The sequence below is a fragment of the Szabonella alba genome, from assembly GCF_016765775.1.
In the GTDB taxonomy this organism is placed as follows: domain Bacteria; phylum Pseudomonadota; class Alphaproteobacteria; order Rhodobacterales; family Rhodobacteraceae; genus Szabonella; species Szabonella alba.
The window spans coordinates 1-111324 of record NZ_JAESVN010000008.1; the positions used below are offsets into that span (position 1 = coordinate 1).

Below are 111324 nucleotides of genomic sequence, written 5' to 3' on the forward strand. Positions count from 1 at the left end.
CCCACACACTGCCCATGGCGGACAGCCGCCCGCCGTGGTCTACTTCAATCACATTGAAACCGATCAGCAGGTGCAGGCAGTAGCTTAACTCAGCCGGGAATCTGTCCAAGGATCGGGGAGTAGCTCAATCCACAGGAGAAGCAGCGCTCGCGCCCACCTCGCCGCGTGCTGCTTGAGTGACTGCTTTTCGGTTTCGCTGGAGCTACCGTGCCTCGCTGCCGTCAGGCTTCTTCCCGCCCTTTATGAAGTCAATGTCTCAGTACCTCGGACTAGGATGGACAGGCTATGCCATCTTTATGCTAAGGCTTAGCACTTGTGCAGCGAGCTACGGGAAGCACCACTAAACGGGGATGCTTTGACAAGGTTGAAGCCCACCGGGTTCACCATGGATAATGCAGCAGATATGGTTGCGGCTTGCGCTTGCATAGCGCTGACAATAGCCCTTGAGCTATGATGGACGCTTATCGTCCACGGGCTATATTGACAAAATATCGCCGAAGGACTATTAGCGCCTCATGATAATCGCGCCTGCATATCCCATCAGAAGCCTTCGGCAAGCCGGGTCCGTCCTGCGCGCCAGGCGTGCTTCGCGCAGGATCAGCCAGAAGCAATTGGGGCAGATGACAGGAACGGCACAATCTACCATCTCGGACATCGAGAATGGCGTGGTGTCGGTCAGCCTCGATGTCTATCTGCGCCTCCTGGAAGCTTTGGATGCAGAGCTGTCAGCGACCGATCGACTGGTCGACCGGGACATGACCTGAGATGGCGCGTAGTGCCCGCGCTGCTCGCGGTACACGCCAGAACAAGACCGCAGTCTGGTACGAGAGATCCAGAGTAGGCACGCTGGCGCGTGCGACCGATGGAGCGATCAGCTTCACCTATGATCCTGCATGGCTCGTGTCCGAGACAGCCTTTCCTGTGGCCAGCGCCTTGCCGCTGTTGAAGGCCAGGTGGCAAGGCCATCCCGTGGTCGCGGCCTTCGACAACCTTCTGCCCGACGCGGAGGGTGAACTGCGCGAAAAGATCGCCGCGCGCGTTGGTGCGCAGGGCAAGGATGTATTCTCGCTTCTGTCGGTGTTGGGGCGCGATTGCGTCGGTGCGCTTCAATTTCTGCCGATGGATGAAGCCCCTGCCGAGCAGGACATGCAGTATCGGATCATCTCGGAAGAAGAGATGGTCGCCGATCTAAAAAATCTCGCGGCTGCCCCCCTCGCACAAAGTGACGATGAGGATTTCAGGATTTCCATCGCAGGCGCGCAGGAAAAGACTGCCTATCTGCATGTGAATGGTCAGTGGGCAAAGCCGCGCGGCATCACGCCCACCAGCCATATCTTTAAGACACCCATGGGCATCCTGCCCGGCCCGGACCAGATCGACTTAAGCGACAGTGTCGAAAACGAACTGTTCTGCATGACCCTTGCACGGGAAATCGGGTTGCCCGCCGCGCATGTCGAGAAGATCGTCCTTCCCGGGCAAGTAGTACTGTCAGTCGAACGGTTCGATCGGGTTTGGCAGGGTGAGACGCTAAAACGTTTGCCACAGGAGGATATTTGCCAGTCGTTGGGTTACCCCTCAGCTATGAAGTACCAAAAGGTGGGCGGCCCCGGCATCGCGCAGATCATGGAGCTTTTGCGGGAATCTGATACACCGATTGAGGATCGGGAGACCTTCTTCCAAGCGCAGATTTTCTACTTCCTGATCGGCGCGTCGGATGGCCACGCTAAGAATTTTAGTCTGCGTCTGGGACGGCAGGGCCGCTTCAGCCTGGCACCCCTGTATGACATCCTGAGCGTCGCTCCAGTCGTTCGCGCCGGGCGCTTGCAGCGCAAGCGTTACCGGCTCGCCATGTCGGTCGATGGCCATTACGGCGTCGACGAGATCGTGCCCCGTCACTTCGAGTCCGAAGGGCGCGCTGCAGGTCTTCCCAAAGGCCGCGCATTGGAGTTGCTGCAGGACATGACCGATCGGCTGGGTCCGGCGCTGGAGTGCGCGATGGTGGCAGTCGGCGCTCAGGTGCCCCAAAGCGTCAGTGACCCGATAGCAGATGACGCGATGCAGCGGGCGGCACAGGTCAAGGAACTGCTTTAGGGATCCGGCCCCTTGGTTGCCAAACCTGCTAGCGCCTTGTCGACCTCTCGCGTCATCGCAGCTTGTTTTGCCTCCCAGAGGGTGCGGAAGTCTTCGACGAAATCGACAAAGAACCCCGCGAAGGTGCGGATAGTGGTCATGTCTTCGACGGTGAAAGGGATGGGGCGGCCGCGCAGCTTGGCCTCGTTCAGTTTGCGGGCCACTTGGTTGATTGCGGTGCCGTGTGTCTTAATCTCTGCGCCCCAGTCTTGAATCTGGTCGATCACGCTCTGATCGGCCGGACGCAGCAGGACATCCGCAGCACCCATCAGACTACGCAGCGCGGCTGGGTAGTCCGTGATGCCCCGCTTCACCATCCCGTCCTTGAAGCCCGCCAGTTCGCGTCTACTGACGCGTAGGCTGATCGTTCGGGTGAGCGCCGGGTGCGCGCCTTGGGCCTTGTTCAACGTGTTGTAGACCGTCCGGCGCGAGACCCCGAATTGGCGGGCAAGTGCCTTGACGGACGTGCCTTCGGCGCGGGCTTCGATGATCTGGCGGCGTTCGTCGATGGTCAGTTTGCGATGTTGGCGCATGTGAAGTTTACGTTCCTATTTCTTGCCAACTTCATCCAAGCCTCCCGCCTCCCAGCGTCAGCGGAGGCGGATCAGAGGCTTGGATTCAATTTCAGTGATTTTGCGAGGTGAGGCGGGATGCAGCGGGCACTGCGCGGAAGACGCGATGCGCCAAGCGAAAAGCACTGAACGCGGCGCAAAGGACGCAATGCGGTGGGCGCGGTGCAGAAGACACGGGGCGCGATGCACGGTCCAGAAAGCGCAATGCACAGGACGCGGTGCGCGATGCGCCCTGCAAAGAACGCGCCTCTCATGCCGCCAGCCCCGCCGCGCGCAGCTGGCCATCGGTCACCAACCCCGCCGTCACCAGCGCCGTTACCTGCGGGGCGGTGATGTGTTTGCACATCGGGCTGCGGTCGCGGACCCAAGCGGCCAGCCGGACGTGGTGGTCGGCTGTGAGGGCGGTCTGCGCCTGCCGTTTCTCGGCCAACGCATCGAGGAAGCGCTGCCACCGCCGGTCGGCAAACCAGTTATCCGCGAAACAGACCTTCGACCTCGTGAAACCCTCGCTCTCGGTCGCATAGGCCTGCACAGCGCGCAGCAGGTCGTCGGGATCAACGCCCTCCTTCACGGCCTCCTCGATCCGGACCAGACACGCCGCCTTGCCGCGCTGGCGGTCCTTCGGGTAGGCGCCCAAGATCTTCTCGAACCTTTCATCCTCCACCGCCGCCGCCTCCGCGCGCTTGCGCGTAGGTGGTTTATGGATGGTTTCAGGGTGGTTTGGGGTCCACCCTGGACCCCGTACGCCGTCCACGGTGGCCCCCGTACCGGGTTCAGTCTGGACGGGGTCCACTGTGGACCCCGTCCCCTCATCGGGTTCGGTCATCGATTCCAGCGCCATCACGCGCGCCAGCACGATCCGGTAGATGACTGTGAAACCATTCTTGCAGGGGCGGCGCCCGGTCTCGATCAGGATACCCTCTTTCAGGAAATCGCTGATCGTCCGCTTGACTGTGCTTTCGCCCAGCTCGGTGTGGCGTTGGATCGTGCCCTTGGAGCACCAGATGCCCGAGCCGTCATCGCTCGCCTTGTCGGCGAGGAACATGATGATCTGTTTGCGCGCGGCACTGCCGAAGCGGCGTTCGGCGCATTCGTTCGCGACGCGCCAACTCATTGACGGGCCCCGCGAGGGCCTAAACCGGCCTCAACTTGTACAGGTTTTGTACAGAAATCCTGTCTGCCGCCCCAGATTTCCCCGGGAATCAACTGGGCGTTTCCGCAGCCGCTTTCACAAGCCCCTGACAAAACGCCATATTTTATTGGGTTTTCTGGTGACCCCGGCAGGATTTGAACCTGCAACCTGCCCCTTAGGAGGGGGCTGCTCTATCCAGTTGAGCCACGGGGCCATCCGCCTCTTTCATGCTGGCAAATCGGCGCTTGTGCAAGCCGGGTGCGCCCGCGATGGGCAAAAAAGCGAGAGGGGGGATGCGATTGGCCCACCATCCCCCCTTTTGCCGCGTCCTGATCCCGGACGCCGGGGCGTCCGTTGCCGGGATGCGATCCGCCTGATCACAGGGAATGATCCCTTTGAACCGGCCAGAATTTGTTAGCGGTAACATAGATGTGGAACGAGGCTTGGACAAGCCCGGCTTTTGGCGCTAACAGACAGAACGTCGTTCCAGTTCCGCGAGGCCCGCCCCGTGACCCGATCCCCTGATGCCCTGCGTGGTTCCGATCTGCGTCGTCCGCTGACGCTGCGCGATGTGTCCGAAGCATCAGGCGTCAGCGAAATGACGGTCAGCCGTGTGCTGCGCAACCGGGGCGATGTGTCCGAGGCGACGCGCGAAAAGGTGCTGAATGCCGCGCGAAACCTGGGCTATGTGCCCAACAAGATCGCGGGTGCCCTGGCCAGCCAGCGGGTCAATCTGGTCGCGGTCATCATCCCCTCGCTGTCGAACATGGTCTATCCCGAGGTGATGACCGGCATTTCGGCGATGCTGGAAGATACCGGCCTGCAACCCGTTGTCGGCGTCACCCATTACCAGCCCGACCGCGAAGAGGCGGTGCTGTATGAAATGCTGTCCTGGCGGCCCTCGGGCGTGATCCTTGCCGGGCTGGAACACAGCGATGCCGCGCGGGCCATGTTGTCCAATGCCGGGATCCCGATTGTCGAAATCATGGATGTGGACGGCCAGCCCGTGGATTCGGTCGTGGGCATTTCGCATCGTCGCGCGGGTCTGAAAATGGCCGAGGCGATCCTTGCGGCGGGCTATCGGCGCATCGGGTTTCTGGGCACGATGATGCCCTATGACCACCGCGCCCGCAAACGGATGGAGGGGCTGCAAGAGGGCCTTGCCAGGGCCGGAATTGTGCTGGCCGATCAGGAATTCTATTCCGGCGGCTCGGCCCTGCTGAAAGGCCGCGAGATGACGGAAACCATTCTGGCGCGCTCACCTGATCTGGATTTTCTGTATTATTCCAATGATATGATCGGGGCTGGCGGTCTGCTTTACTGTCTCGACAAGGGCATTGACGTGCCCGGGCAACTGGGGCTTGCCGGGTTCAACGGTGTGGAACTGCTGGACGGGCTGCCCCGGCAACTGGCAACCATGGATGCCTGCCGGGCCGAAATCGGTCGCATCGCGGCCGAGATCATTGCGGGCAAGCGTCCCGGAATGGCAGGGGGCCGCGTCATCGGGGGTGAACAGGTGGAACTGACGCCCAAGCTGCAGCCGGGCGATACAATCCGCCGGGCGGGCTGAGCGGTCCGCAGCGCCGCTCCATCCGGTCGGCCCCGCGACACCTCGATTTTCCGGCAAGATTGATTTTCCGGCAAGATTGATTTTCCGGCAAGAGCGGCGCAGCGAAGGCTCCGCCCTTCCCGATCAGATATTCTCGGCCTTCGGCATGCCCAGAACATGGAAACCGCCATCGACGCGAAGCACTTCGCCGGTCGTGTGCATCCCGTAATCGGAACACAGGAAAACCGCAGCCCCCCCCACCGATTCCAGCGTGGCATTGCTGCCAAGCGGCGCATTCGCCTCGGTATGGCGATAGGTCGCCCGCGCCCCCCCGATGGCAGCCCCCGCCAGCGTCTTCATCGGACCGGGCGAGATGGCGTTGACGCGGATCGCCTGCTGGCCCAGATCGGCGGCCAGATAGCGCGTCGCACTTTCCAGCGCGGCCTTGGCCACCCCCATCACATTGTAATTCGGCGTCACGCGGTTCGACCCCTGAAAGGTCAGCGTCACAAGGCTGCCGCCTGCAGGCATCAGCTCTGACGCGCGGCGGCTGACATCAATGAAGGAAAAGCAGGAAATATCCAGCGAATTGGCGAAATTCCGGCGGCTCGTGTTGCTGAACCGCCCCGTGAGTTCGGCCTTGTCGGAAAAGGCGATGGCATGGATCAGAAAATCCATCCGGCCCCAGCGATCCTTCAGCGACGCGAAACAGGCATCAAGGCTGGCATCGTCCGACACGTCCACATCGACCAGAAAATCCGACCCGACCGAGGCCGCCAGCGGTTCCACCCGTTTGCCGAACGCCTCACCCTGATAGGAAAAGGCAAGCTCTGCCCCCTCCTGCGCCAGGGCCTTGGCAATGCCCCAGGCAATCGAGCGTTCATTCGCGACGCCCATGACAAGCCCGCGTTTGCCCTTCATCAGATCGGCCATCGTCTTACCCCTTAAAGGTGCTCATCACGAGCGTGGCATTGGTGCCGCCAAAGCCGAAACTGTTGGACAGGATGCTGTCATGCTCCACCTCGCGATAGTCTGTCGCGATCTCATGGGGCCGCAATTCGGGGTCCAGTTCGGTCACATTGGCCGAGGCCGCGATGAAGCCGCCCTGCATCATCAGCAGGCTGTAAATCGCCTCATGAACCCCGGTCGCGCCAAGGCTGTGCCCGGTCAGCGATTTGGTCGAGGAAATCGGCGGCACGGCATCCTCACCGAACACCCGACGCACGGCCTTCACTTCGGTCACGTCACCGGCAGGCGTCGAGGTGCCATGCGCGTTGATATAGGTGATCTTGCGCCCTTCCGGCAGGGTGCCAAGCGCCAGCCGCATCGACCGCTCACCGCCCTCACCCGACGGGGCCACCATGTCATGCCCGTCGGATGTGGCACCATAGCCCGTCACCTCGGCATAGATCTTCGCGCCGCGCGCAAGCGCGTGTTCCAGTTCTTCCAGCACGACGACCCCGCCACCGCCGCCGATCACGAAACCGTCGCGCGTGGCGTCGAAGGCGCGGGAGGCGGTTTCCGGTGCGTCATTGTATTTCGACGACATCGCCCCCATCGCATCGAACAGACAGGACAGCGTCCAGTCCAGTTCCTCGCCGCCGCCGGCGAAGACGATATCCTGCTTGCCCATCTGGATCAGTTCGGTGCCATTGCCGATGCAATGCGCCGAGGTCGAACAGGCCGAGGTGATGGAATAGTTCACGCCCTTGATCTTGAAGGGCGTCGCCAGACAGGCCGAATTGGTCGAGGACATGCAGCGCGTCACCATGAAGGGGCCCATGCGCTTGGGCGCGCCCTTTTCGATCACGATGTTATGCGCCTGAAAGAAGTTCGAGGTCGAGGGCCCGCCCGATCCGACGATGATGCCCGTGCGTTCATTCGACACATCACCCGGTTCCAGTCCGCTATCGGCAATCGCCTGTTGCATGGACAGGAAGTTATAGGCCGCCCCCGGCCCCATGAAGCGCAGGTCGCGCTTGTCGATATGATCCTCCAGCACGATCTGCGGCATGCCGTGGATCTGGCTGCGGAACCCGTGTTCGGCATATTCGGGCGCAAAGACGATGCCCGATTTGCCCTGACGCAGCGAGGCCTCGACCTCGGCGGCGGAATTGCCGATGGGGGAGATGACCCCGATCCCGGTGATGACGACGCGGCGCATGGTGCCTCCATTGGTCTTGGCTTACCGCCTGTTTAGGCCAGCGGGGGGGAAGGGGCAAGCGGCTGGCTGCGCGCGCCCTTTGCCGCCTTTTTCACCGCCACGCAGAACCGCGGGCCGGTGCATCCCGGCAACGGCCCGCACGGCACAGGGTAAAATCTGCTTGATCACCACCCGGCTTCGGGCTTTGTCTGTCCTTGGGGGCGGGGCGTGCCCTGATCCATTTGATCGGCTCAATTGGTGTAAAGGGTTATTGAATGCATATCATCGGTCTGGTTCTGACAGTTCTCGGCGGTATCGCCTTCTGGTATTACCGGATGCAGGCCGCGCGCGAGGCCTCGGAAACCCTTGTCGATGCGGCCAATGACGTGCGGCTGGCGGCGAAACGCTTTGCCTATCGCCGCCGCGTCAAGACCCATCCGCTGGACTGTGTCGAGGATGCCCGTGTCGCGGCCCTGGGCATTGCAGCCTCGATCGTGCAGATCGAACGGGGCTGGGACAAGGACATCTCGGATACGATGATCCGTCAGGCGCAAAGCCTGTTCGATATCGACGTGAAAGAGGCGGCCGAAATGGTGGTGCTGGCCAAATGGCTGTCGGACCAAGCGACGATGCGCGCCGATGCCGCGCGGCGCCTGACACGCCGCGTCAGGGCGCTGGTCGGCCCGGCGGCCCTGCCCGATCTGCAACGTCTGCTGACAATCCTGATCGGGCCCGAAGGCAGCGCCAGCGAGAATGTCGAAGAAGCCCGCGCCGCCATGATCCGCGATCTTCAGGCCTGAGGGCCGGAGGCGCGGTAAACCGCCGAACGGGCCGGACGCGGATTGCAAGGGAACTGCAGGAACCATTGCCACCGGAGGTGAGAATGACCGAAATCAACCTGGGCCAGGATTGCGGAAACTCACCGAAAAACCGCTTTGTCCAGACCCTCGCCATTGCAATGGAAACCGGGCAGATGACGCCCGATGACCTGCGCGACGATGTGACCTGGCACCGGCCCTCGGCGCAACCGGTCAGCGGACGAGATGAAGTTCTTGAAGAACTCTCAAGGCGTGATGCGCCCGCATCCCTATGCGTCGAACACGCAATTTCCCATGGCAGGACCGGGGCGGCTTGTGGCGTAACGGTTCTGAAGAACGGCGACAGGCGCCATTTCAGCCATTTTTTTGAATTCACCAATACCAAGGCCAGCCGCGTCGCCGCCATCAAAAGCTATGGCTGACCCTTGACCCCCGTCCGGTGCAAGGGTGGGGGCCTGCCTTGCGATGGACAGCCCCCTGTCCGCGCCCTTATGCCTCGCTCAGCGCGACCTTCATGTCCTTGACCTGATAGATCACCTCGCCATCGGCCTCGACGATGCCATCGGCAACCCCCATGGTCAGACGGCGGGTTTGCAGGGCCTTGGTGAAATCCACCTTGTAGGTCAGCATCTTGCGGTCGGGGCGCACCATGCCCGTCAGCTTCACCTCGCCCACGCCCAGCGCATAGCCGCGCCCCTGCCAGCCGCGCCAGCCAAGGTTGAATCCGGTCAGTTGCCACAGGCCGTCAAGGCCCAGACAGCCGGGCATGATCGGGTTGCCGGGGAAATGGCAGGCGAAGAACCACAGGTCGGGATGGATGTCGAATTCCGCCACCACATGCCCCTTGCCATGCAAGCCCCCATCACCGGAAATCTCGGTGATGCGATCCATCATCAGCATGGGCGGTTCGGGAAGCTGGGCATTGCCGGGTCCGAACAACTCCCCCCGCGCGCATTTCAAAAGGCCCTCGCGGTCGAAGCTTGTCGGATATGCCGCCATTCCAGTCTGTCCCTTCCGGTCTGAATTTCCTTTTCCATAGCACCGGGTCTTTGTGACTGGCAAGGGCGACCCCGCCGCCTGCCCCCGGCAGGAACCGGCAATCGGGTTGAAAAGAACGGCCGGAAGGCCTTATATGGAACATGACGAAAGGGGATCGGATGTCGGGATCGGCTATTACTCGCGGCACGGAATGGCTGTCCAAGGGCGGGCTGCGCCCGACGCGTCAGCGCCTTGCGCTGGCTGGCCTTCTGGTGGGCGACGGCCAGAACCGCCATGTCACCGCCGAAAGCCTGCATGCCGCCTCGACCCGTTCGGGCGAAGGGGTCAGCCTTGCGACCGTCTACAACACGCTGCGCGCCTTTTGCGAGGCGGGGCTGATGCAGGAAGTCGTGGTCGATGGCTCCAAGAGCTATTTCGACACGCGCATGGATGACCATCCGCATTTCTACTGGGAAGACAGCGCCGAACTGACCGACGCCCCGGCGGATCAACTGGAAATCAGCCGTCTGCCGGAACTGCCCCAAGGCACTGAACTGGCCCGCGTCGATGTGGTGATCCGCCTGCGCCGCACAGTCTGATCCGGGACCAGACCCGACCAGCCGCCGCCCCCCTGCTCACGGGCGCACCCGTCAGCCTGCGAACACCCGCGCATCAATCTCCGGTTTCGGAAAATGCGCCATGGCGCGGGCCAGTTCGGGCGCCGTCTTCGCCTTCTCCTCCAGCGTGATGCCGTCCCGCGCGGCCTCAGCCGCCTGCCGCATCGCGGTCACGCCCGCCCCCGCCCTGTCTGGATGGCCGATCAGCCCGCCCCCGGCACAGAAGATGAAATCGTCATTGCCCAGCACCTGCCGCGACGGACCCAGTTGCCAGACCGTCTGCCCCGAGGAAAAGACCGGCATCGCCGTCATCGCAGGGGCCTCGCCGTCACAGGCCGGGGCCTGCACCGCGCGGGCCGACCGGGCGACCGACAGATCGGCCTCGGTGAACTTGCTGGCCAGCCCGTTGACATGCAGATGATCCGCCCCGGCCAGCCGCCACAGCTTCTGCATCACCGGAAAGTCGATGCCGACCTGGGGGGAGCGCGAAAACAGCCCCCAGCCCGCGCGATGGCCATGGATCGGCATCGCGGTATGGTCGCGCACAACCCGCAGCCCCGGCAGGCCCACGGCATTGAGACAGACCATCGCGCAAGCGGCGCCATGCCGCTCCAGCAGGTCCAGATTGCGGCGCATCTCGTCAATCTCACCCGAGATGTTGAAGGCGTAAAGGACGCGCTTGCCGCTGCGCTCGGCATGATCGTTCAGCACCGCCATGACCTGCGCCACCCGGTCGGCCAGCGGGCAATCGGGGCCATCGGCCTGCAATTCGTCATCCTTGATGAAGTCGATCCCCGCCGCCGCCATGCTGCGCACCAGTTCAGCGGTCTCGGCCGGGGACAGGCCGACGCTGGGTTTGATGATCGTGCCGATCAGCGGGCCGTTATGCCCCCCCATCGCCGCCCGCGTTCCCGCCGCACCGAATTTGGGGCCGGGATGGGCGCGGGCGAAATCGGCGGGCAGCGTCAGATCGACCAGCCGCGCCGCCGAAAGCTCGGCCAGTTCGAACAGGTTTCCGGCAATCGTCGCCATCAGCACCGGCAGTGAAGTGCCGAAGGTGCCCAGCGGCCAACTGATCGTGACGCGGCCGCGTTCATAGCTGGCACCGGCTTCACGGACGGGCAATGCAGGATGGTCGGAACGGCCCGTCACCTCCACCGCCTCGATCCGCGCGGCAGAGCGGTCGCGCAGCGCATCCGTCTCACCCGCCAGCCGCAGGAAAGTGCCGGTCGACTGTTCCCCAGCCAGAACGGCGGCGGCATGGGTGACGCCCTTTGCCGATTCGATATCATAGGTTGCGGTGACGCGGGCCTGTGATGCCCCAGTCTTCGCTGTGGCACCGGTATTGCGGTCGTTCATCGGCTGCCTCCTCCGTCGCGTACCCATCCGAAATAATCGCGGCTGCCCATCTGGCCGCCCTTCAGCGCCAGTTCCAGCCCATCGGCAGGCCCTGTGCCATGCGCACGGAAAATTGCCGCACCCGGGATTGTGGGGGCAAGGGCGGACAGCGCAAAGATGCCCAACTGCCGCACCGCATGACCGGAAGTATCCCCGCCCGAAACCACGGCCCGTGCCGGCGGACCGGACCGCGCCAGCAACCGGGCCAGCAGGCGGCCAAGAGTTTCACCAATCCGCTGATTGGCGGCCTGTGGATCGGTGCCCGTGGCCGCGCAGGCACGGCGGAACCGTGCCACCGCCGGATCGTCCGGCCCGGCGGCGGTATGGATCAGCGGATCACGCCCCGCCGCAAGGGCCAGCCGCGCCAGCGCCTCCAGCCGCGCAGCCTCGGCCTCCAATGCGGCCTCACCGCGACAGGCCGTGCTGGCGTCGAATTCCAGTGCTGCAAAGCCGTTCTCGGCCGCCCAGCGGATCTGTGCCGCCGTCACCGGCGAGACCGAACCCGAGACCACAATCGTTGCCTTTGCGCGGCCGATGCCGGGGGCGGATTGCTGCGGGGCGATCAGGCCCTCATCCTGCCAATGGCGGATCAGGGCATATTCGACGCCCTGTGATCCGGCGACAAAGGGGCAATCCCCGCGCGCCTGCCAGATCAACCGCCCGGCCTGTGCCTCGCTGACCGCATCCACCGCATCCAGCGTCACGATGCCAATCCGGCCCGGCACCGCGGCAGGGCTGCGCAGATCGGCGCTGGCAAGGTCCTCCAAACTGATGCAGCCGGCGTCGATCCGGTCCGATTGCAGCGCGATATGCCGGGCGACGTCTGATTCGGTCATCGGCGTCACCGGATGGCGCGCCATGACCGGATGCCGGTCCAGCCGGAACACGCCACCCTCCATCCCCGCGAAAAGATGACCAAAGCATTGATAGCGCCGCATCTGCGGGGCGGCGACCAGCACCGGCACGCGGAATGCAGCGCACAGATCCGCACCGATCTCGATGGCGCAGCCAATGGACCCGGTTTCAGGCGCGGAATCCAAGGTTGAACAGGTTTTGTAATGCAGGATCTGCGGATCAAGGCCGCGAAGCGCCGCAAAGGCACCGGGCAGTTCGTCCCGCATCCAGCCCGGTCCCTGCGATCGAGCGGTTGAGGCAATGCCCACCCCGCGCAGGCCCGGAAAACGGGCCAGTTGTTCCGCCGAAGGCGGGGCAAGGAACAGGACAGAGGGCAGCCCGGCAAAGGTCAGCACCTCCATCACCGCCGCAGCGCCGGTGAAATCATCGCCATACCAGCCGATCAGCAGACCCTCGGGCAGCCGCGCCTCGGTCTCCGACATCCGTCCCCCCATTCGCCCGCCCCCCCCCCTTCCGCGCTTCGATAATCCCGCCGGGAAGCCTCTTGACAGACAGGTGCAATTATTACCTCATCATACCAGTTGTCAAACCCGGCGATCGCAAGCATCGCCGGAAGGGAGGAGAACCGGATGATCAAGCTCGCCCTCTTCGGGGCCGGGGGCAAGATGGGTATGCGCCTTGGCGCCAATCTTGCCAAATCGGACGAATTCGAAACGCTGCGCGTGGAAATCTCAGCCGAGGGGCAAGCCCGGGTGAAAGCCGCCTTCGGCACGGAATGTGTCACGGCCGATGCGGCGCTGGCCGAGGCGCAGGTCGTCGTTCTGGCCGTACCCGATACCCATATCGGCAAGGTCGCGACCGCGATCATCGACAAGCTGCGCCCCGGCACGATGCTGGTCTGTCTGGATGCAGCCGCCCCCTATGCGGGCCATCTGCCTGAACGCGCAGACATCACCTATTTCGTGACCCATCCCTGCCATCCGCCGATCTTCAATGATGAAACGGACATGGCGGCGAAGCGCGACCATTTTGGCGGCATTGCCGCGAAACAGGGTGTTGTGAACGCGCTCATGCAGGGACCCGAAACGGATTACGCGCTTGGTGAAAAGGTCGCCAAGGCGATCTATGCGCCGGTCGCAAGATCCCACCGCGTGACGCTGGAAGGCATGGCGCTGCTGGAGCCGGGCCTGTCGGAAACCGTGGTCGCCTCGCTTCTGGTGGTGATGCGCGAGGCGATGGATGAGGTCGTCGCCCGTGGCGTGCCGGAGGAGGCCGCGCGGGATTTCCTGCTGGGCCATATGAACATCCTTGCCGCCGTGATCTTCAAGGAGGTGGACGGGGTGTTTTCGGATGCCGCGAACAAGGCCATCGAATTCGGCAAGCCGGTCCTGATGCGCGACGACTGGAAACGGGTGTTTGAACCTGCCGAGATTCGCGCCAGCATCGAGCGCATCACCTGATGCAGGCAGCCGGGCCGCTGCCCCCCGGGACCGTGCCGGAACCTGTTCCGGGGCTTTCTTCGGGGTCTGTACCGCGACCGGGTCACCTAGTCGCTTTCCCCTCCCACCATGCCGCAGCGCGGCGGGGAAGGGGAATTGACGGCGCGGGGCGGCGGGTGGTTATCTCGTCATTCCAGTTAGCCATTTCAGGATTACAAGTCATGCAACACAACAGCGGCGCAGGCCATTCCCGCATCGACCCGCCCCCCCGCGACGGGGCGGCGGAGCAGGGCGTGGACCGGGCTGCTGATCGCGCTGCAGACCGGGGGCATGACGACATCATTGTGCGGCAGAAACTGTCGGATCAGGTCTTTGAACGGCTCTGGCAGATGATCGAGACCGGAGAACTGTTGCCCGGCGATGCCCTGCCGTCGGAACGCGCGCTGATGGACCGGTTCCGCGTCGGCCGCCCCGCCGTGCGCGAGGCGCTGCAGACCATGGCGAACAAGGGGCTGATTTCGATTTCCCATGGCGAACGCAGCCGGGTGAACCATCTGACCGCCGATATGGCCTTTGGCCAGATCGAGGATATCGCGAACCTTCTGGTCCGCCGCGCCCCCTCGACGTTGGACAACCTGAAACAGCTGCGCAAATTGCTGGAGGCGGGAACGATCCGGCTGGCCGCCGAGCGTTGCACAGCCGCCGATGCGGCGGCGCTGCGGATGATTTCCGCCGAACAGCGCCGCAAGATCGCCGATGAACGCGCCTTCATCGAGACCGATATCGATTTCCATGTCCGCATCGCCGCGATCTCGGGCAATCCTCTCATCGAACAGGTGACGCGCTCGATGCTGACCTGGCTGTTCGGCTATTACAAACCCATGCTGCACTGGTCCGGTCGGGAACAGACCACGATGCGCGAACATGACCATATGGTGGATCTCTTGGAAAAGCGGGATGCCGAAGGGGCCGTGGCGATGATGCAGGCCCATCTCAACCGCTCGGATCCGCTTTACGATGCGACGCAGGAAAGGGGCTGACAGCCACGCCGAACCTGCGCGTCAGGGCGGTCGCCGAAGGCGCCACCCGACACCAACCCCAGAACGACCAACAAAAACGGAGGAGACCTGATGAAACATTATATCCTTGGCACCGTCGCGGCCCTGGCCCTGGCCGGAGCCGCCGAGGCGCAGCAGCGCATCGTGATCGGCACCACCACCTCGGCCACATCGCATTACGGTGTCGGCGCCGAAGCCTTCATCGCCAAGCTGGCCGAACTTTCGGACGGCGCTTTTGTGGGCGAACAGGCCCCCGCCGGCCAGCTGGGCGGTGAGCGCGACCTGATTGAGGGGCTTCAGATCGGCTCGGTCGATATGGCGATCTCGTCCAGCGGCCCGCTGGGCAACTTCGTGCCCGAAGTCTTCGCGCTGGACCTGCCTTTCCTGTTCCGCGACTATGACCATGCCCGCAAGGTGCTGGATGGCGAGATCGGGCAGGAACTGCTGGCAAAGGTGGATGAGAACAACCTTGTCGGGCTGGCCTGGGCCGAAAACGGTTTCCGCCATGTTACCAATTCGCAGCGCCCGATCCTGACCCCCGAAGATCTGGGCGGCATCAAGCTGCGCACGATGGAAAACCGCGTGCATATGGCCGCCTTCACCGGCATGGGCGCCTCGCCGACGCCGATGGCTTTCCCTGAACTGTTCGGCGCGCTGCAACAGGGCGTGGTGGACGGACAGGAAAACCCGATCACGGTCATCACGGCCTCTAAATTCTGGGAAGTCCAGAAATATGTCTCGCTGACGGGCCATGTCTATTCGCCCGCCATCATCCTTGCCTCGCCCGCACTGATCGACGGGCTGACCGAGGAACAGAAGGGCTGGTTCTACGAGGCCGCGAAGGTCGGCGTCGAGGCCAACCGGGCCGAGGTGAACCGGTTGGAGGCCGAGGGCGTGGCGCTGTTGCGCGAGAACGGGATGGAGGTCATCACCGATATCGACAAGGCGCCCTTTGCCGCCCTGGCAGAGGAATCCGCCTATGCGGTCTATACGGATGAGTATGGCACCGAGATGATCGACCGGATCAAGGCCGTCGAGTGATTTCCTGACGATCCGTCGGGCCGGCGCAGGATTGCGCCGGCCCTTTCCATCTGAAAGGAGCAGTCGGATGACCCTCTTCCTGCGTTTCGAGCGGCTGACCACGGGCCTTGCAACAATTCTGTCGATCACCTTCCTGCTGATCGCCGCAGCCCTTGCGATCTATCAGGTTTCGGCCCGTTTCATCTTTGGCAACCCCTCGACATGGTCCGAGGTCATTTCCCGCTCTGCCATGATCTGGGCGGTCTTTCTAGGCGTGGCCCCTGCGGTGCGTGAGGGCGCGATGATCGTGGTCGAGATCGTGCAGCGATCCCTGCCCGCGCGGCTGGGGATGGCTCTGCATCTTTTCGCCTCGTTCCTCAGCTTCGTCTTCTTTGCAATCCTGTTCTGGCAGGGCTGGGCGATGACCGAACGGGTCGCACGGCAGAAACTGGCCGCGCTGGATGTGTCCATCGGCTGGGCCTACGCGGCACTGCCTGTAGGATCGGCCTTCATCCTGATCGCCGTGGTGGCAAGCGCGATCCGCGCGACGCAAGGCGAATGGGCCGAACGGGCGGAGGTGGTCCAGTGAACACCGCCCTTGCGCTTTCGCTTCTGATCTTCTTCATCATCGGCGTGCCGATTGCCGTGGCCATTGGCCTTGCCTCGATCATCGGGATCGAGGTTCAGGGCCGCCTGCCCATGCTGATTGTCGCGCAACGCATGTTCACGGGTCTGGACAGCTATCCGCTGATGGCGATTCCGCTGTTCATCCTTGCGGGCAACCTGATGTCGGCGGGGGGAATTTCCCACCGGCTGGTCGAGCTTGCCAAATCCATCGTCGGTGGCATTCAGGGCGGGCTTGCGGCCTCCTGCGTGCTGACCTGCATGCTCTTCGCCTCGGTCTCGGGGTCATCAGTTGCCACAACCTTTGCCATCGGGGCAATCCTGATCCCCGCCATGGTGCGGCAGGGCTATCCGGCGCCGCTTGCCGCCTCGGTGCAGGCCAGTTCGGCCGAGCTTGGCGTGCTGATCCCGCCTTCAATCCCGCTGATCCTGTATGGCGTCTCGACCGAAACCTCGATCGGGCAACTGTTCCTTGCCGGTATCGGGCCGGGCTTTCTGGTCGCCGGCGCGCTGATGGCGCTGGTGCTCATCCTTTGCCGTATCAAGGGTATCGGCAAGATGGACGGAATCGACCGGCCGCGCCTTTTGCCCTCATTCATCGCGGCACTGCCTGCGATGCTGGTGCCGGTCGTCATTCTGGGCGGCATCTATTCGGGCATTTTCACCCCGACCGAGGCGAGCGCGATGGCAGTGGTCTGCGCGGTGGTGGTGGGGATGCTGTTCTACAAGGAACTGAAGTTCCGCGACCTGCCGGGCATCCTGAAACAGACAATGCTGGCAACCTCGGCAATAATGCTGATCATCTCGGCAGCGGCCCTGTTTTCCTTCCTGATCGCACGGTCTGGTCTGCCGAATGAAGTGGCAGCATGGTTCAAGGACATGTTCGAATCCCGCATCGCCTTTCTGCTGGCGGTGAATATCCTGCTGCTGATGGTGGGCATGTTCATCGAGACATCGGCGGCAATTCTGGTGCTGGCGCCGATCCTGACGCCGATTGCCATCGCTTACGGTGTCGATCCGGTGCATTTCGGCCTGATCATCGTGGTCAATCTTGCGCTTGGCATGATTACCCCGCCCCTCGGCGTGAACCTTTTCGCCGCCTGCACCGTGGCCCGCCTGCCGGTGGAGCGGATCATCCCGCAACTCTTGTGGTTCGTGCTGACGGTCTTTGCCGCGCTGATGGTCGTGACCTATGTTCCGGCAATCTCGCTCTGGCCGATGCAGATGATCATGGGGATCGGGCCGTAACCGGTCATGGGATAGTTCGAAAATGTCAAAAGGGGCGGGAAAAACCCGCCCCTTTTTCTTGTCCTCACCGGTTCGTGGTCAGGATTTCGATGGTTTGCCACCCAGAAGGGATGAGGTTTCCGACAGGAACCGCGCCGAATGGCCCGCCTCCATAAGCCCCGCCAGTGTTGTCAGAACCCCCGTTGCAACCCCGGCCGAAGCACCCTGATCCGCAGCAAGCTGCCCGTAATAGGACAGATCCTTATGCGCATTCGCGACCGAGAAGCGCAGCCGCGACGTGTCGCCTTCCAGCAGATAGGGCGACACCCGGTCCAGTCCCGCGCCATAGCCGCCGCCCTTTTTCAGCACATCGACCAGAACCTCGGGCGCAATCCCGCTGGCGCTGGCACAGGCCGCCGCCTCGGAAATCAGCAGGACCGAGCCCAGCGACACAAAGTTGTGCAGCAGTTTCAGCGTATGGCCCGCCCCGACGCCGCCCGCGTGAAAACGGTTCTCGGAAAAGGTTTCCAGCAGCGGTTCCATCTCGGCATACAGCGCGGGATCGGCCCCGATCAGCAGGTTCAGACGCCCCTCGGCCGCCTCAAGCGGGGTGCGCGTCATCGCGGCATCCATGAAGCGGCTGCCTGCGGCGGCAACCTTCGCGCCGATCGCCTCGGTCGAGGCGGGAATGGCGGTGGAACAGTCGATCACGACCGACCCGGGGCGCAGCGCCTCCAGCACGCCGCCTGCCCCCAGCATCACCGCCTCGACCTGAGGCGAGCCGTTGAGACAGAGGATCATCACATCCGAGGCGCGTGCCAGTTCCGCCCGGTCATCAAAGCGCCGCGCTCCCATCGCCTCAAGATCCGCGACGGGCTGATTGCCCTCATGATGCAGGAAATTCACCTGCCAGCCCTTGCGGGCGATATTGCTGGCGATGCCATGCCCCATCAGGCCGACGCCGATGATCCCGATTGTCTTATCCGTCATTTTGTCTTGTCCTCCTCCGACAGGGCCCGGCAGATCGCCTCGGCCATCGCATTGCATCCCGTCTGCCCGCCCAGATCGCGCGGCACATGATCCCCTTTGGCCAGCACCCGGCCCACGGCGGCCTCAACCCGGTCGCCCGCCTGCCGCAGATCCGCGTCCTCATGCCGGTCGGCCAGCCAGTGCAGCATCATTGCGCCCGACAGGATCGTGGCCAGCGGGCTGGCGGCATCCTGCCCGGCAATATCGGGCGCCGATCCATGCGCGCCCTGAAACAGGGCATGGCTGTCCCCGATCTCGGCCGAGGGGGAAATGCCCATCCCGCCGACCGTGGCCGCGCCCAGATCGGAAATGATATCGCCGAACATGTTTTCGGCTACGATCACGTCATAGAAATCCGGCCGTTTCACCATATGAACGGTGATCGCATCAGCATAGGCATAGTCGATCTCGACCCCCGGATAATCGCCATGCACCTCATCGCAGACGGCGCGGAAAAACGCATAGCTGCGCAGGATGTTGGCCTTGTCACAGACCGTCACCCGGGCGCGGCCATCGCGGGGTGCGCCCTTGCGCCGCTGCGCCAGATCAAAGGCAAAGCGCGCCACGCGCTCGGTGCCCTTGCGCGTCACGACCAGCGTATCGGTCGCCATCTCACCGCGCAGCAGCACACCCGCCCCCCGGCTGGCATAAAGCCCTTCGGTGTTTTCCCGCACCACGACATAGTCGATCCCGCCGCCGTCAAAATCGCGCAAGGGCGAGCGCACCCCGGGCCAAAGCCGGATCGGGCGCATATTGGCGTAAAGGTCCAGCCGGAACCGCAGGCGCAGATGCAGGTCATTGCCGACCTCGGTGCCGTCGGGATAATTGACCCCGGGCAGTCCCGCCGCACCATGCAGGATCGCATCCATGTCGCGGCAGGCGGCGAAGGTGTCATCGGGCAGCACCTCACCCGTGCGGCTGTAATGGCCAGCGCCGCCCGGCATGTCCTCAAATGTGATGCGGGACGCCCCCAGCGCCTCGGTCAGCACTTTCAGCGTTGCGGCGGTCACTTCCGGCCCGATGCCATCGCCTGCGATGGTGGCCACACGGTAAGATTTCATTCCGCCTCCCCTGCCGGGGCATGGGCCGCCGGTTTTTGCTTCCTATTTCGGATACGATACGATATCCGGCGTAGTGAGCCAACCCATCCGCGTCAAGCGGCAATCGAGCCAGTCATGTCAGATACCCCCGTTCTTCAGCCCCTTGCCCCCCGCCATTCGCTGGGCGAGGAGGTACATGGCCTGTTGCTGGCGCGGCTCATGTCCTCAGTCATTCCGCCGGGTGAACGCATCGCCATCGACACGCTGGCCCGCGATCTGGGGGTTTCACAGACCCCGATCCGCGCGGCCCTGACCCGGCTTGAGGCCGAAGGTCTGGTCTTGCGGCGGCATAATGCGGGTTTCAGCGCAGCCCCCCTGCCCTCGGCCGAACGGACGCGGCAGCTTTATGAATTCCGCCTTCTGCTGGAACCCGAGGCCGCCGCCATGGCCACCCGCACCCGCCAGCCCGGACTGCTGGAGGATCTGCGCGCCACCCTGACCGAGATGGAGGCGTCGCTGTCCGACATTGCCGCCGGTCAGGGCCGGTTCGCCCTTGCCGATCTGCGATTCCATGACCGCGTGGCCAGCGGTTCGGGCAATGAGGTGATTGCCGAGGCGCTTGGCCGGTTGCGCCAGCCGATGCAGATGTTCCGACTGCGCTTTGCCCCCGATGTGCAGGACCGCGCGATCCGCGAACACGGGCTGATCGTTGACCGGATGGCGGCGGGCGATGACCGGGGCGCCGCCGAGGCGATGCGCGCCCATATCGCCGAAGGCCAGCGCCGTTTCGAACCGTTCTACCGCGAATTGCGCTGACTTCTGCATCCCCGCGTTTCCCCTTCACGGCGCGCTTTGGCCCTGCCCGCGGCGCCCGACAGTCCCCGAAAGGATTTCACGATGACCGACCCGCAACTCTGGTTTGATCCCACGCAGATCTTTATCGGCGGCGCATGGCGTCCCGTCACCGGCGGCGGGCGGATCGCGGTGATCGACCCCTCGACCGGCGCGCAGATTGCTGAAATCGGGCGGGGCACGACCGCTGATATAGACGCGGCGGTGGCTGCGGCCGAAACGGCACGGGCCGGGGACTGGGGCCGCATGACAGCGCTGGATCGCGGGCGGCTGCTGATGCGGTTGCGCGAACTTGTGCTGGACCGTGCCGAGGATCTGGCACGACTGGAATGTCTGGACGTGGGCAAGCCCATCGGTCAGGCCCGCAATGATGTCACAGCACTGGCCCGCTATCTGGAATTCTATGCCGGGGCGGCGGACAAGCTGCATGGCGAAACCCTGCCCTATCAGGCGGGCCATACCGTGCTGACCCTGCGCGAACCCCATGGCGTGACCGGCCATATCGTGCCCTGGAACTATCCGATGCAGATTGTCGGGCGGTCGGTCGGCGCGGCGCTGGCCACCGGCAATGCCTGCGTGCTGAAACCGGCCGAGGATGCGTCCCTGACCGCGCTGGCGCTGGCCGATCTGGCATCACAGGCGGGGTTCCCTGCCGGGGGTTTCAATGTCGTCACCGGCTATGGCGCCGAGGTGGGGGCGGCGCTGGCCGGTCATCCGGGCGTGCATCATGTGTCCTTTACCGGATCGGTCGGCGTCGGGCAGGCGATTCAGGTCGCCGCCGCGCGCCATGTCGTGCCGGTCACGCTGGAACTGGGCGGCAAGTCGCCGCATATCGTCTTTGACGACGTGGATCTTGAGGCCGCTTTGCCCACGCTGGTCGGGGCCTGCATGCAGGCGGCGGGGCAGACCTGTTCGGCAGCATCACGCGTGCTGATCCAGCGCAGCATCTATGACCGGGTGATCGAGGCCATGGCCCGTGTCTATCGCGACCTGCGCGTCGGCCCGGCCATGACCGATCCGCAGGTCGGCCCACTGGTCTCGGCCCGGCAGAAGGCCGGGGTGGAACGCTTCCTTGCCATGGGCTCCGATCTGACCATCGCGGCGCAGGGCAGCCTTGCCGAGGACGCCCCTGCATCGGGCAATTATGTCCTGCCGACCCTGTTCCGCGATGTGCCCCCCGATCACCCGCTGGCACAGCAGGAGATTTTCGGACCCGTTCAGGTCGCCATTCCCTTTGAGGATGAGGCCGAGGCCATCGCAATTGCCAATGGCACCGAATACGGGTTGGTCGCCGGGGTCTGGACCCGCGATGGCGCAAGGCAGTTCCGCATGGCCCATGCGCTGAATGCCGGGCAGGTCTTCATCAACAATTACGGCGCGGGCGGCGGGATCGAACTGCCCTTTGGCGGCACCGGAAAATCGGGCCATGGCCGCGAAAAGGGGTTTGAGGCGCTATACGGCTTCACCCGGCTGAAAACCATCACACTGAAACACGGCTAAGGCGCCGGAAACCCCTCCGCGACAAACAACGCGGGAATCAGCCGCGCTGCGTTTTTCTGTTCGGAAATATCCTCGGGAGGGGTCCGGGGAGGGCAGACAGCCCTCCCCGGCGCGGTCAACCCAGCCGCACGGCCTGTTGTGGTCGCGCGCTTTCGGAACTCGCAACGGGGCGGGCGTTCAGCCCGCCGCCTTCGCGCCCCCGCGACGCCCCTCGATCAGCCATGCGCCGATGGCAAGGCTTGCGGCCATCAGCAGCCAGAGCCATGCGGGCAGTAACGCACCCACGCGGATATCCTGCGTGACATAGGCCCCGCGCGGGGTGATCCCGATCCAGCCCCGGCCTGATGCAACCCGCCCTTCGGCAACACGCCGGATATCGGGTGCCCCGTCCTCGATCCGCAGGATGCCGCCACGCGTTTCCGCGACCGTCTCGGCCAGTTTGTCGCCCGAGGCGATGGTTTCTTCAAATTCCCGGGGGGCTGAGGGGCCAAGCGCGATGACACGTGTCAGATCGCCCTGTTCCAGCCGGTAAAGCCCCATTTCCGGCGCGTCCCATTGCGCGCTGTAGCGCCCGGGGGACGCCTCGGGCAGGTCCAGCACGGTTTCGGTCCCGTCCGGATGGGTGATCGTCACCGGGCCGGGATCCTCGCCGATGGTGCGGCGCGTCACGGTCATGCGCTGGCCCGAGGCGCTGGCCGACAGGGCCTCTTCCTCAAGCTCGGGTTCCTTCATCATCCAATGGGCCAGACGGCGCAGCAGTTCCAGTTGCGGCCCGCCCCCCTCATAGCCCCGGCCCCAAAGCCACATATGGTCCGAGGCCATGACGGCCACGCGCCCCTCTCCCACCCGGTCCAGCACCAGCAGCGGCTGACCATCGACGCCCGACATCACCGCCTGCCCGCCGGTCTGGCGGATGCCGATATGGCGGAACCAGCGGCCCCAGCCCTCGGCCGGGGCCAGATCCTCCAGCCCCTCGGTCACCGGATGGCGTTGGCCCAGTTCGGTCAGTTCCGGGCGGAAGCCCTGTTCATAGACGCGGCTGGTCGCATCGACCGGCATGATATCGCCAAGGGCCGAGCGCCACAGACTGTCGGCCCCGCCAAACTCCGGCCCGGCTGCGACCAGAACCGTGCCCCCCCGGCGCACGTAATCGCTGACATTGTGCAGATAACTTTGCGGCAGGATGCCGCGCAGCCGGTAGCGGTCAAAGACGATCAGATCGAATTCCTCGATCTTCTCGACGAACAGTTCGCGCGTCGGAAAGGCGATCAGCGACAGTTCCGAAACCGGGATGCCGTCCTGTTTTTCCGGCGGGCGCAGAATGGTGAAATGCACCAGATCCACCGAAGGATCGGATTTCAGAAGGTTCCGCCAGACCCGTTCACCGGCATGGGGTTCGCCCGAGACCAGCAGCACCCGCAGCCGGTCACGCACGCCGTTGATCTGCACCACGGCGGCATTGTTGCGGTCGGTCAGTTCGCCCTCCCCCACCGCGACCTGAAACTGCAGCACATTGATGCCACCATGCGGCAGGGTCACGGGCAGTTCCAGATCCTCTCCCACCGGCACGGTAAAGACCTGCGGATCCTCCCCGTCGATGGCAATGGACAACTGCGCCGATCCGGCCAGCCCTTCGGGCACGCGGCCCTGATCATCAACGCGCAGGCGCAGGGTGACGGGTTCGCCTAGAATGGCAAAGGCGGGCGCATTGGTGACGACAAGGCGTCGGTCCCAGTCGGCGGCGCGTCCGGTCAGCAGCACATGCAGGGGGGCGGGCATGTCGGGGGCAAGCCCCATGTCATGCGCCTGCCCGTCGGTGATCAGGATCGCCCCGGCCACCCGCGCGCGGGGTTCCTCGGCCAGCGCCTCGGCCAGCGCGGTCATCAGTTGCGTGCCCAGATCACCCTCCCCGTCGCCCAGCCGGACGATGCGCAGTTCGGTATCGGGCAGCGCCGCCACCTCGGCCCGCACCCGCGCCAGCGCGGCCTCGCTTTGCGCGGGACGGTCGCTGATGCGCTGGCTGGCGCTGTCATCGACCACGGCAATCACGATATCGGAGAGCGGATCGCGGTCCTCGCGCTGCAGGGACGGATTGGCCAGCGCCACCAGCAGCACCGCCAGCGCCGCGCCGCGCAGCCACCAGCCCGACAGGCCCCGCCACAGCGCCAGCACGGCCGCCATCAGCGCGACGCCCGCCAGTGCATAAAGCACGGCCAGCGGGATCAGGGGATCAAGGATCAGCGTTCCGGTCATCGGACTTCCTTCAGTTGCCCAGCCGTTCCAGCAGGGCAGGCACATGGACCTGATCGGATTTGTAGTTGCCCGTCAGCACATGCATGACAAGGTTGATGCCAAAGCGGTTGGCGATCTCGCGCTGGCGTTCTCCGGCATAGCCGCGCCCGACGGGGAACATCGGCACGCCCACGTCATCCGTGGCCCAGGCCGAGGCCCAGTCATTGCCGCCGATCACCACCGGCGTCACCCCGTCATTAAGATTGCGGAAGGGCATGCCGTCGGCGCGTTCGGCATCGGGGGGGGCTGCCTCGACCCAGATTGCACGGCTCACATGGCGGCCCGGAAAATCCTGCAACAGATAGAAGGTCCGGGTCAGGACATGATCCTCGGGCAGCACTTCAAGCGGCGGAATGTCCAGCGGGGCCGCCAGCACCTGCAGCCGCCGCGCCTCGGGTGTCGAGGCCCCGGCAGAAATATCCCCGTCGCGCGTATCGAACAGGATCATCCCGCCGGTGCGCAGATAGGTATTGAGCCGCGCATAGGCCGCGCCCGATGGCGCGGGCTGATCGGCGGTGACAGGCCAGTAGAGAAACGGAAAGAAGGCCAGTTCATCCGTCTCCAGATCAACCGCGATCGGGGCCTCGGGTTCGATCGTCGTGCGTTCGAACAGCCGGTCACCCAAGCCGCGAAGCCCCGCCTCGGAAATGCGGTCCACCTGCGCATCGCCGGTCAGCACATAGGCCAGCCGCACGGCAGTCGTGGCCTCGATGGCGCGCAGATCGTCGGGCAGGCCCGTTTCCGTCTGTTCCGGCGGGCTTTCGGGCGGTGCAGCCGGTTCCTGCGCCTGCGGCAGGCCCGGCAGCAGCATCAGCGCCAGCAGAACCACAGCCGCGCGGCCCAGCCCGCCCGACAGGCGCCCGGCAATGGCCAGTGCCGCCAGCACATCCAGCATCAGAAGGCCCGCCGCCAGCGACAAAAGCCCCCCTTTAAGCGATTGTTCAGCCACCACTTCCAGCCCCTCGCGCATGATGCGGTCCGGCCAGACGGCGGGGGTCAGCGGCGTCTCGGCCCGGATCACATTCAGCGCGATGCGCCGGTCGTCCCCGGCATAAAGCCCCGGCGGCAAGGCAGGCCCCGGGCCGGCCAAGGATAAGGCGGCAGCAAGGTCCGCTCCCTCAACCCCCGGATGGTCCCCGGCATCACCAAGCGCGCCGAACCCATCCAGCACCGCCTGCGGCACCCAGACCTGCCCGGCCAGATCGGCGGCATCAGGGGCGGCGGGGCGGGTCGAGACGGCCAGCCGTTCCAGCATCTGCATGAAAAGGCCCGACAGCGGCAAGGATGACCATTCCGCATTCGCCGTGACATGGAACAGCACCACCTGCCCCTGCCCCACCGATTTGCGCGTCACCAACGGGGTGCCATCGGCCAGCGTGGCAATGGTGCGGGCCGAAAGTTCAGGGTCGGGCTGGGCCAGAACCTGTGCGCTGACCGATACATCCTCGGGCACCGGCAGACCAAAGAAGGGCGACCCTTCGGCAAAGGGGGCCAGCGTTTTCGGCTCTCCCCAGCTCATCGCGCCGCCGACCGTGCGCCCGCCCTCACGCAGACGCACCGGCATCAACGCATCCTCGGTCGCGCGGCTGACATCGGATGCGGCCAGACGCGGCCCGGCAAAGCGCAACAGCAGTCCGCCCTTGTCGACCCAGTTCCAGACGGCCTCCCCCTCATCGGGGGACAGGCGGGCGACATCGGCCAGCACGATCACCTCGGGGCTGGCCAGCACCACATCCGACAGCCCGCCATCAACCAGTTCTGCAACCGGTTCCAGCGCCTGACGCAGATAATGGAGGGGCGACAGAAGCTGCAGCCCTTCCGCCGATCCGCCAGACCCGGAAATCAGCGCGATGCGGCGGCGTTTCAGGCTGTCATCGGTCAGGCTGACCGCGCCTGCCGACCGGATCCCCGGCAGTTCAAAGCGTGATATACGGTTGCGCAATTCCGGGGGCAGGGACAGCGACACCTCACCCTCGGGCTCACCGGCGGCAAATGTGACCGGCAGGCGGGCCAGTTCCCGTTCAATTCCGGCCGGGTCCAGCCCGCGTGCGGAAATCTCAACCTCCTGCGCCTCGGTCGCGGGATGCCGCGCGGCAGAGAGTTTGACCACGCCATCCTCAAACCTTGCGGGACGCAAGGCCAGAACCGGGCGCGGGCTTTCGAAAACCGTCACCGGCCCGCGCGATTCCAATGCGGCCAGAAGATCGGCGCGGCCCGGATGATCGAGCCCGTCCGACAGCCAGAAACTGGAAAAATCACCATCGGGCAGCGCCCCGGCCCAATCGCCTGCGCGCGGTGCCCAGGGCTGGGGGGTGATGCCGCCAAGGCGCTGGCCCAGGGCATTCGCCGCCTGAAAGCTGGTGGCGACCGGCGCATCGGTCAGGCGGATCAACGCGACAGGCCGCCCCTCGCGACCCGCCTCGGCGATCAGGGCCTGCGCGCGGTCAATCCGGCGCGGCCAGTCGCGGGCATCGGCCCAGCCGCCATCCATCACCAGCAGCAGGGGGCCAGTGCCCGCATCACGCTGTTGCGGGTTCAGGACCGGCCCGGCAAAGGCGATGATCGCCGCCGCAATCGCCGCCATGCGCAGCAACAGCAGCCACCATGGCGTCTTGTCCGTCTCATGATCGGCATCTTTCAGCCCCAGCAGCAGCGCCACACCCGGAAAACGCCGCCGAACGGGTGCGGGCGGCACCGCGCGCAGCAATAGCCACAGCACCGGCAGCGCGATCAGCCCCAGCAGCAAAAGCGGCGTTGTAAAGCCCAAGGGGCCGATCATCCACATCACCGCCCCCTTTCCAGCGCCGCAAACAGCCAGAGCAATGCCGATTGCGCCCCCTGCCCGCTGTGATGGCACAGGTAATGCCAGCCCGAGGCGCGCGCCAGATCGGCCAGCCGCGCCTTGCGTTCGGCCAGCCGGTCCAGATAGCGCGCCCGCAGATCCGAGGCGCGCAGCGTTTCATGCCGCAGCCCGCCGCCCATGGATTCAAAGATCGTGCGCCCGTCAAAGGGAAATTCCTCTTCCGCCGGGTCCAGCACCTGCACCAGCGCGCCGCGCACCCCGCGATCCGAGGCCAGCCCCAGCGCGGTTTCGACATCCTCGATCGGGCCAAGGAAATCCGACAGGAAAACCGCGCGGCCATGGCTGACCAGCCCGGACACCTGCGGTGCGCCATAATCCTCGGCTTCATCCTGCATCAGCCCGTTCATCAGATGCAAAAGCTGCGCCCGGCCTGACCGGGGGCGGGCCTGATCACCCGACAGCCCCACCCTTTCACCACCGCGCAGCAGCAGCACCGACAGCGCCAGCGCCAGCAGCCGCGCGCGGTCAGCCTTGGGCGGGCGGTTCCTTGCACCGGAAAAATTCATCGACTTCGCGCCATCGACCCACAGCATCACCGTCTGCGCCGCCTGCCATTCGCGTTCGCGCACATAATGCTGATCGGACCGGGCGGATCGCCGCCAGTCGATCATCGTGGCGGCATCGCCGGGGGCGGCGGCGCGATATTGCCAGAACTCATCACCCATCCCGGCCCTGCGCCGCCCGTGATCGCCCAGAATGACGGTCGCGGCCAGTTGTTCCGCCTCGGCCAGCAAGGGGGGCAGCGACTGGCCCAGCGATTCGGCCCTTGCGCGCAGATCGGCAAGGGCGGGGCCAAGAGGGGAAGGGTCGCGGGCGGTTTCGGTCACGCCGCCGCCTCAAGGCCCAGCGTGCGGGTCACTGTGGCGTCGATCAACCCGCCAAGGCTGTCGCCCCGTGCTCGCGCGGCAAAGGACAGCGCCATCCGATGGGTCAGCACCGGACGCGCCAGTGCGGCTACATCGGCGACCGAGGGCACCAGCCGCCCGTCAAGAAGCGCCCGCGCCCGCACGGTCAGCATCAGCGCCTGCGCCGCACGCGGGCCCGGACCCCAGGAAAGATGCCCCGCCAGCGCGGCGCCCTCGGGTTCCCCCGGGCGGCAGGCGCGCACAAGGTCAAGGATCGCCTCGACCACCGCATCCCCCACCGGCATCCGCCGCAGCACCGATTGCGCCGCAAGCAGATCGGCAGCGGTAAAGACCTGATGCACCTGCGCCTCCTCGGCGCCCGTGGTGGCCAGCAGGATGTCGCGTTCTGTCGCGCGGGTCGGATAGTCGACATCGACTTGCACAAGAAACCGGTCCAACTGCGCCTCGGGCAGCGGATAGGTGCCTTCCTGTTCAATCGGGTTCTGGGTCGCCAGCACATGGAACGGCGTGCCCAGCGGGCGGTGCTGCCCGGCGATGGTGACCTCGCGTTCCTGCATCGCCTGCAGCAATGCCGATTGGGTGCGCGGGCTGGCGCGGTTGATCTCATCGGCCATCAGAAGCTGACAGAAGATCGGCCCCTCGATGAAGCGGAAGGCCCGGCGGCCATCGGCGGCGGCGTCCAGCACTTCCGAGCCAAGGATATCGGCAGGCATCAGGTCGGGAGTGAACTGGATGCGGTTGCCCTTCAGCCCCATCACGGTCGACAGCGTATCGACCAGCCGCGTCTTGCCCAGTCCCGGCAGGCCCACCAGCAGCGCATGACCGCCGCAAAGCATGGCCGCCAGCACCAGATCCACGACCTTTTCCTGCCCGATGAAACGGCGGTCGATGGAGGCTTTCGCCTCGGCAAGCCTGCCGCCAAGGGCTTCGATCTCGGCGACCAGTTCGGCGGATTCGGGCGATGCGGTCATGACATTCCTCGGTCTCGGACTATATTGGCACAGTAAAGCGAGTTATGCCGCGCGGCACAAATGGCAAAAGGGATGAGCGGACAATTGATCGTGAAACAAGGCATGGATGGCGTGATCGCCTCGGCAAAAGCCGCCGGAAAAGGCGCGGGCCCCGCCCCTGTGCATCTGTGGAACCCGCCCTTCTGTGGCGATCTGGACATGCGCATCGCGCGGGACGGGACATGGTTCTATCTGGGCACGCCCATCGGTCGGCCCGCGCTGGTGAAACTGTTTTCGAACATCCTGAAACGTGAGGGGGACCGCTATTTCCTTGTCACCCCGGTTGAAAAGGTCGGCATCACCGTAGATGACGCGCCTTTCGTCGCGGTGGATTTCGAGGTGGCGGCACCGGGGCCGGATCAGGTCATCACCTTCGTCACGCAGGTCGGGGACCGAGTGGCTGCGGGGCCGGACAACCCGATCCGCGTAACGCGTGATCCCGAAAGCGGCGAGCCTTCGCCCTATGTCATGGTGCGCGGCGGGCTGGAGGCGCTGATCGACCGCAAAAGCTTTTACCGGCTTGTCGATCTGGGGGAACATAAGGACCATGAGGGCGCGCGCTGGTTCGGCATCCGTTCGGGCGGGGATTTCTTTCCGGTCATTCCCAGCAACGAATTATAGGCGCGGTTCGGGCGCGCGCCGTTTCGGCGGACGACCGCCCGAAACTTCCCACCCATGGAACAGATCCCGGACCGCAGGCGTTGACGCCCGAAGGGCAACCGCCTGTCTGAAATGCAATTCTTTTAAAAGGGGGCCAGCCATGAAACCCATGTCTGTTTCGATCATTCTTTCCGCGCAACTGCTGGCAGGGGCCGCAGTCGCACAAGAGGGCGGCATCGTCTTCGGTCAGGACTGGAGCACTTCGCTGGCAACCGCCATATTCGCCGAGAACCGCGAGAGCGTCCGCCCCGCCAATGAGATCGCGATGCAATGGGCCACCCTGTCGCCCGAGGATCAGGACATCATCCGGCGCGACTGCATGGTTCATATGCAGACCCCGGTCGAGGGAACCGAGGGCGCGGCAAGCGATCCTGCCGGTTCTTCCATTCCCCCGGTGATCGACCCTGAAACGCTGCCGCTTGAGGGCGGGCCGGGTGCTTCGGATGGGGGGACGATCGGAGATGCGCCGCTGACTGAGGGCGCGCCCGAAACCCCGCCCGCGACCGTCATGCCCGCCAATCCGGCAAATCCCGACCCGCTGAGCGTTACGCCCGGGCAGATGGATGAGATCTGCGCCGCGACCAACGATCTGTGATCCGGCCCGCCCCGGCAAGGGGTGGCGCCTGACCCTATCGGCGAAAATTTGGTCGCTGTCCGGCCAAGGACAGCGATCTTACCTGACCTGCCGCGCGGGTCATGATCTTGGGCGCAGTACAGGCCCGCGTTGGTCTGGCCCGAATCCGCCTGGCCCGAGTTTGTCAGGCCCGTGTCTGGCAGGCCCGTGTCTGGCAGGTCAGTCTTTCGGCGCGTGTTCGGGCAGGTCGTCATGCGCGGTGCTGGCAAGCTCTTCCAGCTCGGCCTCGGTCATGCTGTCGAACATGTCTTTCGACGCTCCGACAAGGTCGGATTCCGGCTGTTCACCGCGCTTCGCCGCAAGGGCTGCACCGGCGGCCTTTTGCTGTGCTCTGGAACTCGCTGGCATTGTCATCTCCTTTTCAGGTTTCGTCTTGAATGCGGGCGGATCGTGACTGCCCCGCGGGATGGTCTGGCACGCGAAGGGCCGGGCAGCGATTGGTTCCGGGCCGCGGCCTCCGGGCAGAACGCGGTACGCTTGGGTTTGTTCCAGCCTTCGATCAGGACCTGCGGTGCGGGGGCCTCCGGGGTGGGCTTTGCGGCCGGGGAGGGCTTTTCGGCGGGCGGGCTTTCGCCGAAGGGACAATCGGGCCGGAACAAGCCGCGCCTTGCCGCGTTGTTTCCCTGAAGATACCCCGGACATGTCAATCGGGCGCAACGGCACGGAAAACATGGCGATTTTCCCGATTTCCCGCCATGGCCAACGCATTGGCAGACGCGTTCCTGTCCCGTTTGTCCGGGGATATCTTTCCATTCAAAAGGAGACCGTGATGGACCACAGTACCCATACCCCGCTCGACCGTTCCGAATACACCAATGCCATCCTGACCGATGCGCCTGTCTATGGCTCACAGGATGAAAAGATCGGTCATATCTCACATGTGCATGGCATCGGCACCGCAACCGATGTGGTGATTGATGTCGGGGGCTTCCTTGGCATCGGGGCGAAACCCGTGCTGCTGAGCCTTGAAGAGGTCCGGCTCATGCGGGACGGGTCCGGCAATGTTCATGGGGTCACCTCCTGGACGAAGGACCAGCTGAAGGACCTGCCCGAGCATCACCACAGCCCGCCGCTGGCATAAGGTCGGGTCTGCCGGGTTTAATTTCCCCGCGCATCTGACCTGTGCTGCCCCGGATCCGCAAGGGTCCGGGGCGCAATGCTTGGCGCGATGACCGGCCGGGCGGACCTGCGGAATGCGGCAGCCCGCACGCGCGGGATCGGGGCAGTCCGGGTCAGGCCAACCCGGTAAAGGTCCAGTGCAGAACGCCCGCCCCGATCCCCACCAGCGCCAGCGCGCCCAACAGGAAAACCCCGTCCCGGGCCAGCAGACCCGCCGCGATGATCGCGATGAAGGTGCCCGCGATGGTGCCCGAGGTGGGAACCAGTTCCATCACCGGCATGAACATCCCCACCGCCAGAACGATCAGCAGCCACAGATAGATCAGCGGCCGCCTGACCAGAACCGTCAGCCGCGGCTTCAGATGGCGGCCGATCCATGTCAGGGGCTTGCGAAGCCAACCGGTGGCGGTCCGGATCCGCTGGCTTTCAATCGACAGATTGCCGATGAAGCCGGGCATCCAAAGCGATTTGCGCCCGGCGATCATCTGCGCCGCCAGCAGCGCCTCAAGGATGCCGACCGTCGCCGTCACGCCCGGCACGGCGCTGGCCGGAGAAACCGCGATCAGCGCCACGATCAGCATCAATGCCGACATACCGTTGGCGCCGAAGGATTCGGACATGTGGCGCACGGTGACACGTGGGCCGTCCAGCCCTTCTTCCAGCCGGTCCAGCAGATCGGTCAGCGGCTTGGCCTCAATGTCCATCTGCACATCCCGGACCAGCACATCTCGGCAACCGGACGGAACGCCCGGCACATTCTGCGGCGCTCGGAAAAGGACGGGAACAACCCGCCCCGGTCAGCGTTGGTACAGCACAGTCAAAATTCCGCCCGGAATCCTGCAAGGAAAGGAACAATTCATGATCCTGCAAACCCCCGTGCTTCTGCAAACCCCCGGCCGGCCGCCCAACGATCTGCCGCCAGACAACATTCCCGCGCCGGAAGAGCAGCCCGATCCGAACACGTTTCCCGATCCGATGCCCGACCCGATTCCGGTTCCGCCGCATGACCCCGAATCCCCCCCGCCCGGAGAGATCACGCCCCCGATCCACGGTTAGTTGATCGCCGTTCAGCGCAGGCCCGCACCCCGGGGGGGCGCTGCAAACAATCGGGGCCGACCGCGCCACCATCCTTCCGGTTGTGATGACAACGGCATGAGAACACAGGGAACAAGAAATCATCAAAGGCTCCGCTGCGGATCCGCAGGGATCCGTGACGGCGTAGATAGCGCGTTCCCACAGGGGCACACAAGACCGGGAGCCACAAGCCGGCAGGACGCAGGCCCGGGCGCGGCCTGTGGCCCCGCCTGACAAACCGGTCTGCAAGGGGCGTCTGTTATTCATCGCGCGTCGACAGCGCCTCGATTCGTCGCGATACGCCGCGCAGCAACCACAGCACCACCACCGCCAGCACGGTTGCCATGATGGCCAGCGGCATCCGGCCCGTGCCACAGGCCAGACCAATCGCCCCGGCCATCCACATGCCCGCCCCGGTCGTCAGCCCCGCAACCTTGCCGCCCGAGGTGATGATCGACCCCGCTGCAAGAAAGGCGACCCCCGCCGTCACAGCCTCGATCAGACGCAGCGGATCGGTGCTTTGCTGCACCCCGCCCGGCAGATCATCCGTGGCGACGATCTCCAGTGAGATCAGCGTGAACAGGCAGGCGGCAATGGCGATCAGGATATGGGTGCGCAGACCCGCCGTGCGGGCGTGCAATTCCCGTTCAATGCCGATCACCGCGCCCAGACCTGCGGCAAAGATCAGCCGGACCAGCGCGGTCAGCGGATGCATCGCCTGAAATGTCCCCTGAAAATCTGCCGGGACGGCGTCGATGAACTGTTCCCACATATGCGGCTCCGGCTGAGGACGGGTTCGGGCGCAAAGGCCCCGGGTCGCAACGCGGCCAGCGCAGTTTTGTTCCACCCTGCCGCCCGCGCGGGGTCATTCTGCATCGCGCGGCCGGCTTGCCCTTGCTGCGGGCGCGTCTTGGGATAGAATGGCGCGACGCGAATTGCAGGAAGGCCAGCCATGACCACGCCCGTCCCCGAAACCCAGACAGTCACCACCTGGAAAGTCGCCTGCGATGGGGGCGCGGGGGGGCATCCGCGTGTCTGGCTGACCATCCCGCGTGAAACCGGCTGGGTCGAATGCGGCTATTGCGACAAGCGCTATGTGATCGACCTCGACCACGCGCATGACGATCACTGAACCACCCCACGGCTAGCCGGGCGTTCTGACGGACAATCGCATGCTGGCGGCAGGGCCAGGCGACGCCTCTGGCGGCTCTGCGCCGGTGATCCCCTCATCCTCTCCGCAGGCCCCCGCCGTGCCGGGCGCGTTCCTGGCCGGGCGCGCCTTGATGCCACGGCGGAATGGCTTTCGCAGAGGGCCGGTGCAGGGCTGGCAGGGGGCGGATGATCATGCCAATATCCCTGCCACGGACAATAGGAGCGCGGATCATGGCCACAGCGGATGCAAGTTTCGGACAGGGCCATCACCTGCATCTGATTGACGGTTCGGCCTATATCTTCCGCGCCTATCACGCGCTGCCGCCCCTGACCCGCAAATCCGACGGCCTGCCGGTGGGGGCAGTGGCCGGGTTCTGCAACATCCTGTTCCGCTATCTCGAAAACAACAAGAACGGCGATGCGCCGACCCATGTCGCGGTGATCTTCGACCATTCCTCGAAAACCTTCCGCAATGACATCTATCCCGAATACAAGGCCAACCGCCCCGAACTGCCCGAGGATCTGCGCCCGCAATTCCCCCTGACACGCGAGGCGACGCGCGCCTTCAACGTCTCCTGCATCGAGACCGAGGGCTATGAGGCCGATGACATCATTGCCACCCTGTCCTGCAAGGCGCGCGATGCGGGCGGCAAGGTCACGATCATCTCCTCGGACAAGGATCTGATGCAACTGGTCGGCAATGGCGTCTTCATGCTGGACCCGATGAAAAACCGTGAGATCGGCCCCGAGGAAGTGCTGGAGAAATTCGGCGTCCCGCCCGAACGGGTGGTCGATGTGCAGGCACTGGCAGGCGATTCGGTCGATAATGTGCCGGGCGCGCCGGGGATCGGCATCAAGACGGCGGCGCTGCTGATCCAGGAATATGGCGATCTGGACACGCTGCTGGAGCGCGCGGGTGAGATCAAGCAGCCCAAGCGGCGCGAAACCCTGATCGGCCATGCCGAACAGATCCGCATTTCCAGACGGCTGGTGCAGCTGGATTGCGACACCCCGCTGGATTTCACGCTGGAAAGCCTTGAGGTGCGCAAGCCCGATCCCGAGGCGCTGATGGACTTCCTCAATCAGATGGAATTCCGCACCCTGACGCGGCGGGTTGCCGAAAGCCTGAAGGTAGAAGCCCCGCCTGCGCCCGAGACCCCCGCAGCGGCGGCAGGCCCAGAGACGGCCGAGCCGGGCATCACCGCCCTGCCCTTCGACCATTCCGCCTATGAATGGATCCGCGATGCGGCGGCGCTGCAGGTCTGGATCGACGAGATTGCCGAACAGGGTTACGTCGCCATCGACACCGAAACCACCAGCCTTGACGAGATGCGCGCCGAACTGGTGGGCATCTCGCTGGCCACCCGGGCGGGTCGGGCCTGCTATATCCCGCTGGCGCACCGGCAGGGCGGCGGCGATCTGTTCGGCAGTTCGGATCTGGTCGAGGGGCAATTGCCGATAGATGTGGCTTTGGCGCTGCTGAAACCGGTGCTGGAGGATGCGGCGATTCTGAAGATCGGCCAGAACATGAAATATGACTGGAAGATCTTCGCCCGTCACGGCATCGACGTGGCCCCCATCGACGACACGATGCTGATGAGTTCCGCGCTTTATGCTGGTCAGCATCTGCATGGCATGGACACATTGTCGGACCGTTACCTTGGCCATCAGCCTATTCCGATCAAATCGCTGCTGGGGTCGGGCAAGGCGCAGATCACCTTTGACCGCGTGCCGGTCGAGGAAGCGGTGAAATATGCCGCTGAGGATGCCGATATCACGCTGCGGCTGTGGCAGATGCTGAAACCGCGCCTGCATCGGGGCCATGTCACGACGGTCTATGAGACGCTGGAACGCCCGCTGGTGCCGGTGCTGGCGCGGATGGAAATGGCGGGGGTGCAGGTCGACCGCGATACGCTGTCGCGAATGTCCAACGCTTTTGCGCAGAAAATGGCGGGGCTGGAGGCCGAGATACAGGAACTGGCAGGCCGGTCGTTCAATGTCGGCTCTCCCAAGCAGTTGGGGGAAATCCTGTTTGACGAACTGGGCCTGCCGGGCGGGTCCAAGGGCAAGACCGGGGCCTATTCCACCGGGGCCGATGTGCTGGAGGATCTGGCGACCGAACATGAACTGCCGCGCCGTGTGCTGGACTGGCGGCAATTGGCCAAGCTGAAATCGACCTATACCGATGCGCTGCAGGACCACATCAACCCTGAAACAGGCCGTGTCCATACCTCCTATTCGCTGGTGGGTGCGGTGACGGGGCGGCTGTCCTCGACCGATCCGAACCTGCAGAATATTCCGGTGCGGTCCGAAGAAGGCCGCCGCATCCGCGAGGCTTTCGTCGCGCCCAAGGGCCGGGTGATGGTCACCCTGGATTACAGCCAGATCGAATTGCGCATCCTTGCCCATATCGCCGATATCCCGGCGCTGAAACAGGCCTTCAAGGACGGCATCGACATTCACGCCATGACCGCGTCCGAGATGTTCGGCGTGCCGGTCGAAGGCATGGAGCCCTCCATCCGCCGTCAGGCCAAGGCGATCAATTTCGGCGTGATCTACGGGATTTCAGGTTTCGGCCTTGCGCGGAACCTGCGCATCCCGCGCGCCGAGGCGCAGGGCTTCATCGACCGGTACTTTGAGCGTTTTCCCGGCATCAAGGAATATATGTCCGAAACTGTCAAATTCGCGCAGGAAAAGGGCTATGTCCAAACCCTGTTCGGTCGGAAAATCCATACGCCCGAAATCAACGCCAAAGGGCCGGGAGCGGGCTTCGCCAAACGCGCGGCGATCAACGCGCCGATTCAGGGCACGGCGGCAGACATCATCCGCCGCGCCATGGTGCGGATGCCCCAAGCCATCAACGGGCTGGATGCCAAGATGCTGCTGCAGGTGCATGACGAATTGCTGTTCGAGGTGGCCGAGGATGCCGTCGCCCCTCTGATCGACGCCGCCCGCGCTGTGATGGAGGGCGCCGCCGCCCCCGCCGTGCATCTGACCGTGCCGGTGACTGTGGATGCCGGACAGGGCACAAACTGGGCCGAAGCGCATTGATCGCCGACTGGCCCGGGCTGAAGGCGCTGGCCCTTGGCATGGGCCTGCCCGAGGTCACCGACACGACCGCATGGGGCAATCCCTGCCTGAAGGCGCATGGCAAGATGTGGTGCTGGTGGTCGCCCTATGTCGATGCCGCTGTATTCAAGGCCGATTTCGATGAGCGTGAGATGCTGCTGGCCGCTGATCCAGAGACCTTTCTGATGCATCCGCATTATGCCGCGCATCGGCTGATGCTGGTGCGGGCGGGGCGGATCGCGCCGGACTGGGCCCGCGCAAGGCTGCTGCGGCAATGGCGCGATGCGGCCCCGAAACGCTGGTTGAAAAACTGGGACGGGCAGCAGGTCCAGACCGGCGGGGTGTGACCGATCTGGCCTGACCGGGCTGACATAACGGTCCGGGGGGGGGTGACGGGCGCAGCCTTTATCCCCTGTTCCTGTCCCCTGCCCTTTCCGATGCGGTGGGCTGTCACGCGCCGCCGTTCTACCCCGCCTCGGGATCGCCGGTCACAACGACATCGGTGCCCCAATCGGCGCAGGAAGCGGTCAGCCGTTCGGGCAAAGGCAGATCGGTGAAAACCTTGTCCAACTCGCGGACCGAGGCGATACGCGCCGGCGCCGCACGCCCCAGTTTGGAATGATCTGCCACCAGAAAGCTTTGCCGCGCCTGCCGCAGGATCGCGCGACTGACCCGCACCTCGGCCAGATCGAAATCCAGAAGATCGCCATCCTCATCCAACGCCGATGTGCCGATGATTGCGTAATCCACCTTGAACTGGGCGATGAAATCGGTGGTCAGATCCCCCACCAACCCGCCATCGACCCGCCGCAGCGCGCCGCCCGCCACCATGATGTCACAGCCCGGATTGGCCAGCAGGATATTGGCCACGTTGATATTGTTGGTGACCACGGTGATATTGCTATGGGACAGCAATTCGCGGGCCACCGCCTCGGTCGTGGTGCCAAGGTTCAGGATCAGTGAACAATTGTCCGGAATTGCCGCAGCACAGGCCTTGCCGATGGCGGTCTTGGCGCCCGCATTCATCCGGCGGCGCTGGTCATAGCCGATATTGACGACGCCGGTGCGCGGCACCGCCCCGCCATGCACCCGGTCCAGAAACCCCGCCTCGGCCAGATCGCCCAGATCGCGCCGGATCGTCTGCAGCGTCACATCGAATCGCTGCGCCAGTTCCTCAACCAGAACCCGCCCCTCGGCGCGCGCGATTTCCAGAATCTCGGTCTGCCGGATGTTCAGCGCCATGGGCAATCCTCCTTTGGCCTTGCAGGATGCCGCAAGGAACCAGGCCATTCAAGCCGCCGTGCAGCGCGCGCGTCACTTTCCTTTATCTTCGGATATCATAAACTTGCCGCGATGCAGCAAAAACTTTAATGCGATATATGTTCGCTTTGCTGCAAACCGAAAACAAAACGAACATTTTTGCTTGACCCGCAGCACAATTCGAATGACCTTGGCTGCATCGAGAAACCCGATGGGAGGAGGGGCAGCGTGACCGGCGACCGGCAGTCAGGGATTTCTGACCTCTTCATCATCGGCGGCGGCATCAACGGATGCGGCATCGCCCGGGATGCGGCGGGGCGCGGGCTGACGGTCGTTCTGGCCGAACAGGGTGATCTGGCACAGGCGACCTCATCAGCCTCGACCAAGCTGTTCCATGGCGGGTTGCGCTATCTGGAATTCTTCGAATTCCGTCTGGTGCGTGAGGCGCTGGAGGAACGTGAAACGCTGCTGGTCGCCATGCCACATATCAGCTGGCCCATGCGTTTCGTGCTGCCATGGCATCCCGATATGCGCTTTGAAAGCGATACGCCGACCTCGCGCCTGCTGGGCATTTTCATGCCCTGGATGAAGGGGCGCCGCCCGGCATGGCTGATCCGGCTGGGGCTGTTCCTGTATGACCGGCTGGGCGGGCGCCGCATCCTGCCCGCAACCCGCACGCTGGACCTTGCGACCGATCCGGCAGGACGGCCGCTGAACCCGAAGTTTCGCCGCGCCTATGAATATTCCGATTGCTGGGTCGAGGATTCGCGACTTGTCGCGCTGAATGCCCGCGATGCGGCGCAGCGCGGCGCCCGCATCATGGTGGGCGCGCGCGTGGTCAGCGCGACCCGCGCGGGCGATCACTGGGACATCGTGACCGAGGGCACGGACGGCAGGCAGACCCATCGCGCCCGGGCGCTGGTCAATGCGGGCGGGCCATGGGTCGAGGATGTGATCCGCAATGTCGCCCGCATCAATTCAACCGAGGGCGTGCGGCTGGTGCGCGGCAGTCATATCGTGACGCGCAGGCTGTATGATCACGACCGCTGCTATTTCTTTCAGGGCGAGGACGGGCGGATCATCTTCGCCATCCCCTATGAACAGGATTTCACCCTGATCGGCACCACCGACAAGGATCATGACGGCCCGCCCGGCAGCGCCGAATGCACGCCCGGGGAACGCGATTACCTGCTGGCCTTCGCCTCGCGTTATTTTGCCAAGCCGGTAACGGCGGAGGATGTCGTCTGGACCTATTCCGGCGTCCGCCCGCTTTACAATGACGGGGCGAAATCGGCGACTGCGGCGACGCGGGACTATGTTCTCAGTCTTGATGCAGGTGGGACAGAAGGGGCGGGCGGCGCGCCGCTGCTGAATGTCTTTGGCGGCAAGATCACCACCTACCGGCGTCTGGCGGAAAGCGCATTGGCGAGGCTTGCGCCGCATTTCCCGGGGCTGAAACCGGCATGGACCGCGCGTCAGCCGCTTCCGGGTGGGGATTTCCCGCATGACGGGGTGGCGGCGCTGACGGAACGGTTGCGGGGCAGCCACCCTTGGCTGACGCCCTATCACGCCGCGCGCCTGATCCGCGCCTATGGCACCGATGCCTTTGCCCTTTTGGGCAAGGCGGAGGGCCCCGGGGATCTGGGCCACGATTTCGGCGCGACCCTGACCGAGGCCGAGGTCCGCTGGCTGATCGAACACGAATTCGCGCGCAGTGCTGGGGATATCCTGTGGCGGCGCAGCAAACTGGGTCTGCGCATGACGGCAGAGGAGGCCGCAGCGCTGGACCGGTTCATGTCGGAGGAATGCGTGGTCAGTCCGGCAGCGGAATAGACCGGATGGCAGACAGGAAGGGGGGGCAATGGCCTTGGAATTGCGGGGCGTCACACGGGTCGTGGACGGGCGGACACATATCCATCCGACCGATCTGACGCTGGAGAAAGGCACGATGAACGTGCTTCTGGGGCCGACGCTTTCGGGCAAGACCTCACTCATGCGCGTCATGGCGGGGCTGGATCGCCCGACCGAGGGCCGGTTGCTCTGGGATGGTCAGGATGTGACGGGCATCCGCGTGCAGGATCGCGGCGTTGCCATGGTCTATCAGCAATTCATCAATTACCCGGGCCTGAGCGTCTATGAAAACATCGCCTCCCCCCTGCGGCTGATGGGCCGCCCCAAGGCCGAGATCGACGCCCGCGTGCGTGAAACCGCCGAGATGATGCGCCTGTCACCGATGCTGGAACGACGCCCGTTGGAACTGTCGGGCGGCCAACAGCAACGTTGCGCGCTGGCCCGGGCGCTGGTCAAGGGGGCGGGGCTGGTCCTGCTGGACGAACCGCTGGCCAATCTGGACTACAAGCTGCGTGAGGAAATGCGGGTCGAGATCCCCCGGATCTTCGAGGCTTCGGGCGCGATCTTCGTCTATGCCACGACGGAACCCGAAGAGGCGCTGCTGCTGGGCGGCCATACCGCAACCCTGTGCGAAGGCCGCGTCACGCAGTTCGGCCCCACCCCGCAGGTTTACCGCCAGCCCGCTGACCGGGACACCGCACGGGTGTTTTCCGATCCCCCGATGAATTTCATCACCGCCGAAAAACGCGGTGACACAATCCGGCTGGGTCAGGCCAACGCGGTTGCGGCAGGGGGGCTGTTTGCGGGTCTGCCCGACGGGACCTATCACGCCGGTTTCCGCGCCAATCACCTGAGCCTGCATCGCCAAGGCCCACTGGCCGTGGAATTCCGCTGCGGGCTGGATGTGACCGAGATCACCGGATCGGAAACCTTCCTGCATTCCCGCCACGGATCGCAGAAATGGGTGGCGCTGGTCCATGGCGTGCATGACCTGCCTCCGGGATCGGATCTGACACTCTGGCTTGATCCGGCGCATGTCTATCTTTTCGGCGCCGATGGACGGCTGGCCGCCGCAGCCCCCTATGCCACCGAATACATGCGGGGGGCCGCCTGATGGCACAGATCACGCTGAAAAATCTTGCGCACAGCTATGTCCCCAATCCGAAATCCGAGGCCGATTTCGCCCTCAAGCAAATGGATCACGTCTGGCAGGATGGCGGGGCCTATGCGCTGCTGGGATCCTCGGGCTGCGGCAAGACCACGCTGTTGAACATCATCTCGGGCCTCGTGCGCCCCAGTCAGGGCCGGGTGCTGTTCGGCGACCGCGACGTGACCGATGCCGAAACAGCCGCGCGCAACATCGCGCAGGTGTTCCAGTTTCCGGTCGTCTACGACACGATGACGGTGCGCGACAATCTGGCCTTTCCCTTGCGCAATCGCGGCATGGATGCGGGCTATATCGCGGCCCGCGTGCAGGACATCGCGCGGATGATCGGCATGGAAGAGGCCCTGCACCGCAAGGCCAAGGGCCTGACGGCGGACGCGAAACAGAAGATCAGCCTTGGCCGCGGCATGGTGCGCGAGGATGTGAACGCGATCCTGTTCGACGAACCCCTGACCGTGATCGACCCGCATATGAAATGGGAATTGCGCACGCAACTCAAGCAGTTGCACCATCAGTTCGGCCATACGATGATCTATGTCACCCATGACCAGACCGAGGCGCTGACCTTCGCCGACAAGGTGGTGGTCATGTATGACGGCCGCGTCGTGCAGATGGGCACGCCCGAGGAGTTGTTCGAAACCCCGGCCCATACATTTGTCGGCTATTTCATCGGCTCGCCGGGGATGAATTTCTTTGACGCCGATGTGACCGGAACCCGCGCCCGTCTGGGCGACGCGGTGGTCGATCTGGGCGCGGCCTATGGGCCACAAACGGGCCGCGTCCAGATCGGCATCCGCCCCGAACATGCCGAACTGACGGCGGGCGAAGGGCTGCCGCTGCAGATCCAGCGGGTCGAGGATGTGGGCCGCCACCGCCTGTTGCGGGGCACCATCGCCGCGGGCGAAATCAATATCGTCCTGCCCGAAGGCACCGGGATCGGCGCCGACCTGACCCATGTCCGGCTGCGCCCCGAAAAGATCAATCTCTATTCCGATGACTGGCGCGTGACGCCCGAAGGGAGGGCCGTCTGATGGACAAGACCCAGAACAACAAGGCGTGGTTTCTGGTCCTGCCGGTGCTGGTGCTGGTGGCCTTTTCCGCCGTCCTGCCGCTGATGACGGTGGTGAATTACGCCTTCAACGACACATTCGGCAATAACCGCTTTTTCTGGGCGGGGCTGGAATGGTTCGAGCAGATGGTGACGTCAAGCCGCATGCATGACGCGCTTGGCCGCCAGATCCTGTTTTCCGCGATCATTCTGGCCATCGAGGTGCCCCTTGGCATCTTCATCGCGCTGAACATGCCCAAGCGCGGCTTCTGGGCATCCTTCTGCCTTGTGGTCATGGCGCTGCCGCTGCTGATCCCGTTCAATGTCGTCGGCACGATCTGGCAGATTTTCGGCCGGGTCGATATCGGCCTGCTGGGCCGGGTCCTGAACGATCTGGGCATCGCCTATAACTACACCAACAACCCGTTCGATGCCTGGGCCACGGTGATCGTGATGGATGTCTGGCACTGGACATCGCTGGTGGCACTGCTGTGCTATGCGGGGCTGAATTCCATCCCACAGGCCTATTATCAGGCCGCCCGCATTGATCAGGCCAGCCGCTGGGCCGTGTTCCGCTATATCGAACTCCCGAAGATGAAGGGCGTGCTGCTGATCGCGGTTCTGCTGCGCTTCATGGACAGTTTCATGATCTATACCGAACCCTTTGTCGTCACCGGCGGCGGGCCCGGCAATTCGACCACCTTCCTGTCGATCGACCTTGTGAAAATGGCCATCGGCCAGTTCGACCTCGGGCCCGCCGCCGCGTTCAGCCTGATGTATTTCCTCGTGATCCTGCTGGTGTCCTGGGTGTTCTACACCGTGATGACCAATCTTGACCGGGAGGAGCAGAAATGATGCGCATCAAACCCTCGGCCATCGTGATGGCGCTTTATCTGATCTTCCTCATGCTGCCGATCTACTGGCTTGTGAATATGAGCCTGAAGACCAATACCGAGATTACCTCGGCCTTCACGCTCTGGCCGCATGACCTGACCTTCCGCAATTACCGCGTCATCCTGACCGATCCGTCATGGTATATGGGCTATGTCAATTCGGTCATCTATGTGTCGATGAATGTGGTGATCTCGCTGACCGTGGCCTTGCCTGCGGCCTATGCCTTCTCACGCTATCACTTCATGGGCGACAAGCATCTGTTCTTCTGGCTCTTGACCAACCGGATGGCGCCGCCTGCCGTTTTCGCGCTGCCCTTCTTTCAGCTTTATTCCTCGGTCGGCCTGTTTGACACGCATATCGCGGTGGCGCTGGCGCATTGCCTGTTCAACGTGCCGCTGGCGGTCTGGATCCTTGAAGGCTTCATGCGCGGGGTGCCCAAGGAAATCGACGAGACCGCCTATATCGACGGCTATTCCTTCCCGCGCTTCTTCGTGAAGATCTTCATGCCGCTGATCGCGCCGGGGATCGGGGTCGCGGCCTTTTTCTGCTTCATGTTCTCATGGGTGGAACTGCTGCTGAGCCGCACGCTGACATCCGTGAACGCCAAACCCATCGCCGCGACGATGACGCGCACGGTTTCGGCCAGCGGGATGGACTGGGGCGTGCTGGCCGCAGCAGGGGTGCTGACCATCGTGCCGGGGGCCTTGGTCATCTGGTTCGTGCGCAACTACATTGCCAAGGGCTTTGCCCTGGGGAGGGTGTGATGAACATGGCACATTCCCCCGCCCGCCGGGCCAACTGGACCGCGATCACCCTTGGCGCCGTGGCGGTAATGGGGGGCGCGATTGGCACCCTGTTCCTCATCGCCCCGAAGAAGGAGGGCGCGATCGACTGGTTCGCGCCCATGTCGGCGACGGGCTGGATGGCCTGGACGCTGCCGGTCGCGATCTTCTTCTGGTGTATCGCAAGCCTGCTGGTCACCTTCACGCTGCTGGCAATCCGTTTTCCCGAAACCCCGCGCGTGGGCATCCTGCGGATCGAGACGACGCGCGGCGACCGTCTGTTCATTTCCTTGCTGGGTTCGGCCTTCATCTGCCTGATCTGGCTGTTTTTCGCGGGAAGCCCGCTTTGGTGGGCGCTCGCGCTTTGCCTTGCCTATGCCGCAGCGGTGTTCCGCTGGGTCTAGTCAGGGCCGGAAGGACCGGGGCGCAGAACCTTGTGCAGGCGCGCCCCGGGTCACGATCAATCCACTGTCTCAATCTGGGAGGATACATCATGAGACTTCGCCAAACCACAACCGCCATGGCGCTTGCGCTGATGGCCATGGGCGGCGCGCCCGCCTGGGCCGATATGGAGGCCGCCCGTGCTTTTCTCGATGCCGAGATCGGCGATCTGTCCTCACTCACGCGTGAGGAACAGGAGGCCGAGATGCAATGGTTCATGGATGCGGCCCAGCCTTTCGCAGGCATGGATATCAAGGTCGTGTCGGAAACCATCACCACGCATGAATACGAATCCAAGGTGCTGGCGCCTGCCTTTACCGCTATCACCGGCATCACTATCACCCATGACCTGATCGGTGAGGGCGATGTGGTCGAAAAGCTGCAGACGCAGATGCAGACCGGCGAGAATATCTATGACGCCTATATCAATGACAGCGACCTGATCGGCACCCATTGGCGCTATCAGCAGGCCCGCAGCCTGACCGACTGGATGGCAAATGAGGGCGCGGCCGTCACCAACCCGAACCTTGATCTTGAGGATTTCATCGGGCTGAAATTCACCACCGCGCCGGATGGCCAGCTTTACCAGCTGCCCGACCAGCAATTCGCGAACCTTTACTGGTTCCGCTATGACTGGTTCAATGACGAACAGACCAAGGCCGCCTTTCAGGAGGCCTATGGCTATGAACTGGGCGTGCCGCTGAACTGGTCGGCCTATGAGGATATTGCCGAATTCTTCACCGGCCGCGACATGTCGCATGTTGGTGGCCCCTCCTCGGTCTGGGGGAATATGGATTATGGCAAGAAGGACCCCTCCCTTGGCTGGCGCTACACCGATGCCTGGATGTCCATGGCCGGTATGGGCGATGTGGGCGACCCGAACGGCCTGCCGGTCGATGAATGGGGCGTGCGCGTCGATGAAAACTCACGCCCCGTGGGTTCCTGCGTGGCGCGCGGCGGGGCGACTAATGACGCCGCAGCAGTTTATGCGGTGACCAAGGCCATCGAATGGCTGCAGAAATACACCCCGCCGGAAGCCCAGGGCATGACCTTTGGTGAGGCCGGGCCGGTGCCTGCGCAGGGCAATATCGCCCAGCAGATGTTCTGGTACACTACCTTCACCGCCGACATGCTGAAACCCGGCACCGCCGTCATGAACGAGGACGGCACGCCGAAATGGCGCATGGCCCCCAGCCCGCGCGGCGCCTACTGGACCGAAGGCACCAAGCTTGGCTATCAGGATGTGGGGTCCTGGACGCTGATGAAATCCACCCCGGTGGACCGTGCGCAGGCCGCATGGCTTTACGCGCAATTCGTCACCTCCAAGACGGTGGATGTGAAGAAAAGTCATGTCGGCCTGACGCTGATCCGCGAAAGCTCGATCCAGCATGAAAGCTTCACCGAACGCTCGCCCGCCTTGGGCGGTCTGGTAGAGTTCTACCGCTCGCCCGCCCGGGTGCAGTGGACGCCGACCGGCACCAATATCCCGGATTATCCGCGTCTGGCGCAGCTGTGGTGGCAGCACATCGGCGACGCGATGGCAGGCGCCAAAACCCCGCAAGAGGCGCTGGATGCGCTGTGCGCCGAGCAGGAAAGCGTGATGGAACGGCTGGAGCGGTCCGGCGTGCAGGGTGATATCGGCCCGAAGATGAACGAGCCGCAAGACCCGCAGGTCTGGCTGGATGCGCCCGGAGCCCCGGTTGCAGCATTGGAAAACGAAAAGCCGCAGGGTGAGACCATCGCCTATGACGAGCTGATCAAATCCTGGCAATAAGCCGGAAATCAGGGGGCAGGGTCTTGCCTTGCCCCCTTTTTTCTGTCCCGAAATATCCCCGCCGGAGGCTCCCCCGGCTGGTTGCGGAAGCCTCCGGCGGGGATATTTTCAGACAGAAAAACACGATGATGCCGAAGGGAGGCGCGCCATGACCCATATCCTTGCCATAGATCAGGGCACGACCTCATCCCGCGCGATCCTGTTCGATGCCGGACTGCGCGTGGTCTCGGTCGCGCAAGAGGAATTTCCGCAGCATTATCCAGCCCCCGGCTGGGTCGAGCATGACCCGTCCGACCTGTGGTCGACGGTGGCGGGAACCGCGCGCGCCGCGATTGAAAAGGCCGGGATCGCGGCGCGCGACATCGCGGCCATCGGCATCACCAATCAGCGTGAGACGACGGTGATCTGGGACCGCAAAAGCGGAGAGCCGATCCATAATGCCATCGTCTGGCAGGACCGGCGCACAGCGGATATCTGCGAGCCGCTGAAACAGGCCGGGCATGAACCGATGGTGACCCGGCGCACCGGCCTGCTGCTGGACCCCTATTTCTCGGGCACCAAGGTGAAATGGCTGCTAGACAATGTGCCGGGCGCGCGGGCGCGGGCCGAGGCGGGAGAGCTTGCCTTCGGCACGGTCGACAGCTTCCTGATCTGGAAGCTGACCGGAGGCCGCGCCCATGTGACCGACGCGACCAATGCCGCACGCACGATGCTGTTCAACATCGCGACACAGGAATGGGACCCCGAGATCTGTGCGCTTATGGGCGTGCCCATGGCCATCCTGCCCGAGGTGAAGGATTGCGCCGCCGATTTTGGCCTGACGCGGGCAGATCTTTTTGGCCATGAGATCCCGATTTCCGGCGTTGCGGGCGATCAGCAGGCCGCGACCGTCGGGCAGGCCTGTTTCGCGCCCGGCATGATGAAATCAACCTATGGCACCGGCTGTTTCGCGCTGCTGAACACCGGGTCGGACATGGTTCCGTCGACCAACCGGCTGCTGACGACCGTGGCATACCGGCTGGACGGGCGCACGACCTATGCACTGGAAGGGTCGATCTTCATCGCGGGTGCGGTGGTGCAATGGCTGCGCGACGGGCTGAAGATCATCCGGGATGCCAAGGAAACCCAGCCCCTTGCCGAAGCCGCCGACCCCGCGCAGGAGGTGGTTCTGGTCCCAGCCTTCACCGGGCTGGGCGCGCCTTACTGGCGGCCCGACTGCCGGGGGGCGGTTTACGGCCTGACGCGCAATTCCGGGCCTGCCGAACTGGCCCGTGCAGCGCTGGAAAGTGTGGGCTTCCAGACCCGCGACCTTTTGGAGGCGATGCGCGCCGATTGGGGGGCTGCGGCGGATGGGGTGCTGCGCGTCGATGGCGGCATGACCGCCAGCGACTGGGCGATGCAGTTTCTGGCCGATATCCTTGGCGCGCCGGTGGACCGGCCCGTGGTAACCGAAACCACAGCCCTTGGCGCGGCCTATCTGGCGGGGCTTCAGGCCGGCATCTGCCCGCCCCCCGAAGAATTCGCCAAAAGCTGGGCGCTGGAGCGCCGTTTCGATCCCGGGATGGAGGACAGCACGCGTGAGGCGAAATATGCCCGTTGGGGCCGCGCCGTCGCCGCCACGATGTCGGTATGATCTTCACCATCCATTCCCCTCCGCGGATCCTGTTCGGGCGCGGCAAGGCGGCGCTTGCGGCGGATGAGGCACTGGCCTTCGGGCCGCGCGGGGTCGTCGTTCATGGCGCGCAGGCCGGACGGGCGGAATGGCTGATCGCGGCACTGCGGGCGCGCGGCGCGGAGGTTCTGACCCTTGCCGCCCCGCGCGAACCGCTGCTGGAGGATCTGACAGCGGCCACCACCGCCGCGCGCGACCACCGGCCCGACTGGGTGCTGTCACTGGGCGGCGGGGCGGCGATTGATCTGGGCAAGGCGCTGGCCGCGATGATCCCCGCCCCCGGGGATGCGCTGGACCATCTGGAGGGCGTCGGGCGCGGCCTGCCCCTGACCGCCGCCCCCCTGCCCTTTCTGGCCTTGCCAACCACTGCCGGAACCGGGGCCGAGGTGACGAAGAATGCGGTGATCGGCCTGCGCGATCATGGCCTCAAAATCTCGCTCCGCGATGACCGGATGATCGCGCGGGTGGCGATTGTCGACCCCGCATTGACCGATGGCTGCCCGCGCGATGTGACGCTGGCCTCAGGGCTCGATGCGGTCACGCAGGTGATCGAACCCTGGCTGAGCGTGAAGGCCACGCCCTATTCCGATGCCATCGCAGCGGCCGCGATCCGGCCCGGGCTTGAGGCGCTGAAGCGGCTGATGCAGGCGGAAGACCCCGACGCGCGGGACCGGCTGGCCTGGGTTTCGCTGTCGGGCGGGCTGGCGCTGGCCAATTCAGGGCTGGGCGCGGTGCATGGGCTGGCGGGGGTGATCGGCGGCAGGATCGCCGCCCCGCATGGCGCGATCTGCGGCGCGCTGCTAGGGCCGGTTCTGGCGATGAACCGGGAACTGACAGGCGGCACCGCGCGCGAAAGGGTGGATCAGGTCTGCGCGACAATCGCCGACATGTTGGGCGGCACGGCGCAGGACGCCCCCGCGCGCCTGCAAGGATGGGCCTGCGATCAGGGCCTGCCGGACCTGCGGGCGCTTGGCGTAGATCCCGCCCATCACGACGCGATTGCCGGGGCGGCACTTGGCTCATCTTCCATGAAGGGCAATCCGGTGCTTCCTTCCCTTGTTTCAGTGCGCCATGCTCTTGCACAGGCATGATCAACTTCCGCTCATCAGTCCCGGCATGGCCCTGGATCAGGCAGCCCGAATTTAACTTGATCCATAGTGCCCATCAGACAATACTTCGTCCTGGGGGCCAATTTCGGGCTGCCAGTGCAACTGATAAAGGGATTTTCTCGATGTATGTTGATAAGAAACACAAGATTGGAAAGAATGAAAAGTTGGATTCCGTAATCAAGAAATATGGCCACAAGGACTGGAAGATCATCTGGAAAGACAAGGCCAATGCGTCTTTGGTCAGCAAGCGCAAAGAGCCGGAGAACCTGCAACCGGGCGATGTCGTGATCATCCCGCCCAATGCCAAGCAGGCACAGGAAATTGCCGAATACATCTTCAAGCTTAATGAAAGCCTCGTAGCCGAACGTGCCTTCGTGGACTCATGCAACGGCTTCGAACAACGGTTCACCCGCATGGCCGCACAAAATCGCAAGTATGCGGACGAACTCGCCGACGAATACGGTGACATGATCCATAAGATAAAGCTTACGAATTCTTCCACCAAAAGAACAAGCGATGGGGTCGATGTTGCTGCGGATATCGCATTGCTGTTCGTCGCCATCGGCAAGCTGGGGCAGGCCAGCAGCAAGGCTGCGAAATCAAGCGGGGCGGAACTGAAAAAAATCAATGACGACGCGGCGAAAGATGCGATGGCTTTTGCCGCATCGCCTGTCGAAAAGGTGATCGTTTCAGCCTGTGGAAAATTCCTGTCAGACGCGAAAGCCGGGCGCTCCTACACGGCACTCTTCGTTGGAGATCTGGTGACAGCATCTGCAAACCTCACCAAACCCTCCTTCTGGGGCAAGACAATCGTCAAGCTTCATGACGGGGCAAGCTGGTCGGAAGCCGTGACGGCCGACCTGTCAAAAGACCTCGACAAAGCTATAGAAAAACTGGAGCGGGATCGGGATGCGGCAGTACGCGGCTTTCTCACCACTGCCAAGAGCCTCGAACAGCGGGCAGTCGAAATGAAAAAAGCTGCCAAGAATGCGGGCAGCCATATCAAGAAACTGGAACGCGAACTCTCGGACCTAGAGAGCTGACTGGGCCTTTGCGCTGGCAATCGGTGCAGACATGTTGGCGGAAAACCTGAAAATTTGATCGACCTTCAGGAAAGCGCCAGAAAGGGCGGGAGAAAGATGCAGAAATCCGCTGACCGTGCGACCCGCGCCCCTGAACTGGGGCGCGGCTCTGGACCTATTCTCCCCGCGCCAGCATCCGGCCCAAAGGCCGCCCCCCCAGAATATGCAGATGGTAATGCGGCACTTCCTGCACGCCCGCCTCACCGGCATTGGAAATGGTGCGATAACCGCCACCCGCATCGGGTGTGACCTTCATCATCGCGCAGACCTGCGCGGCCACGCGGTGGAAATCCACGATCTCGGCCTCTGACGCCTCGGCGCAGAAATGGTCAAAGCAGACATAGGGGCCTTTCGGGATCACCAGCACATGCACCGGGGCCTGCGGCTGGATGTCATGAAAGGCCAGCGTATGATCGGTTTCCAGAACGGTCTTGTTGGGGATCTCGCCGCGCAGGATGCGGGCGAAGATATTGGTTGTGTCGTAGCGATGGGCCATGGATCAGTCCGAAAATAGATGCGGGGTGCGGGCGATGGCCTGCGCGGCCTCTGACGGAATACCAAGAAATGCCGCCAGTGCCACGCTGTTTTCGTCCACTCCCGCCGATTGGCGAATCCGGTGCAGCCCCGGCAGATCGGCGTCGCGGATCCGGTCGCTTTCGAATTTCACGTCATAGCGGATCGTCGGCAGCAACCGGTCGATGACCTCACGCGGGCTGGATTCACCGGCCAGACCGACGCGGCGGGCATGGCCGATCAGGTAATCATCGGTGAAATCGCAGTCCACTTCCAGCAGCCGCAACACCGCCTTGTCCGAGGCGAAATCCTGCATCAGGTCCACATTCGCGGGGTCGATACAGACCACAAGCGTATCGCTTTGCCAGTAGTCGAACAGCATCCGCATCAGCGCGCGGCGGTGGCGCGTGCGCTTTTCCAGCGTCGACTGGATACCGCCCAGATCCGGCAGGGGGGTCGAGGCCTCATTGAACAGGTAATCCACCGCAGGCAGGTTGGTTTCCTGCCGGATCCGTTCGACCAGCCGCTTGGCGACATGCCATTTCTTGCAGATCACCATCAGCAGCGTCCGCTCGCGCCCCAAACTGCTTTCGGTTTCCCAGAAACGCGGCGCAAATCGGCGGCCGATCCGGCCCCGCCCGGTCAGGAACTGGAAAAGCCCCCGCCCCTCATTCGAGATGGAGAACCGCACCCCCTGCGAGGCATAAAGATTGCCCAGACGCTCCTTCAGATCCCGCGCATCGGGTGAGATCTTGCGCGCGAACAGAAAATCCTGCGACACTAGAAGATCGTAATGATCATTGTGGAAGGTGACCGGCATCCCGTAATCGGTGAAGATCAGAAAGGTCAGCGTGCGGGTGCGGATCTCCTCTTCCGGCACCAGATGGCGCACAAGGGTCTGGAAGAAGGTTTCATCCGGGATCCATGTCGTGCGGAAAAACCGCATCACATCGCGGCGACGCTTGCAGAAATCCAGCACCGCCTCGACCGTGCGGCGGCGCAGGCACCACCACTGGCTGCCGATCTGGATCTGGAGATCGGCCGGAACCCGGCGCGCCAGACCCAGCCGCTCCTGCAGCTTCATCGAGCCATAGAACAGCGCCTTGTTGTTGCGTTCATTGAACCAGTGCCGGTAGACCAGCCGTTCCTCCTTGATCCCGGTCTTGATCCAGTCGGATTTGAAGAAGTCGAAACTTTCGATGAAATCGGCCTCTTCACGGTCCAGCAGTGCATGGGCGTATTCGGCCGATTTGATCGGCATGCAATCACCCGACAGCATGTAAAAATGCGTGGCCCGTGGAAAGGCATCGACCGCGGCGCTGACCGCCTGCAGGGTCGCGGCGACAAGGCTCCATTCCCCCCAGCCGCATTTCAGCCGCCGCTTGGCGAAAACGACCGCCGGATTGGGCTGCAACGCCTCGCGAATCCGGTCGAAATCGGTGCTTCGCGCCCGCGCATCGAAGTGAATCGCCACATAATCACCGGCCGCCGTCAGGCGTTCGGCCTGTGCGATGATCCCTTCCGGGTCCTTGTGGCACAGCAGGATATAGGCGATTTTAGCCATCGGGGTAACTTTCGACCAGTGACAAACAGGTGGTTTCCCCTCCATAACGCGATCGGCGATTGAAGAAACAGGATTTCTTTGCTTTCTTGTCGCCAAACAAGAACCCGCCGGATGCATGGGGCGTTTCGGGGGGCACGGAGGTTCGAGCCCATGGGTTTTCCCGGCACCTGGATGACCGAGAGCGAAAGCGTCATCTATCGCGTCGTTCCGAAATGCGCCTGTTCGACGATCGGACAGATCATGTTCTATTCCGATCATGGACGCTTCTTCGATGGCGACATTCATGACAGCACATCAGGCCTGCACAAATGGGCGCAGGAGACCAGCCAGCCGCTGATCGAGCGTTCGGTGAAGGGGCAAAAGACCTTTGCCTTCACCTGTGTGCGCAACCCGTATACGCGGATTCTCTCATCCTTCTTCGACAAGATCTGCGGCATCCAGCGCAACGGCAAGCGCTATCGCGGCAATCTGGTGCCGCTGCTGGTGCAGAAGTACGGGATCGAGGTCGGCGGCGAGGATGGCAAGCAGGCGTTCGACCAGATCCAGAGCTTCCGTCGATTCCTGCTGTTCGCCCGGGACAGCATCCGCTGGCGCAAACCGATGGAACCCGACATCCACTGGTCGGCCATGTCGGGCCATGTCTCGACCTTCATTGCCAATGGCGGGCGCTATGACCGGGTTGTCTTCACCGAAAAGTTCAACGAAGGCATGAAGGGCGTGCTGGACGGGATCAAGACGCCGCACAAGGTTGATCTGAAGAAGATCCCCCGATTCAATGAAAGCGAAGGCCATGGCCCGAAACGCGAACATCCGGTCGAGGATTATTTCGACGATCTGTCGATGCATCTGATGTGGGAAATCTACAAACGCGATTTCCAGCTTTTCCGCTATGATTTCGACAATCCCGCCAACAAGATGCCGCTGGGTGAGGTCGATCTTGACGAGGTCCATGCCAAGCTGGGCGACTGAACCGCCTGCCCCTGATCGCGTAAGGACCCTGATCGCGTAAGGGGGCGTCCCGCCCCCTAGCGCTGACGCGCTCACCCCCGGAGGTATTTTTGCCAGGATGAAGCAGCGAAGGTCCGGTCAGGACTTTCACCTTGGTCCAAATACATTGCGGGGTCCGGGGGCGCAAAGCCCCCGGCGCGGGGTCACAAAAGCCCCGCCTTGCGGAACAGCGCGCCCAGATCGGTTTCCGGCCGGGCGCCGTAATGGCCGATGACCTCGGCCGCGGCAATGCAGCCCATGCGACCCGCGACCTCGATCCCCTGTCCGGTCGCCAGCCCGAAGATGAACCCCGCCGCGAACTGATCGCCCGCCCCGGTTGCATCGACCGGGGTGATGGGCGTCACCGCCACATCGGCCCGGTCCTGCCCGCGCCGCACGATCACATCCTGACCGGACCGGGTGCAGACCACCAGACCGGCATCCGCCGCAGCAAGGTCCAGGGCCTCGGGAAGTTCGGTCTGGTAAAGCGCGCACCATTCATGCTCATTGCCGATGACATAGTCGAGATCGCGCACCAGACGGCGGAACCCGTCACGGTGGCGGTCCACGCAGAAAGGGTCCGACAGGGCAATCCCCGCCTGTCCACCCTTTTCCCGGCACAGTTTCGCGGCCCGCTCAAAGGCCTGTTTTCCCATGGGCTTGTCATAAAGATAGCCTTCAAGGTACAAAAACTCCGCCTCACCAGCGACCGTATCGGCAACATCCCCCGGCCCCAGATCGGACGAGATCCCCAGATAGGTGTTCATCGAACGCTCCCCATCCGGCGAGACGAAGATCATCGAACGCGAGGTCGGCAGGTCCCCCCCCGGCACCGGCGCATTGACAAAGGCCGTGCCGCCTTCTTCCATCGAACGGGCATAGAACCGCCCCAGCGCGTCATCATGCACGCGCCCGATAAAGGCGGTGGACAGGCCCAGATTTCCGATCCCGGCCAGCGTATTGGCCACCGATCCGCCCGGCGCCTGCGTGCGGTCCTTCATCGCCGCATAAAGCAGTTCTCCCCGCTCACGCTCGACCAGTTGCATGATGCCCTTCCCGATCCCCATGAGTTCAAGAAAGCTGTCATCAGCCGGAGAGATCACATCGACAATCGCATTGCCGATGCCGACGACCTTGTAGGTTTTCATTGGGTCTTTTCCTCGTATTGGCACCATTCAAAAATCGGGCAGACCGCGCATCTGGGTTTGCGCGCCGTGCAGATATACCGGCCATGCAGAATAAGCCAGTGATGCGCATGAAGCTGGAACTCGGCGGGCACATTGTCCTCGATGGCACGCTCCACCACATCGACATCGCGCCCCGGGGCGATACCGGTGCGGTTGCCGATGCGGAAGATATGGGTATCGACGGCCTGTGCGGGCTGGCGGAACCACATGTTCAACACGACATTGGCCGTCTTGCGCCCGACCCCGGGCAGCGATTGCAGCGCCGCCCGGCTGGACGGCACCTCACCGCCATACTGCTCAACCAGAATGCGGCTCAGCTTCATGACATTCCTGGCCTTGTTGCGGTAAAGGCCGATGGTGCGGATCGCCTCGGTCAGGGCCTCTTCGCCCAGATCCAGCATTTTCTGCGGATGGTCCACGCGCGCGAAAAGCGGACCCGTCGCCTTGTTCACCCCGGCATCTGTCGCCTGTGCCGACAGCGCGACCGCCACCAGCAGAGTATAGGCATTGACGTGATGCAACTCCCCCTGCGGCTCGGGCTCGATCTCCCGAAATCGGGTAAAGACCGCATGCATGTCATGATAATTCAGTTGGCGTGCCATGCCCTGCTCATGGCGCAGCCCACGGCCCGGAGCAAGCGGCTGCCGCAAATTGCGCAGATTTCGGGTCGCGGTGATGCAACGGGGTGCCTATTCTGATCCCAAGGAACCGCCCGAGGAATGAGTGCCCATGAAACCTGACACAGTAGCCGACGCAGCCCCACAATCCGCCTATCATTACGGCGTGATCGGCCGTGCACTGAAGATCATCGACAGCACCGGGCCGGGCCTGACGCTGGACGAACTGGCCGCCCGCATGGGGATGAGTCCCGCGCATTTCCAACGTCTCTTTTCGCAATGGGTCGGGATTTCGCCAAAGCGGTATCAGCAATATCTGACGTTGGACCATGCGAAGCGTTTGCTGACCGAACGGTTCACGGTGTTGGAAACCTCATTGTCCACCGGGCTTTCAGGCGGCGGGCGGCTGCATGATCTGTTCCTGCGATGGGAGGCGATGAGCCCCGGAGACTATGCCCGCGGCGGTGCGGGGCTGCGCATCGGCTGGGGCTGGTTCGACAGCCCCTTCGGCCCCGCGCTGGTCATGGGCACCGACCGGGGCATCTGCGGTCTGGGTTTCGCTGCCGAAACCGGCGAGGCCGCGACCATGGCCGATCTTTGTGCCCGCTGGCCCCGCGCGCAGTTCACCGAAGATCGCGACCTTTTGCGCCCATGGGTTGCGGCAGCCTTCGGCAAAGATCCCGGCGGCGAGGTGCCGCTATACCTGATCGGGGCACCGTTCCAGATCAAGGTCTGGGAGGCGCTGCTGCGCATCCCCTCGGGCCATGTCACGACCTATTCCGAGATTGCAGGCGCCGTAGGCCATGCGCAGGCGATGCGTGCGGTCGGCACGGCGGTCGGACGCAACCCGGTCAGCTGGCTGATCCCCTGCCACCGCGCCTTGCGCAAATCGGGGGGCCTGGGCGGCTATCACTGGGGGCTGCCGGTGAAACGCGCGATGCTGGCCTATGAGGCCGCGCGCAGCGATGGGGACGCTATCACGGCGGCGTGAGGCCGGTTGCGATCTGCGCTGATTTCCGCCGAGTGGCGCGCGCGAGGGAACTGTTTTCCCGTCTCGGACGTTATAGGATACAGGTGCGCGCATTGCAGCGCCAATATCGAACGAGGCCGCGAGACATGATCCTGAAAAAACCCTTTATCTTCGCCATTCTTGGCGCCGTTGCCCTGACGGGCTGCGTCAACAATCAGCCCTTCGGACCGACGACCGAAGACAACCGCCGCACCCAGGCCGGTATGGCGACGGGGGCGCTGGTCGGCGCTGCCATCGGCACGACACGCAACCGGGGCAGCACGCTGGGTAATGCCGCAGCCGGGGCCGCCGTGGGCGCGCTTCTGGGCGGGGCGATCGGGGCCTCGCTGGATGCGCAGGCGGCCGAGTTGCGCCGCAGCATCGGCAATGACCGGGTGTCGATCACCAATACCGGGTCGGAACTGATTGTGAACCTGCCGCAGGACATCCTGTTCGCGGTGGACAGCGCCAATCTGCGCCCCGACCTGACCGCCGATCTGGCGGCCGTGTCGCGCAACCTGCTGAACTATCCCAATTCAACCGTGCAGGTTGTCGGCCACACCGACAATACCGGCACCGCCGCCTATAACCGCGATCTGTCGCTGCGCCGTGCGAATTCGGTTGCCGGTGTGTTGCGCAACAACGGTGTGCCCGGCGGGCGCATTCAGACCTTTGGTCAGGGCTTTGACCGGCCCGTTGCCTCGAATGCGACCGAGGGGGGGCGCGCGCAGAACCGCCGCGTGGAAATCATCATCCGCCCGAACTGATCCCAGGCCCGAACTGATCTTAGCGCGGACATGAGATTTGCGAAAGGGGCGCCACGGCGCCCCTTTATGCTTTTGGGGCCCAGCCTTTCGAATGGAAAGAAAGACCATCGGCATTATCCGCATTGAGCAATCGCGCAGGCGGTCATAGATTCTGACCAATCGTGCGAGGAACATTATGCCCTTCGAAAAGGTCCAGCCCGAAAAGCTGTCCACCACCGTCACGCGACAGTTTGAAAAGCTGATCCTGCGCGGCATCCTGCGCCCGGGTGAACGCCTGCCCTCAGAACGCGAACTGGCCGAGCGCATGGGCGTTTCCCGCCCCAGCCTGCGGGAGGCTGTCGCCGATCTGCAGGAACGCGGGCTGCTGGAAAGCCGCCCCGGCGCGGGCATCTTTGTGGCGGGCGTTCTGGGCTCGGCTTTTTCCGAGGGTCTGGTGCGGCTTTTTGCCAGCGATGACGAGGCGGTGTTCGACTATCTGTCCTTCCGCCGCGATATGGAGGGGCTGGCCGCCGAGCGCGCGGCGCAGCTTGGGTCCGATACCGATCTGCAGGTCGTGGGCGCGGTGTTTGCGCGGATGGAAATTGCCCATGGCAAGCGCGACCCTGCGGATGAGGCTGAACTGGATGCCGCATTCCATATGTCGATCATCGAGGCCAGCCATAATGTCATCATGCTGCATATGATGCGCTCGATGTATGACCTGCTGAAACAGGGGGTTTTCTACAATCGGCAGGTGATGTTCCGCAACCGTACCACGCGCGACGCCCTGCTGGACCAGCATCGCGCGATCCGTGACGGGCTGCTGGCCCGTGATCCGGTCGCGGCGCGCGATGCGGTGAATGCCCATCTGGATTTCGTCGCCAGCGCGCTGAAGGCCGAGATCCGGGCCGAACGGCATGAAACCATCGCACGGCAAAGGCTTTATCACGAAACCGGGCGGGGCTGATCCGACCGGGGCAGGCATCCCGGCCATCACGCGGCAAGCCACGCGGGCCGGAACGGAAAAACCCGGCCGCAAGGGCCGGGTCATTCACGATTTCAGATTGGCACAGGCCTTAGTGCAGACGCGCATCCACGGTCTTGATCGCCTCATCAATCGAGGCGGCAGCCGTTTCGGCGGTCATCTGCTTTGCCAGCACATCGCCCGCCGCCGCAATCGCGACCGCAACCGCCTGTTCGCGAACCGCACGCACGGCACCCGCCTCGGCCGAGGCGATACGGTCTTCGGCAGTTGCCAGACGGCGCGCGATGGCGCGTTGCAGTTCCGCCTTGCCTTCTTCGGCCGCAGCCTTGGCCTCATCCCGGGCCGACGTCACGATCCGGTCAGCCTGATCCTGCACGTCCTTGCGCTTGCGCTCATAGCTGGCCAGCAGGGCCTTGGCCTCTTCGCGCAGCGCACGGGCCTCATCCAGATCGGATTTGATCTGCGCGGCCCGCGTGTCCAGCATCGACCCCAGCTTGCCCGGAACGCCCAGTTTCACCAGCACGCCCACAAAGATCAGAAACGAGATCAGGACGATGAAATCGGTATTCCCGAGCGAGAAGAACGGGCCCGTTGCGGCCTGCGCCGGAACCGCGCCCGCCGCCGCCAGAATTCCGGCGAGAATCGGTTTTTTCATCGCCTTCACCCTTTCAGCCGTGCATTGACCGCAGCCGTCACCGAACGGGCATCGGCCTTGCTTCCAAGGGCGGCCACCAGTTCCCTGGCGGTGTCCTTGGCCACTTCCGTCACGCTTTCCAGCGCACCGGCCCTGATCTCGGCAATGCGTGCCTCGGAAACCGCCGCTTTCGCGTCGATCTCGGCATCCGCCTTGGCGGTGGCCTTGGCAAGTTCGGCGTCGATCTCGGCCTTGGCCTGCGCCACGATCTTCGCCGCCTCGGCGCGTGCCGTGGCCAGCGCCTCATTATAGGCGGCTTCGGCCTCGACGGCCTTCAGCTTCAATTCTTCCGCTGCGGCCAGATCATTGCTGATCGTGCCCCGGCGTTCCGCCAGAACCGCCCCGATCCGGGGCAGCGCCACGCGGGTGAGGATCATGTAGATCGCGACCAGAGTGACCGCGAGCCAGAAGATCTGGTTCGGCCAGGTCGAGAAATCTAGCTGCGGCATGCCGACGGCCTCGCCTGCAGCACCCTGCGCATCAGTCGCCATGTCTTTTCTCCAGCATCTTCAGGCCCGGACCGGAGACGCATCCCCGGCCCTGCAAACACGAAAGACTTGGATCAGACCGCGAACATCAGCAGCAGGGCGATCAGGAACGAGAAGATGCCCAGAGCTTCGGCAAACGCGATGCCGACGAACAGGGTCGCCATCTGCCCGGGGGCTGCCGAGGGGTTGCGCAGCGCACCGGCAAGGAAGTTCCCTGCGACATGGCCCACGCCGATGCCCGCACCGCCCAGACCGATCGTGGCCAGACCAGCGCCGATGAACTTGCCCATTTCTGCGATATCGCCTTCCATAGCTTTTGCTCCTTATGGAATGTGGATTGGTAGGATGAAGGTCCGGACCTCAGTGATGCGCGCCGCCGACGGCGTCCCGCAGATACACACAGGTCAGAATGGTGAAGACATAGGCCTGAACGACCGCAACCAGCAGCTCCAGACCGTAAAGCGCGGAAACCGCCCCGATCACAACCGGCGAGACAATGGCCATCGAGGCAAAGCCCGCGATCACCTTCACGACGGCATGACCTGCCATCATGTTGCCTGCAAGACGGATGGAATGGGAGACGGGGCGCACGAAATAGGAAATCACCTCGATGATCGCCAGCACCGGACGGATCGCCAGCGGGGCCGAGGACACCCAGAACATGCCCAGAAAGCCGACACCGTTCTTGATGAAGCCAAGGATGGTGACGCCCAGAAAGACCAGAAGCGCCAGAACCACAGTCACCGCGACATGGCTGGTCGTGGTAAAGGCCATCGGCAGAAGGCCCAGCAGGTTCGACAGCAGGATGAACAGGAACAGCGTCATGACATAGGGGAAGTATTTCACCCCCTCATGGCCGGTCACGTCCTCGACCATGTTGTAGATGAAACCGTAAATCATTTCGGCGACCGACTGGCTGCGCGACGGAACAATCGCCCGACGGCGCGTCCCGTAGATCAGCAGCGCCGCAATCGCCACGACCGCCAGCGCCATCCACAGCGTGACATTGGTCACCGTGTACCATGCGATATGGTCACCGCCGAACAGCGGCTTCACGATGAACTGGTCCATCGGGTGAATCTGGAAACCGCCGGTCGCCTCGTCAGCCATTGCCGCCCTCGTCCTTTTCCGCCGTTCGCGCCGCATCTGCGGCCGTTGTTTCGCGCACCGCCTGTGCGGCCGTTGTTTCGTCGTGCCGTGCCGCCATGGCTTTCGCGGTTCCCATCATGGTCCGCACCCCGGCAGCAAAGCCCAGCAGCGCAAAGACAGCAAGGAAGATGGGGCGCGTGCCGAACACATGGTCCAGCCCGAAACCGATGGACAGGCCGATCAACATGCCCGTCACCAGTTCGATCACCATCCGCCAGGCCATCTCGCCCTGCGAAAATGCCTTGCCTTTCGTGGAAGGCGTCTTTTCCGGTTTCGCCCTGACCCGTGCAAGCCGCGCCTCAAGGGCGCGAAGTCGCTCCGGGTCGGGTTCATCCACCATGACAAGACGCCCCTCGATCAGTCGGGCGGAACCTACGCAGGGGGCGCGCCTGAGTCAAGCACGGTTCTGCCCTGCAGCATCCAACTCAACCTTTTGATATTCATTGATTTTGCAAGGATGCCTCAGATCACGCAACCCTCCTGCGGCCCCATTCGGGCCGGTTTCGGGGCGCGGCTGTCATTCAACCATCCGGTTGACGATCCCGCACCCTTGCCGCACCCTGCGCGCATGACCGACCCGCTGGACATGACTTTTGCCGCCCTTTCGGATCCGACCCGCCGGGCGATCCTGTCGATGCTGCTGGAAGATGACATGGCGGTAACGGATGTGGCCGCGCCTTTCGGCATCTCGCTGGCCGCGATCTCGAAACATCTGACGGTGCTGGCCGAGGCGGGGCTTATCAGTCAGGAAAAGCGTGGCCGCGTGAAATGGTGCAAGCTGGAGCCGGATGCCATGCGCGCGGCCTCGGTCTGGATGCAGGGGTTCGGCCAGTTCGAACCGGTCAATCTGGACGCGTTTGAACGCTTCCTGATGCAGGAATTGCAGGACCTGCCCGACGCCGCCACCGCGGACTGACAGCGCCACCGATCATGCACGAACCGGAAACCGATTGTTTCCATTCCTGCCGTTGGTTGCACAGTCTCATCGCCTCGGTGCCGCAGTTATGCCGCGGTTGGACACCAGCCTTGACCAACCCCGAGGCAGAGGACCACCCCATGACGCTTGCAACCACCCTGCTTGGCCTGTTCCGCCGCAGCGCCCCCGACCCGGTTGATGACGGCTTTGGCCGCCGCCTTGGCAGGATCGGCAGCCGCCGCGAGAATCTGTCGCCGCGTTTCCTGATCTTCAGAAATCTGGCGTCACGCCGGGAAGCCTGAGTTCAGTGACAAGATCGCGCAATTCTTGCCGCGCCGCGATGTTCGACATGTTCAACTGATCGACGCCGGTATCTTTCAGATCCAGCAGCGTCAGCCCGCGCGGGAAAAGTTCACGGAAAATCACACGCTCGGAAAATCCGGGCGCGATGCGGAACCCGATGCGGCGCGACAGATCCTCCAGCGCAGCCCCCACCTTTTTCTTGTTATGCATCTGCTGCACACCCAGCCGATTGCGCACGACCAGCCAGTCAATCGGCTTAAGCCCCGCCTGCGCGCGCAACTGCCGCGCCTGCCAGACCATTTCGGAATAGATTGACGGCCCCTTGACCTTGCCGGTTTCCGGGTCGATCCGGGCCAGCAGGTCGAAATCCACGAAACTGTCATTCAGCGGCGTGACCAGTGTATCGGCAAGGCTGTGGGCGACCTGGCTGAGCCGCGTATGCGATCCGGGGCAGTCGATCAGAATGAAATCCACCCGCGGTTCCAGTTCAGACACTGCCGCCGACAGGCGCGCGTCATACGGATTTTCGCCGGGCGTCAGTTGCGCGGGGTCCAGTTCGGGCAGATCGCGGTAATCGGGCGTGGGCAGGTTCAGCCCATGGCTGGCGGTGAAGGCGCGGCGGTTCTCGACATAGCGGCCAAAACTGCGCTGACGCAGGTCCAGATCCAGCGCCCCCACGCGTTTGCCCAGTCGCGCCAGCGCGGTGGCGATATGCATGCAGGTCGTGGATTTCCCCGAGCCGCCCTTTTCGTTGCCGACAACGATGATATGCGCCATGTGCCGCTCCCTGATCTGACTTCGGGCTTTACCTTGCGGCCCGCAGGCGGGCAACCGCTTATGCGCAGCACAACGGCGGCGCACATTCGCCGAAAATGAAAAACGGCCCCGCAAAGGGGGCCGTTCTCCGAAAAACTGCTGTCTGGATCAGAAGCCCAGCCCGGCATATTTGTTCTTGAACTTCGACACACGGCCGCCGGTGTCCATCAGTTTGGCATTGCCGCCGGTCCAGGCCGGATGCGCCAGCGGGTCGATGTCCAGCGACATCATCTCGCCTTCCTTGCCCCAGGTCGTGCGGACCTGAAACACGGTGCCGTCCGTCATCTTGACGTCGATCATGTGGTAATCGGGGTGGATACCGTCTTTCATCTTTCCGCTCCTCAGGACTTGGCGGCGTCGAGCGCCTTGTAGGTGCTGTCTTCGGCAATCCGGGCGGATTTGCCGCGGCGCGAGCGCAGGTAGTAAAGCTTGGCGCGGCGCACACGGCCACGACGGACGACCTCGATCGAGTCGATATTGGTCGAGTAAAGCGGGAACATACGCTCAACGCCTTCACCGAAGGAAATCTTGCGGACGGTGAACGAGGCGGCGAGCGTGGAACCGCCACGGCGGCTGATGCAGACGCCTTCGTAATTCTGGACGCGGCTGCGGGTGCCCTCGGTCACCTTGTAGCCGACGCGGATCGTGTCACCGGCCTTGAAATCCGGGATGGTCTTGCCGAGAGCGGCGATTTGTTCCGCCTCGATCTGTGCGATCAGGTTCATGCCCTGGTCCTTTCAATGCTCGCGGTTTTTTCCGCGAAGTGATGCCGCCTCAGCGCTCTTGGTCTTCGTCCGGGTCCCTACCTTGCTGCGCAAGATAAGCCCGCCAGAGATCAGGCCTGCGTTCCTTTGTCAGCCTTTCGGCCATCTCCCGCCGCCAGATGGCGATTTTCCCGTGATTGCCGGACAGAAGAATGTCCGGTATCGCAAGGCCGTTCCAGTCGGCGGGTTTCGTATACTGTGGAAACTCCAAAAGCCCGCCCGAAAAGCTTTCCTCTTCGGTGGACAGGTGATTCCCAAGCACGCGGGGTATAAGCCGCACCGTCGCGTCGATCAAGGCCTGTGCTGCAATCTCACCGCCTGTCAGGACGAAATCGCCAAGGCTGACCTCTTCAACCCCGCAATGCTGCAAAACCCGTTCATCCACGCCCTCGAACCGGCCGCAAAGCAGGGTGATCCCCTGCCCCTGCGCCCAGCTACGCGCCATGGCCTGCGTGAACGGTTTGCCGCGCGGGGACAGATAGACAACAGGCCATTGGCGGCGGTCCTGCGGTGTGCCCTCAGCGGCCTTTTCAAGCGCTGCCGCCACCACATCGGGCCGCAGGACCAGCCCCGCCCCGCCGCCTGCGGGCGTATCGTCGACATTGCGGTGCCTGCCCTGCCCGAAGGTCCGCAGGTCAATCGTCTCAAGCGCCCAAAGCCCCTGATCCAGCGCCTTGCCGGTCAGCGACAGGCCCAGCGTCCCGGGAAAGGCATCGGGAAACAGCGTGACGATCCGCGCCCGCCATGCGCCGACCACGGACATGTCCGCCATCAGATCGCGCGGCTTCAGGCTGGCCGAAATTGCCAGACGGCCATGGGACCGGCCGGGCTTGCGGTCAGGCTCCGGGACAGAGGATGCGGGGTCGGGCGGGGTATCGTCATTCATGCCCCGCCCATATCCGCAAATGCCCTGCAACGGAAGGCCCCGGACGTGATGCAACTCCGCTGCTCAGGACCGGTCAGGCCTGTCCCAGTTGGCCCGAAGGCGGCAGGGCGGGCGCCGCTTCGGGGCCTGCGTCGTGCAGCAAGGCCAAGGCGCGGCGCGCCGCTGTCGAGGCGGTGCCGGCCTGCGTCTTTTCGGCCAGCAATGCCTTTATCAGACTGCACGGGACATGCTGGCGCAGCACCTCAAGATGATCGGACAATTCCCGGTCCGAGGTCTCGGCGGGCAGATCCTCCAGCGGCTCCAGCATGCCAAGGGCGAATTCGCGCCGCGCCGCTGCGGCGGGGTCATGGATCAGCCGGGCCAGCGGCACGGCCAGAAAGGACATCGCCAGCGGCAGGACCAGCGGAATTTCAGGCAAGACGCCAAGTGCGCCGCCGATGCCCCGGCCGATGCCGAACAGAACGAGCACCAGCACGATCTGCAGCAGCGCCCGCGACAGCATCGCCAGACGGAAATCCGCGCCGCGCCAGTCCCTTGGGTTCAGCGGAAAGCGTTCCGGTGCCAGCACAGCAAGCCAGATCAGGAAGATCGCCACGAAAAGCGGCAGAACGCCGAAACCGTGATTGCCCAAACCCGCCATCAGCGGGCCGAAATACATCAGGGCCATCACCCCCATCAAGCGTTGCGCAGTGTCCTTCATGTCGTTTTCCCCGGATTACTGCCCAGCCCTGAACCAAGGGCCGGTCTCTGGTCTCTGCTGGCCATGTCTTCTGACAATGGACCGGGAAATCTGGCGCAATGAATCGGGCAGTTTCATGGCATAAGCGGGCAAGAAGACATTTTATTCGCCCTTTGGTTGCAGACCCTGCTCCCGGATGTGTAATTTTCACGCAGCGGATGCCTTATCGGCCATCCCTGATGGTCAGTCCTCGGCAGGTGGATCCACAATGATGCGGCGGCTGCCCAGATCGACGGTGGGCACAGCCTGCAGGGTGAAGGGGATCAGAACACTGTCACCGCGCCCGGTTCCCGCGATTTCCAGCAGATCGCCCGCGCCGTGATTATGCACCGCCGTAACCCGCCCCATCGCCGCGCCACCGGTATCGAAGACATCCAGCCCGATCAGATCGGCATGATAGAATTCGTCATCGGGCAGGTTCGGCATTTTGTCGCGCAGCGCATAAAGGCTGGTGCCCTTAAGCGCATCGGCCTCTTCCTTGGTCGCAATCCCCGACATGCGCGCGCCGAAACCGCCCGTCACCTGCCGCGTCAGCCGCAGGGTAAAACTGCGCGTGCCATCCTCGGTATAAAGCGGGCTGTAGGCGGCAATCGCCTCGGGCTGGGCGCAGAAGGATTTGATCCGCACCTCCCCCTGCACACCAAAGGATCCGGCAATCGCGCCGACACAGATCAGGCTTTCAGGCGTGGGATTGGTCATGTCAGCGTCGCTCCAGCCGCAGGGCGGGCTGGCGGGCCTCCCATCCGGCACGTTCAAGTTCGGGTGTATCGTCGCGGGCCTCGGGCCAGCCGACGCAAAGATAGCCGATCAGCCGCCAACCGGCAGGCACGTCCAGATCGGCCGCCAGCCGGTCGGGATCAAGGATCGAGACCCAGCCGACACCCAGCCCCTCGGCCCGGGCAGCCAGCCAGAAATGCGTGATCGCACCGACCACCGAATAGGCGCGGGTCTCGGGCATCGTCGCCGCCCCCAGCCCCGAACCCTGATCGGTGGCATCATCGCAGAACACCGCCAGGTGCAGCGGCGCCTCGCGCATGCCCGACAGTTTCAGCCTTGCGTAAAGCGCGGCCTTGTCGTCGTCAAAGGCCTGCAGCGCATCGGCATTGGCGGTCTCATAATTGGCCAGGGCAGCGGCGCGGGCGGCAGCAGTTTCCACCAGCACCACGCGCCAGGGTTCCGAAAGCCCCACGGAAGGCGCCAGCCGGAATGCATCGAGGCAGCGGTTCAGCACCGCCGCCTCGACAGGATCGGTCCGGAAGCGGCGCACATCGCGCCGCCATTCCATCAGATCGCGAAGTCCGGCCCGGAAGGCCGCATCATAGCTGCCTTGCACGCCGTTGCCTCCGCAGCTTATTCCGCGTCAGCCGGGGCTTCGGCGCGGGCGGCCTTCTTCGCCGCACGCTCGGCCATGGCCTTGCCGGGCTTCGCGGCATTCGGGTTGTTGCGGGCCTTCTTGGCCAGCACACCGGCGGATTCAAGGAAACGCGCCACGCGGTCGGTCGGCTGCGCGCCAAGCGCCAGCAGTTCCTTCACGCGGTCGAGATTCATCTTCACGCGGTTCTCGTCATCCTTGGACAGCATCGGGTCATAGGTGCCCAGCTTTTCCAGAAAGCGCCCGTCGCGGGGCATCCGGCTGTCGGACAGAACGATGGAATAATGCGGGCGTTTCTTGGAACCCCCACGGGCGAGACGGATCTTGGTAGCCATGTCATTTCTCCTTTGCGATGGCGCGGACGGGGTGGTTGCCCCGTTCATTCCGGGATGGTCATTCTTTCAGTTTCTCATGATGCCTGATGACTTCGGAGATGATGAAGTTCAGGAATTTCTTGGCGAATTCCGGGTCCAGATCGGCCTCGGTGGCCAATCCTTCCAGCCGGGCGATCTGCCGGGCCTCCCGTGCGGGATCCGAGGGCGGCAGGTCATGCTCGGCCTTCAGGCGCCCGACCGCCTGCGTCTGCTTGAAGCGTTCGGCCAGCGTATAGACCAGGATCGCATCCAGCCTGTCGATCGAGTCACGATGTTCGTGCAGGATCGCCTGCGCCCGGGTTGCATCGGGGTTCGTTGCATCGGCGTTCATCGGATCCTCCGGCATTGGGGGCGGGACGGTGTCATGCGGCGGCTCCCGGTGCGGGATGACGGAACACAAGGCAGGGGTCATCGCCGGGATAGCGGGCCGCTGCATCCTCTGCCGCCCCCAGACGCCGCGCGAGGGCTGCCGAGCGCAGATTGTCCGGCGCGATATAGGATACGGCAGTGTCCCAGCCCAGCCGGTCAAAGGCATAGCCGCGCACGGCCGTCGCCGCCTCAAAGGCATAGCCCTTGCCCTCGGCCGCATCCGACCAGAGGTTCCAGGCAATTTCCCCCTCGGGCCACGAGGGCGGGCTCAGCAGACCTGCCAGCCCGATGGGCTGCCCCCCATCGCGCAGCGTGATCGAGAAAAGCCCGTAGCCGCGCAGCACCCAATGCCCGCAGATCATGGCAAAGACCCGAAAGGCCGCTGCCGCATCGCCCGGCCCGCTGGTGAAGCGTGACCGGGGGGAGGCGTAATAATCCGCGAAAGGCGCCAGATCCGCCGCCACCGGCGCGCGCAAGCGCAGCCGTTCCGTTTCCAGAACGGGCGTGCCGGTCAGATGGGGTGGCGCGGTCAGGGTCATTTCTTTTTCATCAATCCCGACAGGCCGGCAGGCAGCGTCACACCGCGCCCCATGCCACCCATGCCGCCAAGGCCCGGCATGTTCATGCCCTGCTGCATGCCGCGCGCGGCCTCTTCCATCTGTTCGGGCGTCATCTTCGATGGGTCGGGCATGCCACCCTTGCCCATCATCTGGCGGATCATCTGCTTCATGCCGCCGCCCTTGCCCATCTTCTTCATGACATCGGCCATCTGCTTGTGCTGTTTCAGCAGGCGGTTCAGTTCCTGCACCTCAAGCCCGGCCCCTGCGGCGATGCGCTTCTTGCGGCTGGCCTGCAAAAGATCGGGATTGGCGCGCTCTTTCTTGGTCATCGAGCCGATCAGCGCGATCTGGCGGCGCAGCATGCGGTCGTCAAAGCCTGCGGTCTCGGCCTGCTTGGCCATCTTGCCCATGCCCGGCATCATGCCCATCAGGCCCTGCATGCCGCCCATCTTCATCATCTGTTCCAGTTGGGTGCGCAGGTCGTTCATGTTGAAAAGGCCCTTCTGGAACCGTTTCATCATGCGTTCGGCCTGTTCGGCCTCGAATGTCTCGCGCGCCTTTTCAACCAGCGCGACGATATCGCCCATGCCAAGAATACGGCCCGCAACCCGTTCCGGCTCAAAGGGTTCGATCGCGTCCATCTTCTCGCCAAGACCGACGAAACGGATCGGCTTGCCGGTCACCGCCCGCATCGACAGGGCCGCACCGCCGCGCCCGTCGCCATCCATCCGCGTCAGCACGACGCCCGAGATGCCCACCTTGCCGTCGAATTCGCTGGCGACATTGACCGCATCCTGCCCGGTCAGACCATCGACGACCAGCAGCGTCTCGCGGGGCTGGGCGATGTCGCGCACCGCCTGCACCTCATCCATCAGCACTTCGTCAATGTGCAACCGGCCTGCGGTATCGAGGAACAGGATGTCATAGCCGCCCATGGCGGCCTGCGTCTTGGCGCGCTTCGCGATCTGGACAGCACTTTCGCCCTTCACGATGGGCAGGCTGTCCACGCCGATCTGGCCACCCAGAATGGCCAACTGCTCCATCGCCGCCGGGCGGTTGGTGTCAAGCGAGGCCAGCAGGACGCGCTTGCCGTTCTTTTCCTTCAGCCGCTTGGCCAGTTTAGCCGTGGTCGTGGTTTTCCCCGACCCCTGCAGACCCACCATCAGGATCGCGGCGGGCGGGTTGTCGATCTTCAGCGCCTCAGGCGCGCCCTCGCCCGCCAGCACGCGGATCAATTCATCATGAACGATCTTGACGACCTGCTGGCCCGGCGTCACCGATTTCGTGACCGCCTGCCCCGTCGCCTTGACCGTCACCGCCTTGATGAAATCGCGCGCCACGGGCAGCGAGACATCGGCCTCAAGCAGTGCCACCCGAACCTCGCGCAGCGCGGTCGCCACATCGGCCTCGGACAGCGCCCCCTGACGTGTGAGGCGGTCAAAGACGCCGCCAAGGCGTTCTGACAGATTCTCGAACATCGCGGGCCCTCCTTGGCCGTTTCGGGGTCTGCCAGCCATATGGGACCGGCGGCGGATCATGCAAAGGCCAAGGGCACCCGTGGGCGCAACGCGCTGACGGATGGCGATCCCGGCCAATGCCAAGGGACCGGAAGGGTTGCCTTCCGGGGATTGGAGGGGGGATACGCGGGCGGAGCGGTCCTGTCAAGCCGAAGGGCGGGGGTTTCACACCCCCGCACCCCCGTGAGGTATTTGCGCCAAGATGAAGGACACAGGGCCAGCCAATACAGGGGCCAACTGCAGGGGCCATCTGCAGGGGGTTGCATTTTCACCCCGTCCCAGTGTCACATCTGCTGCACGCGCGGAGGCAGATGTGGAAAACTGGGACGAGATCAGGACAGCCTATCAGGTGGCCCGGCTGGGCACGGTATCGGGGGCGGCGGAGGTGCTGGGCGTGCATCATGCCACCGTGATCCGCCATATCGACGCGCTGGAAAAACGGTTGGGAGAAAAACTGTTCCAGCGCCATCCGCGCGGCTATACCCCGACCGAGGCGGGGCAGGATCTGCTGGCGGTGGCGCAGGTCACGCATGAACAGTTCGCCCAGCTTGCCAGCCGCATCAAGGGACAGGGCGAAAGCGTCAGCGGTGAACTGGTCGTGACAGCGGTGACCGGCATGGCCGGTCTGCTGACCCCGGCGCTGGCCTCGTTTCAGGAGGCGCATCCGGGACTGGTGGTGCGCTTTCTGACCGGCACGCGGTTGTTCCGGCTGGATTTCGGCGAGGCCCATGTGGCGATCCGCGCGGGATCTGCCCCCTCCGAGCCGGACAATGTGGTGCAGCCCTTCCTGCGCGTCCGCCATGCGCTTTATGCCGCGCGCAGTTATGTCGCGCAGCATGGAACCCCCGAAAGCGAAGCGGATTTCAACCGCCACCGCTTCATCGGGCCGGATGATGCCGAAAGCCGCGCGCCCTTCTATCAATGGCTGCGCGAACGGGTCACGCCCGAGCAGATCGCCTTCCGGTCCTCCGAGGCGGATGCCATGGATGAGGCGCTGCGGCAGGGGGCGGGGCTGGGCTTCATGGCGGTCCATCGCGCAAGGCGCGACCCCGGGCTGGTCGAGGTGCTGCCAGCACGTCCCGAATGGGACGCGCCGATCTGGCTGGTGACCCATGTCGACCTGCACCGCACGCTGAAGGTGCAAAGTTTTCTGGCCCATCTGAAACAGGAGGCGCAGGGCTGGACGGAACTTTAGCGCGCGCGCCGCAGTTGGGCGCGCGCGGGCAAGGAGTCGTCAGCGAATGAACCGGTCAACATAATCCGCACCCAACCCGACGGCCTCATAATGTTTGCGGCACATGTCGATCTTGGTGAACACATCCTCATACCCCATGGTCTTGCCCCAGGGATCAACATAAAGCATCACACCGTTTACCTGAAAATAGGTAATCATTTCTGGCACATCCTCGGGCACCACAAGGGTATGCGTCTCACCGGGGGGTTCGAACACATAAGACCCCTCGCGCGCCTCCCAGTCATGTTCCAGATAGTGCCAGCGGCCCTTCAGCACGAAACCATGCACGGGCTGCGGATGACGGTGGCGTGACAGAACCCCCGATTTGCGCACCCGCAACAGATTCATCCAATAGCCTTGCGAACGGTTGAGGCAGAGCGGGCGGAAGGACACGTTTTCCGCCTGCGGCACCCAGATCCGTTCATCCTCGGCCATGGCATCGGGAATGACGATCTCCTCCTGCGCGTCCTTGGGGAACGGGAGTTGATAGGGCATCCGGGCGATATCGGCGGCTTCCTTGGTCTCGGGGGGCATCGGGATCTCCTTTACATTGCGGCATAGCCGCCATCGACCGGATAGACGGATCCGGTCACAAATGACGCATCGGGGGACAAAAGCCATGCGGCCAGCGCGCCCACTTCGGCGGGCAGGCCCCAGCGGGCCAGCGGCGTGCGGCCAAGGATCGGCGCGTTGCGGGCCGGGTCGGCGCGCAGCGCCTCGGTCATTTCGGTCTCGATCCAGCCCGGCGCCACGGCATTGACGCGGATGCCATCCGCCGCCCAGCGCCCGGCAAGCGCCTTGGTCAGTTGCGCAACCCCACCCTTTGAGGCGGAATAGGCCGGCACCAGCGGGCCACCGAAATAGGACAGCATTGAGGCGGTGTTGACGATCGCCCCGCCTGAGGTCGCCAGCAGCGGATGCGCGGCAAGACAGGTGCGCATCGTGCCGGTCAGGTTGATGTCGATGACCTTCTCGAAGGTTTCGATCTCATATTCCGCGCCGCGCGCCAGGATACCCGCACAGTTCACCAGCCCGTCCAGCCGCGACAGACCGGCAAAGAACGCGTTGACGGCGGCAGTATCGCGCACATCCAGCAGGGCGGTTGCGTCGCCGGGATGGGCGGCGGCATGGGTCTCGACCTCGGCCCGCGTCACGCCGGTCGCGGTGACCTGCCATCCCCGGTCGCGCAGAACCCCGGCGATCCCCGCCCCGATGCCGCGCGTGCCGCCGATGATGACTGCCTGTTTCATGCCGCCCCCCTGCGCTGCGGGCCGGTGCTGCCTTCCCGTCCCCCGTCCGTGTAGCTGCCCTTGTAACCGATCAGTGCGCGCCCGCAACTGGTATGGCAGGAATTCCGGGCGATCAGGGTGCCAGCCATTGCCCGCGCCAGCCATCGGCGGCAAGGAATCGCGCGCGGCGGTGGCGGGGGCCCAGATGCACCAAATCGAAGGCCTCAACCTGCCCGATCAGCGCGGCAAAACGCGCGGGATCGGGTGTCTTGTCATAAGCGAAGGCCGAGGGGATCGGACTGCCCGGCGCGGGCCGCGTGCCATAGGCCATGCGAGAGCTTTCAGGGATCTGCGCCCAGCGACCCGCCGCTTGCGGAAGGATGCTGACCCGCAGGGCGGCGCGGATCTGCAGATCGGCCCCGGCATCCCAGAACACCAGTTCGGCGCGCGGATCGGCCTGCAGCGCGGTCACCTTGGCCGTGGCCGTATCAGTGTGGATCTCAAGCCGCCCCGCCGCCCGGTCCGCCCCGCGCAGCACAACCATCCGCGCCTCGGGCCAGCCATCCGGCGCGACGGTGGCGAGCGTCATCAGAAGCGGATCACGCCCGGCCCCCGGCCTTCGGTCCAACCGCCGCCATGCAAGGTCCAGAAAACCGCTCAGGTCCTCAGGATCGGTCATGGCCGATCCTGGTCATAACCCGTCATCTCCAGATAGCCGCGGCCCGGATGGCTGCCGCTGACGCGGACCGGGCCTTCCCAATAGGCAATCGAAAGTCCCATCCATGCATCGGGATTGAGCGCTGCAACCTCGACATCCAGCCCGCTTGCGGGCAGGCGCAGCCTCCAGCGGGTTGGCACAGAAAATCCCTCAACAGTGCTATGGGCGGTGGGTACGGCCTCCAGCACCCCGTCCCCGAAAGGCGCGGGCGTGCCATCCGCCGCGATCCATGTGCCCGAGGTGAAGGCCGGACCGTCGCCCCGTAGCCGGAACCCCATCATCTTTTCCCCGGTATCGAAGGACAGCGAGAACCAGTCCCAGCCGCTCTGATCGGGCGATAGCGGCTGCGAGGACCATTCGCGGTCAAGCCATGCGCTGCCGGTCACCGGGATCTCACCCTCAGGCAGTTCGAGCGTCCCCTCGACGCGGTAGAAGGGCTGCGAATAATAATGGCTGGCCTGCCCGTCCGGGGATTTCACCGAATAGCCCGCGTCGCCCTGCAGGACCAGCGGCCCCTCGGCGGTCATGGTCATGTCATAGGAAAAATTGGGGGCCGAGGCGGTCAGACGCAGGTGGTCGACACTGTCGCCTGCCATCTGCCAGTCGTCGATCCAGGCGGCGAAGGGGTCAACGGTGACCCCCGCCTGCCCGCTGCCGCCGCGCGCAAAACGTTCCGCCGCGCCGTGGAAATCGGCCGACGTCACGGCGGCATGGCCGAACCAGAGTTGCGGGCTGTTCCAGCCCGGGACGGGCGGGCCGGTTTCAGGTGCAAGGGCGGTGCGGAACAGGGTCCATTGCAGCCCGTAATCCGCACCATCCGGCCCGGTCAGATTGGCGGTCAGATACCACCACTCGATGCGGAAATCAGGATGTGCCCCGTGATCGGCGGGAAATCCGGGCCGGTAACCGGGATCAGGCAGGGCAAAGCCATCAGCCGCAGCCCCCAACCCGGCAAAGCCCTGCGCGGCGGCGGGAAGGGTGGACCCCGTCAGCAACCCAAGCCCCAGCAGGGCCGCCATCATACCCCTAGCGTTCATTGGCAAAGACCTTCAGCAATTCCGCCGGGGGACGCCGCGCCAGCCGCCATGCGGGCCAAAGCGCGGCAAGCCCCGCCGCGACCATGGCCGCCAGCCCCAGACGGGCATAATCGGCGGGAAACAGAAACATCGGCAGACGCCAGCCAAACGCCTCGACATTCACCACCGACAGCAGCGCCCAGGCCAGCCCCAGCCCCAGCGGCAGCGCCAGCAGCGCCGTCATCGCCGCCAGCAGGCCCGCGCGCAACAGTTCCAGCCCCGCAAGATGGCGCTGCGTCAGGCCCAGCGCCCAGACCGGGGCCAGTTGCGGCAGGCGGAGGGCGGCAAGGGTCAGCAGGCTCATCAGCATGGCGAAACCCGCGACCGCCAGCGTCAGGACGTTCAGCGCGCCGGTCACGGCAAAGGTGCGTTCAAAGATCGCCAGCGCCAGCGCCTTCTGTTCCGCCTGATCGGTGATCGCGGCGGTGGGCAGGCCGTGATCGCGCAGCAAGGCGCGGCGCAGGGTGTCGGGATCGTCGGCCTGCACCGCAAAACGACGGGGCGCCGCCTCGGGGAAGGTCGCGCGGAACAGATCCTCACCCAGAATGACCTGACCGACCGGATTGCCGTAATCGCCCACCACGGCGGCCACGGGCAGAACCAGCCCCGGCAGCACCGTCAGCGCGTCCCCGGGGGCCAGATCGGCGCGGCGGGCAAGCTGTTCATTCACGATCACGGCGCGCCCGGCGACCAGCGTGTCCCAGGCCTCGGCCCCGCCCGCAAGGAAATGCCAGTTCTGCCGATAGGTCGGCCCGCCCCGCACGCCATAGATCTGCGCGGGCCAGCCCGCCACGCTGGCCTCGGTTACAAGGATTGGCAGCAATTCGCGGGCCTCGGCCTCCAGAAACGCCTCAAGCGCGCGCAGATCGCCCGCCGGTTCGGCATTGACATAAAGCGCGGCCGACAGGCGCTGATCCAGAAAGCCGGTGAAGGTCAGCCGGAAGCTGGACACCATTGTCGCGACCCCGACATTCGCCGCCATGGCCAGCATCAGGGCCATCAGCGCAAGGCCCAGCCCCGGCAATTGCTGGCGGGTATCGGCCAAAAACCACTCCGCCACTGGCCCCATCCTGCGCCGCTGCGCCAGCGTCAGGGCCAGCGCCAGAAAGGGCGGCAGGATCAGCACACCGCCCAGCAGCAGGGCGGCCAGAAGCGTGAACCCGAGCCAAAGCCCGCCACCCTGCCCGAAGGCGGCAATTCCGGCGGCCAGCGCCAGCAGGCCAAGCCCTGCCCCCGCCATGCCCAGCGTGCGGCGGGCCGAGGCGACCGCCCATGCCCGCCCCCCGGCACTGGCAAGGGGCGGCATCCGCGCGATACGCCACAGCGCGCCCGATGCGGCAAGCGCGGTTCCCGCCAGCGCCATGCCCAGACCCGACAGCCACCAGACCGCCCGCAATTCCAGCGTGCCGGAAACCGATGCGCCGTAAAGCCCGCGGATCGTCGCCGCCACATCGGGCAACAAGGCAGCCGCCACCACATAGCCCAGAAGAACCCCCAGCCCCCCGGCCAGCAGGGCTATGGCCAGCAGTTCGGCCAGCATCAGCCCGACCAGCAGCCGCAGGGGCGCCCCCAAGGCACGCAGTGTCCGCACCAGCGGACGGCGCTGCTCCATCGCAAGCCCCACCGCGCCATGCACGATGAACAGCCCGACAATGAAGCTGAGCGCGCCAAAGGCTGTCAGATTCAGATGAAAACTTCCCGTAAGCCGCGCGGGATCGGGCGCCGCCTCGGCCCCCTGACGCAGCAGATCGGGCGCGATCTGGTCCAGCGCCGGTTGGTTCTGCGGCTGATCGGGCAGGATCAGCAGGCGGCTGACCTGCCCTTCGCGCCCCAAAAGGCGCTGCGCCGCGCCGATATCGGCCAGAACCGTGCCCGGGGCCAACCCGGCCTCAGCCCGCACCTGCCGCCCCTGCAACACGGCGGGTGGTGGGGTCAGGCGGCGCGCGGTCTCGGGATCGGCCAGCAGCACGCGCCCGGCCAGGAATCCGGCCAGATCGGTCCGCGCGACCCCCGCCGCCGCCATGCCTGCCGGGGCGGTCAGCGGTTCGATCCCCAGCAGGCGCAGCGGCGCGCCCGCATCCGGAGTGATCTGACCTTCGACAAGCGGCGTGACCAGCCATCCGGCGCGGCGCAGCGCCACGAAACGCGCCGCATTGATCCAGCCGCCATCGCGCGCCAGCAACAGATCGAACTGCCCCTCTCCCAGACTGGCCGCCGCGCGGTCATAGCTTTGCCGTGCTTCGGCATTGATCGCCTGCACCCCGGACCAGAGCGCGGTCGCAAAGGCCAGCCCCAGAACCAGTGTCAGGAATTGCAGCGGATTGCGCCGCCAATGCGCCGCCAGTGCCGACAGGATGGCCGGGGTCACGGGCCGGGCTCCAGCTGCCCCTGCCGCAGATGCAGCCGCCGGGACAGTTGCGTGGCCATGCGCTCGGAATGGGTGACCATCATCAGCGCGGCGCCCTCTTCGGACACCAGCGCCAGAAGCTGCGCCATGACCTCAGCCGCCGTCGCCTCATCCAGATTTCCCGTCGGCTCATCCGCAAGGATCAGGCGCGGGCGCGCGGCCAGCGCCCGGGCGATTGCCACGCGCTGCTGCTGCCCGCCGGACAGCTGTTCGGGATATTTGTGCAGGTGGGCGCCAAGGCCCAGCGCCCCGGCCAGCGCCAACACGCGTGCGGGGTCGGCCCGGCCCGCCAGCCGCGCCTGAAAGCCGATATTGGCCGCCACATCCAGCGAAGGGATCAGGTTGAACTGCTGGAAGATCACGCCCACCGTGCCGCGCCGCAGGGCCGCGCGCCCGGTATCGTCCATCCTTGTCACTTCCCGCCCGTCCAGCAGTATCTGCCCGGCATCGGCATGGTCCAGCCCCGCCACCAGATGCAGCAATGTGCTTTTGCCCGAACCCGATTCCCCGGTCAGCGCGAGCGTCTGCCCCGCATCCAGAGACAGCGAGACGCCGCGCAGAACCTGCACCGGGCGGTCGGGTTCAGGGCCGGGATAGGATTTCGAAAGGTCGCGGATTTCCAGCAGCATGGGATCAGAGCTACCCTATTCCGCGCCGATTGCCAGTGCCAAGATGCAAGGCCCCATTTGCGATGCCCGCGCGCCATGCTAGCAGCGCGCCATGACACGCCCGATCTCGCCCTATCTTACCGACGGTTTCTATGCCGATGCACTGGCGCGCGGACGGCATCGCGACATCATCGGCGGTCGCTGGGATGAAACCGGCCTGATCCAGATGCGGCTGCTGATCGCCGAGGGTCTGCTGCCACGTCACCGCCTGCTGGATATCGGCTGCGGCCCCTTGCGTACGGGGTGCAGGCTGGTTTCCTACCTCAATCCCGGGCATTACTGGGGCACGGATCTGTCGCATGATCTGATGATCGAGGGGTGGCACCGGGAGTTGACGGAGTCTGGGCGCGCCCGTCTGCCCCAGACGCAGCTGATCGCCGATGACGGCTTTGCCTTTCCCGGGCTGCCCGATCATTTTGATGTGCTGTTCTGCTTTGCGGTCTTCACCCATCTGCCGATCGGCCATCTGGATCAGGGGCTGACCGGGATCACCTCGCGTTTCGGTCAGTTCGAAAAACTGCTGTTCACCGTGTTTCTGGCCCCCGATCCCGCCTTTGACGCCCCGTTCCGGCAGGTTGACGGCGTGGTGACCCATCCCGACCGCACGCCCTATCATTTCCGCGAATCCGATGTGATGCGGCTTTGCGCAAAGGCCGGGCTACGGGCGGAACGGCGCGATCTGCGGCTGCCGCGCGGACAGGTTCTGTTCGCCGCGACACGCGCGGACTGAGCCGTGCCACCCTGCCTGCAACCCCGGGGTGACCGGCTCCGAATCACCTTGACGGACTGCAATGGTAAACTTGTGATCACAGCATTTCAGAGTGTGATCACAAATGTCGGATTTCTGCGCGATCCCCCGCCCATTGCGCCAATTCCCGTTTGAATCGGAGATTTTCTGTGGCATCACGCAGAAAATTGGACAGTGAAGGACGGGCTTATGAACATCCATGAGTATCAGGCCAAGGCACTTCTGCGCAGCTATGGTGCGCCGGTTTCCGACGGTCGCGTGGTGCTGCGCGCCGAAGAGGCCAAATCTGCCGCAGGGGAACTCGACGGTCCGCTTTGGGTGGTGAAGGCGCAGATCCATGCTGGTGGACGCGGCAAGGGCAGCTTCAAAGAGGCAGCCGCCGGGGAAAAGGGCGGCGTGCGTCTGGCCAAATCCGTGGGTGAAGCGGCCGAGCTTGCCCGTCAGATGCTGGGCCGCACGCTGGTCACGCATCAGACCGGCCCGGCAGGAAAACAGGTCAACCGCATTTATATCGAGGACGGTTCCGACATCGCGCGCGAACTTTACCTCGCGCTGCTGGTCGATCGCCAGACCTCGCGCGTATCCTTCGTCGCCTCGACCGAGGGCGGCATGGATATCGAGGAAGTCGCCGCCAAGACCCCGGAAAAGATCGTGTCCTTCTCGGTCGATCCGGCCTCGGGCCTGTCGGATTTCCACGGCCGCCGCGTCGCCTTTGCCCTTGGGCTGGAAGGCGGGCAGGTCAAGCAATGCGTGGCGCTGATCAAGACGCTCTACAAGATGTTCCTTGAAAAGGACATGGAGATGCTTGAGATCAACCCGCTGATCGTGACGCCCGACGGCAATCTGAAATGCCTTGATGCCAAGATGGGGTTCGACGGCAATGCGATCTATCGCCATGCCGATATCGCCGCCCTGCGCGACGAGACCGAGGAAGACCCCAAGGAACTGGCCGCGTCGAAATTCGATCTGAACTATATCGCGCTGGACGGGGAAATCGGCTGCATGGTCAACGGCGCGGGCCTTGCCATGGCGACGATGGACATCATCAAGCTTTATGGTGCGGAACCGGCGAACTTCCTGGATGTCGGCGGTGGTGCCACCAAGGACAAGGTGACCGAAGCCTTCAAGATCATCACCTCTGATCCCAACGTCAAAGGCATCCTTGTCAACATTTTCGGCGGCATCATGCGCTGCGACGTCATCGCCGAGGGCGTGATCGCCGCGGTCAAGGAAGTCGGGCTGAAAGTGCCGCTGGTCGTGCGTCTGGAAGGCACGAATGTCGAAAAGGGCAAGGAAATCATCGACAATTCCGGCCTGAATGTCATTTCCGGCGACAACCTTGCCGATGCGGCGCAGAAGATCGTGAAGGCGGTGAAGGGCTGATCGCCCTACCCCGATGAACCAGGCCGCCCGGAGGCTGAAGGTCCGGGAAGTAAAGCCGGACGTGACGCAACCCGTATCAAGGAACCCAAGATGACGCTTCGCCTGACCGCCCCCTTCGTTCTGATTGCAGCGCTGCTTTCGGCCTGTGGCGACCGCAACCCCCATAACAACCCGGCTGCTGTCTGCGCCGAGCAATCGGCCATGGCACGGGCGGGCACGGTCGGCGGCGGCGACATCATAATCACCTGCCCCTGACAGGGCAGCCAAGCCGGACGCGCGCCCCGCTGCGCGCGTCCAGTCCCGGAATTCAGGCGCGCATGATGCGCCGAAATGGTCAAGGAGGCCGCGATGGCCGTACTCGTAAACGAAAACACCAGGGTGATCTGTCAGGGCCTTACCGGCAGCCAGGGCACCTTCCATTCCGAACAGGCCATCGCCTATGGCACGAAAATGGTCGGCGGTGTCACGCCGGGCAAGGGCGGCACAACCCATCTGGACCTGCCGGTGTTCAACTCTGTGCACGAGGCCAAGGCGAAGACCGAGGCCAATGCATCGGTGATTTATGTGCCCCCCCCCTTTGCCGCAGACAGTATCCTTGAGGCGATCGACGCCGAGATGGAACTGATCGTCTGCATCACCGAAGGCATTCCGGTGCTGGACATGATGAAGGTGAAACGCGCGCTGGAAGGGTCGAAATCCCGCCTGATCGGGCCGAACTGCCCCGGCGTCATCACCCCCGACGCCTGCAAGATCGGCATCATGCCGGGCCATATCCATCGTCGCGGATCGGTCGGGGTTGTGTCACGCTCGGGCACCCTTACCTATGAGGCTGTGAAACAGACATCGGACCTTGGCCTTGGCCAATCCTCGGCCGTCGGCATCGGCGGCGACCCGATCAAGGGCACCGAACATATTGACGTGCTGGAGATGTTCCTTGCCGACCCCGAAACCCAGTCGATCATCATGATCGGGGAAATCGGCGGCTCGGCCGAGGAAGAGGCCGCGCAGTTTCTGGCCGATGAGCGGAAAAAAGGCCGCTGGAAACCGACCGCCGGTTTCATCGCGGGCCGCACCGCGCCCCCCGGCCGCCGCATGGGCCATGCCGGCGCCATTGTCGCCGGTGGCAAGGGCGACGCGGAATCGAAGATCGAGGCCATGAAGGCCGCCGGTATCATCGTCGCTGAAAGCCCCGCCCATCTGGGTGAGGCGGTGATGAAAGCGATCGGCAAGTAACCCCTTTCGCGTGCCCGAAGGACGCTTCGGGCACGCCCACACGCATCAGGTGCAGCGATGACCGAACAGTCCCCCAACAGCCAGTTCCGCGCCTCGTCCTTCCTTGACGGGGCCAATGCCGATTACATTGACCAGATGGCCGCGCGCCATGCCGCCGATCCCGGTTCGGTCGATGCAAGCTGGGCAGAGTATTTCCGCGAACTGGGCGAGGCGGATCGCATCGCCACCTCGGCCGCGGCAGGCCCAAGCTGGGCGCGGACCGACTGGCCGCCCCAGCCGATGGATGACCTGACCGCAGCCCTGACCGGCGAATGGCCGCTGGCCCCGGTGAAAGACGCGCGCGCGGCGGGTGACAAGATTGCCGCCAAGGCATCCGAGGCGGGCGTCAGCCTGACCGATACGCAGGTGCAGCGCGCCGTTCTGGACTCTATCCGCGCGCTGATGATCATTCGCGCTTACCGCATCCGGGGCCATCTGGCCGCCGATCTGGACCCGCTGGGCATCCGCGACACCTCGAACCACCCTGAACTTGACCCGAAATCCTACGGCTTCACCGAGGCCGATATGGACCGCCCGATCTTCATCGACAATGTTCTGGGCCTGCAACTGGCCTCGATGCGCCAGATCGTCGAGATCGTGAAACGCACCTATTGCGGCACCTTCGCGCTGCAATACATGCATATCTCCGACCCCGAACAGGCCAGCTGGCTGAAGGAACGGATCGAGGGCTTCGGCAAGGAGATCCAGTTCACCAAACAGGGCCGCAAGGCGATCCTGAACAAGCTGGTCGAGGCCGAGGGCTTCGAGAAATTCCTGCATGTCAAGTATATGGGGACCAAGCGTTTCGGCCTTGATGGCGGCGAAAGCCTGATCCCGGCGATGGAACAGATCATCAAGCGCGGCGGCGCGCTTGGCGTGAAGGATATCGTGATCGGGATGCCGCATCGCGGCCGGTTGTCGGTGCTGGCCAATGTGATGGGCAAGCCCTACCGCGCGATCTTCAACGAGTTTCAGGGCGGCAGCTTCAAACCCGAGGATGTCGACGGATCGGGCGATGTAAAATACCATCTCGGCGCCTCAAGCGACCGGGAGTTCGACGGCAATGTGGTTCACCTGTCGCTGACCGCGAACCCCTCGCATCTTGAGGCCGTCAATCCCGTGGTTCTGGGCAAGGTCCGTGCGAAACAGGACCAGTTGAACGACGCCAATCGCGAACAGGTGCTGCCGATCCTGTTGCATGGCGATGCGGCCTTTGCCGGTCAGGGCGTGGTGGCGGAATGTTTTGGCCTGTCAGGTCTGCGCGGTCACAAGACCGGCGGCACGATCCATATCGTCGTGAACAACCAGATCGGGTTCACCACGGCCCCGTCCTTCAGCCGGTCCTCGCCCTATCCGACCGATATCGCGCTGATGGTCGAGGCGCCGATCTTCCATGTGAACGGCGACGACCCCGAGGCCGTGGTCCATGCCGCCCGCGTGGCGATCGAATTCCGCCAGAAGTTCCACAAGGACGCCGTCATCGACATCTTTTGTTATCGCCGCTTCGGCCATAACGAAGGCGATGAGCCGATGTTCACCAACCCCGCGATGTACAAGCAGATCCGCCAGCACAAGACCACGCTGCAGCTTTACACCGAACGTCTGGTCCGCGACGGTCTGATCCCCGAAGGGGAGATCGAGGATATGAAGGCCGCGTTCCAGTCGCGCCTGAATGATGAGTTCGAGGCGGGCAAGGATTACAAACCGAACAAGGCCGACTGGCTGGATGGCCGCTGGAAGAACCTGTCGCGGGAGGGGGCGGATTATCAGGCCGGCACCACCGCAATCTCGCCCGAGACGATGGCCGAGATCGGTGCCGCGCTGACCCGCGCGCCCGAGGGGTTCGATTTGCACAAGACCGTGGGCCGTCAACTGGAAGCCAAGGCTAAAATGTTCGAAACCGGTAAGGGCTTTGACTGGGCCACCGCCGAGGCACTGGCCTTTGGCAGCCTTGCCGTCGAAGGTTATCCGGTGCGTCTGTCGGGACAGGACTGCACGCGCGGCACGTTCAGCCAGCGCCATTCGGCCTTTATCGACCAGACCACCGAAGAGCGTTACCATCCGCTGAACCATATCAAGCCCGGTCAGGCCCGCTATGAGGTCATCGACTCGATGCTGTCGGAATATGCGGTGCTGGGGTTTGAATACGGCTTTTCGCTGTCCGAACCCAATGCGCTGGTGATGTGGGAGGCGCAGTTCGGCGATTTCGCCAATGGCGCGCAGATCATGTTCGACCAGTTCATCAATTCGGGCGAAAGCAAATGGCTGCGCATGTCGGGCCTCGTGATGCTGCTGCCGCATGGCTATGAAGGTCAGGGGCCGGAACATTCGTCTGCCCGGCCCGAACGCTTCCTGCAGATGTCCGCCAATGACAACTGGATTGTGGCGAACTGTTCCACCCCGGCCAATTACTTCCACATCCTGCGCCGCCAGTTGCACCGGACCTTCCGCAAGCCGCTGGTGCTGATGACGCCGAAATCGCTGCTGCGCCATCCGATGTGCATTTCCGAGGCGGACGATTTCACCACCGGCGCGACCTTCCACCGCGTGCTGTGGGATGATGCGCAGAAGGGCAATTCCGATCTGGAACTGAAACCGGATGCCGATATCAAGCGGGTCGTGATCTGCTCGGGCAAGGTCTATTTCGATCTGCTGGCCGAACGCGACAAGGCCGAGATGACCGACACCTATCTTTTGCGGCTGGAACAGTTCTATCCCTTCCCGGCGCTGTCGATGGTGAAAGAGCTTGAGCGTTTCAAGAATGCCGAGATCGTCTGGTGTCAGGAAGAGCCGAAGAATCAGGGTTACTGGTCCTTTGTCGAACCCAATATCGAATGGGTGCTGACGCGGATCGGCGCGCGCCAGACGCGTCCGCGCTATGCGGGCCGGGCGGCGGCGGCTTCACCGGCGACGGGGCTTGCCTCGCGCCACAAGGCAGAACAGGGGGCGCTGATCCAAGACGCGCTGACAGGAAGCTGAGCTGATGGCAGTAGAAGTCAAGGTTCCCACGCTGGGCGAAAGCGTGTCAGAGGCCACGGTCGCCACATGGTTCAAGAAACCGGGCGATCGTGTGGCCGTGGACGAAATGCTTTGCGAACTGGAAACAGACAAGGTGACGGTCGAGGTTCCCAGCCCCGTCGCCGGAACGCTGGTGGAGATTGTCGCCGCCGAAGGGTCCAGCGTGGGCGTGAATGCGCTGCTGGCCCTGATCGGTGAAGGCGATGCAGATGCAACGGAAAAGACGGTTTCTAAGGCCGAGGCAGCGCCCGGCACGGGAGAGGGTAAAATGATTGACGTGAATGTGCCGACGCTGGGTGAAAGCGTGTCCGAGGCCACGGTTTCGACCTGGTTCAAGAAGCCCGGCGATACGGTCGCGCAGGATGAAATGCTGTGCGAACTGGAAACCGACAAGGTTTCGGTCGAGGTTCCCAGCCCCGCCGCCGGTGTGTTGGCCGAAATCATTGCGCCCGAGGGCACGACGGTCGCTGCCAATGCCCGCCTTGCCGTGATCTCGGAAGGTGGCGAGGGCAAGGCCCCCGCGAAATCCGACAAAAAGGACGATAAGCCTGCCGAGTCCGACAAGGCCGAGAAGGCCGAGGCAGTCGGCTCTCCGGGGGCAGGCCCGGAAGAGACCAAAGCCCGCAAGGATGTCGAGGACGCGCCGTCGGCCAAGAAGGCCATGGCCGAGGCCGGGATCAGCCGCGATCAGGTCAGCGGTTCGGGCAAGGATGGCCGCGTGATGAAGGAAGATGTGGCCAAGGCCGCAAGCGCTCCCGCCCCGTCGGCCCCTGCCCCCGCCCCGCGCGGTCCTGTTTCGGCCGATGATGCGGGCCGCGAGGAACGGGTGAAAATGACCCGCCTGCGCCAGACCATCGCGCGCCGTCTGAAGGATGCGCAGAACACCGCCGCCATGCTGACCACCTATAATGAGGTGGACATGAAGGCGATCATGGACCTGCGCAACGAATACAAGGATGCCTTCGAAAAGAAGCACAAGGTGAAGCTTGGCTTCATGTCCTTCTTCGTGAAGGCCTGCACCCATGCGCTGAAGGAAGTGCCCGAGGTCAATGCCGAGATCGACGGCACCGATGTCGTCTACAAGAACTATGTCCATATGGGCGTGGCCGTGGGCACGCCGAATGGTCTTGTGGTGCCGGTGGTGCGCGATGCCGATCAGATGGGCTTTGCCGCGATCGAGAAGAAGATCGGCGAACTGGGCCTGCGCGCCCGCGATGGCAAGCTCAGCATGGCCGAAATGCAGGGCGGCAGCTTCACCATCTCCAACGGCGGGGTTTACGGCTCGCTGATGTCCTCGCCGATCCTGAACCCGCCGCAATCGGGCATTCTGGGCATGCACAAGATCCAGGACCGCCCCGTGGTTATTGGCGGGCAGATCGTGATCCGCCCGATGATGTATCTGGCCCTGTCCTACGATCACCGCATCGTCGATGGCAAGGGCGCCGTGACCTTCCTTGTGCGGGTGAAAGAGGCGCTGGAGGATCCGCGCCGCCTGCTGATGGATCTGTGAAAGGCGGCGGGCGGAACCATTTGTGGCTCCGCCCGCGTTTCCTTGGGCAATCCCTGCCTGAAGGAGGATGACATGAACCAGTTGCTGATCCAGACCGATTCCGATTTCGAAAGCTGGAAACAGCGTTTCGAGACCGAGGCCGCCACCATGACCGAGGCGGGCCTTTCTACGCTGCAGATCTGGAAAACCGATACCGGCGCTGCGGTGCTGCTGAAACTGACGGACCGCAAGCGGGCCGAGGACTGGCTGCAGCGGCAATCGGCCTTCGGGCGCGGTTATGCCGCGCTGTTCTTGCAGACCGCCTGAAGCGATGCCCCCCGCCGCCCTCTTTTCCTGTATGCGCAACGAGGGCCTCGTGCTGGTCGAATGGCTGGCCTATCACCGGGTCATCGGATTTGATCCGGTGATCGTGGCCACCAATGATTGCACCGATGGGTCAGATGTGCTGCTTGATGCGCTGGCGGCGGGCGGGGCGGTGGTGCATCTGAACAACCCGGTCCAGCCCGGACAGGCCCCGCAGGACAGCGGCATGGCGCTGGTACTGGGCTATCTGGCCGGATCCGGCCCGGATTGGCTGACCCATCTCGACAGTGACGAATTCCTGAACATCGCCCATGGCGCGGGGGCTGTATCCGATCTGCTGGCCATCGCGGGCGAGGGCGAGGTCATCGCCCTGCCCTGGCGGGCCTTTGGGGATAACGGGCACAAGGACTGGCCGGGCAACACCCTGCCCGCCTTTACCGCCTGTGCGGCGGCGATTGATCCTGAAATCGTCAAGTTCAAGTCGATGTTCCGGCATCGCGCCTTTGCCCATGCCTCGGACCATATGCCGACCCGCCCCCGCATCGCGGCCCCGCGCGTGTTTTCGGTGGCCGGTGAACCGCTGGACAGCGATGTGCTGCGGGGTCAGCCGCGGTCGAAATACCGGCCCCTTGATCTGGCCATCCGCCCCGGGGCCTGTGTGAACCATTATGCGATCCGGTCCTCCGACAGCTTCCTGATGAAAAACGACCGGGGCGACGGACAAGGCAAGATGACCGACAAATACCATATCGGGTCGCGCTGGCACCGGATTGCCAATTGCAATGCGGCAAGTGACCGGTCCATTCTGCGCCACTGGCCCGCAACGCAGGACGAGATGGCCCGCCTGCGCGCCCTGCCTGGCGTCGCGGCAACCGAGGCCGCCTGCATTGCCGATTTCGCCGCCCGCAAGGCCCGGCTGCTGACGCCTGAACGCATCCGCCAATGGACAAAAGGAAAAGCCGCATGAGCCTCGCGATGCCGCCCGAAGTGACCGCCCTTGCCCTCGCTGGTCTGGTGCAGGTGCTGCAATATGTCCTGTTCGCGGTGCCCGCGAACCTTGAACTTGGCACCGGCTATACATCCTCGGCCCGCGACCGCCCGCCGTCGCGCCAGTTGTCCGACCGGACCGGACGGCTGCAGCGGGCAATGAACAACCATTTTGAAGGGTTGATCCTGTTTACCATCGCGGTGGTCGTCGTCACGCTGGGCCAGCAGTCCAGTGGCTTTACCGCCGCCTGCGCCTGGGCCTATCTGGCCGCGCGCATCGCCTATGTGCCGGCCTATGCGCTGGGGCTGCGGCCCTGGCGCTCGGTCATCTGGGCGGTGGGATTTCTAGCCACGGTGGCGATGATCCTCGCCGCCCTGTTCTGAAACGGCGGCTGCAAAAGGGATGCGCGACGGGCGCATCCGGTGCAGACTGCCCGAAAACCGAAGGAAGTGAGTTATGGCAGAGTTTGACGTTATCATCATCGGTGCGGGGCCCGGCGGCTATGTCTGCGCGATCCGCTGCGCGCAGCTGGGCCTGAAGACCGCCGTGGTCGAGGGGCGTGAAACGCTGGGGGGCACCTGCCTGAATGTCGGCTGCATCCCGTCCAAGGCGCTGCTGCATGCAACCCACCTGTTGCACGAAACCCATGAGAACTTTGAGAAAATGGGCCTGATGGGCGCCAAGCCCAAGGTCGATTGGACCAAGATGCTGGGCTACAAGGATGAGGTGATCGGCCAGAACACCAAGGGCATTGAATTTCTGTTCAAGAAGAACAAGGTCACATGGCTCAAGGGTTGGGGCTCGATCCCCGAGGCCGGAAAGGTGAAAGTGGGCGAGGAGGTCCATTCCGCCAAAAGCATCGTGATTGCAACCGGGTCCGAACCCTCCAGCCTGCCGGGCGTCGAGGTCGATGAAAAGGTGATCGTCACTTCCACCGGCGCACTGGAACTGGGCAAGATCCCGAAATCCATGGTGGTGATCGGCGCAGGTGTGATCGGGCTTGAAATGGGCTCGGTCTATGCGCGCCTGGGGGCCGAGGTGACGGTGGTCGAATATCTGGACGCGATCACCCCCGGAATGGATGCCGAGATTGCGAAAGCCTTCCAGAAACTGCTGGCCAAGCAGGGGCTGAAATTCGTTCTGGGCGCAGCGGTGCAAGGCGCCGAAGCGACCAAGAAAGGCGCGACTGTCAGCTACAAGCTGCGCAAGGATGACAGCGAACACACGCTTGAGGCCGATGTGGTTCTGGTCGCAACGGGCCGCAAACCCTTTACCGAAGGGCTGGGGCTGGACGGGCTGGGTGTTGGTGTCGAAAAGCGCGGGCAGGTCAAGACGGACGACCATTTCGCCACCAATATCAAAGGCGTCTATGCAATCGGTGATGCGATCCCCGGCCCGATGCTGGCCCATAAGGCCGAGGATGAGGGCATGGCGCTGGCCGAAATCCTTGCCGGAAAACATGGCCATGTGAATTACGGCGTGATCCCCGGCGTGATCTACACCACGCCTGAGGTGGCCTCGGTCGGCAAGACCGAGGAGCAACTGAAAGAGGAAGGCCGCGCCTATAAGGTCGGCAAGTTCCCCTTCATGGGCAATGCCCGCGCCAAGGCCGTGTTCCAGTCCGAGGGCTTCGTGAAGCTGCTGGCCGACAAGGAAACCGACCGGATCCTGGGCTGCCATATCATCGGCCCAATGGCGGGCGATCTGATCCATGAGGTCTGCGTCGCGATGGAATTCGGCGCGGCAGCGCAGGATCTGGCGCTGACCTGCCATGCTCACCCGACCTATTCCGAGGCGGTGCGCGAGGCGGCCCTTGCCTGTGGCGATGGCGCGATCCACGCCTGAGACGGCCTTCACGGCGTCAAATGCAAAAGGGCCGGACGGGGAAATCCCTGCCCGGCCCTTTCTGATTTGCTGGCCCCGTCAGGCGCGCCCTGTGGTGTCAGGCGCGCCGAAGTCCAGTCAGGCGCGCAGCGTGCCGCCGGTGGCCTTGGTCACCTTTTCCACGATCTTGGCGCAGGCGGCCTCGATCTCCTTGTCGGTCAGCGTCGCGCCCACCGGTTGCAGCCGCACGGTCAGCGCGATGGATTTCTTGCCCGGCCCCATCTGCGCCTCGGCCTTCTCACCGGCGAACTGGTCGAACAGTCGTACGCTTTCGATCAGCGCCTTGTCAGCCCCCTGCGCCGCGTTCACCGCCACCAGTGCCTCGACCTTGGCATCGACGACAAAGGCAAAGTCACGCTCAACCGCCTGAAGGTTGTTCAGAACCAGCGCCGCCCGCGTCGGCGTCTTCGCCTTGGGTTGCGGAACATTGGCGGGATAGACGGTAAAGGCCATGGCCGGGCCTTTCACATCCATCGCGGCCAGAATACGCGGATGGACCTCGCCGAACACCGCCAGCATATTCGGTCCCAAACCGATCACCCCCGCCCGGCCCGGATGGAACCAGTCGGGCAATTTGCGGCTGATCTGCGCCCGGGCGGGCGCGCCAAGGGCTGCCAGCACCGCCTCGGCATCGGCCTTGACGTCGAACACATCGACCGGACGGCGCGATCCATGCGGATCGCGCGGCGCTGACTGCCCGACCAGCAGCCCCGCGGCCTGAACATGCTGTTCCCCCGGTTCTCCGCCGCTGAAGGCCGGGCCGATTTCGGCCAACGCCAGATCCATGAAACCGCGCGCTTGATTGCGCGCCGCCGCCCGCAAGAGCCCGGGCAGAAGATCAGGACGCAGATGCGACATTTCCGACGAGATCGGGTTTTCCACCCGCACCGCATCCTGCCCACCGCCGAACAGCGTTGCGGCCTGATGGTCGATGAAGCTGTAGGTCACGCATTCGTTGTAACCCAATGCGGCGATGGTCCGCCGGGCCATACGTTCGCGCTGCTGGGCGGGCGTCAGGATCGGGCGGGGCACACCGGCCTGCACGCGCGGCAGGGGCTTGCCCTCCAGTCTGGTCAGCGAGGCCACACGCGCGACCTCCTCGACCAGATCGGCCTCTCCCAGAATATCGGGGCGCCAGCTTGGCGGGCGGGCCTGATCGCCCTCCAGCGTGAAGCCAAGCGCCTCAAGCGTCGCGCGCTGGTCAGCCTCGGCAATCTCCATTCCGACCAGCCGCGTGGTGCGGGCGGGGTCGAAGCGATAGCTGCGCGCGGTTTCAGGTACGGTCCCGTCGCTGACCACCTCGGATGCCTCACCGCCGCACAGATCAAGGATCATCTGCGTCGCCAGATCCAGCCCCGGCAGGGTGAATTCCGGATCGACGCCGCGTTCGAACCGATAGCGGGCATCGGAATGGATGCGCAGCGCGCGCCCCGTCGTCGCAATGGTGATCGGATCCCAGAAGGCACTTTCAAGGAAGACATCAGTCGTGGTTTCTGTGCAGCCCGAATGCTCCCCGCCCATGATCCCGGCAAGGCTTTCCGGTCCCTGATCGTCGGAAATCAGCATCATGCCCGGTCGGATGGCATAGGTCTTGCCGTCCAGCGCCAGCAGTTCCTCACCGCCCTTGGCGGCATGAATGCACAGATCGCCCTTCACCTTGGCCATGTCAAAGACATGCAGCGGGCGGTTCAGGCCGAAGGTGAAATAGTTGGTGATATCGACCAGGGTTGAGATCGGCCGCAGTCCGATGGCCTTCAGGCGTGCCGCCAGCCAGTCGGGTGACTGGCCGTTCGTCACCCCCCGGATGGCGCGCCCAGCGAAAAGCGGGCAGCCCTTGTCCTTCAGCCCGTCCTCGATCCGCACACCAACGGGCGATTTGAACGCCGCCGGAATTGTGGGCGTTTCCAGCGATTTCAGTTCCCCCAGTCCCCGTGCGGCCAGATCGCGGGCAATTCCCCGGACCCCCAGCGCATCGGGACGGTTGGGCGTGATCTTGATATGGATCATCGGGTCGTTCAGCCCGCGCCAGTCGATGAAACGCACCCCCATCGGCGCATCCGCCGGCAGGTCGATGATACCGTCATGATCGTCCGACAACATCAGTTCGCGTTCCGAACACAGCATGCCGTTTGATTCGACACCCCGGATCACCCCGGGTTTCAGATCAACGCCTGTGCCCGGCACATGCGTGCCCACCGGCGCGAAAACGCCCACCAGCCCGGTCCGCGCATTGGGTGCGCCGCAGACAACCTGCACCTCTTGCGAGGGGCCGTCGGGGCCTTCGGGCCATGTCTCGACCCGGCACAGCCGCAGCCGGTCAGCATTGGGGTGCTGCACCGCCTCGATCACGCGGCAGATGCGGAAGGCCCCCAGCGTTGCGGCGGGATCCGTCACGTCCTCGACCTCAAGCCCGAGATCGGTCAGCGCGTAAAGGATATCATCCAGCGTGGCCCCGGTTTCGAGGTGATCCTTCAGCCAGGAGAGCGTGAATTTCATGGCGATGCCCCAAGATGGTCTGCTGCGGAAATCTGCGCGTCTCGCTTAGCGCATCGGGGGCGGGAGGGAAAGGGCGGCATCGGCCAGCACCGCGACCGTTTCAGATGCGGAAACGGATTGTCGCGACGGGGTGCCTGCGGAAATGCGGGATTGAGGTGAAAATGTGGTGTAATTACGGCAGATGGATGACTGGCTGACCGTTCCCGAAGACCGCAAGCGCCTTCCGACCGGCAGGCTCTGTGTCATCATGGGGCTGACGGTGCTGCTGTTTCTGCATCAGTTCCCGGGGGGTTGAGGCGCTGTTGTCAATGGGCGGTCCTGCAATATCCGGCCAGCCAAGGCAGGGCATGATCCGCCAGCACCTGCAATGCCGCCTCCAGACAGGCGGGATCATCCAGCACATCCAGATAGATCAGCGCAACCGGCCCGCCGAAAGCGTCCAGCGTCAGATGGCCCTGCGCGGCAAAGGGGCCCGAAGGATCGGACCCGTCAGCAGGCAGAAAGCCCAGACGGATTTCGGCCTCAAACCCGAAGCGGTTGGGAAAGACATGCACCGAGACACGCCCGGCAGGTCCGTCAAGGCTCCAGGATTGCGGGCGTTCGGCAAATCCCTGCGCCAGCGCCACCTGCGCCACCCCGGCACGGATCGCGGCAAGGGCGGCCTCACGCCGGGCCGGGAATTCCGGGTCATGCGCGGCACGATGGATCCGCGCGCCGGGATCGGGGGCTTCATCCTGCTGCGTCATGCCCCTGCCCTTTCCGCCTCAGCGCGACAGGCCCCCGGCCAGTTCGGGCATGTCCAGCGCGGCAAAGCCGTAATGCCGCAGCCAGCGCAAATCGGATTCAAAGAAGGCCCGCAGGTCGGGGATGCCGTATTTCAGCATGGCCAGACGGTCGATCCCCATGCCGAAGGCAAAACCCTGCCATTCGTCAGGGTCGATCCCGCCCGAGCGCAGCACATGCGGATGCACCATGCCCGAGCCCAGAATCTCCATCCAGCTGTCGCCTTCACCGATACGCAGCTGTCCCCCGGCCCAGGAACAGCGGATATCCACCTCGGCCGACGGTTCGGTGAAGGGGAAATGCGAGGCGCGGAAGCGCAGTTCGACCTTGTCGACCTCGAAAAAGGCGCGGCAGAATTCTTCCAGCACCCATTTCAGATTGGCCATGGTGATGTCGCGGTCGATGGCCAGACCTTCCAGCTGATGGAACATCGGCGAATGGGTCTGGTCCATATCCATCCGGTAGACGCGCCCCGGCGCAATCACCCGGATCGGCGCGCCGCGTTCCAGCATCGCACGGACCTGCACGGGGCTGGTATGGGTGCGCAGCACATGGGGCGGGCGGTCATCACCGGCGGCGCGATGCATGAAGAACGTATCATGCTCTTGCCGCGCGGGATGTTCGGGCGGAATGTTCAGCGCGTCGAAATTATACCAGTCGCTTTCCACCTGCGGCCCTTCGGCGACGGCAAAGCCCAGATCGGCGAAGATGGCCGAAAGCTCTTCCATCACCTGACTGACGGGATGGATCGACCCCAGCGCGCGCGGGCGGCCCGGCAAGGTGACATCCAGCCATTCCGATTTCAGCCGCGCATCAAGGGCGGCATCGGCCAGCGCCGTCTTGCGCGCCTTCAGGGCGGTGTCAATCTCATCCTTCAGGCGGTTCAGCGCGGCGCCGAAGCTTTGCCGCTCGGTCGGGTCCATCTTGCCCAGTTCCCGCATCATCAGGCTGATCTCGCCCTTCTTGCCAAGGGCTGCAAGGCGCACCTCTTCCAGCGCGGCCTCCCCTTCGGCTGCGGAAACGGCGGTGATATATTTGCCCCGAAGCTCATCAAGCGCGGTCATTTGCGGCCCCTTTGCAATTCTGCCCCTCGGAAGATCGCCCCGGGAAGTAGCGGCCAGTGCGCCGGAATGCAAGGCGGGGCTTTGCCGGAAGGGTCAGGGGCAGACTCTGGCTCTGACTCAGGCCGGGATCTCACGCGGGATCACGAATTCCAGCAGCGCTGCCCCGCCCCAATCAGCCTCGGACCAGTCACTGATCGCGAAATCCGCCACCAGTGTCGCCCCGGTCGGATAACGCGGGAATTGCGGGTTGAGCGGGGGCACCTGCAACAGGCGCTGCGCAAATTCCGCAATGCCGGGATTGTGGCCGATCATCATCACGCAATCTGCATTGGCATGGCGCAGGACGGCCAGCATGACATCCGGCCCGGCATGGTAAAGCGCAGGCTTCAGATCAAGGATCGGCGTGCCGGGCAGGGCCGGTGCGATGCCCGACCATGTCTTGCGCGTGCGCAGCGCATCTGAACACAGCACCTGATCGGGCACATGCCCGCGTGAGGCAAGCCACGCCCCCAGATCGGCCGCCGCCGTCTTGCCACGCTCATTCAGCGGGCGGTCGTGGTCGGGTGTCAGGGGATCATCCCAGCTGGATTTTGCGTGCCGTGTCAGGATCAGGCGCTTTGTCATCGGTGAAACTGCCCCATGTGATAGGCTGATTGTTCCGGCAGTCTTGCATAGCGGTGTGACACCGGGCAAGCGCGACGCGCAAGGCAGCCCCCACCCAGACAATCCGCCCCTTCCGGCCGGGCCAGATGGCCGTGGCAGGCGGCCAGATCATAGGCCCCGCCCGCCAATGCACCCACCGGACAGGCGGCCCGGCAGGGGCGGTCCGCACAGTCAAGGCAGGGGCTGCGCATCGGTTCCGGCAGTTCGGTCGCCATGGGCAGGGCCAGCGCACCCCGAAAGCTGACCATCAGCCCCTGTTCGGCATGGACCAGCAGCCGGATCGGACTTTGCGCAATGCGGCCCGTCCGCAGCGCCCAGTCAAAGAACGGGTGCCAGGGAGGCCCGCCAAAAGGAAACAGCGCCATGGCGCCGATCCCGGCTGCGATCCGGTCCAGCACCCGGCGCGACCAGCGGTCCATCGGGTCGGGCTGGCCATCACCCCATTCCGGGCTTTGCCTGAAATGCGGCCAGAACCCCGGTTCCTGCGGGCCGATCAACAGAATCGCCCGGCTGCCGGGGGGCAGGCCCGGCTCGGCAGGATCCACCGCAAAGCCGCCAAGGATGACCAGCCGTTCCGCCGCCAACCGCGCCGCGATCTGCGCCCGATCCGGCCCCATACCTATCGCCCCCGCCGGGCCTGGAAAGGGGGCTCTGCCCTCGCGCGTTCCGCGCCCCCCCGGGATATTTCAAGGACAGAAAAAGGCAGGCCGCGCGGACTTTTCTGTCCGCAAATATCCCCGCCGAAGGCTTTCGCAATCGGCAGGGGGCGCGGCGGGCGCATCAGCGCAGGCGCGGCTTAACCCGGGGCTCGGTCGAACGGATCTGGCTGCCCGCGCCGTGATCGGTGAACAGTTCCAAAAGGCAGGCATTGGGAATGCGCCCGTCAAGGATGGTCACCGCCCGGGTGCCTTCCTCCAGCGCCATCAGCGCGGTTTCGGTCTTGGGAATCATGCCGCCCGCAATGGTGCCATCGGCGGTCATCTGGCGGATCTCCTCGGGCGTAATCTGGGTCATCACCTGCCCGTCCGCGCCTTTGACCCCCGCGACATCGGTCAACAGCAGCAGCCGGTCCGCCTGCAACGCGCCCGCAATCGCGCCCGCCGCCGTATCGCCATTCACGTTGAAGGTCTCATTATCGGCCATGCCGGTGCCGACCGGCGCGATGACCGGGATGATCCCGGCAGTGTAAAGATCGCGCAGTACCTGCACGTTCATTTCCACCGGCCGCCCGACGAATCCCAGTTCCGGGTCATCCGCTTCACAGACCATCAGATCGTCATCCTTGCCGGAAATGCCGACCGCGCGGCCGCCCGCATCCATGATCGCCTGCACGATGCGCTTGTTGACCAGCCCCGACAGGATCATCTCGACCACCTGCACGGTCGCCTTGTCCGTCACCCGCTTGCCGCGCACGAACGTCGATTCGATACCCAGCTTGCCCAGCATGTCATTGATCATCGGCCCGCCGCCATGCACCACGACCGGGTTCACCCCGACTTGCCGCATCAGCACGATATCGCGGGCAAATTCGGCCATGGCCGCATCATCACCCATGGCATTGCCGCCGAATTTCACCACCACCACCGCGCCGGAATAGCGTTGAAGATAGGGCAGCGCCTCGGAAAGCATTTTGGCGGTGTGAATGGCGTCTTGCATGGTCAGGGTCTGCTGTCTCATGGGAAATCTCCAGGGCGCGGGCGCGGATCCTGTCCTAACGCCTTCCTGCCCCCCTGCCAAGGCCCGCGCCCCGCAAACGCCTCTCCCTCCGTTCAAGGCCGCTTGCCTTCGCGCTGCAAGGCTCTACCCTCTCAACAGGTCCTGCGCGTTGCGCCCACCCCGGGATGCAGCCCGAAGACGCCTCCAGCAGACGTCCGCCATGAGGCCGATCAGAGGAGCCCGCCCCGATGACCCCGGAACGCACCCTTGTCCTGACCGGCGCATCGCGCGGGATCGGCCATGCCACGGTCAAGCGCTTTTCAGCCGAGGGGTGGCGGGTGCTGACCTGTTCGCGCCATCCGTTTGATCCGCGTTGCCCCTGGCCGGGGGGTGAGGAAAACCATATCCAGATCGACCTTGCCGATCCGAACAAGACCATCGCCGCCATCGAGACGATCAAGGCCAAGGTCAACGGCCGGCTGGATGCGCTGGTCAACAATGCCGGGATCAGCCCCAAAGGTGCGGATGGCGGGCGGCTGAACACGCTGGACACCGACCTGCGGATCTGGGGGCAGGTCTTTCACGTCAATTTCTTCGCCCCCGTGATCCTTGCGCGCGGCTTGCAGGCCGAACTGGTGGCAGCGAAAGGGTCGGTCGTGAATGTGACCTCGATTGCAGGGGCGCGGGTGCATCCGTTCGCGGGCGCGGCCTATGCGACCTCCAAGGCCGCACTGGCGGCCCTGACGCGCGAAATGGCGCATGATTTCGGACCCTTGGGCGTGCGCGTCAATGCCATCGCGCCGGGTGAGGTGGAGACCGCGATCCTGTCACCCGGCACCGACAGGATTGTCGAGACCCTGCCGATGCGGCGGCTTGGCCAGCCCGCCGAAGTGGCCGATGTCATCTGGTTTCTCTGCTCGCCGCAATCGTCCTATGTCTCGGGCACCGAAATCGAGGTGAATGGTGGGCAGCATGTTTGACAGCATACACTGACGGCTCGCCGCTATTCCAGTGCAGCGATCACCGCGCGCAGCGTCTCGATCCCTTCGCCCTTCTCGGAACTGGTGACAATCAGTTCGGGAAAGGCGGCGGGATGTTTCGCCAGTGCCCCGCGCACCTGATCGGTCACGCGGTCCAGTTCGGCCCGGCTGATCTTGTCGGTCTTGGTCAGAACGGCCTGAAAGGTCACGGCTGAGCGGTCCAGCAGGGTCAGGATCTCGTCATCCACCTCTTTCACGCCATGCCGCGCGTCGATCAGCACGAAGGCCCGGCGCAGCGTGACCCGCCCTGCCAGATAGGATTTCAGCAGCGCCTGCCATTTCGCAACCACTGCGACCGGCGCCTTGGCATAGCCATAGCCCGGAAGGTCAACCAGATACCGGGCCTCACCCAATGCGAAGTAGTTGATTTCCTGCGTCCGTCCAGGGGTGTTGGAAGCCCGGGCCAGCGTCTTACGCCCGGTCAGCGCGTTGATAAGGCTTGATTTTCCGACATTAGACCGCCCCGCGAAACAGACCTCGATCCGGTTGTCCGGCGGCAGGCCCGACATCGCGACCACGCCCTTGACGAAATCGACCGGCCCCGCGAACAGCAGTCTTCCCGCCTCACGCGCGGCAAGGTCGGGTTCGGGTGTCAGCGGAAAGCGAAGTCCGGTCATAGCAGGGTCACCCCATCCTCGGGCGCAATCCGCCCCGGAGTGACAACCACGGCATAGACCCCGAAATCGCGATGCCCCCAGCCGCCTTCCAGCGCGGTCAGCGTATCGGCATCGACGCGGCCGGTTTCGGGATTGGCCATCGTCGCGCGGCAACGGGTGATCGGTTCGCGCACTTCCAGCACGGCCTCACCGATGCACAGGCGGCGGCCGATCCAGTCGAACTCCTCAAACGGGGCCATGCCCTCGACCCACAGATTGCCGCGGAACCGGTGCTGCGACAGATCCTGCCCCATGCGCTGCGACAAGGCCCGGAGCGAAGCCAGACCAAGGATCGACACCGAAGCATAATCGCTGTCCGTCATGCCGCGCCCGGCACTGACGATGCGGGCAGGCTGCGCGCGGTCGGGCGGCGACAGCGGCGCCAGCCAGTCCAGAAAAGCGCCCAGATCCTCGGCCATATCGGGGCGGAAGGTAAGGTCGGGCCGGTCGGGATGCGACAGGGTCACGGCATCGCCTTCGGTCCGGGCGGTGATCGCCATCAGGGCCGCTGCCTTGGCCCCGCGATGGAAATTTGCGCAAGGGTTCCAGCCCGGTTGCAGCCTTGCCGCCTCATGCGCGACGGCCCAGCGGCGATCGCCGGGCAGGCAATCTCCTTCCGAAAGTGCAACGGACGCGAGTTCCTCGCGTCCGTGCGACTTGATCGGATAGCGCCAGATCGAGGCCAGCCGTGCGGTCATTTCTTCTTGCCGGGCTTGCTGGAAGGGGCAGGCGTCGCAACAGGCTTGCGCTTGAAGCCGGACTTGATGTTGCCGAACAGGTCCGGCGTATGCCCATGGCTTTTCATGATCAGATATTGCTGCATGAAGGTGATGACGTTGTTTGCGATCCAGTAGACGACCAGACCGCTGGCAAAGCCGCCCAGCATGAACATGAAGACCCAGGGCATCCAGGCAAAGATCATCGCCTGCGTCGGATCGGTGGGCATCGGGTTCAGCTTTTGCTGAAGCCACATCGACACCCCCAGCAGGATCGGCAGCACCCCGATGAAGATCAGCGCCATGATCGAAGCCGGATCGGGCGCGGCCCAGGGCAGCATACCGAACAGGTTGAAGATCGAGGAGGGATCGGGCGCCGAAAGGTCGGTCAGCCAGCCGAAGAACGGCGCGTGGCGCAGTTCCAGCGTGACGAAGATCACCTTGTAAAGCGAGAAGAAGATCGGGATCTGGATCAGGATCGGAAGACAGCCCGCAGCCGGGTTCACCTTCTTTTCCTTGTAGAGCTTCATCATCTCCATCTGCATCTTCTGGCGGTCATCGCCGACACGTTCCTTGATCGCCTCCATTTCCGGCTGAAGTTCCTTCATCCGGGCCATGGAGACATAGGATTTGTAGCTGAGCGGGAAGACCACGGCCTTGAGCAGAACCGTCAGCGCGATGATGGCCAGACCCATATTGCCGATCTGCAGGTTCAGCCAATGCAGCACGGCAAAGATCGGCTTGGTCAGGAAGAAGAACCAGCCCCAGTCAATCGAATCGATGAACCCGCTGACACCTTCCTCGCGTTCATAGGCGCGGATGGTCTCCCATTCCTTGGCCCCGGCAAAAAGCCGTGAATCGCGGCTGGCGGTTTCGCCCGGGGCAACGGTGATCGCGGGCAGGCGCGTCTCAGCCTGATAGATATCGGCGCCGGCCACATATTTGGTGACGGCGGTGAAGGGGCTGCCCTGTTCGGGGATCAGCGTCGTCATCCAGTATTTGTCGGTGAAGCCCAGCCAGCCATCGGTCGCGGCCTGCCGCACCTCGGCGCGCGCGCCCTCCCGCTCCTGCAGGGGCAGTTCGGCAACATCATCATAGTCGGTTTCGCGCAATTCACCGTCAATACGACCGACAACCCCTTCATGCAGAACAAAGAAATTCTGCAGATCGGTCGGCAGGCCATGGCGCGCGACAATACCATAAGGGGCCAGCGTAACCGGGGCGCCGGTCTGGTTCTCGACGCCTTGGGTCACGGTGAAAAGATACCGGTCATCAACGGCAATCCGGCGCGTGAAGATCAGGCCCTTGCCATTGTCCCAGCGCAGGGTGACCGGGGTTTCGGTGGTCAGCGTCGTGCCTTCGGCCAGCGTCCATTCGGTGTTCGGGCCCGGAACGTCCTCATAGGCAAGCGCCCCGCCGGGTGCCCAGCCGTAAAGCGCGTAATAGGCCGAGGGCTGCCCGACCGGCGACAGCAGACGGACAATATCGGCATCTTCATCCAGCGTTTCGCGGTAATTCTTCAGCGAAAGATCATCAAGACGCCCGCCCGACAGCGAGACCGAGCCTGCAAGCCGTTCGGTGTCGATATCCAGACGCGCAGCTTGTGGCGCGACATCGGCAACCGGGGCCTGGCCGCCGGACGGGTCGGCCGACGTTCCGGGGGGAACCAGCGCCTCGGTCTGCGAGGCTGCAGGGGCCTGCGCATTCGGATCGGCCACGGGTTCGGGAGGCGGAAACAGCACGAACCAGACCAGGATCACGATAAAGCTCAGCGCTGTCGCGAGAAGAAGGTTCTTGTTCTGGTCCATCTGGTGCCGCACGTCCCTGTTCAGAATCTGCGGTCGTTCAACGCGAGGGGAGCCGAAAGGTCAAGGGCTTTCCCCCGCGCATCCCTGTCCCTATCTCGCATTCGGGCGGAATTGACGCGGCAGAATGGCGGGAAAATGCCGGACCAAGGGGCGGCGCAAAGACGGTTTCCTGCGCGAGGGTCGCGCAGAAGTGCCGGAGAACGGGGGTTCACGCCTGGCCTGTACCGAAGCCCCAAGGCTGGGCCCATGAGATGGGGGCCAGGAAAATGAGCCTGCAGGACCCGGCCTGCAGGACTGGCCCCATAAAAGAATGGGTTGCAGGACCGCCCTCGGGTCTGCCCACTGCAGGACGGAACGGGTAAGGCCCGATGACGCGGCAGTCAGCGCGCGCGCTGGCTGATCTTCGGGGCGCGGGACTGGGATGCGCGGTGATGGATGACCCAATCCTCGGTCTCTTCCAGCGGCATGGGACGGGCGATATGATAGCCTTGCACATTCCCGCAGCCAAGCTGCGACAGCAGCGCATATTCGCCCGCAGTTTCCACGCCTTCGGCAAGGGTACTGATCCCCAGACGTTCGGCCATGGACAGGATCGCCGAGACCAGCTTGCGCTGCTCGGGGTCGGTATCAAGCCGCGCGATGAAGGACCGGTCAATCTTGATGCGGCGGATCGAATAGCGCCGGATATTGGCGATCGAGGCCGATCCTGTGCCGAAATCATCCATGTCGATGCCACAGCCCAGCGCCGCCAAGGCGCGGATATTGCGCAGAATGATGTCGTTCTCCTCTTCGGCGACGACAGTTTCCAGGATCTCGACCGACAACCGGTCCGGGGTGATGCCAAACCGGTCCAGCTCCCATTTCAGATTGTCGGCCAGTTTCGGATTGCGCAGTTCTGCCGAACAGAAATTCACCGAGACACGCGGCACCGCCAGCCCTGCACGATCCCATTGCACAAGCGCCGACAGCGCGTGGAACAGCATCGATTCCCCCAACCGCCCGGACAGGCCCGCCTCGTCGATCACGGCGAGAAAGTCCGACGGCGGGATCAGCCCGCGTTCGGGGTGATGCCAGCGTGCCAGCGCCTCAAAGCCAGAGATCGCGCCGGTATCGGTGTCGATCTGCGGCTGGAAATGCGGGCGGATCTGATGGTCGTCCAGCGCGCGTTCCAGATCCAGACGCAGACTGTCGCGATCCGCATGGCGGCGTGCCATATCGGGGGCGAAGGCACGGATCGCGCCGGGGCCATGGCGCAGCGCCTCATCCGCGGCAAGCTGTGCCGCATCCAGCATCGAGGCGCCCGTGCCGTGCGGCGCCCGTGCCCCATGGCAGAATCCGACCGAGGCCGTGACATGCAGCCGCATGCCGTCAAGGCTGATGGGCGGCGACAGTGCCGCCTGCAGCCGCGCGGCAACCTGGACCAGCGCCTCAAGATCCAGCCGCAGCATGGGGGCCAGGGCTACCGCCAGCCCGCCGCCTTCCAGCCGCGCAACCAGATCGCCCTCACGCATCGCGCCGTAGATCCGCTCGCAGCAGCGGTTCAGGATCTCGGCCTCGGCCGCACGGCCATGACGGGTGAGAATCCGGGCCGCATCGTCGAACTGAATCACAAGACAGCCGGTCGCCCGCCCGCCCTGCCCCGCCCGGGCCAGAAGTTCATCAAGCTGGGCCACGAAGGGCAGACGCATGCCGAAACCACCCTGCGCGGGCGCGGTGCCATAGCCAACCGCCGCCGTTTCCCGGAACGCCCCCGCCATGGCAAAGACCATCGGCAGGCCCAGCGCGGTCAGGATCATCACCGGCTCCCCGCCCAGCCAGAAAGACGCTAGTGTCAGGGCCGGGACGAAGACCAGAAATTCCGCCCGGCGCAACCATGCCCCCAGACGGCAAAGCCCGTATCCGAGCCGTTCGAGGCGACCCCGACCTTCCGAAAACCGCATCACTCGTCCCTTTCTGCCCCGGCCATGGGTCGTCATGGCCCGGCAAGACTAGGAACGATGGTTGAGGGAGTCCTTAACGCTCACGCCCGAGTTGCATCGCATTTTCTTCGACTTTTGTCTTGTCGCTCCGGGTCAGCGCCGCGAAATCGAACAGGGCCGGGTCGGGCAGATGCGAGGGGCGCACATTCATCAGCGCGCGGAACATCACATTGCGCCGACCGGGGCTGCGGCGTTCCCAGTCATCCAGCAGCGCCTTGACCTGCGCGCGCTGCAATCCGTCCTGCGACCCGCACAGATCACAGGGGATCACCGGATAGCCCATGGCGCGGGTAAACCGGTCGCAATCCGCCTCGGCCACAAAGGACAGCGGCCGGTAGACGAACAGATCCCCTTCTTCGTTCAGCAGTTTCGGCGGCATCGTCGCCAGCCGCCCGCCATGGAACAGGTTCATGTAGAAGGTTTCCAGAATATCGTCGCGGTGATGGCCCAGCACCACCGCCGAACAGCCCTCTTCCCGCGCGATCCGGTAAAGATTGCCGCGCCGCAGGCGGGAACAAAGACTGCACATCGTGCCCCCCGGCTTGGTCTTGTCGATCACCACTGAATAGGTGTCCTGATACTCAATCCGGTGCGGAACGCCCATGCGGGTCAGGAATTCCGGCAGGACCGTCGCAGGAAAACCGGGCTGTCCCTGATCCAGATTGCAAGCCAGCAGATCGACCGGCAAAAGCCCGCGCCATTTCAACTCCTGCAGGACGGCCAGCATCGTATAGCTGTCCTTGCCCCCCGACAGACAAACCAGCCAGCGCGCACCGGGTTCGATCATCGCGTAGGTTTCCAGCGCCTCGCGCACCTCCTGCACCAGACGCTTGCGCAATTTGCGGAATTCGGTGGATTTCGGCGCGCCGTGGAACAGCGGGTGGATATCGTCGGCGTCGTCAAGCATGTCGGTCCCTCGGATGATCTGCCGGTTGCGGCGGTGCGGACGGGGCGGGTCTCAGTTGCGCGGCGGTCTGGCGCGGGGCGGGCTGGTGGTGGTGCAGCCGGGATCGGCAGGCGGTTCGGTTCCGGGCACGGGGTCGAAGCCATGCGCCCCCCAGGGATGGCAGCGGCACAGCCTGCGCGCGGTCAACCAGCCGCCCCGAATGCCGCCATGAAGGGCCAGCGCCTCCATCGCATAGGTCGAACAGGTGGGCTGAAACCGGCAGCCATGCCCCACCCAAGGGCTGAGCAGCAGGCGATAGGCGCGCACCGGCAGCGCAAGGATATGGGCCAGCGGCGTCATGAGGGTTTGGCCCCGTCCGATCGCCCCCCCGACGAGGCCGGATCGGCGGAGACAGGACCAGAGGCGGGTGCGGGAATCGCCTTTCCCTTGCCGCGCCGCTTGCCGCGCGGGGGCGCAGGGCCATCGGCGCGGATCGGGGCATCATGGATCTTCAGAAGAGCGCTGCGCAGATCGGACAGCAGATCGTCAAAGGGGCGTTCTGCCGTGGCACCGGGGCGGCCGACCAGCACATAATCCCAGCCCGGACGGCCCAGGGCGGGCATCAGCGCGCGGGCAATCTCACGCAGACGGCGTTTGGCGCGATTGCGCATCACCGCATTGCCCAGTTTCTTGGAACAGGTATAGCCGACGCGCAGCGCCGCATTGCCATCGTCGCGCTGCCGGGCCTGCAGCAGAAATCCCGGCACGCCCTGCCTGCGGGCCGAGGCGGCGCGCAGGAAATCGGCGCGCTTGCGCAGAATCACTGGCTGGATTGTTGAGCGCGGACGCGGCGTTTCTGCCAAGGGCGCAGGCAAATCTGCCAAAGGCTCGACCAAAAGCGAAACCGCCGCAGGCCCCGGGGGGCTGGCGTTGCGGCCTTTCCCCTCTGCCTCCGGCGGTGTCATTGCGCGCTCCTCGCTGCTGCCGCGCCGATGGGGCGCAGCGGCAGGATCAGGCCGAAAGCTTCTTGCGGCCCTTGGCGCGGCGCGCATTCAGGACCAGACGGCCGCCCTTGGTGGCCATGCGTGACCGGAACCCGTGGCGGCGCGCACGGACCAGATTGGACGGTTGAAAAGTGCGCTTCATCGCGGTTCTCCATCATTCTTGTGCAACCGGCGGGCAGAAAAAGGCGAGCAGAGATTCTCCGCTGACCCGGGGCCGCGCGTGTTCGAAGGCTGTCCTTTAAGGTGCGGTCCCGGCCAAGTCAATTCATCCCCGCCGAAAATCCTGCAAGTTTTATGCCGTTGGACGATCCGGGCTGTCGCAGCCACCGTGACCTGCCCCGGGAACCACGGCCACGCCTCGACCGCGCCACGACCACAGCCGTTCAATGCCGCGTGATGGGACTGTCGCGCAACCCGCAGACCGCGTATTTCTGACAGATACCGAACAGGAACCCAAGGTCATGACCGAACCCGCCCGCCCCCGGATTGCCCGCCCCGGCTTTTCGGCGCCCCTTCCGTGCGAGACCGGGATCCCTTTGGCGGAGGATCGGACAGGCCGAAGCCCGCTGTCCCGTCGCCTTCCCTTCCTTCTGATTCTTGTCGTTGCAGTTCCGGGGGCCTTCCTGCTGCGCGATCAGCTGGATTTCGCCGCGCTGGCCGGGCACCGGGCCGAACTGCTGGCCTTTCGTGACGCGAATTACGCGCTGGCGGCACTGGCCTTCACCCTTGCCTATATCGGCATTGTCGCCTTCTCGTTGCCCGGCGCGACGGTGGCTACCCTGACCGGAGGCTTCCTGTTCGGCTTGTTTCCCGGCGTTCTGTTCAATGTTACGGGCGCCACCATCGGCGCGGTGCTGATTTTCTTGGCCGCGCGTGCCGGGTTTGGTGCCGGATTTGCGAATGCGGTCTCGGAACGGGGCGGGGCGGCGGCCCGGCTGCAGGCCGGATTGCGCGACAATGAATGGTCGGTGCTGTTTCTGATGCGGCTGGTGCCCGCCCTGCCCTTCTTTCTGGCCAATCTGCTGCCCGCCTTCATGGGCGCGCGGCTGTACCCTTTCGCCGTCACCACCTTTCTGGGCATCATCCCCGGGGCATTGGTCTTCACCTCGGTCGGGGCCGGACTGGATGAGGTCATCGCCCGGGGGGAAACGCCCGATCTGTCGGTGATCCTTGCCCCCGAAATCCTGTTGCCGATCCTCGGGCTGGCGGCGCTGGCCGCCCTGCCGCTGCTGATCCGCCTGCTGCGCCGCAAGGAGGCCTGAGCCAATGGAAACGATTCAGACGGACCTGTGCATCATCGGGGCCGGTTCCGGCGGACTGTCGGTGGCGGCGGGGGCGGCGCAGATGGGCGCGCGCACGGTGCTGATTGAATCGGGTGAAATGGGCGGCGATTGCCTCAACAGCGGCTGCGTGCCGTCAAAGGCGCTGATCGCCGCTGCCGCCCGCGCCCATGCGATGCGGTCAGGCGCGGCTTTCGGCATCACGCCTGCGGAACCGCAGGTCGATTTTGCCGCCGTGCAGGACCATGTCGCCCGGGTCATCGCGACGATTGCCCCGGTGGACAGTCAGGACCGGTTCGAGGGGCTGGGGGTCCGGGTGATCCGCGATCATGCCCGTTTCACCGCACCCGACCGGGTTGCGGCCGGTGCGTTTCAGATCACCGCGCGGCGTTTCGTCATCGCGACCGGGTCTCGCCCTGTCATTCCGCAGATCCCTGGGCTGGCGGATCTGCCCTTCCTGACCAATGAAACCCTGTTCGCGCTGCGCGAATGCCCGTCCCATCTGATCGTGCTGGGGGGCGGACCCATAGGCATGGAAATGGCGCAGGCGCATCGCAGACTGGGCGCTCGCGTCACGGTGATCGAGGCGGGCCGCGCCCTTGGGCGCGACGATCCCGAACTGGTGGCCCCTTTGCTGGCAAGGCTGCGCGCCGAAGGGGTGGAAATCCTTGAGGATACCCCGGTCACCGCCTTCACCGGCAAGGACGGCCTGATCCGCGCCGTGCTGAAGGACGGGCGCGGAATCGAGGGCAGTCACCTGCTGGTCGCAACGGGCCGGGCACCGGTACTGGCCGGTCTGGGGCTGGAGGCCGCAGAGGTCGAGCATACTGCCCGGGGCGTCACCGTGGGGCGCAACCTGCGCTCGGTCTCGAACCGGCGGGTCTATGCCGTGGGCGATGCAGCAGGGCCCGGGGGCGGCGGGCTGCAATTCACGCATGTCGCGGGCTATCACGCCGGACTGGTGATCCGTCAGGCGCTGTTCGGCCTTCCCGCCCGCGCCACGACCCGCCATATCCCGCGCGCCACCTATACCGATCCCGGCCTTGCCAGCATCGGCCCGACCGAGGCCGAGGCCCGAATGATCCACGGCAGCGCGCTGGAAGTTCTGCGCGTTTCCTTTGATGAGAATGACCGCGCCCAGACCATGCTTGCGACCGATGGCCTGCTGAAACTGCTGGTCGTGAAGGGCCGCCCCGTGGGGGTCGCCATCCTCGGCCCGCAGGCGGGTGAACTGATCGGCCTTTGGGCACTGGCAATTGCCGGCCGGATGAAGCTGTCGACCCTTGCCGGAACCGTCCTGCCCTATCCGACGTTGGGGGAAGTGTCCAAACGTGCGGCAGGAGCCTATTTTTCCCCGCGTCTCTTTGCTAATCCTTGGGTGAAGCGCGTGGTGGGGCTGGTGCAGCGCTGGCTGCCCTGATCCCCTGCCACGGGACGCGGCAAGGCGAAACGGGCAGGTCCGCCCCGGGGCGGCAAGACGGGGTAAAGGTGACAAGCGAAGGGGCAAAGAAGCCAGCGGCGGGTTTCCTGCGCACGCTTTCAGGCCGGTTCCTGATGCTGACCATCGTCTTCGTGATGCTGGCGGAAGTGCTGATCTTCCTGCCCTCCATCGCGCGGTTCCGGGTGGATTACCTACAACTGCGGCTGGAAAAGGCGCAGATCGCGTCCCTTGCCCTGCTGGCCACCGATGGCGTGATCTCCCCCGAACTGGAAAGTGAACTGCTGGCCAATGCGGGCGTCTATAACGTGGTGCTGCGGCGCGACGAGGTGCGGCAGTTGATCTTGTCCTCACCAGTCGGGGCCGAGATTGCAGCCACCTATGATCTGCGCGACCCGCATCCGCTGGAACTGGTCCGCGACGCGCTGGCGGTGCTGGTGATCGGTCAGGACTTTCCGTTCCGGGTTTTCGGCAATCCGGTGCAGGATGCAGGACTTCTGATCGAGATCACCCTGCCAGCCGCGCCAATGCGGCAGGCAATGTTCGATTATGCCATAAGGATCCTGATCCTTTCAGCGATGATCTCGGTGGTCACGGCTACATTGCTGTTCATTTCGGTCCGGCATTTGCTGGTCCTGCCGATCCGCCGCGTGGTGCAACATATGGCCTCCTATGCCGAGGCGCCCGAGGACGGGCGGCGCATCATCACCCCCACATCCCGCGTGGCCGAACTGCGCGAGGCCGAGGATACGCTGGAAAGCCTGCAGACCCAGCTGACCGGATCGCTGCGCCAGAAGGAACGGCTGGCACAGCTTGGATCGGCCGTGGCCAAGGTCAGCCACGATCTGCGCAACATCCTGACCACGGCGCAGCTTTTTGCCGACCGGATCGAGGGCAGCGCCGATCCGGTCGTGGCACGGATCGCGCCGAAACTGGTCGGCTCCATTTCCCGGGCGGTGTCACTGTGCGAATCAACACTGGCCTTCGGCAAGGCCGAGGAACCGCCCCCCCGCCTGAGCCGTTTCGCGCTGCGCCCGCTGATTGAAGAGATCCTTGAGGCCGAGGCGATGGACGGGCGGCCGGGGCTGGAGACGCTGATCGACGTGCCGCATGGCCTGATGATCCGCGCCGATGCCGAACAGCTCTATCGTGTGCTGGCCAATCTGATGCGCAATGCGATGCAGGCCATCGACGCGACCGGTCAGGGCGGCACCATCGAGATTGCCGGGGGCGAATCGGAAAGCGACTGGTGGCTGCGCGTCGGTGATACCGGCCCCGGACTGCCGCCCAAGGCGCGCGACCATCTGTTCACCGCCTTTCAGGGCAGCGCGCGCAAGGGCGGCTCGGGTCTGGGCCTTGCGATTGCCGCCGAACTGGTGCGCGGCCATGGCGGCAGGCTGGAACTGGTCCGCAGCGACGAGACCGGCACGGAATTCGCGATCCATCTGCCGAAATCCGGCGATCCCGGGATGGACCTTGCCCCCTGAGGCCGTGGCCCACGCCGCTTTACCGCTGCCGCAGGCCGGTGAAGGGTGGGGAGGACGGGGGACAAGGCCCGCTGCGCCCTTGCAAGGCGGGGATAAACCCCCTGGTCCGGCGGTTCCTCCAGCGCCTTGCCCGGACCTTTCGCGAATTTGCGTTTCCCCCTTGCATTGCCCCGCCCCCCCCGCTACATCGGCGCCCAACGGACCCGTAGCTCAGCTGGATAGAGCATCAGACTACGAATCTGAGGGTCGGGCGTTCGAATCGCTCCGGGTCCGCCATTCCTCTTTGAAATGCTTGTGTTTTTCGACGCTTTTGGGACTTACCCCCCAAAGATCACACCAATTCACGCTGCGCTTGAATGAAACAGATCGCGACACCTTCGTGCAAATGCGAAATGGACGCGAGTGTCGTTCCAAACGATTCGGAGTTTCCAATCGCGTGTGCTTTTGGCCCCAGTGAACAATGATAACGCATTCATTCGATCACGAGCCAAGTAAAGGGGCACTATCACCCCTCCAACTCCGACAGCATCGCCTCAGCCTGCGCAAGAACCCCGCGAACCGCAGCGTCCTCCAGATCAGGAGGATAACCATACTTCCGCAGGATCCGTGAGGTGCCCCTCGGTGTTTGATCCCACGGTTTGATGCTGCGATCCTTTCTCAGGAATGGAAGGAAGCAACATGGGACAAGTTCGTCACGGGAGCGCCACGACCACGCACGTCGTCAGAGCAGCAAGACAGCGATCGCAAGCTTCGCTCGCGCAGTTGAGCCGGGAACTCGGCATCAATCCGAAGACGGTTGCAAAGTGGCGCAAGCGCGCGACGGTCGAGGATATGAAGACCGGGCCGACGGAACCGCGCTCAACGGTGCTGACCGAGGCCGGGGAGGCGATGATCGTCGCGTTCCGGCGCCACACGCTGCTGCCGCTGGACGACTTCCTCTATGCACTGCAGTCGTCGATCCCACATTTGACGCGGTCAGCGCTGCATCGCTGTCTGCAACGGCATGGAATCTCACGTCTGCCGGATGTGGAGGGTGACAAGCTGTTAGGGCCTGTTGACGTTCAGGACTCACATCTCGGCTGAGTTCTGATTCAAGGTTGCAAACAGAGGAGAGCAGCCTTGACCCGACGCGCCCTGACCGATGCCCACTGGGCGATCATCGAACCCTTCTGCCTTGGCAAATCATCCGACCCCGGCCAGACCGGGCGCGATCCGCACCTGTTCGTGGAAGCCGTGCTGTGGATTGTGCGAACGGGTGCTCAGTGGAACCCAGTCAACACAAGTTCGACCCGGGTCTTCCGACATGCGCCGCGATTTTTGCGAACAGGTGCAGGGTGGCTGGGTAATAGGGTTGGCTCGCGATGAACTCGGGAAGGGGTTCACGACATAAGGCAAGAGCGGCAACAGCGGCATAGCCAGGATAGCGGCTGGTTTCGCGAAGGGTGTTTTCAGCCAGGTCAAAGACGATTGGACTTTCACCTGCCCCCGCTGTCGTTTTGTAGGCAACGGCCGCGTTCAGGACGGCAGGATGTTCGGTGAGCCCGGACCAGATCAGGAACAGGGAACATCGGATCGCTTCGTAGCCGCTGAGAGCCGAGTGACGCGGTGAGATTGCCCAGTCCTGCGTCGTCAGTGTGACCCAATCCGGGATCAGTCCAGCTTCGGCAAATTCGGCCAGCAGCGACTCTCCGTCCGAGGATGCTTGCAAAAGTTTGTCCGTTTGCGTTCTCAGGCCAAGCTCCTTCATGGCGAGGGGCATGATATAAGACGGGTTTATGGTGACAGAGTCCGCGTCTTGAAACCCTTCTGCAGCTGGGAGGAAGACAAGTCGGGCCGGATCTCGCGGATCGGGGCGCAGACAGGCATCTGAAAGAAATTCGGCGATCGCTTTTGCCCGCGCCAGATACGATGGCTCGGCAAAGCGATAGGCAGCGCGGGCGAGCGCCCATGCGTAAAACAGGTCGCCGTCGGAGGCATTGTTATAATCGTCGATCTGCGGCACGGCACCCGGCCGCCATCTCCAGGCCAGAAGAGGATCGTTGCGTACCGCGAGATAGGCCTCGGTCCACTGAAAAATCCTGCGGAACACCTCGGCGTCGCCAAACCATTCCGCCAACACCAGCGCATAGCCCTGCGCCTCGGAATGCGTGGCCTGTTCTTGCAAGTGATCAATCACCCGTCCGTCTTCGGCCAGAAAGGCGGCTTTCCAGGCGACCCAGTCTGCAGCGTCCGGCGTTTTTGCTGCGGCAGGCCATGGGCCAAGACTGGCCCCCCCTGACGCAAGCAACACGAGGCAGGTACGCCGATTCAATGAGATATCCGACACATGAAGGTCTCCGATTGGCCACTCTGATCAACATGCTCCCAATCATCATGGGAACGCTGAAAATTCAACCTCTGGTGGCGTCGCGCTGGTCTCTTACCACAAAATGCCCTAGTCTATTGAATGTTTATCGCCGTACGAAAGCATGGACCACCACAAGCTGATGCGAAGGCCAAAGTGCTATGGTCAAGGGGAAGCAGATCCGGAATGACAAAACAAAACACCATATCCATTTCGTTAGCGACGGCCCTTTACGGCTTTGTCGCCCTTTTTTTCCTGCTTTTCGGACTGCTGACAGGCAAGATCATCTATGATCGGACAGAGGCGGTGCAGCATACCGCGCTGGCTGAAGCGGTCGAAGTGCGCGGCAGCCATGCAGCTCTGGATTTTGCCCGCACCCTGAACGTGGATTGGCAGAATCTTAAGAATATCGGGGAACGGCTGGCACTTAACGACCCGGCTGCCTTGCGTGCCGCGCTTGATATGACGGTTGGCAATGGAACGCGTGTTTCCTGGGCAGGCTATGCGACGCCGAACGGGCGCGTGGCATCCAGTTCGAACGACGTTCTGAGCGAGGCGGATGTCAGTGCCAGACCATGGTTTCAACGCGGCTTGAGTGGTCAGTTTGCGGGAGACGTGCACGAGGCGGTCTTGTTGAACCGCATTCTGGGCGGGACGGAGGAAGAGCCTTTGCGTTTCATTGACCTTGCTGCGCAGGTGTTAGGGCCCGATGGAGCCGTGGCCGGGGTTTTGGGGTTCCACATCAATTTTGCCTGGGCTGAGGACTATCTGACGGAAACGGCTCGCAGTCTTGATGTCGACCTGTTTCTGGTGGATCAGGTGGGGAATGTGATTATCGCAACCGATGGGTCGGCAACCGGATCGTCCAGCCTTGAAGTGTTTCGTGCGGCGGCAGCAGGCGTTGCACATTCGGACAGTGAAGTTTGGCCAGACGGGGAGACATATTTCACGCAGGTCGTTCCGCAGGTGACCTACGGAGATTTGCCATCGTTTGGATGGCGGCTCGTGGCGCGCATTTCGCCTGAGACGTTCGACGCCGCCCGGACGGAGCTGCGACTTGAAATCCTCATTGTGCTGGGGGCGGCGGGGCTGTTTCTACTGATGTTGACCGTGCTGTTCAACCGGATTTTCCTGCGGCCCGTGGCCGATCTGGCGGCAAATGCGCAACGTATCGCCGCAGGTGCCGACGATTATCCTATGGAAAATCGCAGCTCTGCTGAAGTTGCAACCCTGTCCGCAGCCTTGGCGACCTTGCAAGGGCGCCGAGGCTGACCGTCAATTGCGCGTTGTCGAAAAGGACAGGCGCCGCGCCAGATCATGAATGAGGGAGGCGGCCCGCACCGCAGACACGCCGGGGGCATCGCCCTCGGTATAGAACCGTCGGACGAGGGCAGCATGCTGGTCAACTGTCGGCTTGAGATTCAGGCGCGCGCCATCCGGTGTGGTGGCCTGCACAATGGCCTCGACATCACCCACATCACGAATACGGATCACCGCGCGTGTGCCCGCCGGGTAGGTCTGCCCCCGGATGCGGACGGTGCTGCGCGTCAAACTTTGCAGCCAGACGCGACGGGGACCATCCGGCCCGGCACAGATCGCGCGTTCGGGCACATCAGCGATATGGCGTTCCGAGCGTGGAAGTTCCACGCAGGCTATGATCGTCAGCGCCAGCACAAAGAGGTTGAAGACCGTCCAGAACAGGATCACCGCCTTGCCATCTCCTGCATCGGAAAAGGCAAAACTGTCGAAGGCGATGCCGATGACCAAACCCAGAACGGTCAGGACCAGCAGGATTAGATAGGGCATCATCATGCGCCACTGCACCACGATCCGGCTTCGATCGCCTCCCTTGGCCGTTACGCTGAATGGATGGCCATGCGGTTTTATCAGGCCGATCACAGCGGCCCGGCTGATCGGGATCGCGGCCAGAAGTTGGCTGACATCATGGATCAGCGGAACCAGCAAGCCACGCGAGACGATTTGCAGCGTCATCGTGACCCAGACGAAATACACCCCGAAGTAACTGATCACATCCGCCACGCTGGCGTTGACGACCGTTATGTTGAAATACCAGTACAGCAACGGGTAACTCAGACCCGCAAGCCGGAACGGGAACGATGTCAACCAATAGAGGATCGCGTCAATGATGCTCCAACGGTCGCGCAGCCGCATCGGTGTGCTGCCAAACGGCCCCAGATTGCTGCGCGCGATCTGCATCTGGCCCAGACACCAGCGAGCGCGTTGGGTGACGTACTCCTTCAACCCCTCGGGGGCGAGGCCTTCGGTGACGGGTTCGTTCAGGTAAACTGTCTTCCAGCCGATGCTTTGCAGAACGGCGGTCAGAAGAATGTCTTCGGTCACACTTGTTGTCGGGAAGCCGCCCGCCAGCTGCACCGCCTGCCATTTCACGATCGATGACGTGCCACAGCAGATGGCGATGCCCCAGGCATCGCGCGACGGCTGGATATGGTCAAAGAAGAACCGCTGTTCGTCAGGGTATGATCGGGACAGGCCAAGGTTGTGTTGAATAGGGTCGGCGTTGAAAAAGTGCTGCGGGGTCTGCACCAAACCCACCGTCGGGTCATGGAACAGTGCGAGAGACCGGCTGATAAAGCCTCGGTGCGGCACGAAGTCAGCGTCCAGCACCGCGATGTAGTCAGGCTGGATAGCATCTTCGGCCAACACACGCAGCGCATTGTTTATGTTGCCGGCCTTTGATCCCTTGTTGTCGGATCGCCGAAGATAGCGGACGCCTAATGGCGCGCAAAAGTCTTGCAACCAATCACGGCGGCCATCGTCCAGAACCATGACCTCTTTGTTGGGATGGTTGAGGGCAAGTGCACCGATGATGGTGCGCTCCAACACTTCGAGATCTTCATTATAGGTGGCGATCAGGATACTGACGCGCGGCATCGGTTGCGGGTCAGGTCCGCGTGCCCACCAGCCCAGGTTGGCATCAACTTCCGCTGTACGGTCGCGCGTGCGTGACATGATGGCAAAGCCACTGAGCGAGCCCACAAGCGCGGCAAGCTCGAACCCGAACAAAGACCAGCTTGCCGCCCAGTCCCAAGTCAGGCCAAACGGGGCAAGTGTCTCGGTCATCCGCCACCAAGCATAGCGCAGCGCAAGGACTGCTGCGACCGCGAACAGCAAGGTCCGATGCCAGTTCTTCTGCCGATCTACGATCTGCGGCAACACAAGCGCGAGGCCCAGCACAAAAAGCACCTGCATTG

At 64.0% G+C, this 111324-nt stretch carries 112 protein-coding genes, 2 tRNA genes and 2 pseudogenes (1 of these 116 only partly in view); 55 read left to right on the forward strand and 61 right to left on the reverse strand.

Annotated elements, in window-relative coordinates:
• The first annotated feature begins 515 nt into the window (after positions 1 to 515).
• The gene (locus JL811_RS15685; protein WP_202689650.1) at positions 516 to 764 is read left to right on the forward strand and encodes a helix-turn-helix domain-containing protein; all 249 of its coding nucleotides are present in this window, start codon (positions 516 to 518) and stop codon (positions 762 to 764) included.
• 1 nt (position 765) lies between these two features.
• Entirely contained in the window at positions 766 to 2091 is a 1326-nt protein-coding gene (locus tag JL811_RS15690; RefSeq protein WP_202689651.1) for a type II toxin-antitoxin system HipA family toxin, read from the forward strand.
• On the opposite strand, the gene JL811_RS15695 is transcribed toward JL811_RS15690, so the two are convergent.
• The 3 genes from JL811_RS15695 to JL811_RS15705 all read right to left on the reverse strand — a co-directional run bounded on the left by JL811_RS15695 (position 2088) and on the right by JL811_RS15705 (position 4048).
• Positions 2088 to 2663, reverse strand: a complete 576-nt coding sequence (locus JL811_RS15695; protein ID WP_202689652.1) for a helix-turn-helix domain-containing protein — start codon at positions 2661 to 2663, stop codon at positions 2088 to 2090. The genes JL811_RS15690 and JL811_RS15695 overlap by 4 nt on opposite strands.
• Before the next feature lie 289 nt (positions 2664 to 2952).
• On the reverse strand, positions 2953 to 3816 hold the full coding sequence (locus JL811_RS15700) for a hypothetical protein (protein WP_202689653.1): 864 nt from the start codon (positions 3814 to 3816) through the stop codon (positions 2953 to 2955).
• A gap of 155 nt (positions 3817 to 3971) precedes the next feature.
• Positions 3972 to 4048: transfer RNA gene (locus tag JL811_RS15705), tRNA-Arg, on the reverse strand.
• 294 nt (positions 4049 to 4342) lie between these two features.
• On the opposite strand from JL811_RS15705, the gene JL811_RS15710 reads away from it, so the two are divergent.
• Entirely contained in the window at positions 4343 to 5404 is a 1062-nt protein-coding gene (locus tag JL811_RS15710) for a LacI family DNA-binding transcriptional regulator (RefSeq protein WP_337924760.1), read from the forward strand.
• Positions 5405 to 5527: 123 nt separating this feature from the next.
• Here JL811_RS15710 and JL811_RS15715 read toward each other — a convergent pair whose 3' ends face one another.
• On the reverse strand, positions 5528 to 6316 hold the full coding sequence (locus JL811_RS15715; RefSeq protein ID WP_202689654.1) for an enoyl-ACP reductase FabI: 789 nt from the start codon (positions 6314 to 6316) through the stop codon (positions 5528 to 5530).
• A gap of 4 nt (positions 6317 to 6320) precedes the next feature.
• Entirely contained in the window at positions 6321 to 7547 is a 1227-nt protein-coding gene (fabB, locus tag JL811_RS15720) for a beta-ketoacyl-ACP synthase I (protein WP_202689655.1), read from the reverse strand.
• 254 nt (positions 7548 to 7801) lie between these two features.
• Here fabB and JL811_RS15725 point away from each other — a divergent pair, with 254 nt between their 5' ends.
• Together JL811_RS15725 and JL811_RS15730 are read left to right on the forward strand one after the other, a co-directional pair.
• On the forward strand, positions 7802 to 8326 hold the full coding sequence (locus JL811_RS15725; RefSeq protein WP_202689656.1) for a hypothetical protein: 525 nt from the start codon (positions 7802 to 7804) through the stop codon (positions 8324 to 8326).
• 83 nt (positions 8327 to 8409) lie between these two features.
• A complete protein-coding gene (locus JL811_RS15730; RefSeq protein WP_202689657.1) occupies positions 8410 to 8766 on the forward strand; it encodes a hypothetical protein in 357 nt (118 codons plus the stop codon).
• Positions 8767 to 8833: 67 nt separating this feature from the next.
• Here the strand turns inward: JL811_RS15730 and fabA are convergent, their stop codons facing one another.
• Positions 8834 to 9343 (reverse strand): bifunctional 3-hydroxydecanoyl-ACP dehydratase/trans-2-decenoyl-ACP isomerase, encoded by a 510-nt coding sequence (gene fabA, locus JL811_RS15735; protein ID WP_202689658.1) that lies wholly within the window; start codon positions 9341 to 9343, stop codon positions 8834 to 8836.
• Positions 9344 to 9501: 158 nt separating this feature from the next.
• Here fabA and irr point away from each other — a divergent pair, with 158 nt between their 5' ends.
• Complete coding sequence (irr, locus tag JL811_RS15740; protein WP_202689659.1) at positions 9502 to 9921, forward strand: Fur family transcriptional regulator Irr; 420 nt, start codon at positions 9502 to 9504, stop codon at positions 9919 to 9921.
• A gap of 51 nt (positions 9922 to 9972) precedes the next feature.
• Here the strand turns inward: irr and JL811_RS15745 are convergent, their stop codons facing one another.
• On the reverse strand, positions 9973 to 11298 hold the full coding sequence (locus JL811_RS15745) for a ribulose-bisphosphate carboxylase large subunit family protein (RefSeq protein WP_202689660.1): 1326 nt from the start codon (positions 11296 to 11298) through the stop codon (positions 9973 to 9975).
• The gene (locus JL811_RS15750) at positions 11295 to 12674 is read right to left on the reverse strand and encodes a four-carbon acid sugar kinase family protein (protein ID WP_202689661.1); all 1380 of its coding nucleotides are present in this window, start codon (positions 12672 to 12674) and stop codon (positions 11295 to 11297) included. The genes JL811_RS15745 and JL811_RS15750 overlap by 4 nt, the downstream gene beginning before the upstream one ends.
• A 147-nt stretch (positions 12675 to 12821) precedes the next feature.
• Between JL811_RS15750 and JL811_RS15755 the strand changes: the two genes are divergently transcribed.
• From JL811_RS15755 to JL811_RS15775, 5 genes are all read left to right on the forward strand, one after another.
• The gene (locus tag JL811_RS15755; protein WP_202689662.1) at positions 12822 to 13652 is read left to right on the forward strand and encodes a phosphogluconate dehydrogenase C-terminal domain-containing protein; all 831 of its coding nucleotides are present in this window, start codon (positions 12822 to 12824) and stop codon (positions 13650 to 13652) included.
• A gap of 200 nt (positions 13653 to 13852) precedes the next feature.
• The gene (nanR, locus tag JL811_RS15760; protein WP_202689663.1) at positions 13853 to 14671 is read left to right on the forward strand and encodes a transcriptional regulator NanR; all 819 of its coding nucleotides are present in this window, start codon (positions 13853 to 13855) and stop codon (positions 14669 to 14671) included.
• Positions 14672 to 14761: 90 nt separating this feature from the next.
• A complete protein-coding gene (locus tag JL811_RS15765; RefSeq protein ID WP_202689664.1) occupies positions 14762 to 15730 on the forward strand; it encodes a TRAP transporter substrate-binding protein in 969 nt (322 codons plus the stop codon).
• 67 nt (positions 15731 to 15797) lie between these two features.
• Positions 15798 to 16298: a TRAP transporter small permease gene (locus JL811_RS15770; protein WP_202689665.1), complete on the forward strand. Its 501-nt coding sequence runs from the start codon at positions 15798 to 15800 to the stop codon at positions 16296 to 16298.
• Positions 16295 to 17581: a TRAP transporter large permease subunit gene (locus JL811_RS15775; RefSeq protein WP_202689666.1), complete on the forward strand. Its 1287-nt coding sequence runs from the start codon at positions 16295 to 16297 to the stop codon at positions 17579 to 17581. The genes JL811_RS15770 and JL811_RS15775 overlap by 4 nt, the downstream gene beginning before the upstream one ends.
• A 78-nt stretch (positions 17582 to 17659) precedes the next feature.
• On the opposite strand, the gene JL811_RS15780 is transcribed toward JL811_RS15775, so the two are convergent.
• Positions 17660 to 18550: an NAD(P)-dependent oxidoreductase gene (locus JL811_RS15780; RefSeq protein WP_202689667.1), complete on the reverse strand. Its 891-nt coding sequence runs from the start codon at positions 18548 to 18550 to the stop codon at positions 17660 to 17662.
• Positions 18547 to 19650, reverse strand: a complete 1104-nt coding sequence (locus JL811_RS15785; RefSeq protein WP_202689668.1) for an isocitrate/isopropylmalate dehydrogenase family protein — start codon at positions 19648 to 19650, stop codon at positions 18547 to 18549. The genes JL811_RS15780 and JL811_RS15785 overlap by 4 nt, the downstream gene beginning before the upstream one ends.
• Before the next feature lie 114 nt (positions 19651 to 19764).
• Here JL811_RS15785 and JL811_RS15790 point away from each other — a divergent pair, with 114 nt between their 5' ends.
• The gene (locus JL811_RS15790; protein ID WP_202689669.1) at positions 19765 to 20445 is read left to right on the forward strand and encodes a GntR family transcriptional regulator; all 681 of its coding nucleotides are present in this window, start codon (positions 19765 to 19767) and stop codon (positions 20443 to 20445) included.
• Positions 20446 to 20526: 81 nt separating this feature from the next.
• Entirely contained in the window at positions 20527 to 21981 is a 1455-nt protein-coding gene (locus tag JL811_RS15795; RefSeq protein ID WP_202689670.1) for an aldehyde dehydrogenase family protein, read from the forward strand.
• Positions 21982 to 22158: 177 nt separating this feature from the next.
• Here the strand turns inward: JL811_RS15795 and JL811_RS15800 are convergent, their stop codons facing one another.
• From JL811_RS15800 to JL811_RS15815, 4 genes are read right to left on the reverse strand one after another with little or no spacing between them, the layout of a single operon-like run.
• Positions 22159 to 24234: a hypothetical protein gene (locus JL811_RS15800; protein WP_202689671.1), complete on the reverse strand. Its 2076-nt coding sequence runs from the start codon at positions 24232 to 24234 to the stop codon at positions 22159 to 22161.
• Between the two features lie 10 nt (positions 24235 to 24244).
• Entirely contained in the window at positions 24245 to 27058 is a 2814-nt protein-coding gene (locus JL811_RS15805) for a DUF4159 domain-containing protein (protein ID WP_202689672.1), read from the reverse strand.
• The gene (locus JL811_RS15810; RefSeq protein ID WP_337924761.1) at positions 27058 to 27963 is read right to left on the reverse strand and encodes a DUF58 domain-containing protein; all 906 of its coding nucleotides are present in this window, start codon (positions 27961 to 27963) and stop codon (positions 27058 to 27060) included. The genes JL811_RS15805 and JL811_RS15810 overlap by 1 nt, the downstream gene beginning before the upstream one ends.
• Positions 27960 to 28973 carry an AAA family ATPase gene (locus tag JL811_RS15815; RefSeq protein ID WP_202689673.1) on the reverse strand — a complete coding sequence of 338 codons (1014 nt, stop codon included), beginning with the start codon at positions 28971 to 28973 and terminating at the stop codon, positions 27960 to 27962. Before JL811_RS15815 ends, JL811_RS15810 begins: the two co-directional genes overlap by 4 nt.
• Before the next feature lie 84 nt (positions 28974 to 29057).
• Here JL811_RS15815 and JL811_RS15820 point away from each other — a divergent pair, with 84 nt between their 5' ends.
• Complete coding sequence (locus JL811_RS15820) at positions 29058 to 29633, forward strand: DUF1285 domain-containing protein (protein WP_475636555.1); 576 nt, start codon at positions 29058 to 29060, stop codon at positions 29631 to 29633.
• A gap of 139 nt (positions 29634 to 29772) precedes the next feature.
• The gene (locus JL811_RS15825) at positions 29773 to 30267 is read left to right on the forward strand and encodes a hypothetical protein (protein ID WP_202689675.1); all 495 of its coding nucleotides are present in this window, start codon (positions 29773 to 29775) and stop codon (positions 30265 to 30267) included.
• Positions 30268 to 30465: 198 nt separating this feature from the next.
• Here the strand turns inward: JL811_RS15825 and JL811_RS15830 are convergent, their stop codons facing one another.
• On the reverse strand, positions 30466 to 30654 hold the full coding sequence (locus JL811_RS15830; RefSeq protein ID WP_202689676.1) for a DUF3008 family protein: 189 nt from the start codon (positions 30652 to 30654) through the stop codon (positions 30466 to 30468).
• A gap of 421 nt (positions 30655 to 31075) precedes the next feature.
• On the opposite strand from JL811_RS15830, the gene JL811_RS15835 reads away from it, so the two are divergent.
• Positions 31076 to 31387, forward strand: a complete 312-nt coding sequence (locus JL811_RS15835) for a PRC-barrel domain-containing protein (RefSeq protein ID WP_202689677.1) — start codon at positions 31076 to 31078, stop codon at positions 31385 to 31387.
• A gap of 151 nt (positions 31388 to 31538) precedes the next feature.
• Here the strand turns inward: JL811_RS15835 and JL811_RS15840 are convergent, their stop codons facing one another.
• Positions 31539 to 32129: an exopolysaccharide biosynthesis protein gene (locus JL811_RS15840; protein ID WP_202689678.1), complete on the reverse strand. Its 591-nt coding sequence runs from the start codon at positions 32127 to 32129 to the stop codon at positions 31539 to 31541.
• Between the two features lie 154 nt (positions 32130 to 32283).
• Between JL811_RS15840 and JL811_RS15845 the strand changes: the two genes are divergently transcribed.
• Positions 32284 to 32481, forward strand: coding sequence for a hypothetical protein (locus JL811_RS15845; protein WP_202689679.1), 198 nt, complete (start codon positions 32284 to 32286; stop codon positions 32479 to 32481).
• Positions 32482 to 32758: 277 nt separating this feature from the next.
• On the opposite strand, the gene JL811_RS15850 is transcribed toward JL811_RS15845, so the two are convergent.
• Entirely contained in the window at positions 32759 to 33271 is a 513-nt protein-coding gene (locus JL811_RS15850; RefSeq protein WP_202689680.1) for an MgtC/SapB family protein, read from the reverse strand.
• Between the two features lie 180 nt (positions 33272 to 33451).
• Here JL811_RS15850 and JL811_RS15855 point away from each other — a divergent pair, with 180 nt between their 5' ends.
• The 3 genes from JL811_RS15855 to JL811_RS15865 all read left to right on the forward strand — a co-directional run bounded on the left by JL811_RS15855 (position 33452) and on the right by JL811_RS15865 (position 37067).
• Positions 33452 to 33631, forward strand: coding sequence for a zinc-finger domain-containing protein (locus tag JL811_RS15855; protein ID WP_202689681.1), 180 nt, complete (start codon positions 33452 to 33454; stop codon positions 33629 to 33631).
• A gap of 251 nt (positions 33632 to 33882) precedes the next feature.
• Positions 33883 to 36702, forward strand: a complete 2820-nt coding sequence (gene polA / locus JL811_RS15860) for a DNA polymerase I (protein ID WP_202689682.1) — start codon at positions 33883 to 33885, stop codon at positions 36700 to 36702.
• Entirely contained in the window at positions 36699 to 37067 is a 369-nt protein-coding gene (locus tag JL811_RS15865; protein WP_202689683.1) for an MmcQ/YjbR family DNA-binding protein, read from the forward strand. Before polA ends, JL811_RS15865 begins: the two co-directional genes overlap by 4 nt.
• A gap of 118 nt (positions 37068 to 37185) precedes the next feature.
• On the opposite strand, the gene JL811_RS15870 is transcribed toward JL811_RS15865, so the two are convergent.
• Entirely contained in the window at positions 37186 to 37962 is a 777-nt protein-coding gene (locus tag JL811_RS15870; protein ID WP_202689684.1) for a DeoR/GlpR family DNA-binding transcription regulator, read from the reverse strand.
• Positions 37963 to 38208: 246 nt separating this feature from the next.
• Here JL811_RS15870 and glpD point away from each other — a divergent pair, with 246 nt between their 5' ends.
• From glpD to JL811_RS15920, 10 genes are all read left to right on the forward strand, one after another.
• On the forward strand, positions 38209 to 39813 hold the full coding sequence (glpD, locus tag JL811_RS15875) for a glycerol-3-phosphate dehydrogenase (RefSeq protein WP_202689685.1): 1605 nt from the start codon (positions 38209 to 38211) through the stop codon (positions 39811 to 39813).
• 28 nt (positions 39814 to 39841) lie between these two features.
• Complete coding sequence (locus tag JL811_RS15880; RefSeq protein WP_202689686.1) at positions 39842 to 40945, forward strand: ABC transporter ATP-binding protein; 1104 nt, start codon at positions 39842 to 39844, stop codon at positions 40943 to 40945.
• A complete protein-coding gene (locus JL811_RS15885) occupies positions 40945 to 42027 on the forward strand; it encodes an ABC transporter ATP-binding protein (protein WP_202689687.1) in 1083 nt (360 codons plus the stop codon). Before JL811_RS15880 ends, JL811_RS15885 begins: the two co-directional genes overlap by 1 nt.
• Positions 42027 to 42899: a carbohydrate ABC transporter permease gene (locus JL811_RS15890; protein WP_202689688.1), complete on the forward strand. Its 873-nt coding sequence runs from the start codon at positions 42027 to 42029 to the stop codon at positions 42897 to 42899. The genes JL811_RS15885 and JL811_RS15890 overlap by 1 nt, the downstream gene beginning before the upstream one ends.
• A complete protein-coding gene (locus tag JL811_RS15895) occupies positions 42899 to 43702 on the forward strand; it encodes a carbohydrate ABC transporter permease (RefSeq protein ID WP_202689759.1) in 804 nt (267 codons plus the stop codon). Before JL811_RS15890 ends, JL811_RS15895 begins: the two co-directional genes overlap by 1 nt.
• A complete protein-coding gene (locus tag JL811_RS15900) occupies positions 43702 to 44124 on the forward strand; it encodes a DUF2160 domain-containing protein (RefSeq protein ID WP_237685007.1) in 423 nt (140 codons plus the stop codon). Before JL811_RS15895 ends, JL811_RS15900 begins: the two co-directional genes overlap by 1 nt.
• 89 nt (positions 44125 to 44213) lie before the next feature.
• Entirely contained in the window at positions 44214 to 45935 is a 1722-nt protein-coding gene (locus tag JL811_RS15905) for an ABC transporter substrate-binding protein (protein ID WP_202689689.1), read from the forward strand.
• A gap of 148 nt (positions 45936 to 46083) precedes the next feature.
• Positions 46084 to 47568, forward strand: coding sequence for a glycerol kinase GlpK (gene glpK, locus JL811_RS15910; protein WP_202689690.1), 1485 nt, complete (start codon positions 46084 to 46086; stop codon positions 47566 to 47568).
• Positions 47565 to 48698, forward strand: coding sequence for an iron-containing alcohol dehydrogenase (locus JL811_RS15915; protein ID WP_202689691.1), 1134 nt, complete (start codon positions 47565 to 47567; stop codon positions 48696 to 48698). The genes glpK and JL811_RS15915 overlap by 4 nt, the downstream gene beginning before the upstream one ends.
• Positions 48699 to 48838: 140 nt before the next feature.
• Complete coding sequence (locus tag JL811_RS15920; protein WP_202689692.1) at positions 48839 to 49759, forward strand: hypothetical protein; 921 nt, start codon at positions 48839 to 48841, stop codon at positions 49757 to 49759.
• A 154-nt stretch (positions 49760 to 49913) separates the two neighbouring features.
• Here the strand turns inward: JL811_RS15920 and JL811_RS15925 are convergent, their stop codons facing one another.
• Both JL811_RS15925 and JL811_RS15930 read right to left on the reverse strand, forming a co-directional pair.
• Positions 49914 to 50294 carry a histidine triad nucleotide-binding protein gene (locus JL811_RS15925; protein ID WP_202689693.1) on the reverse strand — a complete coding sequence of 127 codons (381 nt, stop codon included), beginning with the start codon at positions 50292 to 50294 and terminating at the stop codon, positions 49914 to 49916.
• A gap of 3 nt (positions 50295 to 50297) precedes the next feature.
• Complete coding sequence (locus JL811_RS15930) at positions 50298 to 51875, reverse strand: DUF5928 domain-containing protein (RefSeq protein WP_202689694.1); 1578 nt, start codon at positions 51873 to 51875, stop codon at positions 50298 to 50300.
• Positions 51876 to 52025: 150 nt separating this feature from the next.
• On the opposite strand from JL811_RS15930, the gene JL811_RS15935 reads away from it, so the two are divergent.
• A complete protein-coding gene (locus JL811_RS15935; RefSeq protein WP_202689695.1) occupies positions 52026 to 52844 on the forward strand; it encodes a sulfotransferase family protein in 819 nt (272 codons plus the stop codon).
• Between the two features lie 182 nt (positions 52845 to 53026).
• On the opposite strand, the gene JL811_RS15940 is transcribed toward JL811_RS15935, so the two are convergent.
• Complete coding sequence (locus JL811_RS15940) at positions 53027 to 54010, reverse strand: adenosine kinase (protein ID WP_202689696.1); 984 nt, start codon at positions 54008 to 54010, stop codon at positions 53027 to 53029.
• Positions 54007 to 54651 (reverse strand): endonuclease III, encoded by a 645-nt coding sequence (gene nth / locus JL811_RS15945; protein ID WP_202689697.1) that lies wholly within the window; start codon positions 54649 to 54651, stop codon positions 54007 to 54009. The genes JL811_RS15940 and nth overlap by 4 nt, the downstream gene beginning before the upstream one ends.
• A gap of 127 nt (positions 54652 to 54778) precedes the next feature.
• On the opposite strand from nth, the gene JL811_RS15950 reads away from it, so the two are divergent.
• From JL811_RS15950 to JL811_RS15960, 3 genes are all read left to right on the forward strand, one after another.
• On the forward strand, positions 54779 to 55657 hold the full coding sequence (locus tag JL811_RS15950; RefSeq protein ID WP_202689698.1) for a methylated-DNA--[protein]-cysteine S-methyltransferase: 879 nt from the start codon (positions 54779 to 54781) through the stop codon (positions 55655 to 55657).
• A gap of 125 nt (positions 55658 to 55782) precedes the next feature.
• Positions 55783 to 56442 (forward strand): YiaD family glycine zipper/OmpA-like lipoprotein, encoded by a 660-nt coding sequence (locus JL811_RS15955; RefSeq protein ID WP_202689699.1) that lies wholly within the window; start codon positions 55783 to 55785, stop codon positions 56440 to 56442.
• 175 nt (positions 56443 to 56617) lie between these two features.
• Entirely contained in the window at positions 56618 to 57388 is a 771-nt protein-coding gene (locus JL811_RS15960) for a FadR/GntR family transcriptional regulator (protein WP_202689700.1), read from the forward strand.
• Positions 57389 to 57497: 109 nt separating this feature from the next.
• Here JL811_RS15960 and JL811_RS15965 read toward each other — a convergent pair whose 3' ends face one another.
• The 5 genes from JL811_RS15965 to JL811_RS15985 all read right to left on the reverse strand — a co-directional run bounded on the left by JL811_RS15965 (position 57498) and on the right by JL811_RS15985 (position 60077).
• Positions 57498 to 58061 carry a F0F1 ATP synthase subunit B gene (locus JL811_RS15965; protein ID WP_202689701.1) on the reverse strand — a complete coding sequence of 188 codons (564 nt, stop codon included), beginning with the start codon at positions 58059 to 58061 and terminating at the stop codon, positions 57498 to 57500.
• 5 nt (positions 58062 to 58066) lie between these two features.
• Complete coding sequence (locus tag JL811_RS15970; RefSeq protein ID WP_202689702.1) at positions 58067 to 58591, reverse strand: F0F1 ATP synthase subunit B'; 525 nt, start codon at positions 58589 to 58591, stop codon at positions 58067 to 58069.
• Between the two features lie 71 nt (positions 58592 to 58662).
• Complete coding sequence (locus tag JL811_RS15975) at positions 58663 to 58899, reverse strand: F0F1 ATP synthase subunit C (protein WP_202689703.1); 237 nt, start codon at positions 58897 to 58899, stop codon at positions 58663 to 58665.
• A gap of 49 nt (positions 58900 to 58948) precedes the next feature.
• Positions 58949 to 59698 carry a F0F1 ATP synthase subunit A gene (locus tag JL811_RS15980; RefSeq protein ID WP_202689704.1) on the reverse strand — a complete coding sequence of 250 codons (750 nt, stop codon included), beginning with the start codon at positions 59696 to 59698 and terminating at the stop codon, positions 58949 to 58951.
• The gene (locus JL811_RS15985; RefSeq protein ID WP_202689705.1) at positions 59691 to 60077 is read right to left on the reverse strand and encodes an AtpZ/AtpI family protein; all 387 of its coding nucleotides are present in this window, start codon (positions 60075 to 60077) and stop codon (positions 59691 to 59693) included. Before JL811_RS15985 ends, JL811_RS15980 begins: the two co-directional genes overlap by 8 nt.
• A 228-nt stretch (positions 60078 to 60305) precedes the next feature.
• Between JL811_RS15985 and JL811_RS15990 the strand changes: the two genes are divergently transcribed.
• A complete protein-coding gene (locus JL811_RS15990; protein ID WP_202689706.1) occupies positions 60306 to 60653 on the forward strand; it encodes an ArsR/SmtB family transcription factor in 348 nt (115 codons plus the stop codon).
• Positions 60654 to 60793: 140 nt separating this feature from the next.
• A complete protein-coding gene (locus tag JL811_RS15995; protein WP_202689707.1) occupies positions 60794 to 60955 on the forward strand; it encodes a hypothetical protein in 162 nt (53 codons plus the stop codon).
• On the opposite strand, the gene JL811_RS16000 is transcribed toward JL811_RS15995, so the two are convergent.
• The 11 genes from JL811_RS16000 to ffh form a co-directional block, all read right to left on the reverse strand.
• A complete protein-coding gene (locus JL811_RS16000; RefSeq protein ID WP_202689708.1) occupies positions 60924 to 61733 on the reverse strand; it encodes a division plane positioning ATPase MipZ in 810 nt (269 codons plus the stop codon). The genes JL811_RS15995 and JL811_RS16000 overlap by 32 nt on opposite strands.
• A gap of 147 nt (positions 61734 to 61880) precedes the next feature.
• Entirely contained in the window at positions 61881 to 62102 is a 222-nt protein-coding gene (gene rpmE / locus JL811_RS16005) for a 50S ribosomal protein L31 (RefSeq protein WP_202689709.1), read from the reverse strand.
• An 11-nt stretch (positions 62103 to 62113) separates the two neighbouring features.
• Positions 62114 to 62497: a 50S ribosomal protein L19 gene (gene rplS, locus JL811_RS16010; RefSeq protein WP_202689710.1), complete on the reverse strand. Its 384-nt coding sequence runs from the start codon at positions 62495 to 62497 to the stop codon at positions 62114 to 62116.
• Between the two features lie 49 nt (positions 62498 to 62546).
• Complete coding sequence (gene trmD / locus JL811_RS16015) at positions 62547 to 63308, reverse strand: tRNA (guanosine(37)-N1)-methyltransferase TrmD (protein WP_237685012.1); 762 nt, start codon at positions 63306 to 63308, stop codon at positions 62547 to 62549.
• Positions 63309 to 63495: 187 nt separating this feature from the next.
• A complete protein-coding gene (locus JL811_RS16020) occupies positions 63496 to 64122 on the reverse strand; it encodes a hypothetical protein (RefSeq protein ID WP_202689712.1) in 627 nt (208 codons plus the stop codon).
• Between the two features lie 222 nt (positions 64123 to 64344).
• The gene (gene rimM / locus JL811_RS16025) at positions 64345 to 64860 is read right to left on the reverse strand and encodes a ribosome maturation factor RimM (RefSeq protein ID WP_202689713.1); all 516 of its coding nucleotides are present in this window, start codon (positions 64858 to 64860) and stop codon (positions 64345 to 64347) included.
• A gap of 1 nt (position 64861) precedes the next feature.
• A complete protein-coding gene (bluB, locus tag JL811_RS16030) occupies positions 64862 to 65494 on the reverse strand; it encodes a 5,6-dimethylbenzimidazole synthase (protein ID WP_202689714.1) in 633 nt (210 codons plus the stop codon).
• Between the two features lie 17 nt (positions 65495 to 65511).
• Positions 65512 to 65868, reverse strand: coding sequence for a 30S ribosomal protein S16 (gene rpsP / locus JL811_RS16035; protein ID WP_202689715.1), 357 nt, complete (start codon positions 65866 to 65868; stop codon positions 65512 to 65514).
• Positions 65869 to 65926: 58 nt separating this feature from the next.
• Entirely contained in the window at positions 65927 to 66238 is a 312-nt protein-coding gene (locus JL811_RS16040) for a chorismate mutase (protein ID WP_202689716.1), read from the reverse strand.
• 31 nt (positions 66239 to 66269) lie between these two features.
• Complete coding sequence (locus JL811_RS16045; protein ID WP_202689717.1) at positions 66270 to 66815, reverse strand: GNAT family N-acetyltransferase; 546 nt, start codon at positions 66813 to 66815, stop codon at positions 66270 to 66272.
• Positions 66812 to 68314: a signal recognition particle protein gene (gene ffh, locus JL811_RS16050; protein WP_202689718.1), complete on the reverse strand. Its 1503-nt coding sequence runs from the start codon at positions 68312 to 68314 to the stop codon at positions 66812 to 66814. The genes JL811_RS16045 and ffh overlap by 4 nt, the downstream gene beginning before the upstream one ends.
• A 352-nt stretch (positions 68315 to 68666) precedes the next feature.
• Here ffh and JL811_RS16055 point away from each other — a divergent pair, with 352 nt between their 5' ends.
• Positions 68667 to 69548, forward strand: a complete 882-nt coding sequence (locus JL811_RS16055) for a LysR family transcriptional regulator (RefSeq protein ID WP_337924762.1) — start codon at positions 68667 to 68669, stop codon at positions 69546 to 69548.
• 39 nt (positions 69549 to 69587) lie between these two features.
• Here JL811_RS16055 and JL811_RS16060 read toward each other — a convergent pair whose 3' ends face one another.
• The 6 genes from JL811_RS16060 to JL811_RS16085 all read right to left on the reverse strand — a co-directional run bounded on the left by JL811_RS16060 (position 69588) and on the right by JL811_RS16085 (position 75646).
• A complete protein-coding gene (locus JL811_RS16060; RefSeq protein ID WP_237685008.1) occupies positions 69588 to 70121 on the reverse strand; it encodes a 2,4'-dihydroxyacetophenone dioxygenase family protein in 534 nt (177 codons plus the stop codon).
• An 11-nt stretch (positions 70122 to 70132) separates the two neighbouring features.
• Complete coding sequence (locus JL811_RS16065; RefSeq protein WP_202689720.1) at positions 70133 to 70837, reverse strand: SDR family NAD(P)-dependent oxidoreductase; 705 nt, start codon at positions 70835 to 70837, stop codon at positions 70133 to 70135.
• Positions 70838 to 70949: 112 nt separating this feature from the next.
• Positions 70950 to 71495, reverse strand: a complete 546-nt coding sequence (locus tag JL811_RS16070; protein WP_202689721.1) for a pyridoxamine 5'-phosphate oxidase family protein — start codon at positions 71493 to 71495, stop codon at positions 70950 to 70952.
• Positions 71492 to 72571 carry a lipocalin-like domain-containing protein gene (locus JL811_RS16075; RefSeq protein WP_202689722.1) on the reverse strand — a complete coding sequence of 360 codons (1080 nt, stop codon included), beginning with the start codon at positions 72569 to 72571 and terminating at the stop codon, positions 71492 to 71494. The genes JL811_RS16070 and JL811_RS16075 overlap by 4 nt, the downstream gene beginning before the upstream one ends.
• Positions 72561 to 74978: an FtsX-like permease family protein gene (locus tag JL811_RS16080; RefSeq protein ID WP_202689723.1), complete on the reverse strand. Its 2418-nt coding sequence runs from the start codon at positions 74976 to 74978 to the stop codon at positions 72561 to 72563. The genes JL811_RS16075 and JL811_RS16080 overlap by 11 nt, the downstream gene beginning before the upstream one ends.
• Entirely contained in the window at positions 74975 to 75646 is a 672-nt protein-coding gene (locus JL811_RS16085; protein ID WP_202689724.1) for an ABC transporter ATP-binding protein, read from the reverse strand. The genes JL811_RS16080 and JL811_RS16085 overlap by 4 nt, the downstream gene beginning before the upstream one ends.
• A gap of 91 nt (positions 75647 to 75737) precedes the next feature.
• Between JL811_RS16085 and JL811_RS16090 the strand changes: the two genes are divergently transcribed.
• The 10 genes from JL811_RS16090 to lpdA all read left to right on the forward strand — a co-directional run bounded on the left by JL811_RS16090 (position 75738) and on the right by lpdA (position 86752).
• A complete protein-coding gene (locus JL811_RS16090) occupies positions 75738 to 76415 on the forward strand; it encodes a class I SAM-dependent methyltransferase (RefSeq protein WP_202689725.1) in 678 nt (225 codons plus the stop codon).
• 207 nt (positions 76416 to 76622) lie between these two features.
• A complete protein-coding gene (gene sucC / locus JL811_RS16095; RefSeq protein WP_202689726.1) occupies positions 76623 to 77816 on the forward strand; it encodes an ADP-forming succinate--CoA ligase subunit beta in 1194 nt (397 codons plus the stop codon).
• Positions 77817 to 77906: 90 nt separating this feature from the next.
• Positions 77907 to 78071 carry a hypothetical protein gene (locus JL811_RS16100; protein ID WP_202689727.1) on the forward strand — a complete coding sequence of 55 codons (165 nt, stop codon included), beginning with the start codon at positions 77907 to 77909 and terminating at the stop codon, positions 78069 to 78071.
• Positions 78072 to 78164: 93 nt separating this feature from the next.
• Positions 78165 to 79049 (forward strand): succinate--CoA ligase subunit alpha, encoded by an 885-nt coding sequence (gene sucD / locus JL811_RS16105; RefSeq protein WP_202689728.1) that lies wholly within the window; start codon positions 78165 to 78167, stop codon positions 79047 to 79049.
• Positions 79050 to 79106: 57 nt separating this feature from the next.
• Positions 79107 to 82067, forward strand: a complete 2961-nt coding sequence (locus JL811_RS16110; protein WP_202689729.1) for a 2-oxoglutarate dehydrogenase E1 component — start codon at positions 79107 to 79109, stop codon at positions 82065 to 82067.
• 4 nt (positions 82068 to 82071) lie between these two features.
• Positions 82072 to 83616: a 2-oxoglutarate dehydrogenase complex dihydrolipoyllysine-residue succinyltransferase gene (gene odhB, locus JL811_RS16115; protein WP_202689730.1), complete on the forward strand. Its 1545-nt coding sequence runs from the start codon at positions 82072 to 82074 to the stop codon at positions 83614 to 83616.
• Positions 83617 to 83688: 72 nt separating this feature from the next.
• On the forward strand, positions 83689 to 83922 hold the full coding sequence (locus JL811_RS16120; RefSeq protein ID WP_202689731.1) for a hypothetical protein: 234 nt from the start codon (positions 83689 to 83691) through the stop codon (positions 83920 to 83922).
• 4 nt (positions 83923 to 83926) lie between these two features.
• Entirely contained in the window at positions 83927 to 84886 is a 960-nt protein-coding gene (locus JL811_RS16125) for a glycosyltransferase family 2 protein (protein WP_202689732.1), read from the forward strand.
• A gap of 8 nt (positions 84887 to 84894) precedes the next feature.
• Positions 84895 to 85290 carry an MAPEG family protein gene (locus tag JL811_RS16130; RefSeq protein WP_202689762.1) on the forward strand — a complete coding sequence of 132 codons (396 nt, stop codon included), beginning with the start codon at positions 84895 to 84897 and terminating at the stop codon, positions 85288 to 85290.
• A 73-nt stretch (positions 85291 to 85363) separates the two neighbouring features.
• Positions 85364 to 86752, forward strand: coding sequence for a dihydrolipoyl dehydrogenase (lpdA, locus tag JL811_RS16135; RefSeq protein ID WP_202689733.1), 1389 nt, complete (start codon positions 85364 to 85366; stop codon positions 86750 to 86752).
• A gap of 117 nt (positions 86753 to 86869) precedes the next feature.
• On the opposite strand, the gene pheT is transcribed toward lpdA, so the two are convergent.
• The 6 genes from pheT to argB all read right to left on the reverse strand — a co-directional run bounded on the left by pheT (position 86870) and on the right by argB (position 93474).
• On the reverse strand, positions 86870 to 89287 hold the full coding sequence (pheT, locus tag JL811_RS16140; RefSeq protein WP_202689734.1) for a phenylalanine--tRNA ligase subunit beta: 2418 nt from the start codon (positions 89285 to 89287) through the stop codon (positions 86870 to 86872).
• A 305-nt stretch (positions 89288 to 89592) separates the two neighbouring features.
• Positions 89593 to 90033 (reverse strand): hypothetical protein, encoded by a 441-nt coding sequence (locus tag JL811_RS16145; RefSeq protein WP_202689735.1) that lies wholly within the window; start codon positions 90031 to 90033, stop codon positions 89593 to 89595.
• Positions 90034 to 90051: 18 nt separating this feature from the next.
• Positions 90052 to 91134 carry a phenylalanine--tRNA ligase subunit alpha gene (gene pheS, locus JL811_RS16150; RefSeq protein ID WP_202689736.1) on the reverse strand — a complete coding sequence of 361 codons (1083 nt, stop codon included), beginning with the start codon at positions 91132 to 91134 and terminating at the stop codon, positions 90052 to 90054.
• Positions 91135 to 91251: 117 nt separating this feature from the next.
• The gene (locus JL811_RS16155; RefSeq protein WP_202689737.1) at positions 91252 to 91758 is read right to left on the reverse strand and encodes a SixA phosphatase family protein; all 507 of its coding nucleotides are present in this window, start codon (positions 91756 to 91758) and stop codon (positions 91252 to 91254) included.
• On the reverse strand, positions 91755 to 92414 hold the full coding sequence (locus JL811_RS16160; protein ID WP_202689738.1) for a ferredoxin: 660 nt from the start codon (positions 92412 to 92414) through the stop codon (positions 91755 to 91757). The genes JL811_RS16155 and JL811_RS16160 overlap by 4 nt, the downstream gene beginning before the upstream one ends.
• Positions 92415 to 92577: 163 nt before the next feature.
• On the reverse strand, positions 92578 to 93474 hold the full coding sequence (gene argB, locus JL811_RS16165; protein ID WP_202689739.1) for an acetylglutamate kinase: 897 nt from the start codon (positions 93472 to 93474) through the stop codon (positions 92578 to 92580).
• A 227-nt stretch (positions 93475 to 93701) separates the two neighbouring features.
• Between argB and JL811_RS16170 the strand changes: the two genes are divergently transcribed.
• Positions 93702 to 94433 (forward strand): SDR family NAD(P)-dependent oxidoreductase, encoded by a 732-nt coding sequence (locus tag JL811_RS16170; RefSeq protein ID WP_202689740.1) that lies wholly within the window; start codon positions 93702 to 93704, stop codon positions 94431 to 94433.
• Positions 94434 to 94456: 23 nt separating this feature from the next.
• Here the strand turns inward: JL811_RS16170 and yihA are convergent, their stop codons facing one another.
• From yihA to rpmH, 8 genes and pseudogenes are all read right to left on the reverse strand, one after another.
• Positions 94457 to 95110 carry a ribosome biogenesis GTP-binding protein YihA/YsxC gene (gene yihA / locus JL811_RS16175; protein ID WP_202689741.1) on the reverse strand — a complete coding sequence of 218 codons (654 nt, stop codon included), beginning with the start codon at positions 95108 to 95110 and terminating at the stop codon, positions 94457 to 94459.
• Positions 95107 to 95847, reverse strand: a complete 741-nt coding sequence (locus JL811_RS16180; RefSeq protein WP_202689742.1) for an MOSC domain-containing protein — start codon at positions 95845 to 95847, stop codon at positions 95107 to 95109. Before JL811_RS16180 ends, yihA begins: the two co-directional genes overlap by 4 nt.
• A complete protein-coding gene (yidC, locus tag JL811_RS16185; RefSeq protein WP_202689743.1) occupies positions 95844 to 97673 on the reverse strand; it encodes a membrane protein insertase YidC in 1830 nt (609 codons plus the stop codon). Before yidC ends, JL811_RS16180 begins: the two co-directional genes overlap by 4 nt.
• A gap of 380 nt (positions 97674 to 98053) precedes the next feature.
• Complete coding sequence (locus JL811_RS16190; protein WP_202689744.1) at positions 98054 to 99613, reverse strand: putative bifunctional diguanylate cyclase/phosphodiesterase; 1560 nt, start codon at positions 99611 to 99613, stop codon at positions 98054 to 98056.
• Between the two features lie 73 nt (positions 99614 to 99686).
• Entirely contained in the window at positions 99687 to 100559 is an 873-nt protein-coding gene (gene ttcA / locus JL811_RS16195) for a tRNA 2-thiocytidine(32) synthetase TtcA (RefSeq protein WP_202689745.1), read from the reverse strand.
• Positions 100560 to 100610: 51 nt separating this feature from the next.
• Positions 100611 to 100898, reverse strand: a complete 288-nt coding sequence (gene yidD, locus JL811_RS16200; protein WP_202689746.1) for a membrane protein insertion efficiency factor YidD — start codon at positions 100896 to 100898, stop codon at positions 100611 to 100613.
• Positions 100899 to 101041: 143 nt separating this feature from the next.
• A pseudogene (rnpA, locus tag JL811_RS16205) lies at positions 101042 to 101503 on the reverse strand (ribonuclease P protein component); the annotation flags it as partial.
• A gap of 46 nt (positions 101504 to 101549) precedes the next feature.
• Positions 101550 to 101684 (reverse strand): 50S ribosomal protein L34, encoded by a 135-nt coding sequence (rpmH, locus tag JL811_RS16210; RefSeq protein ID WP_202689748.1) that lies wholly within the window; start codon positions 101682 to 101684, stop codon positions 101550 to 101552.
• A 319-nt stretch (positions 101685 to 102003) separates the two neighbouring features.
• Between rpmH and JL811_RS16215 the strand changes: the two genes are divergently transcribed.
• The 4 genes from JL811_RS16215 to JL811_RS16230 all read left to right on the forward strand — a co-directional run bounded on the left by JL811_RS16215 (position 102004) and on the right by JL811_RS16230 (position 106023).
• Positions 102004 to 102804 (forward strand): TVP38/TMEM64 family protein, encoded by an 801-nt coding sequence (locus tag JL811_RS16215; protein WP_202689749.1) that lies wholly within the window; start codon positions 102004 to 102006, stop codon positions 102802 to 102804.
• Between the two features lie 4 nt (positions 102805 to 102808).
• Positions 102809 to 104242 carry a dihydrolipoyl dehydrogenase family protein gene (locus tag JL811_RS16220; RefSeq protein WP_202689750.1) on the forward strand — a complete coding sequence of 478 codons (1434 nt, stop codon included), beginning with the start codon at positions 102809 to 102811 and terminating at the stop codon, positions 104240 to 104242.
• A 134-nt stretch (positions 104243 to 104376) separates the two neighbouring features.
• Positions 104377 to 105747 carry a sensor histidine kinase gene (locus JL811_RS16225; RefSeq protein ID WP_202689763.1) on the forward strand — a complete coding sequence of 457 codons (1371 nt, stop codon included), beginning with the start codon at positions 104377 to 104379 and terminating at the stop codon, positions 105745 to 105747.
• A gap of 199 nt (positions 105748 to 105946) precedes the next feature.
• Positions 105947 to 106023: transfer RNA gene (locus JL811_RS16230), tRNA-Arg, on the forward strand.
• A 229-nt stretch (positions 106024 to 106252) separates the two neighbouring features.
• On the opposite strand, the gene JL811_RS20315 is transcribed toward JL811_RS16230, so the two are convergent.
• Positions 106253 to 106408, reverse strand: coding sequence for a type I restriction enzyme endonuclease domain-containing protein (locus JL811_RS20315; RefSeq protein ID WP_202689764.1), 156 nt, complete (start codon positions 106406 to 106408; stop codon positions 106253 to 106255).
• A 17-nt stretch (positions 106409 to 106425) separates the two neighbouring features.
• Here JL811_RS20315 and JL811_RS16240 point away from each other — a divergent pair.
• Together JL811_RS16240 and JL811_RS20320 are read left to right on the forward strand one after the other, a co-directional pair.
• A pseudogene (locus JL811_RS16240) lies at positions 106426 to 106788 on the forward strand (IS481 family transposase); the annotation flags it as partial.
• 78 nt (positions 106789 to 106866) lie between these two features.
• A complete protein-coding gene (locus tag JL811_RS20320; protein ID WP_202689751.1) occupies positions 106867 to 107112 on the forward strand; it encodes a transposase in 246 nt (81 codons plus the stop codon).
• On the opposite strand, the gene JL811_RS16250 is transcribed toward JL811_RS20320, so the two are convergent.
• On the reverse strand, positions 107021 to 108073 hold the full coding sequence (locus JL811_RS16250; protein ID WP_202689752.1) for a glycosyl hydrolase family 8: 1053 nt from the start codon (positions 108071 to 108073) through the stop codon (positions 107021 to 107023). The two genes, JL811_RS20320 and JL811_RS16250, sit on opposite strands and share 92 nt — an antisense overlap.
• A gap of 204 nt (positions 108074 to 108277) precedes the next feature.
• Here JL811_RS16250 and JL811_RS16255 point away from each other — a divergent pair, with 204 nt between their 5' ends.
• Positions 108278 to 109363: a cache domain-containing protein gene (locus JL811_RS16255; RefSeq protein ID WP_202689753.1), complete on the forward strand. Its 1086-nt coding sequence runs from the start codon at positions 108278 to 108280 to the stop codon at positions 109361 to 109363.
• A gap of 3 nt (positions 109364 to 109366) precedes the next feature.
• Here JL811_RS16255 and JL811_RS16260 read toward each other — a convergent pair whose 3' ends face one another.
• Positions 109367 to 111324 carry the 3' portion of a glycosyltransferase family 2 protein gene (locus JL811_RS16260; protein WP_202689754.1) on the reverse strand. It continues 40 nt past the right edge of the window, so only the last 1958 of its 1998 coding nucleotides appear in the window; the start codon falls outside the window, past its right edge — the gene reads right to left on this strand; its stop codon occupies positions 109367 to 109369.

Coding starts and splice junctions, on each gene's coding strand:
- pheT (WP_202689734.1), bottom strand. CDS start 89,287: ATGAAATTCACGCTCTCCTGGCTGAAGGATCACCTCGAAACCGGGGCC.
- JL811_RS16255 (WP_202689753.1), top strand. CDS start 108,278: ATGACAAAACAAAACACCATATCCATTTCGTTAGCGACGGCCCTTTAC.
- JL811_RS16065 (WP_202689720.1), bottom strand. CDS start 70,837: ATGAAACAGGCAGTCATCATCGGCGGCACGCGCGGCATCGGGGCGGGG.
- JL811_RS16090 (WP_202689725.1), top strand. CDS start 75,738: ATGACACGCCCGATCTCGCCCTATCTTACCGACGGTTTCTATGCCGAT.
- lpdA (WP_202689733.1), top strand. CDS start 85,364: ATGGCAGAGTTTGACGTTATCATCATCGGTGCGGGGCCCGGCGGCTAT.
- JL811_RS16045 (WP_202689717.1), bottom strand. CDS start 66,815: ATGACCCTGACCGCGCCACCCCATCTGACCGGCACGCCCGTTCTGGAA.
- ttcA (WP_202689745.1), bottom strand. CDS start 100,559: ATGCTTGACGACGCCGACGATATCCACCCGCTGTTCCACGGCGCGCCG.
- JL811_RS15780 (WP_202689667.1), bottom strand. CDS start 18,550: ATGACGGATAAGACAATCGGGATCATCGGCGTCGGCCTGATGGGGCAT.
- JL811_RS16130 (WP_202689762.1), top strand. CDS start 84,895: ATGCCGCCCGAAGTGACCGCCCTTGCCCTCGCTGGTCTGGTGCAGGTG.
- JL811_RS16180 (WP_202689742.1), bottom strand. CDS start 95,847: ATGACCGCACGGCTGGCCTCGATCTGGCGCTATCCGATCAAGTCGCAC.
- JL811_RS15725 (WP_202689656.1), top strand. CDS start 7,802: ATGCATATCATCGGTCTGGTTCTGACAGTTCTCGGCGGTATCGCCTTC.
- yidC (WP_202689743.1), bottom strand. CDS start 97,673: ATGGACCAGAACAAGAACCTTCTTCTCGCGACAGCGCTGAGCTTTATC.
- JL811_RS16170 (WP_202689740.1), top strand. CDS start 93,702: ATGACCCCGGAACGCACCCTTGTCCTGACCGGCGCATCGCGCGGGATC.
- trmD (WP_237685012.1), bottom strand. CDS start 63,308: ATGGCGGACATGTCCGTGGTCGGCGCATGGCGGGCGCGGATCGTCACG.
- JL811_RS15840 (WP_202689678.1), bottom strand. CDS start 32,129: ATGGACATTGAGGCCAAGCCGCTGACCGATCTGCTGGACCGGCTGGAA.
- rpmH (WP_202689748.1), bottom strand. CDS start 101,684: ATGAAGCGCACTTTTCAACCGTCCAATCTGGTCCGTGCGCGCCGCCAC.
- JL811_RS16000 (WP_202689708.1), bottom strand. CDS start 61,733: ATGGCGCATATCATCGTTGTCGGCAACGAAAAGGGCGGCTCGGGGAAA.
- JL811_RS15955 (WP_202689699.1), top strand. CDS start 55,783: ATGATCCTGAAAAAACCCTTTATCTTCGCCATTCTTGGCGCCGTTGCC.
- yihA (WP_202689741.1), bottom strand. CDS start 95,110: ATGACCGGACTTCGCTTTCCGCTGACACCCGAACCCGACCTTGCCGCG.
- rpsP (WP_202689715.1), bottom strand. CDS start 65,868: ATGGCTACCAAGATCCGTCTCGCCCGTGGGGGTTCCAAGAAACGCCCG.
- irr (WP_202689659.1), top strand. CDS start 9,502: ATGTCGGGATCGGCTATTACTCGCGGCACGGAATGGCTGTCCAAGGGC.
- rimM (WP_202689713.1), bottom strand. CDS start 64,860: ATGACCAATCCCACGCCTGAAAGCCTGATCTGTGTCGGCGCGATTGCC.
- JL811_RS15700 (WP_202689653.1), bottom strand. CDS start 3,816: ATGAGTTGGCGCGTCGCGAACGAATGCGCCGAACGCCGCTTCGGCAGT.
- JL811_RS15900 (WP_237685007.1), top strand. CDS start 43,702: ATGAACATGGCACATTCCCCCGCCCGCCGGGCCAACTGGACCGCGATC.
- rpmE (WP_202689709.1), bottom strand. CDS start 62,102: ATGAAAGACGGTATCCACCCCGATTACCACATGATCGACGTCAAGATG.
- JL811_RS16070 (WP_202689721.1), bottom strand. CDS start 71,495: ATGACCGATCCTGAGGACCTGAGCGGTTTTCTGGACCTTGCATGGCGG.
- JL811_RS15695 (WP_202689652.1), bottom strand. CDS start 2,663: ATGCGCCAACATCGCAAACTGACCATCGACGAACGCCGCCAGATCATC.
- JL811_RS16100 (WP_202689727.1), top strand. CDS start 77,907: ATGACGCTTCGCCTGACCGCCCCCTTCGTTCTGATTGCAGCGCTGCTT.
- fabA (WP_202689658.1), bottom strand. CDS start 9,343: ATGGCGGCATATCCGACAAGCTTCGACCGCGAGGGCCTTTTGAAATGC.
- JL811_RS16085 (WP_202689724.1), bottom strand. CDS start 75,646: ATGCTGCTGGAAATCCGCGACCTTTCGAAATCCTATCCCGGCCCTGAA.
- JL811_RS15850 (WP_202689680.1), bottom strand. CDS start 33,271: ATGTGGGAACAGTTCATCGACGCCGTCCCGGCAGATTTTCAGGGGACA.
- JL811_RS15730 (WP_202689657.1), top strand. CDS start 8,410: ATGACCGAAATCAACCTGGGCCAGGATTGCGGAAACTCACCGAAAAAC.
- JL811_RS15975 (WP_202689703.1), bottom strand. CDS start 58,899: ATGGAAGGCGATATCGCAGAAATGGGCAAGTTCATCGGCGCTGGTCTG.
- JL811_RS15930 (WP_202689694.1), bottom strand. CDS start 51,875: ATGGCTAAAATCGCCTATATCCTGCTGTGCCACAAGGACCCGGAAGGG.
- JL811_RS16060 (WP_237685008.1), bottom strand. CDS start 70,121: ATGCCCCCCGAGACCAAGGAAGCCGCCGATATCGCCCGGATGCCCTAT.
- JL811_RS16190 (WP_202689744.1), bottom strand. CDS start 99,613: ATGCGGTTTTCGGAAGGTCGGGGTCGCCTCGAACGGCTCGGATACGGG.
- sucC (WP_202689726.1), top strand. CDS start 76,623: ATGAACATCCATGAGTATCAGGCCAAGGCACTTCTGCGCAGCTATGGT.
- JL811_RS16215 (WP_202689749.1), top strand. CDS start 102,004: ATGACCGAACCCGCCCGCCCCCGGATTGCCCGCCCCGGCTTTTCGGCG.
- JL811_RS15940 (WP_202689696.1), bottom strand. CDS start 54,010: ATGAAAACCTACAAGGTCGTCGGCATCGGCAATGCGATTGTCGATGTG.
- JL811_RS15905 (WP_202689689.1), top strand. CDS start 44,214: ATGAGACTTCGCCAAACCACAACCGCCATGGCGCTTGCGCTGATGGCC.
- JL811_RS15890 (WP_202689688.1), top strand. CDS start 42,027: ATGGACAAGACCCAGAACAACAAGGCGTGGTTTCTGGTCCTGCCGGTG.
- JL811_RS16155 (WP_202689737.1), bottom strand. CDS start 91,758: ATGACAAAGCGCCTGATCCTGACACGGCACGCAAAATCCAGCTGGGAT.
- pheS (WP_202689736.1), bottom strand. CDS start 91,134: ATGACCGCGCTTGATGAGCTTCGGGGCAAATATATCACCGCCGTTTCC.
- JL811_RS16075 (WP_202689722.1), bottom strand. CDS start 72,571: ATGAACGCTAGGGGTATGATGGCGGCCCTGCTGGGGCTTGGGTTGCTG.
- fabB (WP_202689655.1), bottom strand. CDS start 7,547: ATGCGCCGCGTCGTCATCACCGGGATCGGGGTCATCTCCCCCATCGGC.
- glpK (WP_202689690.1), top strand. CDS start 46,084: ATGACCCATATCCTTGCCATAGATCAGGGCACGACCTCATCCCGCGCG.
- nth (WP_202689697.1), bottom strand. CDS start 54,651: ATGGCACGCCAACTGAATTATCATGACATGCATGCGGTCTTTACCCGA.
- JL811_RS15790 (WP_202689669.1), top strand. CDS start 19,765: ATGTCAGATACCCCCGTTCTTCAGCCCCTTGCCCCCCGCCATTCGCTG.
- JL811_RS15870 (WP_202689684.1), bottom strand. CDS start 37,962: ATGGCGCTGAACATCCGGCAGACCGAGATTCTGGAAATCGCGCGCGCC.
- ffh (WP_202689718.1), bottom strand. CDS start 68,314: ATGTTCGAGAATCTGTCAGAACGCCTTGGCGGCGTCTTTGACCGCCTC.
- JL811_RS16125 (WP_202689732.1), top strand. CDS start 83,927: ATGCCCCCCGCCGCCCTCTTTTCCTGTATGCGCAACGAGGGCCTCGTG.
- JL811_RS15965 (WP_202689701.1), bottom strand. CDS start 58,061: ATGAAAAAACCGATTCTCGCCGGAATTCTGGCGGCGGCGGGCGCGGTT.
- JL811_RS15815 (WP_202689673.1), bottom strand. CDS start 28,973: ATGACCGCATCGCCCGAATCCGCCGAACTGGTCGCCGAGATCGAAGCC.
- polA (WP_202689682.1), top strand. CDS start 33,883: ATGGCCACAGCGGATGCAAGTTTCGGACAGGGCCATCACCTGCATCTG.
- JL811_RS15795 (WP_202689670.1), top strand. CDS start 20,527: ATGACCGACCCGCAACTCTGGTTTGATCCCACGCAGATCTTTATCGGC.
- JL811_RS15755 (WP_202689662.1), top strand. CDS start 12,822: ATGATCAAGCTCGCCCTCTTCGGGGCCGGGGGCAAGATGGGTATGCGC.
- sucD (WP_202689728.1), top strand. CDS start 78,165: ATGGCCGTACTCGTAAACGAAAACACCAGGGTGATCTGTCAGGGCCTT.
- JL811_RS16120 (WP_202689731.1), top strand. CDS start 83,689: ATGAACCAGTTGCTGATCCAGACCGATTCCGATTTCGAAAGCTGGAAA.
- JL811_RS15915 (WP_202689691.1), top strand. CDS start 47,565: ATGATCTTCACCATCCATTCCCCTCCGCGGATCCTGTTCGGGCGCGGC.
- JL811_RS15715 (WP_202689654.1), bottom strand. CDS start 6,316: ATGGCCGATCTGATGAAGGGCAAACGCGGGCTTGTCATGGGCGTCGCG.
- JL811_RS15825 (WP_202689675.1), top strand. CDS start 29,773: ATGAAACCCATGTCTGTTTCGATCATTCTTTCCGCGCAACTGCTGGCA.
- JL811_RS15830 (WP_202689676.1), bottom strand. CDS start 30,654: ATGCCAGCGAGTTCCAGAGCACAGCAAAAGGCCGCCGGTGCAGCCCTT.
- JL811_RS16110 (WP_202689729.1), top strand. CDS start 79,107: ATGACCGAACAGTCCCCCAACAGCCAGTTCCGCGCCTCGTCCTTCCTT.
- nanR (WP_202689663.1), top strand. CDS start 13,853: ATGCAACACAACAGCGGCGCAGGCCATTCCCGCATCGACCCGCCCCCC.
- yidD (WP_202689746.1), bottom strand. CDS start 100,898: ATGACGCCGCTGGCCCATATCCTTGCGCTGCCGGTGCGCGCCTATCGC.
- JL811_RS16220 (WP_202689750.1), top strand. CDS start 102,809: ATGGAAACGATTCAGACGGACCTGTGCATCATCGGGGCCGGTTCCGGC.
- JL811_RS16040 (WP_202689716.1), bottom strand. CDS start 66,238: ATGAACGCCGATGCAACGAACCCCGATGCAACCCGGGCGCAGGCGATC.
- JL811_RS15835 (WP_202689677.1), top strand. CDS start 31,076: ATGGACCACAGTACCCATACCCCGCTCGACCGTTCCGAATACACCAAT.
- JL811_RS15960 (WP_202689700.1), top strand. CDS start 56,618: ATGCCCTTCGAAAAGGTCCAGCCCGAAAAGCTGTCCACCACCGTCACG.
- JL811_RS15980 (WP_202689704.1), bottom strand. CDS start 59,698: ATGGCTGACGAGGCGACCGGCGGTTTCCAGATTCACCCGATGGACCAG.
- JL811_RS15970 (WP_202689702.1), bottom strand. CDS start 58,591: ATGGCGACTGATGCGCAGGGTGCTGCAGGCGAGGCCGTCGGCATGCCG.
- JL811_RS15855 (WP_202689681.1), top strand. CDS start 33,452: ATGACCACGCCCGTCCCCGAAACCCAGACAGTCACCACCTGGAAAGTC.
- JL811_RS15990 (WP_202689706.1), top strand. CDS start 60,306: ATGACCGACCCGCTGGACATGACTTTTGCCGCCCTTTCGGATCCGACC.
- JL811_RS15805 (WP_202689672.1), bottom strand. CDS start 27,058: ATGTGGATGATCGGCCCCTTGGGCTTTACAACGCCGCTTTTGCTGCTG.
- odhB (WP_202689730.1), top strand. CDS start 82,072: ATGGCAGTAGAAGTCAAGGTTCCCACGCTGGGCGAAAGCGTGTCAGAG.
- JL811_RS16225 (WP_202689763.1), top strand. CDS start 104,377: ATGCTGACCATCGTCTTCGTGATGCTGGCGGAAGTGCTGATCTTCCTG.
- JL811_RS16020 (WP_202689712.1), bottom strand. CDS start 64,122: ATGAAGGACACTGCGCAACGCTTGATGGGGGTGATGGCCCTGATGTAT.
- JL811_RS15935 (WP_202689695.1), top strand. CDS start 52,026: ATGGGTTTTCCCGGCACCTGGATGACCGAGAGCGAAAGCGTCATCTAT.
- JL811_RS15785 (WP_202689668.1), bottom strand. CDS start 19,650: ATGAAATCTTACCGTGTGGCCACCATCGCAGGCGATGGCATCGGGCCG.
- JL811_RS15895 (WP_202689759.1), top strand. CDS start 42,899: ATGCGCATCAAACCCTCGGCCATCGTGATGGCGCTTTATCTGATCTTC.
- JL811_RS15920 (WP_202689692.1), top strand. CDS start 48,839: ATGTATGTTGATAAGAAACACAAGATTGGAAAGAATGAAAAGTTGGAT.
- JL811_RS15885 (WP_202689687.1), top strand. CDS start 40,945: ATGGCACAGATCACGCTGAAAAATCTTGCGCACAGCTATGTCCCCAAT.
- JL811_RS15925 (WP_202689693.1), bottom strand. CDS start 50,294: ATGGCCCATCGCTACGACACAACCAATATCTTCGCCCGCATCCTGCGC.
- JL811_RS15950 (WP_202689698.1), top strand. CDS start 54,779: ATGAAACCTGACACAGTAGCCGACGCAGCCCCACAATCCGCCTATCAT.
- JL811_RS16160 (WP_202689738.1), bottom strand. CDS start 92,414: ATGGGGCCGGATCGGGCGCAGATCGCGGCGCGGTTGGCGGCGGAACGG.
- JL811_RS15880 (WP_202689686.1), top strand. CDS start 39,842: ATGGCCTTGGAATTGCGGGGCGTCACACGGGTCGTGGACGGGCGGACA.
- JL811_RS15750 (WP_202689661.1), bottom strand. CDS start 12,674: ATGTCGGAGACCGAGGCGCGGCTGCCCGAGGGTCTGCTGATCGGCTGG.
- JL811_RS15845 (WP_202689679.1), top strand. CDS start 32,284: ATGATCCTGCAAACCCCCGTGCTTCTGCAAACCCCCGGCCGGCCGCCC.
- JL811_RS15995 (WP_202689707.1), top strand. CDS start 60,794: ATGACGCTTGCAACCACCCTGCTTGGCCTGTTCCGCCGCAGCGCCCCC.
- JL811_RS15985 (WP_202689705.1), bottom strand. CDS start 60,077: ATGGTGGATGAACCCGACCCGGAGCGACTTCGCGCCCTTGAGGCGCGG.
- JL811_RS15745 (WP_202689660.1), bottom strand. CDS start 11,298: ATGAACGACCGCAATACCGGTGCCACAGCGAAGACTGGGGCATCACAG.
- rplS (WP_202689710.1), bottom strand. CDS start 62,497: ATGAACCTGATCGCACAGATCGAGGCGGAACAAATCGCCGCTCTCGGC.
- JL811_RS15765 (WP_202689664.1), top strand. CDS start 14,762: ATGAAACATTATATCCTTGGCACCGTCGCGGCCCTGGCCCTGGCCGGA.
- argB (WP_202689739.1), bottom strand. CDS start 93,474: ATGAGACAGCAGACCCTGACCATGCAAGACGCCATTCACACCGCCAAA.
- JL811_RS15690 (WP_202689651.1), top strand. CDS start 766: ATGGCGCGTAGTGCCCGCGCTGCTCGCGGTACACGCCAGAACAAGACC.
- JL811_RS16145 (WP_202689735.1), bottom strand. CDS start 90,033: ATGACGCAGCAGGATGAAGCCCCCGATCCCGGCGCGCGGATCCATCGT.
- JL811_RS15800 (WP_202689671.1), bottom strand. CDS start 24,234: ATGACCGGAACGCTGATCCTTGATCCCCTGATCCCGCTGGCCGTGCTT.
- JL811_RS15770 (WP_202689665.1), top strand. CDS start 15,798: ATGACCCTCTTCCTGCGTTTCGAGCGGCTGACCACGGGCCTTGCAACA.
- JL811_RS15685 (WP_202689650.1), top strand. CDS start 516: ATGATAATCGCGCCTGCATATCCCATCAGAAGCCTTCGGCAAGCCGGG.